Below are 115,343 nucleotides of genomic sequence, written 5' to 3'. Positions count from 1 at the left end.
CCGCCGTCCTGATCGGTACCTCGGGCGTCGTCGAGAGCGCCTGGAAGCCGCTGAACGACGCCAAGATCCCCGTCGTGGTCTACGGCTCGAGCGACCCTGGCCTGCTCGCCAGCCCGACGACCTTCAGCCTCGGCAACCCGACCTTCCCCATGATCGACCGGCCGATCCAGGTCGCGAAGGACAAGGGCAACAAGAAGGTCAGCGCCATCGTCATCGACGTCCCAGCGGCGCTCCACTCCGCCCAGGACGTCGCACCGCCGCTGTTCCAGAAGGCCGGCATCGGCTACGGGCTCGTCCGCGTGGCACCGGGCACCGCCGACATGACACCCCAGATGCAGCAGATCGCCGACAACGGCTCCGACCAGGTCTTCATCATCGGTAACGACTCGTTCTGCATCAGCGCCATGAACGGCCTCAAGGCTGTCGGCTTCACCGGCACCATCAGCGCCATCGCCCAGTGCATCACCGATGCCACCCGCAAGTCGGTGCCCGCCAGCATTCCTCTACTGGCCTGAAGTGTCAGGATGCCCGGCCGGACAGCCCGGACAACGCATCGGAGCCGCTCAGGCTGGATCGAGCAGGACGCCCGGGTTGAGTAGCCCGTCAGGGTCGAGTCCCCGTTTGACCGCGCGCATCATCGCGATCTCCTGAGGCGACCGGGACAGCCCGAGCCACGCGCGCTTGGCCCGGCCGACGCCGTGCTCGGCGCTGATGCTCCCGCCGTGCGACGCGACCAGCCGCAGCACCGCGTCCGTCACGGCTTCGGCGTCGCTGGTCGCGTCGAGCACGTTGACGTGCAGGTTTCCCTCGTTGATGTGACCGAACAGGATCGGCCGGGCGGTCTGGCAGGCGGCCGCTATCGTGGCCGGAAGCGACGCCACCATCTCGGCCAGCGCCGTCAGCGGGACGGCGACGTCGAGTTTCACCGGGACGCCGGCGGCGTTGATCGACTCGGTGTGCGCCTCGCGGTAGGCCCAAAGCGTGTGGCGGCCTCGGGCATCGGTGGCGACGGTCGCGTCCCGCACGGCGTCGCTGTCCGCCAGTGCCTCGAGCAGGTCCTCGGTCGGGTCGGTCCGGCCGGCGCACTCGAGGACGAGGTAGGCCGGGTAGGTTTCGGCGAACGGAGCGGACAGGCCGGTCTTTTCGCGGACCAGCGCGAGGCCGTCGGCGAAGAACAGCTCGGCGGCCTCCAGCGACGGCAGCCGGTTGCGCGCCTTCCTCACGACCGACAGCGCCGCGGTGATGTCGTCCACGGCGACCAGGGCCACTGCCCGCTCGGTCAGTCGGGGGACGAGCCGCAGGCGCAGCCGGGTGATGATCCCCAGCGTGCCTTCGCTGCCGGTCAGCAGCGACATCTCGTGGTAGCCGGTGTTGTCCTTCGGGAGCCCCGTGAGCCGGCTGATGATCGAACCGTCGGCGAGCACCGCCTCGATCCCAAGCACCTGGGCCCGGGTCGTGCCGTACCGCAGCACCCGCTCGCCGCCAGCGTTGGTGGCGACCAGACCGCCTACAGTGGCCGAATCCCGCGCCGCGAAGTCGACCCCGAAGTCGTAGCCCACGGCGCGGACGTGCCGTTGCAACGCGGCCAGGGTGACGCCCGCGCCCACGGTGACCTGGCCGGAGATCACCTCCACCGGTTCGAGCGCGGTCAGCCGGGCCGTGCTGAGCAGGATCGCGCCGTCGACGGGCACGCTGCCTCCGACCAGGCCGGTGTTACCGCCCTGGACGCAGATGGACGCCTTTGCCCTGGCGGCGGCGGCCATCACCGCCGCCACCTCCGTGGTGTCGGCCGGACGGACCACGCAACGAGCGCGGCCGCGGAACCGACCGGTCCAGTCGGACTCGAAGGAGGCGATGACCGAGGGGTCGGTAAGCAGATGGGCGGCACCGACGGCGGCGCGCAGCTCCTCCGCCAGGGCCGAGGTCAGCGTCCGGTCAGAACCCGGTGCCGTGTCAGAGGTTGCCGCCACGTCAGCAGTCGGCGTCAGCCCGGCGGTCGGCGCGTTCATCCCAGCCGCCGTACCCGGACGGTCTCCGGCAGCGCGGCCAGTGAGTCGAGGACAGCGGCCGGGTAGTCGAGGGCGACATCCGTCAGGACGTACCCGTACTCGCCGCGGGTGTCGAGGAGCTGTCCGTCGATGTTGACCTTGTGCTCGGCCAACAGGCTGTTGATCTTCGCAAGCACGCCGGGCACATTGCGGTGCAGATGAGCGATCCGACATCCGCCCGATCGCCGTGGCAGGGACAGATGCGGCAGGTTGACGCTCATCGCGGTGCTGCCGTCGTGCTGGTAGTCCCGCAGCTTGCCCGCGACGTAGCGGCCGATGTCCTGCTGGGCCTCCTCGGTCGAGCCGGCGATGTGCGGGGTGAGGATCACGTTCGGCAGGTCTCGAAGCTCAGAGCGGAACTCGTCGCCCCGCCCGGCCGGCTCGTGCGGGAAGACGTCGATCGCCGCGCCAGCCAGATGCCCGCTCTCCACGTTCTCGCGCAGCGCACGATGATCCACGACGAAGCCGCGCGAGAGGTTGAGGAACAGGCTGCCGGGCTTCATGCGGTCGAACTGCTCCGCGCCGAACATCCCGCTGTTGCCGGAGCGTCCGTCCACGTGAAGCGTCACGACATCCGCGACCGTCAGCAGATCATCGAGGCTGGCGCAGCGGCGGGCATTGCCGAGCGCCAGCTTGTCGGCGGTGTCGTAGAAGTACACGCTCATCCCGAGCGCCTCGGCCAGCACCGACAGCTGCGCGCCGATGTTGCCGTAGCCGACGATGCCCAGCCGCCGGCCGCGGACCTCGTGGGCCGCCTCGGCCGACTTGTCCCACACGCCGGCGTGCATGCCGGCGTTCTTGGGGATCAACCGCCGCGTCAAGGCGATGATCTCCGCGAGCGCGAGCTCGACCACGCTGCGGGTATTGGAGAAGGGGGCGTTGAACACGGCGATGCCTCGCTCGCGCGCGGCGCCGAGATCCACCTGGTTGGTGCCGATGCAGAACGCGCCGACGGCGAGCAGGTCCGGCGCCTGATCGAACACCGCCTCGGTGACCTCGGTCTTCGACCTGATCCCCAGCAGTTGGATGCCGTCCAGGGCCGCGATCAGCGCTCGTTGGTCGAGCGCCCGGTCGATCGTCTCGACCTGCGCGCCGGCGGTCCCCAGGATCGCGGCGGCGTCCGGGTGGACATTCTCGACTAGCAGTGCGCGCACAGCGGGAGCCTCATCAGCCGGTGACAGTTGACCCGCAGTCTATGGAAGGCCCGCGGCCTGTCCTCCGCGTGCCACGGGAGGCGATTCTCACCCGCCGCTGGCGGACGCTGCCTGCCCGGACGGTGGCGTGGCCGTCGAATCCGGGCCAATGTGACCAGCAGCATCCGATCGGACGGGGTGTATCGCGGCCGAGCGACTGACGACGCGGCACGGCCGGCGCTGGTCTGGAGGGTGCTGCGACACCGTTGCCGATCATTGCCTCGCCAGGAGGCGACGTCGCCCGGCGGCCTTCCCGGGCTCCCTGTCGGGGTCGACACGAAAGGGTGCCCGGGTTGGCCGCCGGCTGATCAGTCGGCCGGGCGGGTCAGAGCTGGGCCGGGAGCACGTGGTCGCCGACCTTGTCGGTCGAGAGGTCGAGCGAGCAGATGTAGGCATCGTGCGTCTGGCACTTGAGCATGTCCGGCCGTTCGTACTCCTGCCGGCAGACGTGGCAGGTCAGGGTCTCACCTGACGGATTGCCGTACTCGTCGTACATCGGCAGGTCGATGCCGTCGTCCGTGCGGCGCAGGTAGTACTTGCCCTTCGTGGCCACGGCCAGGATCGGTGGCAGGACGAGGGCGAGCACGATCGCGACGAGCGGGGAGTAGGGCTTGAGACCGGAGCCGAGGCCGCCGTAGAAGTCGATGATCGAGATGCCCGCCGCCAGCACCATCGCCCCGAACCCGACCGGGTTGACGGCGTAGAGCATGCCCCGGCGGAACTCGGGCTTCAGCGGCGAGATCTTGAGCAGGTACTTGTTGAAAACGATGTCGGAGGCGACCGCGACCACCCAGGCCATGCCACAGTTGGCGTAGAAGGCGAGGATCGTGTTGAGGAAGCTGAACATGTCGGCCTCCATCAGGATCAACGCCACGAGCAGATTGAAGCCGAGGAAGACCAGCCGGCCGGGGTAGGTCCTGGTGATCCGGGTGAACGAGTTGGTCCAGGCCAGCGAGCCGGAATAGGCGTTGGTAACGTTGATCTTGACCTGACTGATCACGACGAGCGCGACGGCGAGGGCCAGCGCGCCCCAGTGCGGCAGAATGTCCTGGTAGATCTCCAGGAACTGGTGCACCGGCTGGTTGGCCACGCCAGCGCCGTCCGCGACGTTGGCGATGATGTAGACCGCCAGGAACATGCCGATGATCTGCTTGATGGCGCCGAAGACCACCCAGCCCGGACCGGCCAGCACCATCGCGGTCCACCAGCGGCGCGAGTTCTCCGGCGTGCGCGGCGGCATGAAGCGCAGGTAGTCGATCTGCTCGGCGATCTGGGCGATCAGCGAGAGGCAGACGCCGGCCGCCAGGAAGACCGAGCCGAGGTCGAACCCGCCCTTGCCGTCCTGCCCGCCGTAGTCGAAGAACGCGCTGATCGAGTCGGGGTGGCGGATCAGCAGGTAGGCGAACGGCAGCACCATCAGCACGAGCCACAGCGGTGTCGTCCAGAGCTGGAGTGTGGAGAGCAGCTTCATGCCGTAGACCACGAGCGGGAAGATGACGATCGTGGAGGTCGCGTAGCCGGCCCACAGCGGGATGTGGAGGCCCAGGTTCAGGCCCTGGGCCATGATCGAGCCCTCCAGGGCGAAGAAGATGAACGTGAAGGATGCGAAGATCACGTTCGAGACGACCGAGCCGTAGTAGCCGAAGCCGCTGCCCCTGGTGATCAGGTCGAGATCCAGGTTGTAACGGGCGGCGTAGAAGGCCAACGGGAAGCCGGTCAGGATGATCACAACGGCGAAGACGGCGATGCCCCACAAGGCGTTCGTCGTTCCGTAGGAGATGCCGATGTTGGCCCCGATGGCGAAGTCCGCGAGGTAGGCGATGCCACCGAGGGCCGAGATCGCGACCATGCCCGTGCCCCAGCGCCGGTAACTGCGCGGCGCGAACCGGAGCGTGTAGTCCTCCAGGGTCTCCTTCGCGGACCCGGTGCTGGGTTGGTGGGTTGCGGGGTCGTGCGGGGGGCTGACGGTGCTCATCGCGGGCTGCCTTTCTGCGGGCGCGGGCGCGGGTCCGAGGCCGCCGGACCAACGGGCGACGGGGGCGGCGCTGACCCCTGCCGATCAGCCAACATCCGGGCGCTAAACAACCGCCAAGCAACGGCCAAGTGCCGGCCACCGCGCAGTGGGGCGGCTTCAGCTCTGCGCGCGGGGCGACCGCTTCAGCAGAGCGCGCGCAGGGCGACGGCGACGCGTTCGTGTTCGGCGACGATCTCCCGAACCAGTGGGCCCACCTCGTCGGCGGCGCCGGTGTGGGTCTCGACCCGCTGGCACAGCCGGGCCAGGTCGGTGGCCCCGAAGCTGGCGCCGAGGCCCTTCAGGGTGTGCGCGGCGCGGTGCACCGAGTCGGGGTCGGAACTGGCCGCGGACAGCGTGTCCACCAGCCTCGGCGCGTCTGTGAGGAAGTCGGTGATCAGGCCGGACAGGGCTGCCGTGGTCCCACCGAGAAGCTCGCTCAGCCGCTCGAGCGCGGCCGGATCCAGGACGGGCCGGCCGCCCGGTGGTTGTGCCCGAGCCAGAGCGGCGACGAGGTCGGGGCGCACAAGTGGCTTGGTGAGGTAGTCGTCCATGCCTGCCGCCAGGCAGGCCTCCCGCGCGCCGGGCTGTGCGTTGGCGGTGAGCGCGATGATCCACGGCCCCCGGCCGCCGAAGTGAGCCCGGATCCGGCGGGTGGCGTCCAGGCCGTCGATGTCGGGCATCTGGACGTCCATGAGCACGACGTCGTACCGCCCGCGCCGCACCGCGGCCACCGCCTCGGCGCCGCTGCTTACGAGATCGGCACGATGGCCAAGTCCGGTGAGCTGAAGGAGCACCAGTCGCAGGTTCACCGCGTGATCGTCGGCCACCAGGAGCCGCATGGCCTCGGCTCCGTCCGCTGCCCGCGCCGGGTTCGCGGGGCCGGCAGTGGACGGGGCCACCGACGCCCCGACGGCGGCCGGGCGGGCGACCGCCGCGGTCATCGCCCGGAACAGCGGGGCTGGGCGGATCGGCCGGGTCACCACCGAGACGTCGCGCGGGGCGTCGGGCCCAGGGAGACGGCCGAAGGAGGTGATCAGCACGATCGGCACCTGCTCCCCGGCGGGGATGGCGCGCAGCGCCCTGGCCAACGCCAGCCCGTCCATCCGAGGGGGGCGATGATCGAGAACCACCGTGTCGTACCGGCGTCCGGCGCGCAGCCACCGAAGCGCGGTCTCGGTCGGTGCCGTGATGGTGATCCTCATGCGCCAGGACCGGACCAGCCAGTTCCCGACCAGGACGCGCGTCCGGGAGTCGCTGGTCACCAAGAGCACCTCCCGACCGGCCAGGGCGGAGGTGTCCTCAGGTACCGGATCCCGCCGCGCCAACGTCGCCGCCGCCGCCGGCATGGTGACGGTCATGGTGGTGCCGGAGCCGGGTTGGGAAGCAGCGGTGATCGTCCCGCCCATGAGGGCGGACAGCCGGCGGCAGATGGCCAGGCCCAGCCCGGTGCCGCCGTAGCGCCGCGAGGTGGACGTGTCGACCTGGCTGAACGAGTCGAAGATCGACTCCAGGCGCTCGGGTGGGATGCCGATGCCGGTGTCGCGCACGATGAAGCGCCACTCGTGCGTGCCTTCGACGCCACCCGAGGACGCGTCGACCGTGACGGTCACCTCGCCTCGTTCGGTGAACTTCACCGCGTTGCTCAGCAGGTTGAGCAGGATCTGCCGGATCCGCGTCGGGTCGCCGACCATGGCCGCCGGGGTGCCGGGTTCGATGTTGCAGGCCAGTTCGATGTTCTTGGCGCCGGCATCGGCCGAGACGAGATCGATGGCGGCCTCCACGCATTCGGCGACGTGGAACGGCACCTGTTCCAGGCTGAGGCGGCCGGCCTCGATCTTGGAGAAGTCGAGGATGTCGTTGATCAGCAGAAGCAACGAGTGCGCGCTGTCGTGGACGACCTCGGTGAGGTGTCGCTGGTCGGCGTCGAGACGGCCGTCCAGGAGCAGCCCCGACATGCCGATGACCGCGTTCATCGGGGTCCGGATCTCGTGGCTCATGGTGGCCAGGAAGGCGCTCTTGGCGGCGTTGGCGCTCTGGGCGGAGGAGGCGGCGTGGCGCAGCGCATCGGCGGTGCGGACCCGATCGGCGACCTGGCCGAGCTGCGCCGCCAGGTCCGACAGGAGGGCCAGCAGAGCGGTGTCCGGGGCGGTGGGGTCGGCGGTGAGGAACTCCATCACGGCGACGACCTCCGCGCTGTCGCCTCGGCCGGTACGCACCGGGACGGCGATTCCCGCGCCCGGCCCCCGCGCCGTCCCGTGCTCGGAGGCGAGTTCGGGCAGCCAGACGGCCTCCCCGGTCGCCAGTGCCCGACCCGGCAAGCTCGACGGGCCGGGCGAGGCGGCGCTCGCGCGGAGGTCGGCGGACGTCGTCAAGGGCACCAGCCGGTCGCCGTATCGGTGGTAGGTCCGGCCGACCGGCCATCCGGTGTGAGCGCGGACCAGGTCGACCACGTCGGCCGCCGCCTCGGAGAGGTCGGTGGCTCGATGTGCCGCAGCGGCAACATGGTGCAGCAACCGCAGCTCGGCGGAGCGACCCTGGACCCTTTCGGTCATCTCGTTGTAACGCATTGCCAGGGAACGCAGTTCACCTACTCCCGCGACCCGCGCCCGGACATCTGCCTCCCCGGCGGCGATCCGGGCTGTCGCGGCGTCGAGCTCCGCGACCGGGCGCAGCACCGCCCGGCGTGTCACGAGGGCGAACACCGCCATCCCCGCGAGGAGCAGCAGCCCCGCCACGACGGCGGCGACAGACCAGGCCCGGGCCTCGTCCGTCGCCCGCGCGGTCTCCCGGGCCGTGCGGGTGTCGACGAGCGTCAGCACCTGCCCGATCGGCTGCATGATCTCGTCCTTGGCCCGCAGATAGGACGCGTCGAACAGCATGTCCGTCGCCTGCTTGCGGTTGGCGGCACCGCCTTGGGCGGCCAGGGCGAACGCCCGCTTCTCGACGATGGCCAGGGCGTCCGAACGCTCCTTGGCCGTGGCGAGCAGGCCCAGCTCCTGGCGGGTGAACCCGGCCTGCGCGGCCAGCGTGGCGAAGGCAACCGGAGGACCGAACGGCGTGGGCCGCCGACCGGTGTCGGTCACCACGTCCCAATAGATGTTGTCGTAGTTCTCCGGTCTTGGTGCCGTGCCGTCCCGGATCTCCAGGATCTCCTGAAACCAGGCGCGGTAGCGCGGCTGGCCGGTGACCACGTACGTCCGCGCCATCCGGGTCAGATCGTCAGAGGTCTGCCGCAGCTCGTAGGCCAGGCGGAGCGACTGCGACCGCCGGGCCTCGGCCTCGGCCGCCCGCCGCGTGCTGCTCTCGGCCTTCAAGCTGACCAGCAACAGCGCCGCCAGCAGGACCACACCGATGCCGACGCCGCTACGGACCAGACCGCGCAGCGACATCGGCGAGGAGTTCACGGGTGTTCGAGCCCGCTGCCGATCCGACCCCGGGAGACCTCCGCGCGAAGCGCGGCGATCTCAGTCCGAAGGGCTGTCTCCCGCTCAGCAGCCGACCGCCGGGCCTGGAGCGAGGCGCGCAACCGGGCCCGGAGCATCGTCGAGCTGTACGGCTTCGGCAGATAGTCGATCGCGCCCAGCTCGATGCAGCGCACCACGCTCTCCAGCTCCGGCACAGCCGACACCATGATCACCGGGACAGCCGCCAGGACGGGATCTGCCTTGATCTCAGCCAGAGTCGCATACCCGTCCAGTACCGGCATGAGCAGATCCAGCAGAACGATGTCGAACCCGCGCGGACCGTCATCAGCGGCCCTCAGTATCTCGAGAGCCCGGTGGCCGTTCTCGGCCGTCTCCACCTCGTGACCGAGCCCGGCCACCGCGGCCGCGAGGAGCTTGCGATTGATGGCGGTGTCATCGACCACCAGGACCCTGCCCGGCCGATCCGCGGACGGCGGCTCGTGGTCCGGCGTCGCCACCTCGGCCGTGACGACCGGCACGGCCGGCGGCGTGGGCGGCTGCCAGGCCAGGACCGGGTCCTGCCGCAGCACCGCCTGCTCCAGCTCGCGCAGCCGGACGCCCGGCTCGAGCCCCAGTTCGTCGTGAAGCACCCGGCGGGTCTCGCGATAGGTGGCCAGCGCTTCCACCTGCCGCCCGCACCGGTACAGCCCGAGCATCAGTTGTGCCCGGAGCCGCTCTCGCAGCGGGTGCCGGCGCACCCGCTGTTCCAGCTCGGCAACCAGTGCGGCGTGCCGGCCCAGGGAGAGCTCGGCGTCGATCCGGTCCTCGACCGCGCCAAGGTGCAGTTCCGTCAACCGGGCCGCCGCGGCCCGGACGAACGGCGTGACGGGGACATCGACCAGTGCCGGGCCGCGCAGCATCGCCTCGGCGCGCAGCAGCGACCGCGCCGCCCGCTCGGGGTCCCCGGCGTCGAGCGCCTCCCGGCCACGCACGACCAGGTCGGCGAAAGCGTGCGCGTCCACGGCATCGGGCTCGACGTCGAGCAGGTAGCCGGGAGACGCCGTGACCAGGACGGTCGCCGCTCTACCACGGGAACGCTCCGGTTCGAGCGCCCGGCGCAGCTGCGAGACGAAGACCTGTACCGTGGCCGCGGCCCGGGCCGGGGGCTGTTCCGGCCACAGGTCGTCGATGAGCTGATCGACCGAAACCACCCTGCGTACCCGGAGCAGGAGCGAGGCGAGAACAGCGCGCTGCTTGGGGCCACCGACGTCCACCGGCTGTCCGTCCCGGTACACCTCGACGCGGCCGAGCAGCCTGAACTCGAGGCCTGGCATCTGTCGATCGTCACCAGCAGGTATTCACGACATGTAAGCGACAAATTACGTTTGCATGGCGGGTCCCTGTGGCTGGGTTGGTATTGCGCCAATGCGCCGTCACGCCGCTCGGGGCGGTCGTTCGAAGACCGCGGCTGGCGATGGTGCTGGCGGCGGCGGGTGGGGCCGGCCGCCGTGGCGGTGGGGAGGTCGCGGCTCGGAACGCGGCCGCGTGCCTGGCGTGTCGCGATCGCGGCGGACTGGACCAGGCGGTGGCCCAGTTCCAGGATGTGGTCGATCTGGATCGGGTGCTCGGGTCCGGTGATGCTCAACGAGAGCAGGACTCGGCCGATCGGGTCGAAGATCGGGGCGGCGATGGTCTTGACCGCGATCTCGTCTGAGCCGGCCAGGCCGTCGAACCAAGCTCCGCGGCCGCGCCGGCGGCCTCGCCTCGATCGACTGTCGGACCTGGCTGTGACACTGAGCTGGTGGTCGTCGTTTTCGATAGCGAGCTGTGGATATGGGATGCCCGGCGTACGGACAGCTGGACGTTCGTAAGCCTGCCTGCCGAAGCTTCCGAGGAGATCCGCGAGCGGGCTGGCGGGCTGCGTCGCGGCTTCGGGTCACTGCGGGTGCGGGTCACGGTCGGCGGCAGCTCGTGGACGACCTCGGTCTTCCCCGACAGCGCTCGTGGCTACGTGCTGCCTGTCAAGCGCGCCGTCCGCCAGGCCGAAGCGCTGGAGCCGGGTGACATCGCGACCGTGACCGTCGAGCTCGTCGACCTGTGACCCTCGGTGACGGCGGTGCCTTTGGCGAGGAGTTCTTGCGCTCTTCTGGCGGGCTGGTTGACGAGCGGCCGGCTGGCGGACGCGGGCGCTCGCTGTCCTGACGGATGCGCTGGCGACCGCAGGCCACCACGACCGCGTAGTCGACATCGACAACGGCAACCGCCTGACCGCCTACGCCATCCCCGGCCCGGCCGGCGCCGGGCGTGATCGGTTGGAGCGTTGCCACCCGGCGTGCGCGCCGCCGCGCCCCATGTCCGGCTGGTTCAGACGGAGCTGGTGGTGTCGGTGACGACAGTGGAAAGGCCGTTGCCGAGGGCGCCGAGCCAGCCGACTGCTGTGTGCACGAGAGCCGCGGCGTCGCCGGGCGCGGTCATGACGTAGAAAGCCGCGAAGATCCAGAATGCCCATGGCAGTACAGCCTTCATCGTTGCGCCAACCCCCCCATGGACAGCATGTGGTCAGACCATAACCGTCCGCTGTCGGCGCTGCTGGCTCGATGGTGATCGTCTCGGCGTCGGTCGTGCACCACGGCACCCGGTCGGCATCAAGACAGCGGTACCGGATCTCCGGGATTGGCCGAGACCGTGGTCGACCCAACTCGGCATACCGGATCTTGGCCGGAGCGAACGTGCGCCCCGCGGGGTGGCGGACGAGCCGGGAGCTGGAGGAAGCACTGATCTAAGAAAATCAAGATCAACTTCTTGAAAATTGAAGTTTCTGCGAGTACAACTTGATATATGACAGAGCGGGCGATGGATTGGCAGGAACTCACGAACCTGACCAGGGGCCAGCCGTTCGTCGTCGAGCGGGTGCGTCTGGCGAGCAGCGGCGTCGCGGTCGAGGGCGAGTTCGAGCTACCGCAACTGGCCCAGCTGGGCGTCGAGGATCAGGTCTTCGTCACGGCGTTCGTGCGGTGCCACGGTTCCATCAAGGAGATGGAGCGGATCTTCGGGGTGAGCTACCCGACGATCAAATCGCGACTGAACCGGATCATGCAGATGCTCGACTTCGTCGAGACGGATCCGGCGCCGTCGCGGGCCGACATCATCGATCGGCTGCGCCGCGGCGAGATCACCGCCCAGCAGGCACTGTCCGCCTTGGAGGGTCGCACATGATGCCGCAGTTGGTGACCGCACGGGTCAAACGCCCGGACGGTCGTCCCATCCGGATCTGGGTCCCGGTACTCCCCGTAGTGCTCGTGTTCTCACCGGTCCTGGTCCTGGCCGTACTGGTAGCGGCCGTGGCCTGCCTCGTGTACCGCGTCAGTGCGATGCGGGCACTCGGCACCGGTTGGCGCATCGTCTCCGCGTTGCCCGGCACCCGGGTCGACGTCGAGCAGGGCCGTACGGCTGTGCTCGTAACTATCCGATAAGAGAGGTCCGATGAACGAACAGCGCAAGGACATCCTCGACATGCTGGCTGAGGGCAAGATCACCGCCGAGGAGGCGGAGCAGCTCATCGCCGCGCTCGAACGGGACCAGCCGCCGGCGGCGGCGAGTCTCGACGCACGGCCGAAGGGCAAGGCGAAGTATCTGCGGGTGGTGGTGGACACCCTTGAGAACGGTGAGCCGGGGCGGGTCAACGTGCGGGTGCCGCTGCAGCTGCTGCGGGCCGGCGTGCGGCTGGCGGCCCTGATCCCGCCGCAGGCACTGGGTAAGGCCAACGCCGAACTGAACAAGTCGGGCGTGCCGTTCGACCTGACGCAGCTCAAGCCCGAACAGCTCGAGACGCTCGTGGAGCACCTCGACGAGATGACCGTGGAGGTCGACCAACCCGATGCCAAAGTGCGTGTCTTCTGCGAGTAGGCACCGTCCAGTTGGACGGACCCCCGAGAGGGTGCTCGAACACCCTCCCGAGGCCGCGCCCGCTACAGCAGAGCACAGGTGAACTGCCAACCCGAAGTCTAGCCACTCGTCGGCGCGTAGCGGAGGGGCCACTCGGACGAGTGGCCCCTCCTCCTGTTCAAGCGTCCACAGTGGTCAACGAAAGTCCGCGCGACCTTGATCTCGTGCCGTTCGTTGTCCCGTACCCGCAGGACGGCGCCGATCGGTGTGCGTGGAATGTCGGTGCCTGGCCGCATCCTGGCCACAGGTTTGTGGCCACCGAGGGAGCGCCGTGTTCGTCCTGGCAGTAGCGCGGCACCGCCATCCGCATCGAGATCCCGACACCGCCACCGGCGGACGCACGATACGGCGAGTCCCCCACGATCATCCTGGTTGCCGACCTAGACCTCCACGGCGGCCGGCTGCGCCTGTCCGTCGCGAGAGCTCACGGTCGGCCACGACCATCCTGAGCAGGGCCGATGACGTGTCCGGCAAGCACGGTGTCGCGCAACGCGGCGGCGCGGACGTTCGGGCCGGTGGCGGAGGTCCTTGTTGATCGCCACGGCCGGCTCCATTGCCGCTGTCCGACGAGGAACGCCTGTGGGTCGCCGTCGGGGCAGTCCCTCGACGTGAGCGCCCCGGCAACCAGCGCGGCGGCTCGCTCCATGGCCGCGATGCTTTCTCTGTCACCGATCGCGACACCGTAGAAGCGGAAGAGCCGGTAGTGCAGATCTTCACGGAAACAGGGCGCCGCTGGGTCGTGGTCGCTGCACACCACCGCCCGTCGCCCTTCGGGCAGCCGGACCTCCAGACGGCGAGCAGGCTCTGGAAGCTGCCCACAGGCGACACATTGCTCAAATATGACAATCATTTATTCCCCCGTCGCGGCTGCTTAGTGCCGCATCGGAATTGTGGCACACAAGTCGGACAAGGAGGCCAAGACCCTGCGTCTCCTCGGGCGACGACCCCGTGAACGAGCCTGTGACCGGCTGGATGGTGTCGCCGCGGTAGGGACTGAACCTGGCGGCGAGAAGGCGCCAGTGATCAATTAGCTTGGTCGTTGTCTCCGTCCGCGGTGGCGTGCTGAGGGTGGTGTTGCGGGAAGTCCGGAGACGAAGTCGAGTGCCGCTGTGAGCAGGCTGGTCCATTCGTCGAACCTGTTCGCCGGAATGGCGGCCCACTGGCGGAAGGTTCGCCCCGCTGGGGCGAAGGGTTCGGCGGTGCCGTCGGCGCGCAAGCACGGTCCCGCGGGGCGGTGTCAGTTCGACCTGGCCGCTCGGCGGCACGGCCGCGCCACCAACGGCGGCTGGTGGCGCCTGCCGCGGCGCCCACCCGAGGCGGGGGCGGACGTCCTCAAGCTGACCTGAGCCACGGTCCGCGAGGACTGACGCCCCCGCCTCGACACTGGCCCGCTGATCGGCTCGCCGACCCGGCGGGGCCGGACCGCCTGTCTGGCCTTGAGTCTGGAATGAGTACATGCTTACTCTCATCGACTGGTACGGCGCCCCGTGGCCGTGCTCGCGGGCAGGAGGATGTCGGGCAGGAGGATGTCATGTCCGTTCCATCGGCTGAGGACTTAGATCCGTTCGATCTGGCTCAGGCGGGGCGCCATCACGAGGTGATGGCCGACATGATGCCGACGCCCTCGACGCCCTCGACGCCCTCGACGCCGCCGGCCCCGCGTATCGGCGCCCCACGGTGAGGGACCGACCGCTGATCGTGATTCATCGAGACGCCTGTTCACCACCAACATCGCGCTGTTCGGCCGCTGGGAGCCCGGCTCATCGGCCCACGAGTCGGGAGGATCCCTGTGAGTACCGAAACCGTCTTCGCCCATCCGGACCTCGGCTACGAGCTGATCGACGCCGACCATCACTACTACGAACCGTACGACTGCTTCAGCCGCTTCATCGACCCTGCGTTCGCCGACCGAGTCATCAATGTGCGCGTCGACCAGAAGGGCCGTGGCAAGCTCTACTTCGGCGACCGGCAGTTCCGCTACATGCGGGTGATCCAGACGGACTACATCGGCGCGCCCGGTTCCCTGCGGACGATGCTCGACAACCCGGACAGCACCGACGGGTTCGTCCACCGGGAGCTCATCCGGGGGTGGGACTACCCGGACATGATGCGGCGCGCCCCCCGGCTGGCGAAGATGGACTCCGAGCGGGTGCAGGCGGGCCTGATGCTCGGTACCGCGATGCTGCAGGCCGAGAACGAGCTGCACGACGACATCCCCGCCCTGTACGCGAACATCCGCTCCTACAACCGGTGGCTGGACGAGGAGTGGGGCTTCAACCGGGACAACCGGATCATCACCGCGCCGATGATCTCGCTGATGGACGCCGAGCTGGCCATCGCCGAGATCGACCGGGTCATCGCCGCCGGCGCGCGCGCCGTCGTCATGAAGCCCGGCCCGCTGTGGGGCCGCTCCCCGGTCGACCCCGTCTACGACGGCTTCTGGTCGCGGCTGCGGGACGCGAACGTGAAACTCGTCTTCCACAGCACCGACCCGCGTTACCTGGCCACCCTCGGCGTCCAGTTCGGTGAGTCGGCGACGCCCCCGCTGCAGGGCCAGACCCCGTTCCAGTGGTACCTCACCGCCGGCAAGCCGGTTGCCGACACGCTTGCCTCCTACGTCCTCAACAACCTGTTCGGCCGGTTCCCGGGCCTGACCGTCGTCGCGCTTGAGTGCGGCATCAACTGGGTCGTCCCGCTCCTGCACGACGTCGACCACGCCGCGCACATGGGCCGCAAGGGCTACTGGCCCGGCGGTGAGGTGATCGGGCGGCCGAGCGAGGTCCTCATGGAGCACCTCTACGTCTCGCCGTTCTACGAGGAGGACGTCGTCGGGCTGGTGCGGGCGATCGGTCCGGAGCGGGTGCTGTTCGGCTCGGACTACCCGCACCCGGAGGGCGTCGCGCACGCGATCGAGTGGGTGAACAAGCTCGACGGTCTCGACGACCGCGAGGTACGCATGATCATGCGCGGCAACGCGGCGCGCCTGCTCGGCCTCGAGGACTGACGCCGCCGGCCCGAGACCGGACCGGCATCGCCGGGTCCCGACGCGGCGAGCGCCTCCATGCCACAGGCACCAGAAAGGGAACGGACGTACAGGTGAGCGATGCCGTCAACCGCCCAGCCGGCATGCCCGATCCCGTCGTGGCACCGATCAACGAGGGGATGTGGCGCGCGGCCGCGGCCGGACGCCTTGACGTGCAGCGGTGCGCATCCTGCGGTGCGCACCGCTATCCGCCCACTGACGGCTGCTACCGCTGCGGCTCGGTGAGGTGGGACTGGTCGACGTTGCCCGGCACCGGCACCGTCTATTCCTACATCTGGGTGCCCGACCGGACTCGGACGGGCACCCCGGAGGCGCCGGCGGTCTACAACGTCGCCGTCGTCACGCTCGAGGGCACCGAGGGAGATCCCGCGCGCATCCTCAGCAACGTGATCGACGCCTGGAGTCCGGACGATCTCCACGTCGGAGACCGGGTCGCGCTCGCGCCGGTCGGTTTCGGTGACGGGGACGACCTGGCCCTGCCCTGCTTCCGGATGCTGTCATGAGCGAGTTCCGCCGGGACGCGGCCTGCGTCGTGGGGATCGGGCACTCGGCCTACGGCACCCGGGGCTCGCTGGCGCCTCTGGGCCTGGGCCGCATCGCGCTCGACGCGGTCCTCGACGCCTGTGCCGACGCCGGTCTCGACGCACCCGACATCGACGGGTTCGCCGGCTACTGCGACGACCCGACCTGGCCGGCCGACCTCGCCGTCGCGCTCGGTACCAAGGAGTTCCGGTACTCGGGCCTGGTCTGGGGCGGCCGTGGATCGGGCGTGCCGGGCGCGGTGGCCAACGCCTACGCCGCCGTCGCGACCGGCCTGGCCGACTATGTCGTGGTGGTGCGTTCGCTCATCCAGCAGGCGCGCCTCGGTCAGTCGGTGGCCGCCGGCGTGCAGCCGGGGCAGGCGATCCCGCTGGCGGCGTCGTACACCGCGCCGTTCGGGATGGCGCTTCCGGCGGCGATCTACGCGATGAAGGCGCGCCGGCACATGGCGCTCTACGGCACCACCACCGACCAGTTCGCCGAGGTCACCATCAACGCGCGGCGCAACGCCGTGAACAACCCCGACGCGCGGTTCCGCGAGGAGATCACCGTCGAGGAGCACCACGCCTCCCGGCTGGTCTGCGACCCGCTCCGGCTGCTGGACTGCTGCATGGAGTCCGACGGCGCCGCCGCGCTCATCGTCACCACCCCCGAACGCGCCCGGGATCTGCGCCACCCGCCGGTGAGCATTCGCGCCGTCGCGACGACCGGCGAGTACAAATGGGCCACCGCGTCGTTCAACACCATCGACGAGGACTACGTCAGTACCGGTCACCGCCGCGCCGCTCGCGACCTCTACCACCGCGCCGGCCTGGGACCCGATGACGTCGACGTCGCGCTGTTCTACGACGGGTTCACCCCGTCCGTCATCATGAGCCTCGAGGACTGGGGCTTCTGCGACATCGGCGAGGGCGGCCCGTTCGTCGCCGACGGCGGCATCCGCCGGGAGGGCCGCCTTCCGGTCAACACCCACGGGGGAAACCTCGCCGAGGTCTACCTGCAGGGCATCACTCATCTGCTCGAGGGCGTCCGGCAGCTGCGCGGCACGGCCATCAACCAGATCGCCGACGCCTCCGTCGCGCTCTACGCGTCGGGCGTGGGCGCCTCCCCGGGTGGGGGAGTGCTGCTGTCCCGGTAGCCGCCAGCGGAGGCGCGGCCCGCCAGCGGAGGCGGGGCCTGCTCCAGGCAGTGCGCGGGAGCAGGCCCCGGACGATCGACGTCGTCGCGTCGGCCGGGCGCCTCACCGTGTGGTCAGCGCGAGGTACCCGTCCTCGATGGCGGGCTCCACCGGTCGGGCCCGCGGGTCCGGCGCCGCGGGCGCCACGACCCGGTACCGCGTGCCGCCCTCGTGTGGCAGCGCGGACACGACCATTCCCTCGGCCGGCGGCGGCCCATCGGTGACGACCGACCACACCCGGCCCCGCGCGCGGTGGGTCAGCTCGTCAACCGTGCCGCGGAAGATGAGCCGGCCCCTGGCGAGCACCGCCACCTCGCCGCAGGTCTGCGCGATGTCGTCGACGATGTGCGTGCTCAGCAGCACGGTGCGCCGGCCGGCGAACTGGGACAGCAGGGTGCGGAAGCGAATCCGCTCCTGCGGGTCAAGTCCCGCGGTCGGCTCGTCCACGATCAGCAGTTGCGGGTCGGCGAGCAATGCCTGGGCGATGCCGACCCGTTGCCGCATCCCGCCGGAGAAGCCGCGCAGCCGGCGGTCGGCGTCCCCGGTCAGGGCGACCACCTCGAGCAGCTCCCCGACGCGCCGGCGGCGCGTCGTACGGTCGTCCACGCCCTTGAGCAGCGCGAGGTAGTCCAGGAACTGACGCGCCGTCAGGTCGGGATAGACGCCGAGGTCCTGCGGCAGGTAGCCGAGACCGCGCTGCACGGCGGTGCGCCCCGCGCCGGTGCTCATGTCGTGCCCGCCCACGGTGACCCGCCCGGACGTCGGCCGTACCAGGCCGGCGAGGATGCGCATCAGCGTGGTCTTGCCGGCGCCGTTCGCGCCGAGCAGCCCGAACATGCCGGTGGGCACGGTCAGGTCCAGGCCGTCGAGGGCGGCCACCCCGCCGCGGTACGTCTTCGTCAGGCCGGAGATCTCGATCCGCATGGGGTTTCCTCTGCTTGTCGTCGTTCGGGTGGCTTCAGGCTCGACGGGCGCGCACCGCGTGGCCTCCGGCGAGTGCGGCGGCCGCGAGCACCAGCAGCACCGCGATGGACAGCCAGGCGGTCGTCGGTGTCGGGGCCGGCCGCAGGAAGTTCAGCGTGGCGCCGGGCACCGGGCCGGCCCAGGTGTCGTCGCCGTCGATGCCGTGGAAGTCGAGCAGCGCGTCGAGCGGGTAGCCGCCGAGCGGGTGGACGAGGGTCCGCGCGAGCGTCGGCATCATGTCCGGCACGACCACGTTGCCCCAGAGCCAGTAACCGACGAAGATCACGCGGAACAGCGGCGCAGGCATGACCAGGGGCAGCGTCAGCGCGAAGGCGGCCACGAACAGCAGGCCCGGCACGATCACCACGGCGCAGGTGGCCAGCGCCCAGCCGAGCGCCTGGGGGGCGTCGGTGTGCACCGCGTACGCCGCGGCGAAGCCGAAGTACACCACCAGGATCGGTACGGCCGTCGCGGCGCCCGCGCCGAGGTACTTGCCGACGAGCCGGGCACCCGGCCGGGCGGGCGTGGCGTCCAGGATCGGCGCCACCCGCAGCCGGTCGTCGCGGATGAGCCGATCGGCGAGCAGGCAGCCGAACCCGATCGACAGCAGCGCGTGCACCTGGACCGCCAGGCCGACGACGGCGGTTCTGGCCTCGGCCGGCTGCCCTTTCCTCTCGTTGGGGTCGAACAGGTCACGCAGCAGGCTGCCGCCGATCAGCAGGAACAGCACGACGGTCAGTGCGGGCACGATCCACACCGACCGTTTGCGGACCTGCATGCGGAACTCGTACCTCAGGCTCGCGCCGAGCGTGCGCGCGGTCTGGCTGGTCATTCGTCCTCCTCGCCGATGAGCCGTTCCGAGCGGGCCAGCACGACCAGGGCCAGCGCGACGAGCGCGGCCGCCGCGCCGAGCAGCGCCAGCCGGTTCTCGGTCCAGTCGCCGGGCACCGCGCCGCGGGTCGTGGCGAACAGGTAGAGCAGCCGTCCTGGCAGGTGCCGCTGCGCCAGGTCACCGAAGAACTGCTGGATCGTCCAGAGCGTGGTGACCAGCGCACCGGCCGCCGCCGGGCCGCGGAACACGGCGCCCGCCGCGAAGCCCACGGCCCCCAGCCCGGCGGTCGGCGCCACCCAGGTGAGCTGCCCGGCGAACGGCCCGTGGTTGGCCGGCCAGCGCGCCCACCAGCCGGTGGCGATCAGCACGGCCGCCGTCAGCCCGGCGACCACCGCGGCCCAGCCCAGCGTCACCACCATGCGCCGCAGCAGCGTGACGCGGTACGGCGTGGGCGCGGCGAGCTGCAGCTCCACCGCCGGGTCCCGTCCGACCAGCGAGGCGCAGGCGACACCGGCGGCGAGCGGCACCGCCATCTCCAGGGCGCCGAGCAGGATGCGGGCCGTCGTCGCGTCGCCCGGCCGCGGGTTGGCGAGCGCGGCCGAGACGCCCAGCGCGACGGCGATCGGCGGACCGAGCAGGGCCGCCCATCCCGCCCGGCGCGCCTCGTACCGCCAAAGCGTCAGTGGTCTCACATCGGATGGGTAGCGCGCCAGCCGCCCGACGGTTCACCGTCGTAGGGACCAAGGCGCCCGGCCATCACCACCGCGGCGATCCCGAACACGGCGCTCACGACGAGGACCGCCGCGTTCGTGGACCAGGCGTCCACGATGAACCTCGCCGGCCAGTCGTCGCTGGCGAACACACCGCCCGCCAGCACTCGCGTCGCCCACAGTCCGATGGCGGCGCCGACCGCGACGTCCGGCCCGAACCGGACGGCGACCAACAGGCTGACCGAGGACAGCAGCGCCATCGGCCCGAGCCAGGCGGCGATCAGCGCGTGCAGGCTGGCGGCCCCGTCCACCGCGGCGGCGGTCAACGCGGCGGAGGCCGCCACCGCGAGCACCAGGTCGTATCCGAACACCAGCGCGAGGCGCACCAGCAGCAACAGCGGGCCGGCCGTCGGGGTGGCGGCGACCAGTTCGGCGGCCGGGTCGCGTCGTGACCGGTACGTGCCTGCCACACCCGCCGCGGCCACGATCGGGGCGACCAACGCGAGCACCACGTCGGCGCCGGTCGCGGGCCGCGGGGCGGCTGCCGCCTGAACCAGAACGATGGCCACGCCGAGCGCCATCACCAGCGCCGAGGCGACGGGCACGGCCAGCCGGATCAGCCGGGCCTCGGCCACGACCAGCGCCCCGGCGTACCGCGGCCGTCTCGTCCAGGAACCGTCGCCCGGTGGGTCGGCGGGCCCCTCGATCGCGCTCCGGGTCAGCACGGCCCGCACCATCCACGCGGCGTCCGGTGCCGCGTCGCCCGGCGCCGCGGCATCCGCGATCGCCCGCCAGGCGGCGAGGTCCGCGCGGCAGCGCGCGCAGCCCGCCAGGTGCGCGCGGACCCGGTCGCGGTCCGCGCCGCGCAGCGAGCCAGCGGCGTACGCGGGCAGCATCTCGTTCATTCGGCCACCTCCTGAGCGGTGAGCGCGGCGGCGACGGCGGCCCGGGCGTGATGCAGCCGGCTCTTCACCGTGCCGACGGGGATCGCGAGCACCTCGGCGACGTCGGCGAGCGGCAGACCGGCCACGAACACCAGCGCGATCACGTCGCGGTGGTGGTCGGGCAGCCGGTCGATGGCCGCGGCCACCGGTGTGCCGCCCGCCGCCGCGATCGCCAGCTCGTCGGGGCCGGCGCCCTGGTCGGGCCGATCGGGCAGGGGGACGCCGAGAGTCTCCGGGCCGGACCGGCCGCGCAGACGGTTGTGCGCCTGGCGGCGGGCGATCCCGAACAGCCAGGTGGTCACCTTCGAGCGGCCCTCGAAGGCGGCGGCCGACCGCCAGACCGCCAGCATCGTGTCCTGGAGGATCTCCTCGGCGGTCATCCGGTCGCCGGCCAGCCGGTAGAGGTAGCCGAACAGCGCGCCGGCGTGCCGCTCGTAGAGCCGGGTCAGCGCGCCAACGTCGCCGGCGGCGACCGCGTGTAACAGCGCCTCATCGCTGTCCGGCTCAGGTCGCGCCATCCGCCCACCTCCTCCGCCTGAAGGTAGGTAGCGAGCGGAAGGGCGAACGGTTCACCACGGCTCCGGCCGCTATTTGGCCGCGGGAACGTGGACTGTCAGCCGTTCTGTACTGAGATCCATGATCTCGGAGCCGGGCATGGCGACCGCCTTTCGGGATCAAGATTGGAACGGACAAAGTGTCCATCCACCGCCGGGTCCTGGGCTCCGGCCCGGACGGGCGTCGAGCGCGTCAGTGGGTGTTGTCCGGGCGGACCGACCGCTCGGCGATCCGGATCACGGCGGGGCGGGGCAGCGTCCGGGGCAGCCCCGCGACGAGCTTGTTCATGGGGCCGTCGACGACGGACGGGCGGCCCTTCTCGAGGCCGCGCAGGGCGGTGGCAACAACCTGCTGCGGAGTGCGGCGGCGGCCGACCGACGCTTCCTCGGCGCCGACCACGTCGAAGAACGGGGTGTCGGTGGCGCCGGGGGACACCGCCAGCACGCGGACGCCGGCAGGCTTGGCCTCCGCCCACAGGCCTTCGGCGAAGGAGAGGACGAATGCCTTGGTCGCGGCGTAGACGGCCATGTGCGCCACGGGCTGGAACGCGGCGGTGCTCGCGACGTTGATGATGATGCCGTGGCCGCGCGCGGTCATCGCGGGCAGGAATCGTGCCGTCAGCTCCACCACGGCGATGCAGTTGAGCCGTATCTGCGCCGTCAGGCGGGCCGGGTCGGCCGTCGCGACGTCGCCGTGGGTGGCGAAGCCCGCGTTGTTGACGAGGATGTCGACCGGGCGGTATGTCAACCCTTCCCGTGAAAGGCCGTCAATCGTGCGGATCGTTCGTCGAGCCCGGCTCGCCCGACACGCCCGGCACGTCGGCGCGCGCAGTCGGCTGGCGCCGGCGTGGATCGTGGTCTCGGTCAGTGGTAGCCTTGATGACCTTCTGCCCGCCGTTGCCGCATGCTGGCCTGCGGCACCCGGCTGAGGGGGACGCACCGATGGCAGCCACGGCAGGCCGGCACCCACCCAACGTGTTGTTCAACATCGTCGGCCTCGCGCTCATCGTGGCCGGCATCGGTCTGACGGTCTACGGCATCGTCGACATGCTGCGGGTCATGGGCGGATTCGACCCGTTCCGCGGCGACGGCCCGCCGGTGCGTGTCGCCGACGGCGCGGCGCTCGCCTTCTGGGGGATCATCGTCTTCACCGTCGGACGCTACTGCTGGCGCGGCGCCCGCCGGCGCGGCGTCCGCGACCGCTTCGGCCGCCTGCTGATCATTGCGGGGTACGTCCTGCTCGGCGCCGGCCTCGATGCCGGCGTGCACGCCGCGGTTCTGCTCTGGGGCGGCCGGACCGAGGACTCGATGCAGTCGGCGGTCATCCACGCCGTGCTCGTGTTGGCGCTCTGGGCCCTGCCGGGCGCGGTGCTGGCGGCGATCGGGTTCCGGCTGGCCGGCGAGAAGGCGCTCGCCGAGGCCGAGGTCAACGCCGGCCTGTAAGCGGGTTACGGGAGGCTACGAGACCTGGTCGTGGGTTCCCCGTCGCGTCGGGGTGTGGCGGGGGACAGGTGAGCTCAGTGATCTCGACTCGTGCGGACCGATGATCACGTCCCGCACCGAGGGCCCGTCACCTGGTTGAGGACATCAGCCAGGCCGGGATCGAGACGCGCCCTTCGGCGCGTCGTCTTCCAGGTCCGTCATGCGGCGGCCAGGTAGGCGGTCAGGCTGTCCAGGAGCATGGTGCTGCCCTGCTCGGCCTGGTCGCGGTCCTCGGCGGTGTCGAAGGTCTGGGACAGAGTGATCTGGGTCCGGTCGCCGTGGGCGGCCAGGTCGAGGGCCATGAGGACAGGCTCGTCACGGTCGGGGACGTTCATGCCCATCACCAGGCGCTTGTTCTCCACGACCTCGGTGTAGCCGCCCGACAGCGGGATGCGGGTTCCACCCGGGATGACCATCACCGAGCTCCAGGCGCCGCCGGGCCGGACGTCCAGGACGACCTCTTCGGCGCTGGCCCACTGGCCGTAGTCCTCCGCGACGGTCCAGGCGCGCCAGACCGCCTCCGCTGGGGCGTCCAGGTCGCGGGTGAGGGTGTAGTCGAAGCCGGCGGTGCTGGTCATGATGGTCTCCTTCGGGCGCGGCCCCGGCGTGTGGGGCGGTCAACTGCACTGCAAGCAAAGTATAGTAACGATCATTGACCGTCAAGAGTCGTTACTAATCTTTTCAGGAGTCGAGCATGCCAAGCGACACCTCGCTCCCCGACCTGGGCATGCTGACCGGCCAGCTGATGCGTGCGATCCAGAAGGAGCTGTTCGCGGCCCTCGCCGAGCAGGGACACCCGGACGTCAGCCCCCGACACGGCTTGGTCCTGGCTCACCTTGATCCGGAGGGGGTCCGGGCCACCGACCTGGCCGAGCGCATCGGCCAGCACAAGCAGATCGTCGGCACGATCGTCGACGAGCTGGTCCGGCTCGGCTATGTCCGCCGGGAGCCGGACCCGGCCGACGGGCGCGCCAAACTCGTCGTCCCCACCGACCGCGGGCAGGACGAGATCGCCAAGGCGCGCGCCATCCTCGCCACCATCGAACGCCGACACGAAGAGTCCCTCGGCGCCGACGCCTACGCCGACTTCAAGCGGACGCTTGTGCAGGTCACCAATGACCAGCGCTCCTGGCGAGCCCACAGTGCCATGCCCGACCCAGCACACCAGACCTCAGACGCGCTCGTCGCTGACCCGTACGGATCTGGTGGCGGACGGCGGCGACCCGGGGCGGCCTAAGGTCGGGGTATGTGCGATGACGACGCGTCGGGTGTGCTTGCCGCCGCTCCACGGCCCGTGACCGGTACGGCTGTCGACCCGGTGTCGTTGGCGCCGGTGGACGAGGTCGTCATCACCACGCTGATGGACAACACCTTCGACGGGCTGCTGGCGGGGGACGATCGGGTGCGGCGGCCCCCGCGGGGTGCCGGGCTGGTCGAAGCTCCCCAGTTCGAGGATGGGCTGACGACGGCGGGCCTGCGGGCCGAGCACGGCTTCTCGGCACTGGTCCGGGTCCGTCGCGGCGAGACGGTCACCACCCTGCTGTTCGACACCGGTGTGTCGCCTGACGGGATGGTGAGCAACGCCGAGCGGCTCGGCATCGATCTCGGCGAGGTTCAGGGCGTCGTGCTCAGCCACGGCCACTTCGACCACGCGGGCGGCCTGGCCGGCCTGGCCGGCCGCCGTGGGGTCCGTGGCCTGCCGATGACGGTGCACCCGCTGGTCTGGACGCGTCGGCGGCTGGCACCCCCCGGGCTCGACCCGTCCGCGCTGCCGACGCTGAGCAGGCGTGCGTGCGAGTCGGAGGGGTTCGAAGTGATCGAGCGGCGGTCTCCGTCGCTGCTGGTCGACGGCAGCGTGCTGATCACTGGCGAGATCGACCGCACGACCGACTTCGAACGCGGAATGCCGCCCGCGCATCAGGCCTGGGACGGCGCCGGCTGGCGCCATGATCCCCTCGTGCTCGACGACCAGGCGCTTGTCGTGCATGTCCGAGGCAGGGGCCTGGTGGTGCTGACCGGGTGCGGGCACGCGGGCGTGGTCAACATCGTGCGGCACGCGCTGCGGCTGACAGGTGTCGAACGGCTGCATGCGCTGATCGGCGGCCTGCACCTGAGCGGGCCCGCTTTCGAACCGGTCATCGCGCCGACGGTCAGCGCACTGACCGATATGGCGCCCGACCTTGTCGCCAGCGCGCACTGCAGCGGCTGGCGCGCCCAGCATGCGCTGGCCACGGCGCTCCCGGGGGCCTGGGTACCCAGCAGTTCGGGCACGTCGTTCCGGCTCGCCGCCTGATCGCCCGCCGAGGTCGTCCGCCACGGCCCGGCCCTGACGGGACCAACGCGCGCGCCGCGGCGGCCTCTCCCGCCGACGCGGGACGTTTCGAAGCCGAGATCTGGCACCGTGGAAGCCTGGGCGGCGCGTCGCCCTAGCCTCAGGAGGTCATCGTGAGTTCCTCGCTCTACGACGATGTAGGCGGCCTTGATGGCCTGCGGCGCCTGTCCGCGGCGTTCTACGACCGTGTGCTCGCAGACGAACTGCTCGCCCCCGTGTTCACGCACTTCACGCCGACCCACCTCGATCATGTGGCCGTGTGGCTGGCAGAGATATTCGGTGGGCCAGCGGATTTCTCGGCCCGCCTCGGCGGGCATCAGGCGCTGCTACGGAGCCACCTCGGGCTCGGGATCCGCGACGAGCATCGGCGACGCTGGCTGGAGCTGATGGCGGACGCGATCGGCGAGGTGCTGCCCGGCCAGCCGGAGCTCGCCGTGGCGCTCATGGAGTACTTCGACTGGGGCACCGCCATCGCTCAGGACGTCTCTCAGAACCCCGTCGGCACTGATCTGGGCGAGCCCGGCCCCACCCCTCGATGGGGACACCAGGGTCTCGTCCACTAAGAAGTGGGACCAGTACTCGATCTTGAAGCCGCTTCTCGGCGCGGGAGCGTTCCCGGCGCTACTTCGGCGTGGAGCGTGAAGTAGGCGAAGAAGGCCGGCGGGACCGCCGCGGTGCCCTCCTGCGCCGCGGTGGACGGGAAGCTCGCCATACGGGATCTTCGTGCACCCGGCGGAGAGCGCCATCCGTCAGCACCTCGACGCTCCCAGACGAACGGCGGCGTGGCGGGCACCAGGTCCGGGATCGTCTCCGTATCACCGCGACCGTCCTGGCGACACCTCCTCGTTTGGCGCTCCGTCGATCCTCGATGATCGAAATCTGATTCGAGGCGTCGAAGGTGTCATCGCTCAGCTCTGGCGGTGGCGGACACAGCCTGTTCAACTGGGCCTGCGAACCGGACCTCGGGGACCCCGGAGCGGGCAGGATCGTCACCTGGATCGCCGGCTCCCAAGACGACGGCCAGACCCTCCAGGGCGAGGTGCGGCGCTATGACTTTGTCGGCGATGCGCTGGTCGTGACCTACCAGGAGCCGTTCTCGATCAGGACCGACGACCCGATTCCAGGCATTCCGGCCCGGCCCGGTTGTGGCTCGATCCTTCGATAGCCCGACGGCTGGCCGGAAGGGATCATCCGTGCGCGCGTCGGGTCATGCGGCCCGTCGTGCAGACGCGGCCGACGCGCCTGGTCGGTCCTGACCGTGGACTAACGTTGACGTCAGTGTTAGAAGATGTTAGGAACGATCTGTGTCTGGCGTCACGCTCCAGGGCTGATGCTCGTCGGCTCCCAGGCAGGCGTGATCGCGAGCTGTCGCGCGGCCGCCCAGCGGCGTCCGTCGGACGGCCCACCGGCGACCGGAGGTAGTCATGCCCAAAACCCCTGTCGGCTTTCCCGTCTTTGACGCGGACAACCACATGTACGAGACGGCGGACGCCTTCACGAGATTTCTTCCCAAGGAATATGACGGCCTGATCAAGTACGTCCAGGTCAACGGGCGCGACAAGATCGCCGTTCGCGGCGTGATCTCCGAGTACATCCCGAACCCGACCTTCAACGTCGTCGCTCGGCCGGGAGCCTGGGAGGAGTTCTTCAAGCACGGCAACCCGGACGGGAAGTCGACCCGGGAGCTGATGGGCGCCCCGATTCGCTCGCCCGAGGCGTTTTTCGCGCCGGAGCCGCGGCTGGCCCTCATGAACGAGCTGGGAATTGACCGGGCGCTCATGTGGCCGACGCTCGCCAGCCTCCTGGAAGACCGACTGCGCATGGATCCGAAGGCCACCCACGCGGTCGTCCACGCGCTGAACCAATGGATGCACGAGCAGTGGAGCTTCAACTACCAGGACCGTATCTTCGCCACGCCGGTGATCACGCTGCCGATCGTGAGCGAGGCCATCAAGGAACTGGAGTGGGTGCTCGAGCGTGGAGCGAAGATCATCCTGATCCGGCCGGCGCCGGTGCCCGGCTACGAAGGCTTCCGGTCGTTCGCGCTGCCGGAGTTCGACCCGTTCTGGGAGAAGGTGGTCGAGGCGAACATCACCGTCGGCCTGCACTCCTCCGATGACGGCCTGACCCGCTACTACAACATGTGGGAGGGGCGGGCCGATGGTGAGCATCTTCCCTTCGCCACGCCGTCGGCCTTCATCGAGATCATGCACACCCAGGGCCGGGGCATCTTCGACACGGTGGCCTCGCTGATCGGGCACGGGCTCCTCTCCCGTTTCCCGCGGCTGCGCATCCTGCCGGTCGAGAACGGCTCCGGCTGGGTGCGGCCCTTCGTGGAGGCCGCTGGCACCGCATACGCGCACAACCCGAGGCGGTTCGACGAGGACCCACTTCAGGTGTTCAAGCGCAACATCTGGATCCACCCGTTCCACGAGGAGGACCCGCGCGGCCTCATCAAGGTCGTGGGCGTCGACCGGGTCGTGTTCGGGTCCGACTACCCGCACGCGGAGGGACTCTCCGACCCGGTCTCCTACGTCGATGAGCTCGAGGGCCTGTCCGCCGAGGACATCGCCCGCGTCATGGGCGGCAACCTGGCCGAGGCCATGGATCTGCCCTTCGCGGCCGCGGCCTGAGCGGAGGCCCGGCCGGGAGTCCGGGCGAAATGGCCTCGGCACCCGGATCGACGACGTCGTCGAGATCGCAGGCCTCTCCCACGGCCTCTTCTACCGATACTTCGCCAACAAGGCCGACCTCGCGCGAGTTCTCGTGCTGACAGCGATGGCGCCGCTGTCCCGTACGCTCGCCGCGATCCCTGCGCCACCCGAGCCAGGGTCCGGGAAAGCCTGGTCGACGGCCAACCTGCGGGCATGGCTGCGCACCTACAACGAGATGCACGCCTCCGAGGCCGGGATCATCCGGATCTGGGCCGACGCGACGCGCCGCGAAGCCACGCTCGGGACCGACGCGGCCGCTGCCCTCGACTGGGGCCGGCGCCAGATCGTGCACTTCCTGGAACCTCGCGGTTTCGGCGACGTCGACATCGAGGCGATCGTGGCGATGGCCTTACTAGACGTGTTCGGCGGCGGAGACCGACCGGCGGAAACGATCGAGGCCGCGGTCCGCGTGATCGAGCGCGGCCTGCTCGGCAGATAGCGCGGGCCGCTCGGCAGATGACGAAGTGCTACCGCCGCACCTGCCGGCCAGCCGGGCGTGGCCGTCCACCGCCAGCCAGGGAACGCGGTGCCCCCGTCGCTGACGATCTGGATCGCCGCCCCGCTGAGGTCGAGGAGAACGCCTCCGGTCGCCGGCGCGACCTACCTCGGCCTCACCTTCCTGGTCGCCTCGCTCCTGATCGCGCTGATCGCCGCCGGCCAGGTCAGCGGCCAGCCGTCCACGCGCCGGTGGGAGTGGGACTCACCGGAGCCGATAGGCGTCCACCCAGGCGCCGAGGTCCAGGTCGCGTGGCAGATGACCGTCACCGATTCCGTGCGCGCGGCGCCATGTCGCGAGCGCGTTGCCCGACAGGCCCCGCGTACGGAGGATGTTGACGATCCCCCGCCCCCGCCCATGGAAGACCTCGGCCGCGAAGGTCTGGTAGGCGGCGCGCTCCGCCGGCGGGACCAGTGGAGCGGGGCGGCGGTCGACGACCAGGAGCCCACCGTCGACCGAGGGGCGCGGGTTGAAGGACGTCGAGGGGACCCTGCGGTCGAGCGTGAACTCGTACCAGGGCCACCACTGGGCGGTGAGCAGCGTGGCACCCCCGACACCGGCCCGCTTGCGGGCGACCTCCCACTGGAGCAGGAGCACTGCCCGGCGCCAGCCGTTCAGGGTGAGCAGCCGGCGCAGGACCGGTGTGGTGATGTGGAACGGAACGTTGCAGACGAGGTCGTACGGTCCCCGCGGCGGGGCATGGCGCAGGATGTCGCCCTGGCTGACCACGACGTGCGGCGCGACGGCGCGACGCAGACGGGCGACCGAGCGCGGGTCGACCTCGATCGCCTCCACCGGCCGGCCCAGGCGGGCGAGCGAGCGGGTGACGGCGCCGCGTCCGGCGGCCCACTCGACGATCGGCATTGGTGCCTCGCCAATCAACTCGACGATGCGGGCGATCACTCGCCTGTCGGTGAGGTGGTTCTGACCAAGCTCATGCGGTCCGGGGTAGGCACCGTAGCCGGGATGGACACGGGACATGTACTGCTCCCTCGGTCGTCTGTCGACGCCGGGCAGCACGAAGCGCCGCCCGGCCCTGAACAGGGCCGACGGCGCAGAACGACCGAGTGGTTGGCTGAGTACCGTTCCGCGCCGTCAGCGGGCGGAACGCAGCCGAATCGCGGCACACATGATGGGCAGCAGGGTACGGCCAGGCAGCTGGTCCGACCAGCCAATTTCGAGCCGGCGGCGCCTGGCCGCGCTGGCGGTCGGCAGCATGCTGCTGGCCGCCCGGTGATGGGCGGTGAGGCCGGTCCGGTACTGACCACCGGATCAGCCGGCGACGGGCGGCACGCTCTGCTCGAAGCTGAACACGTTCTCCGGGTCGTGTGTGGCCTTCGCCTGGCGCAGCCGCTCGCGGTTGCAGCCGTAGTACTCGCGCTCCCAGTCCGACGCGGCGGCGTTGGGGGCTCAGCAGAGCGGGACCTTCGTGTCGACGAAGACGTTGTTGTGCGGGCCGGACGTCGCGCCGTTGTTGTAGAAGTTGTCGGCCGGCGCGTACCGGCCGGCCGCCACTCCGGACACGACCAGGTAGAACCAGGTGTTCCCGTCCTCCACCGCGTCGCCGGTCGTCCGACAGCGGACCTGCACCGCCACGTTCACCCCGATCCTGGGCGTGTTCGGGCCGACGAAATGCACGGTGGCGAAGGTGGGCGAGCCGGTGTTGCCGGTGACCTCGGTATGGGTCGCCGGCGGCGGGGACGTCGTCGGCGGACGTGTCGTGGGCGGCGGAGCTGTCGTCGTCCGAGGTGTCGTGGGCGGCGGGGGCGTCGGCGTCGGAGTTGGCGGCGGCTGCGTCGTTGGGGGAGCCGGTTGGGTCGTCGTTGGGGGAGGCGGTGGGGTGGTCGTCGGGGAAACCGGGGATGGCTGCGTCGGGGGCCCGTTCACGGTTACCCGGACCGGGGTGCTCTGCGCCGAGTTGCCGGCCGCGTCGGTGACGCGGACCGTGACGAGCCAGGTGCCCGGCGTGTCGAACGTCAGGTCCACCACCGCGGACGCCTGGTCGCCGGTCGTCTGGGTGACCGAACCGCCGGGACCCGCCATGAAGTTGTAGCTGACGATCGGCACCGCCGGGTCCGCCGCGGACGAACCGCTGGCGTCGAGCCGCACGGGAAGCGGCGCGAGCCCGCTGGCCTGCGACACGTTCAGTCGGGCCGTGGGCGGATTCGCCCGCGGCGGGACTGTCGCCGGCGCCGACGGCGTGACGACCGGCGCGCTGGGCGACGGCGTGGCGGTGGCCGGCCGCGGGACGACCGGCGGCCCGGTGGGCGCGGCGGAGGTCGTCTGCGCCGGCCGCGGCGGGCGCGGCGCCTCGGGCGAGGGTTGCCGCCCAGGCGGCCGGGTGACCGGGGGGACGACCGGCGGCTGGCTCGGCGCGGCCGCGGGCGGCGAGAACGGGGGAGCCTTTGGGGGCGAGGGCCGGGCCGTGGCGGGTGGGGACGTCGCCGGCTCGGTCGGGGACGGCGGCGGTGTCGACGACGTGGGCGGGGGCGGCGGGACGTCGGCGGGCTCGTCGTCGGCGCCGGTTGGTGTCGGGCCGTACTTCTCGACCGTCGTGACCGTGCCGCTGGGCTGGATAACCCCGGCGATGCTGCCGGCGGGGTCGTTGAAGAACACCACCGATCCGGCGCGCTGCAGTTCGAACGGCTTGTCGGGCGTGACCGGCACGTTCGCCGTGGCCTTCACCTTCCGCCCGGCCAGGTCGACGACTATCACCCGGCTGGTCGTGAGGTCCGGGACGAACACCAGGCCGGCGGCCTCCACAGGCTGTCCCAGCCGGTGCCCGGCGACGTCAAGGTCGATCACGTCGTCGCAGGTCCGGGTCGAGAGATCGCTGAGCATCAGCAGCCCACTGCGCTGGCTGACCAGGAAGATCCAGCGGGCCGCGTCCGCGCGCAGTTGCCCCGGCGGCGGCGCCGGGCCCGCACCGGCCACCACGACCGAGCCGTCCTTGGTGGCGTCGACGCACACCCCTGGCCCGGTGACGCCGTCCGCCTCGATCGGGCGGGCCCGCCCGGCCGCCAGGTCCACGGCCACCGGCCGCCCGGACACGGAGATCAGCCTGGTCCACTGCGGGTCGACGGCCCCAACCCGGGCCTGCCGCCCGTCGCCGTCCACCCGCAGGAGGTCGCCCGTCGCCGCGTCGACGATCCACAGCCGGCCCGCGCCGTCGGCGAGAACCGCGCCGTCGCGGATCGTGGCGTGGACGGCGACGGTCGCGCGGACCCGCAACGTCCGAGGGTCGACGACGAAGACGACCCCCCGCGACGGGCTGACGGCGAACAGCGCGCCCGGCGCGGGGAACAGCGTCAACGGCTCACCGCGGCCCGAGAACGGGCTCGTCGGCAGGTTCACCCGGTAGGTCGTGCCATCGATCCGCAGCACCGTCCCGTCAGCCGACGAGACAAACGCGTCCGTGCCCTCCTGGGTGCCCACCGACCCGTTCCCGCCGATGTCGACCCGGGTGACGATCTGCCCGGACGTCCCGTCGACCAGCACCGCCTCCCCGACGGTCGACGACACCAGCCACGCCGACGCGTCGTCGAGGTCGACCGCCCGCCGTGGGACCTCCTCCGGCCGCGCGAGCGCGAGCGCGAGCCCGGCGACCGCGCCGGCGAGCACCAATGCCAGGAGGACTCTTGGCAACCAGACAAGCCACGGCCGGGGGATCGCTCGCTGCCGCGCGAGGACGTGATCATTCACCGTGCACCACCGTCGTGTCAGCGAGTGTCGTCGTCGTGCCGGCGTGGGCCATCGTGCGCCGCTGCTGGCCGTGTACCTGGACCCAGTGCTGGAGAAAGTCCGACGGGCTCGCGGGTACCGGCGGGACGGCGGCGGGTGTCACCGCCGGCCCGGTCGGCGGCGCCACGGCCGCGGCCTCGGCGTCGGCGCCCGCCGCCGGGGCGGCGAACAGCGGGTGCGGGTCGAGGAGGGCCCGCACCCGGCCGGCGCGGCCGGCGGCACGTCCCAGCTCCCGGCGGACGTCCCCGACCAGCGCCCAGGCCCGGTCCGGATCGTCGGCCCCGGTGCCGCCCAGGGCGAACGTCGCCTCGTCGACCAGCGCCGCGAGCAGCCGCAGCGGCGCGACCGCCGGCGCCGTGGCCGGGTTCCTGGCGACGGCGCCGACCAGTTCGCGTCTGGTCAGCGAGGGCGATCGGGAGACGCCGAACTCGCCGAGCCGGTCCCTCGCCTCCCACCAGGCACCGCGCACCCGGTCGGCCGGGCCGCCGCGATGTCGCCGCGTCAGCCGGCGCCGGGCCTTTTCGCCGATCACCAGGAGGGGCAGGGCCAGGGCGAGGGCGCCCAGCGCGATGAGCAGGACGAACGGCCAGGCGAGACGCCCACCGCGCCCGTCGTCGCCGCCGACGATGATGTCGCGTTGCGCCGGCGTGATGACCGCCGGGTTCTCCTCGTCGCCCTGCTGGGTCTGTGGTGGGGAGGCTCCCGACAGCGGCGCGTCCCGGGACCCCGCCCTCGACAGGTCGCTCGTGTCGGTCGGCTCGAACGCGACCCAGCCGATCCCGGCGAACAGCACCTCCGGCCAGGCGTGTGCCTGGTGGTCGGTGACCGTGAATGTGCCGTCGGTGTTGGCCGCGTCGGTGGTGTTGGCCGCGCCGTCCTCGTCGAGCAGGTAGCCGACGCTGATCCGGGTCGGGAACCCGAGCGAGCGGGCCAGCACGGCGAACGCGGCGGCGCGCTGCTCCGCGTAGCCGCGGTGGTCCGCCGGGTCGGCCGAGTCCAGCAGCCGGGTGAGCCGGCCGTAGGAGTGGCCGGGCGTCGCGTGCAGGTCGTAGGGGAACGCGTTGCCGTCGCGCAGGAAGTCGGCGAGCGCGACCAGCTTGCCGTACGTCGTCGCGGCCCCGGCCGTCGTCTGCCTGGCGTTGGCCAGCAGCTCGGCCCGCAGATCGTCCGGCAGGTTCGGCAGCACCCGGTAGCGGTCCGCGCCCGGCCCGGTCGCCACGACGGCCGCCGCCAGCTGCGCGTCCGACGGCCGCGACACCTGGGCCGTCAGGTCGAAGCGGTCGCCGGCCCGCGGTGGCGACAGCAGGGCGAGCGTTCCCGACGTCGGCTCGAACGCCGGACCTCTCCCCTCTCGCGGGCCGGAACCGCTGGCGGTGGCGTAGTCGATGGCCGTCGGCTCGCCGAGGGTGGGCAGCAGCGCGTCGTCGAACCCGTCGAACGTCACGTCGGCGCGCACCCTCGCGCGCGCGACCGTCGTCGCGACCGGTTCCTCCGGACCCGGCAGCACCTTGTCGACCGCGATGAAGTTCCCGTCGACGCTCCAGGTGGCGCCGTCGAAGGCGCCGAGGGCGGCCGTCCGCACCCGGGGCGACGTGCCTGGCGCGCCGGCCGGCCAGGCGGCGGCCGCGGGGGTCAGCCTGATGGTGAACAGCTTCGTCGGCTCGGGGGTGTCCAGCTGCGCGCGCACCTGCACGAGTGGGTTGAGCAGGGCGACGTCGTCGACCGGCGGACTGCTGTGTTCCCTGAGGTCGTACCGGTCAGCCGAGTCGATCGGCACGACGACGCCGACCACGGTCGCCAGCACCGCGACCGTCGCGACCACCGGCAGCCCGATCGCCAGCGGCCCGGCCAGCCGGGACCGGTGCCCGGGGCCGGATCGGCCGTCGACACCGGGCCCGCCCCCGGTCGGCTCGGACTGGCCAGGGAGCACCCCCGCGCGCGCGGACCGTACCGCGGCGAGCACGAGCACGAGCACCACGAAGCATCCGGTGAGCACCAGCTGCGCGACCCGGCGGCGCTGCCCGGCCTCGGCGACCAGCAGCAGAAACCCGATCGTCACGAGCAGCGGCGGCAGCGCCGGCAGCAGCGCGCCGTGCCAGCGCACCACCAGCACGACGGCGGCGAACGTGGCGACCCAGAGCACCGCGCCCAGCGGCGCCAGCAGCAGCGTGTTCGGCTCGGCGGGCACGGCCGTGGTCAGCAACGGCCGCCAGCCGTCGCGCAGCGCCCGCAGCAGCAGGTCGACGCGGCCCGCGGCCACCCCCGTGCCGTAGAGCAGGCCGGCCAGCGCACCGACGAGGCAGACCAGCTCGACCGTGGCCAACCGCCGGGCCGCGACCGTGCCGACGACCGCCGCGGCGGCGACGGCGCCGGCCAGCGGCGCCAGGTAGCGGTAGCCGTCGAACAGCGCGCCGAGGGCGGCCGCGGCGGGCAGCATCGACGCCCCGGCCAGGAGCACGTCGCCCAGCCGGAGGCGTGGGCCGGTGGCCGGCGACGGGGGCGACGGGGGCGGTGGGGTCGGCCGGGGCGACTTGACCGGCGGGACCGGCGGGGCCGGCCGGGGCGACAGGATCGGCGTGGTCATCGGCGCGCCCGCGAACCCCAGACGGCGGCGAACTCGTCGCTGGTCCGCACGTTGACGGCGAGCGCCCCGGACACCGACGGAGCCGGCCGGCCGTGCAGCTCGCCGACCTGGACGAGGCTGACCATGGCGTACCGGGGCCGCACGGCCGACACGGCGCCCAGCGCCGACGGCGCCGGCTGACCCGTCACGACCCCGAGCGCGACGCCGGGGGTGCCCGGCATCATGGCCGCCAGGGCGGCCAGACCCGGGTCGTCTGGCCGCGTCGTCACCTCGGCGAGCAGGTCCAGCATCGCCTCCCCGGCCGCGATGTCCCGGCCGGCCGCGAGACGTCCTCGGCCGGTGGTCCACAGCTCGACCGGGAAGCCACGGGTGAGCCCGGCGGCGATCAGCGACGAGGCGACCCGCACCGCGTCCTCGAAGAAGTCGTCGGTGTAGGGGGCGGCGCTGGTGTCCAGCACGACCATCATGGTCATCTCGTTGGGCACGACGTTCTGCCGGACCATGAGCTTGGCGGCCCTGGCCGAGGACCTCCAGTGGATGAGCCGCCGGTCGTCGCCGCGCACGTACTCCCGCATCGAGTGGAACGCGACACCGCCCAGCGGCGCCTCGCGCGCCGCCGGCCCGTCCAGCTCGAACGAGCCCCCCGTCGGCAGCGGCGCGACGGCGAGCACCCGCGGCCGCACCCGCAGGGTCGACCGCCCGGGCAGCTCCCGGCTCAGCTGGATGAGCCGCAGCGGATCGCTGTGGCCGACGACCAGCGGCCCGACCTCGAACACCCCGCGCCGCCCGGTGGGGATCGCGTAGCCGCGCTGGGTCCCGGCCCCGGCCGCGAGACTGGGAAGCGCGATGCCGATCGACGTGCCGGCGACCCGCTCGGCGGCCCGCAGCGGCGGGCAGCGCCGCCCGGAGACGTTGGTGACCGTGAGGACGCCGGACGCCGGCTCGCCCTCCACCACCCCGGCCGGGCGGATCTCACGACTGATCACGACGTCCGGGGCCACGAACAGCCAGGCGCAGGCGACCACGAGCGCCAGCGTGGCCGCGGCCGACATCACGACGAACTCCGGGTAGCGCAGGACGAAGCCGGCGACGCCCAGTGCCACCGCGAGCGCGGCCACGAGGAGCCCGGAGCGGGTGATCATCGGAAGGCCGGCCGTTCACCGGGTACCGGGATCCCGACGAGGACCGAGCCGAGCAGCTTCTCGGCGGTCACGCCGTTCAGCTCGGCCTCCGGGCGCAGGAGCAGCCGATGCCCGAGGACATGCGGGGCGAGCGTCTTGACGTCGTCGGGAATGACGAAGGCGCGCCCCTCGGCCGCCGCGTGCGCCTGCGCCGCGGCCACGAGCGCGAGGCCCCCGCGGGGGCTCGCGCCCAGCCGGAGCTCGCCGCGCCGGCGGGTGGCGTCCACGATCGTCACGACGTAGCTGAGCAGCTCGCGGCTGATATGGACGCGCCGCACCGTCGCGGTCATCCGCTGCACGTCGGCCGCGGACACCACCGGCGCCAGGTCCTCGACCGACTGGCCAGCCGACCGGCTGGCCAGCATGTCCACCTCGGCCTCGTGGCTCGGGTAGCCGACCGCGAGGCGCATCATGAACCGGTCGATCTGCGCCTCGGGCAGGTCGAAGGTGCCGCCGTGCTCGACCGGGTTCTGCGTGGCGATGACCAGGAAGGGCCGCTCCAGCGGGTAGGCGGTTCCGTCGAGGGTCACCTGCCGTTCCTCCATCACCTCCAACAGCGCGGACTGCGTCTTCGGCGACGCCCGGTTCACCTCGTCGGCGAGCACGACGTTCGCGAACACCGGGCCGGCCTGGAACTCGAACTTTCTGGTGTCGGCATTCCAGATGTTGACGCCGGTGACATCGGTCGGCAGCAGGTCCGGCGTGCACTGGATCCGGCGCATCGTGCCGGCGATGGACTTCGCCAGCGCCTTCGCGAGCGACGTCTTGCCCACACCCGGCACGTCATCGATGAGCAGATGGCCCTCGGAGGCGAGGCAGAGCACAGCCAGCCGGACGACATCCGTCTTGCCGCGGATGAGGCGTTCGACATTGCGGACGACCAGGTCGCACCGCTGCGCGAACCACGCCACCTCGGCCGGCGACACTGGCTGCTCGGACACATGCTCTCCCAGAGGGTTGTCTGCGGTTGGACGAAGGCCGTGCGCTTCGGCCTGGCCGGGGCCGCCGGGCTGGAACTCCCGGCGCGCTCATTGGACTTCCCGGACTTATCCGACTCATCGGACTGCTCTGACTCGTCGGGCTCATCGGACGAGCACCGCCGCCGCCGCGACCGAACCGATGACGGCCAGGAGAAGCACCGTGGCCAGGACGGCTGCGCGACGGCCGAGGACGTGGAACTGGGCGTCCCGGCTGAGCCGGCCGACGAAGACCGTGGCACCGTCGGCCGCGGCGGCGGCGTTCGGCGGTCCGGGTTCGGCCACGTCGTCGGGCCTCGGCAGGGCCGACGCCATCGGCTGGGCTGGCGGGGCCGGCCCGGGCCGCCCCGGTGGCGCCCCGGGCGGTTTCGGCCCCGGACCCGGCGGCGCGCCGCCCAGCGGTGTGGCATACGGCGGTGTGGCACCGGGCGGTGTGGCAAACGGCGGTGTGGCAAACGGCGGTGTGGCAAACGGCGGTGCGGTGCTGGGCGAGGAACGTCGGTCGCCGCGGCGGTCGGCCGCCGGGCCGCGGAGCGCGGTCTCGCCGGCCGCGGGCCACGGGCTGGTGCCCGGCCCACCATCCGCGCCGTCCGAGGACGGCCTCCCGCGCCGGGCGACCTGACGGCGCGCGTGCCCCGGCCTCGCGGCCGGCCGCCGGGTGGCTAGCCGCCGAAGCGCGGCCACCGGCGGCGAGGACGCGGCCGGAGAGCTCCGCCACGCGGTCAGGAAGGCGTCGGCCGGCGACCGGCCGTCCGGGAGGGACGGGCCGCCGTCGTGGCCGTCGGCGCGGAAGAGGCTGTCGCCGCCGCCGGTTCCATGCACGCGTTCGCCGTCGCCCACTGTCTCTCCGCCGTTCTCAGGCGGTGACCCGTCCACGTGACTGGCCGGCCCCCGAGCCGGTTCTGGAATCGGCCGTCAGGACCGCGGTCCCCGAATGCCCGCAGATGTCCCACATGCTACTGGCCGCGGCTATTTCGGCAGGCATATGTGCTGAAGTTGGGACACTGTTAACGTTCCGGCGCACGGTCCTCGAAAGGCGTCGCGGCCCGGAACTCCGCCCAGCGGCGACGGTGCGTGTTCTCGGCGGCCCGACGGCGGCCTCTTGGCGAGGGCCCCATGGAAGGACCGTCGCCCGCTGTCGCGTCGGCAGGTCCATACCGGCAGCCAGAAAACCACACGGCGACTATCGACGGGCAACGAGCGGGAGAGGGTTGGGTGCTTGGGTGAGTAACGGCGGACCGCGGGTTGTCCCAGGCGATTTTCCTATGGATTAGTCCGGCGTAGGTAGTCCGATCGCGAGTTCGATCAGCTCCGCGGCCAGCGGGGTCGGCGCGTGGCCGGACCAGACGGCGTGCAGCGGTCGAACCAGCATCAGGTCGGCCACCCGCAGCCGGACCAGCTCGCCGGTGGCCAGGCCGGCCGCCGCGGCCCGCGCGCTGACGACGCCCACACCGCCGCCCGCCCGGACCGTGGCCAGGATCGTCGCCGTCGAGCCCAGGCTGGTCGCGCGGTGGATCGGCGGGGTATGACCGAGCGCGCCGGCGAGGGCGCGTAGGAACGTCTCGCGCGTGCCGGAGCCGGGTTCGCGCAGCAGAAGCGGCGCCTCGATGAGATCGGTGGCGCGTAGACCCCGCTCGGCCCGAGCTGCCAGGGGGTAGCGGGCGGCCACGACGAGGGCGAGGCTGTCCGCGCCGACCACTCGGCGGCCGAGGTCGGCTGGGACGTCGGGCGACTCGATGAACCCGAGATCGGCCCGGCCGGAGCGGATCGCCGCGCAGACGTCCTCGCTGTTGGCGACGCTGGCCGAGATCTCGAGATCGGCGTGACCGCGCCGCAGGACCAGCAGCCATCGGGGCAGCAGGTACTCGGCCACGGTCAGGCTGGCCGTGATGCGCAGGCGGGCCCGCTGGTCGGCCCGCAGCGAGAGCACACCGTCGGCCAGCGCCTGGGCCGCGTCGATGACCGGGTGGATCCAGGCGACGACGGCCTCGCCGGTCGGGGTCAGAGTGCTGCCGCGCCGGGTCCGGACCAGGAGCGGCACGCCGAGGCGCCGTTCCAGCCGGGCCAGCCGCTCGCTCGCGCTCGGCTGGCTGATGCCGTGCGCCTGGGCGGCGCGGCCGACGCTGCCGGTCTCGGCGACGGAAAGCAGCAGGTTGAGCGTCGCCAGATCGGTGACCCAGCTCGGGAGGGGCATCGTCGGACAGCGTGTCACACCGCCCCGGCGACGGCGAGGCTGGTCAGGCTCACCGTCGCCCACAGCAGCAGGCCGAGCAGGAGCGGCCGGTACCCGGTGCGGCGCAGCGCCGCGACGTCCGTCGCGAGGCCGATCGCGGCGAGCGCGACGGCGATGAGGATCATCGCGCCGCGATGCAATGGCTCGTGGCTGGCGACGGGGAGAAGCCCAGCCGAGTTGGCCGACACCACCAGCACGAACGCGACGAGGAACCCCGGAACCAGGCGGACGGCGCGGCGCGGCGCGGCCAGCAGGTGGCGTGACTGGTGGTCCGGCTGACGGTGCGGCTCGGCGTCCAGGTCGGACGAGGCCTCGCGGTCGCGGACGAGCGCGCCCAGCACCAGCACGATCGGAATGATCATGAGTGTGCGGACGAGCTTGACCACGACCGCCTGCTGGACGGCGGCCGGGTCGTACGCGCTGGCCGCGGCGACGACCGAGGACATGTCGTTGACGGCGGTGCCGGCGAACAGGCCGAACGCGCCCGGGCTCAGGCCGAGCGCGTGCCCGAGCGGCGGGAAGACCAGCGCCGCGGCCACGTTGAACAGGAAGATCGTCGAGACGGCGTAGGCGACGTCGGCGTTCTTGGCCCTGATCGTCGGGCTCGTGGCGGCGATCGCCGACGCGCCGCAGATCGCCGTCCCGACGCCGATAAGGGTGCGCAGGTCACGTCCCACCTTGAGACATCGACCGAGCATCGCGGCGCCGGCCAGACAGGCGGCGAGGGTGGCCAGCATGACCGGCAGCGAGGCCACTCCGACGTCGGCCACCTCGCCCAGGGACAGCTGGGCGCCCAGCAACGCGACGGAGACCCGCAACAGGCGGACCCGAGCAACGTCAAGACCTGGCTGAAGGACACCTCCCCATCTCCGGGCGAGTGGGCTGAGCAGGGCGCCCCCGACAACCGCCACGACAGGCGCGCCGATCACCGGGCAGGCCATGCCGACGGCGGTCGCGGCCAGGCCGATCGCGCCGGCGAACGCCAGCCCGCCAGACACGCCAGACACGCCGGAGGCGGCGGACACGGTGGGCGCGAGCCGCGCGGGTCGGGCGAGAGGGCGTTCCCGGACGGGGACGGTGGTCATGGATCCCAGCCTCAAGCGGCCGAGGACCCTTCGGTACCGACCGACTGCCAGGGATGGTCATAGGAGACCCCTATGACTAGACGGGCGCGTCGACGACGCGTCACTCGGTCATCCCTGTTCGGCTGGCCCGGCCGCTGTGCCCGGCGCACGCGACGGAGCTCCCGTCTCTGACCGGCGCATGTCGACGACGCCGACAAGACCGACGCCGACAAGACCAAGGCGTGTGTTGTCGTTGTCGCCCTGGGTAGAGGAATCTCAAACTCCAAGAAGGTCATCGAAAGTAGGATCAAACGATGCCGACTCTCGGTGCCGCCGACGAACAGGGAACGGAAGGATACCTGGGTGGTCGGTACCGGCTGGGCAGAGTGATCGGTGAGGGTGGTAGCGGCACTGTCTACAAGGGCGAGGACGTGCTGCTGCACCGCCCGGTCGCGATCAAGGAGATTCGGCTGCCGCTCATGGGGTCGGCGGCCGAACGCGACCTGGCCGAACAGCGGGTGATGCGTGAGGCCCGCGCGGCTGCTCGACTGCGTCATCCGACGCTGGTGACCGTCTACGACGTGCTCAAGGCAGACGGGCGTTCGTGGATCGTCATGGAGTACGTCGACGGGGTCTCCCTGTCCGAGCTCATCAAGGACGCCGGACGGCTGGCCCCCGAGCGGGTCGCCCGTATCGGCGTCAGCCTGGCCTATGCGCTCGAGGCCGCTCACCGTGGCGGCGTCGTCCACCGCGATGTCAAGCCGGGCAACGTCCTGGTCACCGCGGCCGGCGAGTCACGCCTGACCGACTTCGGCATCGCGGTCAGCCACGGCGACACAACCCTGACGGGTGCGGGAACGCTGATAGGTTCGCCGGCTTACATCGCTCCTGAACGCGTCCGAGGCGCGCGGGCCGTGTACGCCAGCGACGTGTGGGGGCTCGGAGCGACCCTCTTCACCGCCGTCGAGGGCGAGTCTCCGTTCGAGGGCAAGGTGCCCCTGGCGATGCTGGCCGCCGTCGTGGAGAACCGCAGACGCCCGTTCGTCCACGCGGGCTGCCTCCGCGGTGTCATCGATCACATGCTTGCCGTCGATCCTGACCGGCGGCCGTCGCCCGCCCAGATCCGCAGTCATCTTCGCGAAGTCCTCGACGACATCACGCCGACCGCACGAGGACGGCGCAGACACCTCGGGAGGCCCGGGCTCGCTCGACGCCCCACCCGTCCCCGCGAGGCCGGCCGGGTTGACCGGGCCGACCCGTGGTTGGAGATCCTCGCTGACAGCCACCGGCCGGCGCGGGCGGATGATGCTGAACCCGGCATGGCGGCTGACAGACCCGCGGATCAGGCGACGAAAGTCGACGGCGGCGACGCGACCGGCATGGACGAACCGCGGGCCGCCGAGGTCGGTACCCCGGAGGCCGACGACAAGGCCGCACCCATCGCCGAGGCCGCATCCACGGAGGTCGTCGCACCCACTGGCGCCGAGGCCGCACCTACACCCGACGTCGGACCCACCGAGGTCGTCGCACCCACCGATGTCGCCCCATCCACCGACGTCGCCGCACCCACTGCCGACGTCGCGCCCACGAAGGTCGTCGGACCCACCGACGTCGCATCCACCGACCACGCCGCAACCACCGACGTCGTCGAACAAGATGAGGGTGCGGTGCCCGGCGACGGCGAACCCAGGGACAACGCCAAACGCGACGAGGGCGCCGCACCCAACGAGGGCACCGCACCCGACAACGGCGAACCGGGCGGCGACGCCGCCGTCCCTGTGCCCCCCGGCGGACGTCGGCGCGGCTCGCGCCGGCGGGTGTCGGTGATCGTGGCGGCGGCGCTGGCGTCGCTCCTGGCGGTGGGGACCACTCTGGGCCTGACGTTGGCCGGCGGCGGCACCGCCGAGCCGGCCGCGGCCCCGCCGCCGCAAAGATCGTCGCTCGCCTCGTCCGGACCGGTCACATCGCCGACGTCGACGACAACACCGGAGAACCTGGCGGCGACGGACCCATCACGTCCGCCCTCGAGTGTCGCCGGCCCGCCGGCCTCAGGCGACACACTGACGGACGCCCCGGCGGCGCGGGACTACGACATCAGCCTGGGCTCGCTCATTCCGACCGGTACCACCCCGGCGCGGCCACCGGAGGGCTACACCACGCGCTCCGGGCAATCCGGCTGGTCGGTCGCGGTGCCGAGTGACTGGTCGACCTCCCCGCGCGGCGCCGACCGAACCGTGTTCGCGCCCGCGAGCGGATATCCAGAACTGCTGGTCGAGGCCCAGGCCGCGGCCGGACCGTCCGCTATCGGCGCCTGGCGGTCGTTGGAAGGAAGCACACGGGCGACATCGCCGGGCTACCGGCTCCTGTCCATCCGCCAGGCCGACGGGCAGGACGGCGCGACCGCCGCCATCTGGGAGTTCACCTTCACCTCGGGTGGGCGTGTCATCCACGTCCTCGACCTCGGCGTCGTCCGCAACGGCCACGGATACGCGCTGCGCTGGCGGATTCCCGAGGACGACTGGGACGGCCAGCAGGCTCTGATGTGGCGAATCTTCGCCACCTTCCGTCCAGGGCCATGACGGGCCGCCCACAGGATGACGGCCGCCGGTTCGTTCCGCCGAACGGCCGGATCTCCCGTGAGGTGATGGAGGGCCTCGCGCGCGGTCCCGCCTTCGGTGATGTGGCATGCGCCGGCCCGGCCCGGATCGATGATCCGAGCCGGGTCTGGACCCGCCCGCCGGTCAGCTCTTCATGCTGGCGAACATGCCGGGCGCGTAGGAGCCCGCCGGGTTGCGCACGATCACGTTGACTCGGTTGGCCGCGTTGATCAGGGCGACCAGGGAGACGAGCGCGGCGATCTGGTCGTCGTCGTAGTGCTTGCGGACCTGGGCCCAGGTCTCGTCGGAGACGCCGTGGTGGGCGTCGGCGAGCCTGGTTCCCTCCTCGGCGAGTGCGAGCGCGGCCCGCTCGGCCTCGGTGAACACGGTGGCCTCGCGCCAGGCGGCGACCAGGTTGAGCCGGACCGGGGTTTCACCGGCGGCCGCGGCCTCCTTGGTGTGCATGTCGACGCAGAAGCCGCAGCCGTTGATCTGGCTGGCGCGCAGCGACACCAGCTCCTGGGTGGCCTTCGGTAGCGGCGACTGGTCGATCACCAAGCTGGCGTTGGCGAACCGCTTGCCGAACTTGGCGGCGATCTCGTTGTCGAACATGTTGAATCGGGCGTCCATGACGTCCTCCTCACTCGTGGTGTTGCGTGCTGCCGCACCGGACGAACACCAGATGCCGGTGACCCCGATTCCTGTGACAGCCGGGCCATGGTGACCTGCGTCACGAGGCGGGCCACATCGGATGCTTGAGGCCCCGCTGGGCGCGACGCGGCCACAGCGTCATGTCCTGGGCAGGGGACGACAAGGACCGGCTACCGGCTCGGTGTCACAAACCGGCGGGATCTGGCGTCTGGTGAGTGACACAGTCGAGCGTGAACAGGAGCCACGCATGGCAGGCACGTCGCCGACCGCCCCCGAAGACCGCGGCGGGCGCATGAACGAGGACAGCCGTTCGGACCCGGCTACCGCGGCGTTCCTCGCCCACCGCAACCTGCTGTTCACCGTCGCCTACGAGATGCTCGGCTCGGCCGCGGACGCGGAGGACGTCCTGCAGGAGAGCTGGCTGCGCTGGGTGGGCGTCGATCTCGATGCGGTGCGGGACCAGCGTGCGTACCTGGTTCAGATCACCACCCGCCAGGCGCTGAGCCGGCTGCGTACGCTCGGCCGGCGCAAGGAGTCCTACGTCGGTCCCTGGCTGCCCGAGCCGCTGCTGACCGCGCCCGACGTGGCTGAGGATGTCGAGCTGGCCGACAGTGTCTCCATGGCGATGATGCTGGTGCTGGAGACACTCGGGCCGACCGAGCGGGCGGTGTTCGTGCTGCGCGAGGTGTTCGACCTCGAGTACGACGAGATCGCGGAAGCCGTCGACAAGAGCCCCGCCGCGGTCCGCCAGATCGCGCACCGGGCGCGGGCACATGTCGCCGCGCGCCGCCCGCGCGGGGTCGTTTCTCCGGCCGAGACCCGAGGTGCGCTCGACGCGTTCCAACGAGCGGTCGAGACCGGTGACCTGCAGAGCCTGCTTGACATCCTCGCGCCGGACGTCGTCCTGCTGGGGGACGGCGGCGGAGTCAGGCAGGCCGTACCGCGCCCCATTGTCGGGGCCGACAGGGTGGCGCGCCTGCTGGCCGCCGGGCTGGGCAGGATCGCCGCCGCGGTGTCGCTGCAGCCGGTACAGGTCAATGGCTACCCGGCGCTGATTCTCCGGCTCGATGGCGAGATCGACAGCGTCGTGGCGGTACGCATCGACGACGGCCTCGTCACCGGGCTCTACGCCGTGCGCAATCCCGAGAAGCTGTCGCACATCGAGCGGGAAACGGCCCTTCGCCGCTGAATCCGGAGCACGGACCGTCCCGCCGGCCAGCGGCACGTACCGGCGCTCGCAGTACAGGTCCGGTCCGAGTCAGACGACCGCGTCGACGCCGCGCCACACCGCGTCGTCATCCGACCAGCGACGCCGCGGCGCCCGCACGCTATACATAGCGCGACAGGAAGAACACTGCCCGAAATAGTCCCGTGACGCCGGGTTTACATCTTCATGCGCTTGGGAATGGCGGAGCCACCGCCGGTCTCCCGGCCGGTGGGTGCACGACTCGGGGCGACGTGGCCCGGTCGTAGGTGGCGGAGCCGGATACCACCCGGCCAGGAACGTCTCCTGCCCGCGTGTCGCCTCGGGTAATGCGACGTGGGGTGGTGAGCACGGCCTATGAGAATTCCACAATCCCGTCGGCCCCGTGGACCTCGTCGACCCGGCCGACATTCCGGCCACCGTCCGGGGGCGGCCGGATCCGCCTGTGGCGGCGGCCGGGGCATGCCGACCGGCCGGAGCGGCCGGAGCGGCCGGAGCGGCCGGAGCGGCCGGAGCGGCCGGTCCACGGTGGCCGTGGTGGGAGCGCTGGTACTGGCCGCGGGAGCGGCGCTGGCCGGTTGCGGCGGTTCCGACGACGGAGGCGGCCGCGGCCCGGCCCGGCTGACCTGGTACGTCTACAACGAGTCGTCCGGTTCGTTCGCCAAGTCGGCCGCGGACTGCTCGGCCGCGTCGAACGGCCGGTACACGATCAGCATCAACGTGCTGCCGAACGACTCGGACGGGCAGCGCCAGCAGCTGGTGCGGCGGCTCGCCGCCGAGGACTCCACGATGGACATCCTCGCGCTGGACGTGACCTGGACCGCCGAGTTCGCCGAGGCCGGCTGGATCGTGCCGTTCCCGGCGACGGAGGCGAAGCGGCTCACCGACGGAATGCTGCCGGTCGCCGTGGAGACCGGTACCTGGGACAAACAGCTTTACGCCGTGCCGCTGAACACCAACGCCCAGCTCCTCTGGTACCGCAAGGACCTGGTGCCGAACCCGCCGCGGACCTGGGACGAGATGCTGGCCGACTCCCGGCGGCTCGCCGCGGAAGGCAAGCCGCACTACGTCGAGGTGCAGGGCGCCCAGTACGAGGGCTACACGGTGCTGTTCAACTCGCTGGTGGCGTCCGCCGGCGGCCAGATCCTCAATGACGACGGCACCAAGGTAGTGCTCGGCCCGCCGGCGGAAAAGGCCGTCGAGGCGATCCGGGCCATGGCACACTCGCCGGCCGCCGACCCGTCCTGGTCGAACCAGAAGGAGGACGACAACCGCCTCGCGTTCGAGACCGGGTCGGCCGCCTTCCAGCTGAACTACCCGTTCATCTATCCATCGGCGCGTCAGAACAATCCGAAGCTGGCCGAACAGATCGGCTGGACGCAGTGGCCGACGTTGGTACCCGGCCAGCCTTCACACACGACCGTCGGCGGCTACAACCTGGCGATCGGCGCCTATAGCCACCACCGGGCCGAGGCGGCCGCGGCGATCGAGTGCATGACCAGCCGGGACAACCAGATCCGGACCGCGATCAACGGCGGGCTCGCGCCGACGGCCGAGGATCTGTACACCGACCAGAAGTTCATCGACGGCGGCTACCCGTTCGCGGCGGCGATCTACGAGGCGCTCCAGAACGCGAGTGTCCGGCCGGAGACGCCGGCCTACCAGAGCGTCTCGCTGCAGATCGCGCACACCTTGTCACCGCCCTCCTCAGCGAGCGTCGGGCGGCTCGGCGACCTGCGCAAGGCGATCGCCGACGCCATCGAGTCGAAGGGTCTGGTGCCGTGACTGTTGAGGCGACTACGAATGCCGGCGCGGCGGCGAACGGCGCGGCACCCGTGAAACGGCGGCGGGCACCGCTGTCGGCGGGGGCGCGGGCGGAGCGCCGGCTCGGCTGGGCGCTGTGCGCGCCGGCGGTCATCGTCATCCTGGCGGTGACCGCCTACCCGATCGGATATGCGATCTACCTGTCCCTGCGGCGTTACGACCTGAGGTTCCCGGACGACTCGAAGTTCGTCGGGCTGGCGAACTACGCGACCGTGCTGACGTCGTCGCTGTGGTGGCAGGCCCTCGCGGTGACCGTGATCATCACGGTGATCTCGGTGGCGATCCAGTTCGTGCTGGGGATGACGCTGGCGCTGGTGATGCACCGGGCGCTTGTCGGCCGTGGCCTGGTGCGGACGGTGATCCTGATCCCGTACGGGATCGTGACCGTGGTCGCCGCGTTCGGCTGGCGGTACGCGTGGACCCCGGACACCGGCTACCTGTCCGGCCTGTTCGGCGACGCGACGCCGCTGAGTTCTCAGGTCTGGGGCATCGCGGTGATCATCGTGGCCGAGGTGTGGAAGACGACGCCGTTCATGGCGTTGCTGCTGCTCGCCGGGCTGGCGCTGGTCCCGGAGGAGCTGCTACGGGCCGCGAAGGTCGATGGGGCCACCGCCTGGCAGCGGCTGACCCGGATAATGCTGCCGCTGATGAAGCCGGCGATCCTGGTCGCGCTGCTGTTCCGGGTGCTGGACGCGTTCCGCATCTTCGACAGCATCTACGTGCTGACCGCCGGGGCGTACGACACCCGGTCGGTGTCGATCCTGGGCTACGACAACCTGTTCACGGCGCTGAACCTGGGCGTCGGCTCGTCGTTGTCGGTGCTCATCTTCCTCGTCGTGGCGCTCGTCGCGTTCATCTTCGTCAAGGGGTTCGGCACCGCCGCGCCCGGTGGGGAGGGCCGTCGCTGATGGCCACCATCGCCTCTACTCCCGGCGCCGGTGCCACGGGCACTGCCGGCGCCGCCACGCGCGGCCGGCGCCCATCCGGGGAGCGCACCGCGCTGCTCGGCTGGTCCGCCGCGAACCTCGTCATCATCGGGATATCGCTGGTGCCGCTGCTGTGGCTGGTGTCGCTGTCGTTCAAGACCCCGGACAGCATCACCGACGGCAAGTTCATCCCGCGCCACTGGACGTTCGAGAACTACCGGGGGATCTTCGGCGAGTCGCTGTTCACCCGGGCGCTGCTGAACAGCCTCGGGATCGCGCTCATCTCCACCGTGCTCGCGGTGGTGCTCGGCTCGATGGCCGCCTACGCGATCGCCCGGCTCGCCTTCCCGGGTAAGGGGCTGCTCGTCGGGCTGGCCCTGCTGATCGCCATGTTCCCGCAGATCTCCCTGGTCAGCCCGCTGTTCAACCTCTGGCGGCAGATCGGCATCTTCGACACCTGGATCGGGCTCATCATCCCGTACCTGACGTTCTCGCTGCCGTTGGCGATCTACACGTTGTCGGCGTTCTTCCGGGAGATCCCGTGGGACCTGGAGAAGGCCGCGCAGGTCGACGGCGCCACCCCGCTGCAGGCATTCCTGCGGGTCATCGCCCCGCTGGCCGCGCCGGGCATGGTGACCACCGCGATCCTGGTGTTCATCTTCTGCTGGAACGACTTCCTGTTCGCCATCTCGCTGACGTCGACGGAGCGGTCGCGGACCGTCCCGGCCGCCATCGCGTTCTTCACCGGCGCGTCGCAGTTCGCCCAGCCGATCGGCTCGATCGCGGCGGCGGCCGTGGTCATCACCATCCCGATCATCATCTTCGTGCTGCTGTTCCAACGACGGATCGTCGCCGGGCTGACGTCCGGCGCGGTGAAGGGATAGGCCCGGCCATGGCCGACATCGTTCTCGACCACATCACCAAGCGGTACCCGGACGGCCGGCTCGCGGTGGAGGACGCGAGCCTCTCCATCGCCGACGGCGAGTTCGTCATCCTGGTCGGCCCGTCCGGCTGCGGGAAATCGACCACCCTGAACATGATCGCCGGCCTGGAGGACATCACCTCCGGCGAGCTGCGGATCGGCGACAAGGTGGTCAACGACCTGGCGCCGAAGGACCGCGACATCGCCATGGTGTTCCAGAGCTACGCGTTGTACCCGCACATGACCGTGCGGAAGAACATGGGTTTCGCGCTGGCGCTGGCGAAACGGCCGAAAGAGGAGATCGACCGGAAGGTCGAGGAGGCGGCCCGGGTGCTCGACCTCACCGAGCACCTGGACCGCAAGCCGGCCCAGCTGTCCGGCGGGCAGCGGCAGCGGGTCGCGATGGGCCGGGCGATCGTCCGCTCACCGAAGGCGTTCCTGATGGACGAGCCTCTGTCCAACCTGGACGCCAAGCTGCGGGTCCAGATGCGCACCGAGGTGTCCCGGCTCCAGAACCGGCTCGGCACCACCATGGTGTACGTCACCCACGACCAGACGGAGGCGATGACGCTCGGCGACCGGGTGGCGGTGCTGCGGTCCGGGCGGATCCAGCAGATCGGCACGCCGACCGACCTGTACAGCCGGCCGGCGACCATTTTCGTGGCCGGTTTCATCGGCTCGCCGGCGATGAACTTCGTGCCGGCGACCGTCGAGGAGGGCGAGCTGCGCACCCCGTTCGGGGCGATCGCCCCGAATGACCGGCAGCGGCGGCTGCTGGAAAGCTGGAACGGAGGCGCGGCCGGCAGCCGGTCTCTGATTGTCGGAGCGCGGCCCGAACACTTCGAGGACTCCGCGCTGGAGCAGGTGAGGAACCGCCCCGGACCGCGGTTCACGGTCACGGTGGACGTGCTGGAGCGGCTCGGCTCGGACAGCTTCGCCTACTTCACGCTGACCGGCGGCCGGGCCCAGATCGCCGACCTCGAGGAGCTGGCCCACGACGCTGGCACCGTCGACCTGTCCAGCGGAGTGGAACAGGTCGTCGCCCGGCTCGACGCGTCCAGCCGGATCCGTGAGGGCGAGAAGGCCGAGCTCTGGCTGGACACCGACCAGCTGCACCTGTTCGACCCCGACACCGGCCACAACCTGGACGCCCCGCCCACCATTGACTAATGCTGCCCGGCAACGTTTGCCCTGTACCTGCATGCGGTCGCGCGCCCATCCTGTCCGACGTCACGGGGAATCGTGTCAGTGATCCTGGGGACAACGGCCGCCGGGCGTGCGAAGGAAGATCATTCTCGCACGCCCTTTGGCCCTCTAGACGTCAGGGCCACGACCAGCACCGTTTCGTGGCCCTGACGTCTGACAGGACGTCCGGCTTCCCAGGTGCCTGCCACAACGTGAGAGAGGAATGGTCGGGCCCGTCGCTCCGCGTCGGTCACCGGGTCCACCCTCGGCTGACGCCACGACGACACGTCCCGCGCCCGATCACGAGCATCGGCCGCCAGAGCGGCCTCCTGGACTAGACCCGCTGACGGGTTGGCGGTTGGCGGGTTGACCTGAAGGTGACTTGAGGTCCTAGCGTCGTATCCCGGGTCTCGTGCGAAGCGAGGAGGGAGCGTGATGCCGGCCGTCTACCGGATTGACACGTTCGTCGTGCCGGGTGACGCTCGCGAGGAGTCCGGATCCTCGTCCCCGTGCCCGCGCGGTGCTGAGGAGAGCAGCCGGGCTTCCTGGACGCCGTCCCGGCGGAGAAGAATTTTGGCGCGGGGCGCTTCAACGCCATGACCGTGGAGAAATGGTCGTCTGTCGACGACCCTGCCGGCGTCCGCGAGGTCGTCGACAGCTCACACCAAGCGACCGACCACCAGCCGCCGGAGTCGGCTCGAGCGGGCCGGGACCGATGCGGACCTGGCAGACGATATCGAGGCCGATGTAAGCCGAATCGAGGACACAGGTGCCGACCACAGTCGGGTTCAACCACATCGCCACACTGACCGCCGACATGGACAGGATCGTGAAGTTCTACGCCGACGCGTTCGGCGCAGAGGTGACGTTTGAGATGGATGCGCGGGATGATCATCCACGCATGGTGATCCTCGACCTCGGCGGGGGTGCCGCGCTCAACGTCTTCGAGACGTCGACCGACGACATCATCGGGGACAGGCGTCGCCAGGGCGGACGGGGCCCGATCGACCATTTCGGCCTGGCGGTCGACTCCCTGGAGACCCTCGAGGCCACCCGCGACCGGCTACGCGAACTGGGGGCCGACATCGGGGAGATCCAGCGGCTCGGGTCCGAGTGGTCGCTGTTCTTCCGCGACCCGGACGGGATGGAACTGGAGGTCTGCTGCCACTCCGATCAATGAATCCACTCGACCGGTGACAGCCGGGCCGGCGGCTCGGATTCTCCCGTCCCGGTGGCCGAGCGCCGGAACTGATCCAGTTTGGTGGTGGGTCAGGCCGGTTGGGCGCCGGGGCGGCCGTCCTCGATAACCCAGGTCGTGTCGGTGGTGACCGGGGAGTCGCGGCGGGAGAGGTCGGCGACGATCCGCAGGTCGGCGCGGCATTCCTCGGGTGTCACGCGGATGCGGGTGTAGCCGCGGCGGTCGCCGCGGAAGTACCGGACGTGCGGGTTGAAGCGGGCGTTGTTGTCCCGGACGAAGTCGTCGCTGATGAGGAAGAACGCCGAGCTGATCGAGGTACAGACGAACTCGGTGGCGACGACGGGCGTCTCTGGCTGGTCGAAGTCGACGCGCAGGTCGTTCACCCACGCGCAGTGCAGGTCGCCGGACAGCACGACCGGGTTGCGGGCCTTGCTGTCGCGCACGCCGGCCAGCACACGGCGCCGGTAGGGGCGGTAGCCGTCGTTCTGGTCGAGGTTCGTCAGCGTCTGCCCGTCCCCGCCCGGCAGCTGGCCGTCGAGCTGCGCCATCATCGTCTGCTGCGCTATCAGGTTCCACCGGGTGCGGGAGGCATCCAGCCCCGTCCGTAGCCACCGCTCCTGCTCGGCGCCGGCCATCGTGCCGCCCGCGTTGGCGCCGCCCAGGGCGGCGGCGCCAATGGCGCTCGGAGAGCTGCCCGGCGCGGGCGTGCGGTACTGCCGGGTGTCCATGACGTTGAGCGTCGCCAGGCTGCCGAACGCGAGCCGGCGGTAGATCTGGAAATCGGGGGAGCCTGGGTTCAGCCTGGCGCGGATCGGCATGTGCTCGTAGTACGCCTGGTAGGCGGCGGCGCGCTGGCGGGCGAACGCCGCGGGGTCCTGGTGCCGTGGGCCGGTGTCGCCGAGCTCGTCGGTGAGGCTCGCGTAGTTGTTCTCGACCTCGTGGTCGTCCCAGGTGACGACCCAGGGCGCGGCCAGGTGGGCGGCCTGCAACGCCGGGTCCGCCTTGTACTGGCCGTAGCGGTTGCGGTAGTCGGCGAGGGTCTGGAGCTGGTCGAGGCCGGGGGTCTGCGGGGTGGTGTGCCGCCGGTCCGGGAACTTGCTGTCCGGGTCGTACTCGTAGATGTAGTCGCCGACGTGCACGACGAGGTCCGGCCGGTCCGCGGCGATCGCGTCGAACGCCGGCCAGTAGCCGTTCTGGAAGTCCTGGCAGGACACGAGCGCGAACGCCAGCGACCCGCCGGCCGCTTCCGGGCCGGATCCCGGCGCCGCCGCCGTCCGGGTGCGGCCGACCGGGCTCTGCACCGTGCCGGCGCGGAAACGGTAGTAGTAGTCCCGCCCCGGCTCGAGGCCGTGGACGTCGACGTGGACGGAGTGCGCGAGCGCCGCCCGCGCGGTCTCCGTGCCGGCCCGCACCACTGAGCGGAAGTCCGTGTCGGTGGCGATCTGCCAGTCGACGGGGATGTCGCGGGCCGGCATCCCACCGCCCTCGGTGGGCTTCGGCGCGAGGCGGGTCCAGAGGATCACGCCGTCGGGCAGCGGATCGCCGCTCGCCACGCCGAGGCCGAAGACCCCGTCCGTCACTCCGGGAATGGGAGTGGGCGCACGCAGGGTCGGGGCCGCGGGCCGCGTGGCGTCATCGGAGCCACCGCAGGCAGCCAGGCCCGCCGCGGCCAGCGCCGCGCCCCCGAGGCCGAGCCCGCCAAGCAGGAGAGAACGCCGATGCGGTCGGCTCACCCCGGTGCCGACCTCCGGCGCCGGTCCCTCGCCGGCATGGGAACGATCCGGGCGTGGGCGTTCAGCGGCGCCATCACGGGTCACAAGTCCAGCAGACTAGACGAAGTCGGACCTGTGGGATCCGTTGCGTTCGGAGAGCCGGGGCATGCGGAGGCCCTGGCGGGTCCGAGGATCAGCCGACGGCGACCGGCGGTGCTCCACGCTGAGCACTCCTCATGGGTCGCCGCCCCTCTGACATCCGTCGACGACCCGGGCCGATGAGTCCGTCCTGAGCGGGCGCCACCGGCCTGGCTCGAGTGCCTGATTCCTCGGCCTGCCTCGGCCGCGTGCCCGGGCTGGTCGGCCTGGGGCATGAACCCGTGATGCGTCAACCTGTGATGCGTCGCCGTGACGGTCCGCCGGTCTGGGCCCACCGTTCGCGCCGTTCGCGGAGTTCCGGTTTCCCATGGGGCGCGAGAATGGGGTTACGGACGTCGGCCTGGGCTTTCAGAACCAACGGGTGGAAATTTAGTCATTCTGTTAGTCGTCCCTTGCGCCCGTTTTGGCGCGGTCGGATAGTCACCGGGCGCCGCGCGCTCCTCGCCGGGAAATCAGCCGCCGGCGGGGAGGTGAATCGGCGGAGTCCGCGGGCGTGCCCAGGTCTTCGGCCTCGCCGCTCGGGAGCCTCGAGACGACCAGCGGCGGCCCGTCGTCGGGGTGACCGGGCCATGAGAGGGCGCTCGTCGCGGCCGGCTGGGGCTGATCGAAGGCGATCTGGCCATCTCGGTGGAGGAGCGCCATATCGAACATCACGGCGAACAGGCCGCGCCCGAGCAGGAAGGCCAGGTCGCTGACCGTCCGCCGGCCGTTCACCTGTACCAGGAGCTCCGCGCGGCCCTCGTCGATCGGCGGGGCCGCCGAGGTGGTCCGCGGGTGGGCCCGCGCGTGCAGGCCCAGCTCACGCCACCCGGACGCGACCGCCAGCCGGCGCCGGGTCTCCCGGACCACCCGGCCGACGTCCATCCCCGGGACGAGCGGGATGAGCGGGTCGGCGACGCCTGGATTGGGCACGCACGCGAAGACATCCGCGAGCGTCAACGCGAACAGGGCGTCCATCGCGGCCGTCTGCGTCACCACCTGCACCGACGCGTCGCCGATCAGGCCGCGCTCGACCAGCTCGGCGCGCAGCCTGCCCTCGGGGGCGGCCTCGGCAAGGGCGTCGGTCCAGTCCGCGCGGGATACCCGCCCCGACCGCAGCAGCAGGGACTCCACACCCGGGGCGACCGGGGTGTCGGCGGCGACCAGCAGGCCGGAACTCAGGACGACCGTTCCCTCGACCAGCGCTCCTTCGGTCCACAGCGTCCCGGAGAAACGTTCCTCGGCCAGCCGGGACAATACGTTTAGAAGAACATAACCATCCGCCGCGGTGCCCACGCCCATCGCGTTCCACCCCCTCATCCCAGTGACAGCGAACAGGGGGAAGGATATGGTGCGTTGCGACCAAGTGCTACCAGCCCGTGCGACGTCCGCGCAAACGGTGGTAGACCGGTCGGAGTAAAAATCAACCCGGGCGCAATGACAAGTTGTCCGTTGAATCGGGGAAGGATTGTATGGACATCGATACCGCGTTGAAGGAAGCGATGGCGCTCGACGGTGCGCTGGGAGCCGCGCTGGTCGACTACGAGAGCGGAATGATGCTGGGCTCGGCCGGTGGCGGCCGCGCGCTCAACCTCGAGATCGCCGCCGCGGGCAACACCGATGTGGTCCGCGCCAAGGCGAGGACACTTGAGGCGCTCGGCATCCGGGAGGGGATCGAGGACATCCTCATCACCGTGGACCGGCAGTACCACGTCATCCGCCTGCTCACCAGGGGCGGCAGCCGGCTGTTCCTGTACCTCGCCCTGGACCGCGCCCGGGCCAACCTCGCCCTGGCCCGCCATGGCCTCCGGACGATCGAACGCGAACTAAGCATGTGACGTCCAGACGGCCCGCCAGAGCTCCGGACCGTCTCCCGCGCTCCCTCGCGGTTCTCGCGGCCGCGAGCCCGCGCACCGTCCATGGGGGATCTGTCCCGGCCGGCCGTGGCGGCGGTCCGTGCCGGGAATCGGCGGAGTCTGTCGCATCGAGCCAAAGCCGGCGATCTCGACATTGACCTCGAAGTTGTGATCGGGCTATGGTCCGCGCGTGTCGCTGATGACCCCGCTGACTCCGCCGGCCTACCCGGGCGGCCTGCCCGCGAACCCTGGGCGGGCGGCATGACGAACGACGGGACGGACTTAGCACCAGACTCGGATACGCGGGTCGAGGCGGCGGGACCACGAGACGTGGACGGATCACACCGGATCGTCGACGACCCGGCTGATGTCACCCCGGCGTGGCTGACCGAGGTGCTGCGCGCGGGTGGCGCCGATGTCGAGGTCGTCGGCGTGCGCTTCGAGCCGGTCGGCACCGGGCAGACCGCGGTCAGCTATCGCTTCCACCTTGACCTCGCGCCGGGGGACGCCGGGCGCGGGCCGGTGAGCGTGGTGGTGAAGATGGCCGGTGGTGCCCCTGAGGTCCGTCGGCGGTTGCGGGTGGCTTACCGCAACGAGGTCGGTTTCTACCGGACCTTCGCGGGGCGTGCGCGGGTCCGGGTGCCCCGGTGCTGGAGCGCCGAGCTCAGTGACGACGAGTACCGCTTCACCCTCGTGCTCGAGGACGCCCACCCGGCGCGGGCCGGCAACCAGGTCGACAGCTGCACGGTCGCGCAGGCCGCCCTTGCCATCCGCAACCTCGCTGGTCTGCACGCGCCGTTCTGGAACGACGACAGCGTCACCGACGGCACCGACTGGCCGGCCCGGCTCGACGAGGCCGGGATGAGTTTTCTGGGCAAGGTCGCCACATCGGCGGCCGCCGAGTTCACTGAGCGATATCGGGCAGGCCTCGGGCCGCGGGACGTCGACACCTTGCTGCGTGCGGCGGAGCTCGTGGCCGGCTGGGGGAAGTACACGTCGGATCGCTTCTCGTTGGTGCATGGCGACTACCGGCTCGACAACCTGCTGTTCTCCGGCGACACGCAGGTGCGGGCGGTCGACTGGCAGACCGTCGAGGTGGCCTTCCCCGGCCGCGACCTCGCCTATTTCCTGTCCACCGCATTGGCTCCCGCCGAGCGGCGCGCCCACGAGCGGGCGCTCGTCGCCGCCTACCACCAGCGGCTCGTCGAGTACGGCGTCCCGGACTATCCCGTTGACCTCTGTTTCGAGGACTACCGGCGCGGGCTGCTGCAGGGACCGCTGATCACCATGATCGGCGCCGTCTACGCGAGCGCCGAGCGCACCGCCGGCGCCGACCGGATGTTCCTGTCGATGGCCGCCAACGCCTGCGCGGCGATCCGCGACCTGGACGCCCTCGCACTGTTGTCGGCCTAGCCAGCCCGACTGTCCGCCCCAGGGAGATCCCGGGCGGCCCGGCCGGTCAGCCGATTCGGGCCCGGCGGCCAGCAGGTCGGTGGCGGTCATGAGCTCCTGGTCAAGGGACTCCGCCCCAGAGATCACGCCTGCCGTCGTGCTTCCGTCCCGCCGACGGATTCCGGGCCGCCCGCGGGATCATCCCGCGTCGCTCCCGGTGACAGGGGAGATGGCGCGGGCGTCGTCGTACAGCTGCCGGTGAGCGGCGCGCACCCGGTCGGGATCCACCTTGAGAATGGCGCGGTCGTAGGTCACCAGGCCGTTGTATTCACCCTCGACGTCCGTCGCCTGGGTGTAGATGGCGATGCTGAGGCCCTGTTCCCGGGCGAGTACGCGCAGCTCGTCGACCATTCCCAGATAGCGGTCGGTGAGCCCGCCGGGCGAGGTGGCCCACTCGTAGCTGAACCCGTCGGCCGCGTCCCAGGTGTGGCCCGTCGCAGGCAGCCCGATGCCGCCGAACTCGCCGAGCGCGCGGCAGCGACCGGCCGAGGCCGGGACGGCGGCTGGGCCAGGATAGGCGTGCAGGTCGGCGACGTCGCCGGCTCCCGCGTCGGTCCAGTGGTTTCCCGGGTCCGCGCTGCCGCTGTTCTCGCTGATCAGGCGGGTCGCGTCGAGGGCCCGGACCGTCTCGGTGATGCGCTGGACGTCGTACTGCCCCCAGCCCTCGTTGAACGGGACCCACCCGATGACGGACGGAAAGGCGCGACACTGCTCGACGAGCGCCCGCAGCTCGGTCTCGAACTGTCGGCGGGCGGCTTCGTCCGGCTCCCGGTCATGCGGCATGGACGGCATGTCCTGCCAGACGAGCATGCCGAGCCGATCCGCCCAGTGGTACCAGCGCGCCGGTTCGACCTTCGCGTGCTTGCGGATGCAGGTGAAGCCGAGTTCCTTCGCCATTTCGATGTCGCGCCGGAGCTCGTCGTCCGTCGGCGCGGTGTACACGCCGTCCGGCCAGTAGCCCTGGTCCAGTAGCCCGAGGTGGAAGACGAACCGGCCGTTGAGCAGCGGCCGCGGCTCGCCGGATACCTCGGCCACCTCGACCGACCGCATCCCGACATAGCTGTCCACCCGGTCATAGCTGTCCACCCGGTCGTACGTGCCGGACCGGTCGGGCCGCCCGTCGGCAAGCGTCACGGTCACCCCGTACAGGAAGGGGTCCTCGGGCGACCAGGCACGGACGTTCGGGATCTCCACCGTGAACGGCCGGGCGCTGATCCCCGTCCCGGCCGCCACCGTCGCGGCCCCGGCCGCCGTCCCGGCCCGCACCTCGACCCGGACCGGCACCGCGGCGTCGGGGGCCGCGGCCCCCGCGTGCCCGGTGCTCGCGTCCGGGGCCGACCGAGCATCCGCCGCGACCGCGTTCACCACGACGTAGACGGCGCCGGCGGCCAGATCCGGAGTGAGCGTGAGCCCGGAGACGTGGCAGGACGGGGTCGGCTCCAGCCAGACCGTCTGCCAGATCCCGGAGACCGAGGTATAGAAGATCCCGCCCGGGTGGCGGCGTTGCTTGCCCACCGGCTGCCCACCACCGTCGGTCGGGTCGAAGACATGGACGAGTACCTCCTCCTCGCGCCAGGTCAGACAGGGAGTGATGTCGAAGCTAAAAGCGTCGTAACCGCCCCGGTGCGCGCCGACCGCGACCCCGTTGACCCATACCCGGCATGCCCAGTCGACCGCGCCGAAATGGAGGTGAACCCGGCCGACGGCCCAGTCCGGTGGCACGTGGAAGGTACGGCGATACCACATCCGCTCATGCGTCGCCCCGATGCCGGACAGCGTCGACTCGACCGGGAACGGGACCAGAACGCGCCGCGGCAGCCGCCGGCCGATGGGCGGGTCGCCATGGTCATCGGGACCGCCATGGTCATCGGGACCGCTGTGGTCATCGGGACCGCTGTGACCACGAAGGGCGGCTGGTGCCGCCGGTCCCCGTCCTCCCCAGAACTCCCAGCGGCCGTTCAGCGACAGCCAGGACGATCGCACGAGATGCGGGCGCGGGTATTCCGCCAACGGACTTCTCGCGGCCGCCGCGCGCGACCAGGCGGTCACCAGCCTTCTTCCGGGCACCCTCCGGATGCTAGAAGGTTCCATCGTCCGGTTCGTGGGGATTGCCGAGGCCTGATGCGCCGGCGGTGCCCGCCGCGGGGGCTTCGACCAGCTACGCGGCCGGGAATGGCGGCGCGGTCGTCGGTTTGGCCCGCGCGCCGGAGATCGCCAGCCCGGCGGTGCGCAGCAGCTCCGCCTTCGCCTGGTCCGGCGACATGACGAAAAGGTCGATGGACACCACCTGGTTGAGCAGGCCCGGCCGGGCACAGTCGGCAACCCGGGCCACCAGCAGCTTCCGCTTCGCGCCGTCCGGGTCGGCCGCCCACGCCGCCTGCCATTCCGCCGTTCCGTAAACCGACCGCGCGTACGCGTCGGACAGCACCGCGACGGTGCGAACCGAATACTGGACGCCGTTGTGCATCCCGGCGAGCCAGTTCGACCCCGGCACGAAATCCCACGCCTGCACCAGGACCCGGTAGCCGGCCTCCTCCAGCGTCCAGGAGATCCACTCCGCCCACGGCCGGTCCGTCTGCGTGTAGGACACGAAGAAATCCCACTGTGCGCCGCCGCTCGCCGCGTTGTCCGGCTCGCCATCGTTAGTCACGCTAACAGTGTGCCACCGCCACGGTCCGCGCCGGGCCGGCCGGCGGCCCACCCGGCGGGCCGTTTCGGTCGGCATCCGCTGGCCGCGGCGTTCGCCGCGTTCGCGGCGTACAGACCAGGGATAAATGACCAGCGGCCGACAGGACGGGATGGGATGGTGGGGCCGGGTACGGTCCGGGTGCCGGTGCCGACCACCTACAGCGGAGGCAGGGGATGGTCGTGCAGGTCGCCGTGCTGACGTTCGACGGGTTCAACGAGCTGGACAGCTTCATCGCCGCCGCGATCATCAACCGCTGCCGTCGTGACGGGCTGACGGCCTACATCACCACCCCGACTCCCGTCGTCACCTCGATGAACGGCGTCGAGGTGACCGGCCAGCGCCCGCTCGCCTTCGCCGCGGAGGCCGACGTCGTGCTGGTCGGAAGCGGAGTCAGGACGCGCGACGTCATCCAGGACGACCACCTGCTCGGCTCGTTCTCGCTGGACGCGACCCGGCAGCTGATCGGTTCGCAGTGCTCCGGCGCCCTGGTTCTGGCCCGGCTGGGTCTGCTGGCATCGGTCCAGGCGTGCACGGATGCCACCAGCCGCCCGTGGGTGGAGGCGTGCGGCGTCGAGGTGGTGGACGCGCCGTTCCGCGCGGTCGGGAACATCGCCACGGCCGGCGGCTGTCTGGCGTCGCAGTACCTCGCCGCCTGGGTGGTCAGCCGGACACTGGGCGAGGCGCCCGCCCGCGCCGCGATCGACTACGTGGCCCCGGTGGGGGAGAAGCAGGAGACCGTCGAGCGGGTGTTCGCGGTCCTGCGCGCGGGCGAGCAGCGGCTCGCGGCCCGGCCGTGAGCCGCCGCGACACCAGTCCACAACGGCGGGTTCGTCAGCGCGAAGGTCATACGTCGCGAGCCGGCACGCATATCCGCGTCCACGGCGATCCGTTCACCCGCCCCCTGATCGCGCGTCGCGTGGGTCTGCCCCCACAACCGCCAGTTCGGCTGTGAGGGCTGTCACCTGTTGGTCCGGAGCAAACCGGGGCAGGGCTGAGGAGTCGGTTCATATCGGCAGGCCATGCCCTGCAGGCGGAAACCAACCCCGGGAGCCGTGCCCGTGAGCAGCCCATCCGCGATGTCCCTGCCCTCCACCGACTCGACGCCCGCGGTACTCGTCATCCTCGCCACGGCCGCCACCGCCGGCTTCCTGCTGGCGTTCGTCGTCGACTGGCTCGCCCGGCGCGCCGGGCGACGCTACGAGATCGCCGCGGACATGTCCCGGCGCGGCCGGCGGCCCCTGCGGATCACCGCCGTCCTGCTCGGCCTGCTCGTCGCGGCGAACGCGGCGCCGCGCCAGGACTGGACCGTGGCACTGATCCGGGTCCTCGGCCTCGCACTCATCGGGGGGTTCGCCTGGCTGACCACGGTCGCCGCGTTCGTTCTCGAGGACCTCGCGCTCGCCCGCTACCGGACCGACGTCGCCGACAACCGGCACGCCCGCCGGATCCGCACCCAGGTCACTCTGCTGCGCAGGATCACCACCGCGGTCATCACGGTCATCGCGGTCGCGGCGATGCTGATGACCTTCCCGAGCGTCCGGGTCGCCGGCGCGAGCATCTTCGCGTCCGCCGGCGTCGTGGGCATCGTCGCGGGCCTTGCCGCGCAGACCTCGCTGGCCAACGTCTTCGCCGGCCTGCAGCTGGCGTTCACCGACGCGATCCGGGTCGACGACGTCGTCGTGGTCGAGGACGAGTGGGGACGCATCGAGGAGATCACCCTCACCTACGTCGTCGTGCACATCTGGGACGACCGCCGGATGATTCTGCCGTCGACCTACTTCACGACGACACCGTTCCAGAACTGGACGCGGCGGGAGTCCGCCGTCCTGGGTGCCGTCGAGCTCGACCTCGACTGGAGCGTGCCGACGGAGGACCTGCGCACGCAGCTGCACGCGGTCCTGGCCGATACAGAGCTGTGGGACGGCCGGGTCGCCGTGCTGCAGGTGACCGACGCGGTCGCCGGATACGTGCGGATCCGCGTCCTGGTCAGTGGCAAGGACGGTCCGACGGTCTTCGACCTGCGCTGCCTGGTGCGCGAGGCGCTGGTGGGCTGGCTACGGAAGAACAGCCCCGCGGCGCTGCCGCGGACCCGGATCGAGCCGCCCTACCCGGACCTCTTCCAGAAGCAGGACTGGACGGGTCCACGCCGTGGCGACGGAAGCTCGAACGGGCCGCGCGCCGACGAGGGCGTGGCCGTCGGCCCGGGCTCCGAGCCTGACGGTGACGACGGCGCCGCCACGCGGCCGCGCCGCGCGGGCGTACCCGACGGCAACGACACCCGGCTGTTCGGCGGCAACCTCGAGGCCGAACGGCGGTCGCGGGCGTTCAGCGAGACCAGCGAGACCAGCGAGACCAACGAGACCGGGGAAACCGGGGAACCCGGGGAACCCCGTGAGACCAGCGAGGCCGCCGGCCGTCGACGCCCGTGACGACCGGCCTTGGGCTCAGGGCTGACGGCGCAGGACGGCCAAGCGGCGAGGGTGGTACACCCCTAGGGGTAGGTAGCCCCAGGCCATGCTGTGGGGCGTCAACCATGGATTCGCGCCTGACCACCACCGGATCCAGTCCTGGCGCGCCTAGCCCTGAGCCGGAAGGCGCGCCCGGTGGGCGGGCTCAGGTGGCTGACGTGGCTGAGATGACTGAGGTGGCTCAGGCGGTTGCCGGCTCGGCGTAGGTCTTGGTCAGGACGTACTTCTCCATGAACTGGCGCTGCCAGTCGTACGCGGTGATCGGCTCGAACCGGGAGCCTTCCGCGCCGACCATCGTGGGCACCGGGGTGACGACCGTGTCGACGTTCGGCAGGAAGAACGTGGCGATCGACTGCCGCTGGTCGGCCGGGGCCGGGCCGGCGACGACCCGGTGGACGGTGGCCGGGTAGCGCCCGTTGGTCCATCGGCTGAGCAGGTGGCCGATGTTGATGACGAAGGCGTCGGCACGCACCGGCACCGTGATCCACTCGCCGTCGAGGCCGCGGAGCTGCAGGCCCTCGTAGTCGCCCCGCTGGTGCAGCACCGTCAGCCCGCCGGAGTCGGCGTGCGCCACGAGCAGGACGTCCTCGTGGTCGGCGTCGGCGGGCTGGGGCGGGTAGAAGTTCGCGGAGAACAGCGTGACGTCCTTGGCGAACGGCGCGGCGAAGTAGTCCGCGGGCAGCTCCAACGCCTGGGCGAACAGCGACATGAGGGTGCGCGCGAGCTCCCGCGTGGCCTCGGCGTACCGCTGCCAGGTGGCCTTGAAGCCGGGCAGCTGCTCGGGCCAGACGTTGGGCACGAAGTAGTCGGGGTGCCCGCCGACGGCGCCGTCGGCCTCGGCGGCGGTCAGGTCGTCGTAGGTGATGAACTGCAGCGCCCGGTTGAGGACGCGGCCCTGGCCGTCGATCTGCTCGAAGAGGCCGCGCTGGCTGGCCCGTGGCCGGACCAGGGCGCGCCGCTCGTCATCCGGCAGCGCCGCGACCTGGTCCATCGTGGCGTACGCGGCGTCGACGAGAGCGGCGGGGACGCCGTGCCCGACGACCTGCAGGAAGCCGACGTCGGCGAGGGCGCGGCGCAGCTCGGCCACGACCGGGGCGGCTCCGGCACCGGCGCTGGCGCCGGTCAGCGCCGGACCGAGGTTGACGACGGGGATCTGGCTCATGTGCCCTGCCTTTCGGGCGACGTGGTCGGACAGGACGGGCGCAGTTGGCACGGCGAACTCCTTCCGCAAACTTCCAGCCGGCCGTGTCCACGCTGTTTCCGCGTCGTTGCGGCCGGGCCGCGGCACGCCTCGGCGCGGGTCACAGCCCTGCCGATCGACGGCTGGTCATCAGGAAGGCACACGGAGGCGCGGCCGGCACCACTGCCGGCCCGCATCACTGCCGGTCGTCGTCGCGCCGGTGGTCGAGGTGGGCGGCGGTCGCCGATCAGTCGGGTCCGGCCTTGCGCCGAGGTGGTGGAGGGCGGTGGCGAGTGGGTACGAGCTCAGGAGCCGCGGACGGCGAGCAGGCAGAGGTCGTCCTCGCGGGTCGAGGGGCCGGCGACGTCGGCGAGGAGCCGGTCGCAGAGCGCGTCCAGGCCGGGGGCGTCGGCGTTCGGCCCCTGCGCCGCGGCCGCGGCGAGGGTCGCCAGCCGGTCGGTGAGGGAGGTGCCTCGGCGCTCCACCAGCCCGTCGCTGTAGAGCAGGAGGCTGCTCGCGGGCGGCAGGGTCATGGTTCGCTGACCGTAGTCGTACCCGGGCACGACGCCGAGCATCGGGCCGTGCACGTCGTCGAGGTAGCGGGCGTCGGTGCTGGTGAGCAGCAGCGGCGGCGGGTGACCGGCACACGACCAGGTGAGCCGGCCGGTGTTCGGCTCGACCGTCGCGACGATCGCGGTGGCGAGGGTGTCGTCCTGCGCGGCGAGCAGGTGGGCGGACAGCCGCGTGGTGATGGCGGCCGGAGCGCGTCCCTCGATCGCGTACGCGCGGGCGGCGTGCCGCAGCTCGGCCATGGCCGAGACGGCGGGCAGCCCGTGGCCGCCGACGTCGCCGACCACCAGGGTGACGGAGCCGTCCGGACGGACGACGGCGTCGTACCAGTCGCCGCCGACCTCCACGTCACGGCCGGCCGGCAGATATCGGGCGACGAGCTCCATCCCGGGCAGCTCGGGCAACGTCCGCGGGAGAATCGCGCGTTGCAGCGTCTCCACGACGGACCGCTGCCGTTCATGCAACCTGGCCCGTTCGATCGCCTGGGCATAGACGCCGGCGAGCGTGCGCAGGTACGCGCGTTCCTCCTCGTTGAAGGAACGCGGCCCGGACCAGGCCAGGGACAGGACCCCGATGATGCGGCCGGACACGGTGAGCGGCAGGGTCGCCGACGCATCGATACCGATCGCGGCGAAGACCGCGCGGCGGTCCGGATAGTCGTTGAGGTAGCCCACCCGCGTCGGGTCGAAGCGTGGCTGCCCGGTCCGCACGACCTCACCGGTGGCGGCCGGGCCGGGGTTGCGGGCGCGCACCCAGACGTCGGTGAACACCGGCGTGGTAAGCCGGGGCCAGGCCAGGACGCGGTCGGGGGAGTCGTCCTCGCCAAACAGGACGAAGCCGGCGAAGGTCACGGCGGCGTCCGCGGCGGCGGTCCGGAAGGCCACGTCGGCCACGTCGTCGACGGTCAGGACCGTGCCCAGGGCGCTGGTGGCCGCCAGCAGCCGGCGAGACCGCACCAGTGCCTGCGACAGCGACGAGATCAGCTCGTCGGCGGTGGGTGGTCTTGCCCGGGCGACGGGGGCGTCACGCCTGGGGGCCGCCACGTCGCCGACCGGGTCGCCGAGTACCGGCCTGTCCTCCGTCGCGGGCCGCTTGGCCCGCCCCAGGTTCCCCATGACCCGCCTTCCTCGGCGCGAGCTCTACACGGCCGCGGACGACATATCGCCATACCCTCCGGGGGGTGCCGGACCGAGACCATCGTAACAGTGCGTTACTGGACGTAGCTCACTGTCGAGCGTGACGTACTCGTCCGGCACCCCTACCCGCGGCGGTGGCTACCTCACGATCAGGTCGTCGAAGTTGGGCCCGCGCAGGCGGTGCCACATCTCGTTGCCGGGGAACGGGCAGTTCGTGACCGAACGGCCGTAGTCGTTGCGGTAGTAGCTGTTCGCGCGCGGGCCCTTGTGGATCTTGAACTTCTCGCGTTCGTCGAGCTGGTCGTTGTATCGCCAGTACGCCTCCTCGGTCACCTTGACGAAGCGCTTCCCGGTGCGGAGGAGCTCCTTGACGCAGTCGAGCAGGAGCCGGGTCGCCATCTCCTGGTGGTTGACGACACCCAGGCCGCCATGCGGGTCAGGAAATGGTGGCGACCTCGACGCCGGCGGCGAGGAGCTCTCGTACGGGGGCGGCGGTCCGGGGAGCGTCGGTGATCAGCAGGCTGATCTGGTCGGGCGGGCAGATGCGGCCGAAGGTGACGTGACCGAGCTTGTCCGCGGTGGCGACGAGGAGAGTGCGCCGGGCGGCGCGGACGGCGGCGCGTTTCACCTGGACGTCGTCGAGGTCGTACGCGGTGGCGCCGGTGGTGGCGTCGACTCCGCAGCAGGACAGGATGAAGGTGTCGTAGCGCAGTTCCTCGAAGGTGCGCACGGTTAGCGCGCCGTGGAAGGACAGCTCGCCCCTGCGGACCTGGCCGCCGGGCATGAGCAACTGGATGCCGTCATACGCGCCGAGGCGCGTGGCGGCGTGCAGCGAGAGGGGCGTGACGGTCAGCTGCCGGTCGGCCATGGCCGCGGCGACGGCGACGGCGGTCGTTCCGGTGTCCAGCGCGACCGTCTCTCCGTCCCTGAGCAGTTCCACGACGGCCACGCCGAGCCTGGCCTTGGTCTCGGCGCCGGCGAGGGCGCGCACGGCATAGGGCGGCTCGACCCCGCTGAGCAGTGCGCTGACCGCGCCGCCGTGCACTCGGCGCAGCGCGCCCTGGGACTCGAGCTGCTCCAGGTCGCGTCGCACCGTCATCTCGGACGTCCCGGTGACCATGGCCAGCTCCGCGACCGAGGCGCGGTTGCGCTCGCCCAGCACCGTCAGGACCAGCCGATGCCGCTCGGCAGCGTTCACGGCTCGATTCTGCACGGACGGGGCTCGCCCCTGGCCGCACGCGGGATCAGTCGTACCCGACCCTGCGCGGTCCGGGTCGCTCGACGAGCGATCTGTTGACATGTGAACATCTTAGATGTTCGTATGCACGATGTGTTTGTGCGATGTCACTTGTCCATGTCCGGTTCCGGTCCCGATCTCGGTCCCGGTGGTGGCGTCGTCCAGGACGGCCCGTGGCGCCTGATCGGCGTCGGGGGACGTTCGTGACCGTCCTGTCCTCCCGCGGGGCAACGGAGCCGCCCAGCCTGGTCAGCGCGGTGGCGGTGGTCGCCTCCTGCGTCGGCTTCGTGGTGATCGGGGCGCTCCAGGCCCTCTACGGCCCCGTGATCCCCGAGATCCGCGCGAAGTACGGCGTGGCGTCGGGAGCGGCCGGCCTTGGCCTGTCCGCCCACTTCGTCGGCGCGCTGCTCGGCGTCCTGCTCTTCTTCCGCCTGCGCCGCCGGATCGGCACCCGGCTACTGCTCGGCGTCTCCTATGGCCTCATGGCCGCCGGATCGCTGGCATTCGCGGCCGCGCCCACCTGGCCGGTCGCACTGACGGCGGCCACGGTTGTCGGCCTCGGCTTCGGGGGGATCGACTACGGGTTGAACCAGCTGTTCGCCACCGGGTTCGGACGACGAAGCACCGCGATGCTCAACCTGCTCAACGCCCACTTCGGCATCGGCGCGGTCGCGGGGCCGGCGCTGGTCGGCTGGTTGGGTGCCCGGAATTACCCGTGGCTCTTCGTCGCCCTGGCGGTCCTCTGCCTCTTCCTCCTGCCCAGCCTGGGCGGTGTGCGGTCCGGGGACAGCGAGGCGGTCGTCACCTCCGGATCCGCGGCCGCGCCGTCCAGGCTGGTACCCGTCGTCGCCGCGTTCATCGTCATCTACGTGCTGCACGTGGCGATCGAGACGGGAGTGGGTGGCTGGGAACCCACCCAGCTGGCGGCGGTCGGCTACGGCGCCTCCGCCGCCGCGGTCGCCACCTCGGGGTACTGGCTCGCGATGACCGTGGGCCGTTTCCTGGCCGTGCCTCTCAGCCTGCGATTCCCGGCGCCCCTGATCGTGACCGTGAGCTGCCTCGGCATGGCGGCCTGCCTGATCATGGCGCCCGTGGCCGCCCTCGCTCCCTACGCCTACCTGGGAGTCGGCCTCTTCATCGCGCCGATCTTCCCCACCGCCCTGCCCTGGCTCAGCAGGGCGGCCCCGACGGTCGCCTCGGCCAGTGCGTTCGTCATCGCCGCCTCCATGATCGGTGGCGTGGCCTTTCCCCCGCTCCTCGGCGCGACGATCGACAAGTCCGGTGTCCGGGCGGTACCCGTTCTGCTGTTCGGGCTCGCCGTGATCTGCGGCATGCTGAGTGTCTGGCTACGACGAACCACCGCCGCCCCGGCCGTCTCCCGCGCGGACCCGCCACTGGCCGCGCCACAGGCAGTCGGCCGCGACTGAACGCGATCGCCGGGCCCGGTCTCGCCAGGGCGTGGACCGGGACGCGCGGGGAGGTCGGACGCCGGGCTCGACCTCCGCCGGGAGGCACTCACGGCAGGGTGGGCGCTGGTTTCCCGAGCAGGTATCCCTGGCCGTATGAAATGCCGGCGCTCACTATGGCGTCGCGTTCAGCGGAAGTCTCGACCCCCTCGGCGACAACCGTTCCGTCGATCTCGCGGGCCAGCTGGACCAGGCCGGCGGCGAGAGCGCGACGAGCGGGGTCGCGGTTGATGCCGCGGGTGAGGATGTGGTCGAGCTTGATGATGTCCGGGCGGAGCTTGACGAGCTGTTCCAGGCCGGAGTATCCGGTGCCGGTGTCGTCGATCGCGATATGGATGCCGAGTTCGTGGAGGTGGCGGATGGCCCGCATGGCGTCCGGCCTGGCGAGAGAGTTCTCGTGTTCGGTGATCTCGATGGTCAGGCGGTCGTGGCCGGGCAGGTCGTGGACGAAGTCGACCAGGCCCGCCGCGATCGTACTGGGCGAGGCGTTGACCGCGAGCTTCATGTCATCGGTGAGCTGGGGGAGCACGGCGACGGCACGCCTGATCGCGACCATTTCCAGTTCCACGGACAGCCCGACCAGATGGGCATCGAGGAACCAGTCCTCCGTGTTGTGAGGCCGACCGCAGCACCGGTTGGGGAAACGCGCCAGTGCCTCGACCGCGGTGACGCCGCCCGTGTCGAGCCGGACGATGGGCTGGTACACGATTCTCGGGCCGCCGGCGTCGATGAGATCGCTGATCGTCGACCACACCTGGCTGCGTGCCTCCCACATGTGCCGGAGGTCGAGCAGGGAGTCGCCGAGGAACGCGGCCGTCAGGCGCAGGAACTGGCTGTGGCGTTCCTGCTGCGCCGGTCGAGGCCGACGGGCCATGCAGAGCAGCATCCCGTAGGACTCGCCAGCCGGGTCGGTGAGAGCTGTCATCGCGTAGGCGCTGACCTTGAGACAGGCCAGAATGGTCGCGTTCCTCGTCCGCGGGTCCTGGGAGACATCGGGGGACATGGGCGGGAAAGAACCGTTCTCGACCCCGAGGTTGAGATCCCTGCAGTGCCGGATGGTGGTGCCGGGCGCCAGGCTGAATCTCTTTCCGTCGCCGGCGATGACCTGGACGACCAGCAGGTCGTCGTCCCACATGCCGAGGACCGCGACATCCATGTCCATGTGCAGGCGTAGCACGTCGAGCAGGTCTGTGACCTTCCTGTCCGGTGCGATCACCTTCGCGCGCGGCCCAAACGTCGTCATCATCACGTCACCATCGCGTCACCACCATGCCCCCGGTCAGGTCTGCCCGGGCGGCGGTCGGCCAACCATCCATCCGGCACCCGCGAAGCGGCGCGTCTCCAGCCGGCATCCTGACCGCGACGAGCCCGGACGACGCTGGGACCAGCGCTAGAAGCCCAGATCGCTCAGTCCCGGATGGCCGTCCGGGCGGCGACCCAGCGGCCAGTGGTACCTCCGGTCCTCCTCCCCGATCAGGAGGTCGTTGATGGAGGCGTGGCGAACGCGCATCAGCCCGTCGTCGTCGAACTCCCAGTTCTCGTTCCCGTAGGACCGGGACCAGTTCCCCGAATCGTCGTGGAACTCGTAGGCGAAGCGGACGGCGATGCGGTTCCCCCCGAATGCCCACAGCTCCTTGATGAGCCGATAGTCGAGTTCGCGGGACCACTTCCGAGTGAGGAACGCGACGATCTCCTCGCGCCCACGGATGAACTCCGCCCGGTTGCGCCACCGGCTGTCGACGGTGTACGCGAGCGCGACCTTGGCCGGGTCCCGAGTGTTCCAGGCATCCTCCGCGAGGCGTACCTTCTCGCGAGCGCCGTCCGCATTGAAGGGAGGCACCGGAGGTTTTGCCGTCATATTCTCTCCAACCCGATCTGTGTTGTCCTGGCGTGCCGCCACTCGCGGGTAGGCTCGGGGAGCCGCCACTGTTTTTCCGGAGTTGTTACCCCGGCGGCGGGGGAGATACCGCCCCGTGGCGACCGGCCCGCGCACGAATCGTCCGCGCCGCGGAGCCGACCCCGCCATCCTGTTTCCGGTCACCTTGGATCCTGGCTCGCGTGGCGACGGGGAGAACGGCGTGGCAGCATCCGGTGCGCCGGCCCGCCGTGGCCCGTCGCGCAGCGACCGACCGTACTGGCGACCGACCGCACTGACGTCCATCGAGCGTCCATCGAGCCGAGGCGGGCTGATAGTCGATGAGCCACGGATCAACTGTTCGCTCCGTGACGTACGACCTGCTGAGGTCGCTGGGGATGACCACCGTCTTCGGCAATCCGGGGTCGACGGAGGAGCCGTTCCTCCAGAATTTTCCGCCTGACTTCACCTATGTCCTCGGCCTGCAGGAGGCGTCCGTCATCGCCATGGCCGACGCCTTCGCGCAGGCCACCCGGCGGCCGGCGCTGGTGAACCTGCACTCCTCCGCGGGCCTCGGAAACGCCCTCGGCAACCTGGTCACGGCCTACCACGGCCACACCCCGCTGGTCGTCACCTCGGGTCAGCAACACCGCGAGCTGGTGATCGGCGAGCCCTACCTCGCCAACCGCGAGGCGACGACCATGCCGAAGCCGTGGGTGAAGTGGTCCTATGAGCCCGCCCGCGCCGAGGACGTTCCCGAGGCGTTCATGCGTGCCTACGCGATGGCGCTGCAGCCGCCGGCTGGCCCGGTCCACCTGTCCATACCGCTCGACGACTGGAATGTTCCCGTTGCCGGTCCGGCCGTCGTGCGCGGCGTGAGCACCGTCGTCGCGCCGGACATCGAGCGGCTGCGCGGCTTCGCCCAGCGCGTGGCCGCGAGCCGGCGTCCCGCGCTGGTGTTCGGTCCCGACGTCGACCGGGCGGGCGGCTGGCATGCCGCCGTCACGCTAGCGGAGAAGCTACGGGCATCGGTGTACGGCGCGCCGCTGCCGGACCGGGTCTCGTTCCCGGAAGACCATCCGCTGTACCAGGGCCCGCTGGGTCTTTCCCCGAAAGCGGTCAGCGACCGGCTGGCCGGGCATGACCTCGTGGTCGTCATCGGAGCGGAGGTGTTCCGCTACTACCCCTACGTGCCCGGCGACATTCTGCCTCCCGGTACCTCACTGCTGCATGTCACCGCGGACCCGGCGGTGGCGGCGTCGGCGCGCGTCGGCGACAGCATTCTCGGCGACCCCCGGACCGTCATCGAGCTCCTCACCGAGCTGGTGGCGCAGGACGCCCAGCGCACGCCCCCCGCGCCGATGCCCCGCCCGAGGACGCTGCCCACGACTCCCAGCAGGCCACTTACGGCGGCGGAGGTCCACGCCGCCGTCGGTGAGGCACGCCCGGCGCACGCCGTTCTCGTCTACGAGTCGACCTCGACGATGGCCCAGCAGGTCGAATGGCTGCCGACCGTCGAGCCCGACTCGTTCTTCGCGACGGCCAGCGGCGGTATCGGATGGGCGGTTCCGGCCGCGGTCGGCGTGGCGCTCGGCGACCGGGCCCGCGGCGTGCGCCGGCCGGTCATCGGCATGATCGGGGATGGTTCCTTCCAGTACTCCGTGCAGGCGGTCTGGACCGCCGCGCAGCACGCGCTGCCCATCGCGTACGTCGTCCTGCGCAACCGGGAGTACTCGGTTCTCAAGTCCTTCGCCGAGCTGGAGGACACGCCCGGCGTTCCGGGTCTTGACCTGCCGGGGCTGGATATCGCTTCGCTCGCGCGCGGTTTCGGCTGCCGGGGCGTCGACGTCGAGACCACCGGGGAACTGGAGAAAGAGCTTACCGTCGCGCTCGAGACCAGCACCCCCACCGTGATCGTGGTGGAGACCCAGCCGCAGCACGCCGCTCTCTAACGCGACGCCCGCCGCGCCCCTGGCTAATCGGCCGGGAAATGCGGCACGCCATGGGCTGGACTGAATTCCGTCCGGACGCGGCGATTCCGCACGGCCGGGACGGAGAACCTACACGGCCCGTCGTACTCGATCTATCGGCCGCCCGTCGGCCGTGCCGGCATGGCCGCGCATCCCCTCTGAGGCCCGACTCGCCGCGGCCTCGTCGCCCGCCCGACAGCTCGCCGGGCCCGCGACCTGCGCGGACGTCGCCGCCGGCCGCGGCGGGGCCGGGCGCCGCGGCCTCACCGGCTTCTACAGCGGTGTCAAGGGTGGCACCCTGAAACCCGGCGACAGGCTGGCCGGAGGAATTCTGCCGACGCCGTTCAACGCGCTTTCCTGTGTCTGGCGGATGACATTCCTTATATTGGCTCTGGCGCCGATTCTTCAGGCATTGTGTGGCCATCGATAACAGGGGTTATCACCGGCCGCGGGTGGCGGCTGGACCGACTTTCGGAGGTCGCGGTGCACAGCATCGGAGATGGCCGGCGGGTGCGCCGGGCGGTATGCGGAGGGCTGGTCGCGGCGGCTCTGGCCGTCGTCGGCACGGCGTGTCAGGACGGCGCGGTGGTGGCCGACCCGGCCGCGGCATCCCCGGCGGTGACCGCGCCGGCGAGCCCGTCGGCGTCGCCCACCGCCGTGCCGGCCCGCCAGCTGCGCGCGGGCGACTACGTGCTCACCGCGGGCCCGGAGACCGAGGGCTTCGAGAGCTCGGGCGGCGTCGAGGACGAGGACCCGGGCAACAGCGCGATGCGGGCCGAGATCGCCGCGTGCGTGGGCGTGAACGACTTCAACCCGCCGGCGCCGTCCGACGAGACCAACGGCGACACCTTCGTCAGCACCGAGGAATCAGAGTTCCAGGCCTCCAGCCGGGCGAAGATCCTTCCCGCCGAGCAGATCCGCCAGAACGCGCGGATCGTGAGCAGCCCGCGGTTCGGTGACTGCTACCGCGCCGCGCTCGAGGAGGCGCTCGCGGGTGAGGACGCCAATGGCTTCACCTACGAGATCGTCGCGGTCGAGACGCCCGCCCCGCCGCGTGGCGCCACGGCGTTCGTCCGGACCTCGATGGGCGTCACCGACGCGAACGGCACCTACGGCTACGTCCTGGACACGGTGTATTTCTACGCCGGCCAGGTGGCCGTGGAGCTGCAGGTCACCAACGTCCAGGACGTCCCTCCGCCCACCACCGAGCAGGGCCTGATCGACCAGATCGCCGGGAAGCTCACCGACCAGTAGCACCTCTGCCGAACCGCCAGAAGGCCCGTGGCATCGCCTCCGCCGGCGCCGCGGGCCATCTGGTGTTCGCCGTCCTCGCTCTCCTCGCCGGCCTCGCCCTCCTCGCCGGCCTCGCCGGCCGAGTGGCTGATCCCCGTCGTTGGGTCATCAGGAAGGCGACGACTCCGAGGACTCCGCCGGCCGTTCCGGCCGGGCCGAGAAGGTGAGAGCGACGTCGGTCGTGTTCGGCGGCTCACCGGCGTCGTGCGCTCCATCGGGCACGTTGGCGAGGTTCTTGGCGACGCTGGGGCCGAGGCCCTCGGGCCAGGAGACGAGCTTCTCCAGAACCCAGTAGACGCCCGAGAGCAGGATCACCGCCAGGGTCACATGCAGCAGCACCGCCATCGCGATGCCGGTGATGGCCGCGGCCCGCCAGTAACGCGCCCAGAAGGCCGACAGCACCACCGGCACCGCGACCGCGGCCACCGCGCCGAACAGCAGCTCCTCCCACCACGGACGGTTTCCCATCCAGGGCAACACGTTCCAGACGTCGAACAGGTCGAGCGTCGCGAGGCTGCCGAGCGCGACCACGGCGGTGACCGTGAGCGCGGCAAGGACCCGCCACCACCAGCGGTGCCGCCGGGTGACCCACACCGTCCCCAGCTCCGCGCCCGTCCAGATCAGCCAGCGCCGGATGACCGGCGTGCCGAGCTCCTTCATGGCGCCCCGCAGGATCCGGTCCGCCTCCTCGCGGGTGACCGGCGGGCCGAGGTGGGTGGGGAGCTCGCCATCGGCGATCACCAGGCCGTCGTGCAGCAGGACGGCGGGCAGGTGGGAGCCCAGGCCGGGCACGAGCCAGGCGAACACCGAGGGAATCGAGGCCAGATCGGTCAGGAACGTCTCCGGGTCGGCGGGTACGACGAAGGGTTCGTCGTACCTCGGGTCCCAGTAGCCGAACTGGCGGATGACCTGGAACTCGTTCCCGTAGCGCCGCAGCACCAGCACCATCTCGCCGCCGGTCTCCACGTCGAAGAATCCCACCCGCCCGGCCACCTGACACTCCCCCTGACGAACCAGACGACGTTTTCCGGCTTCCTGGCGATCGTGGCACGCTCCGTCGACGCGCGCGGCCCGACCTCGGCGGCCGGCCCCAGGCGGCACGAGACCGTGCACCGGAGCCGTTCCCTGTGGTTCGCTGCTGGACGGTGTCGAGCCTCGGATCGACCGGGCGCGACGAAAGCGGGCCGGGGCCGAAGGCCGCGCGGCGACGGCGGGGCCTCGCGCCCGGAGCACTGCTCCAGACATGGGGAGAGTGGTCGCATGGTGTCATCGGGGCCGCCGCCGCGGCCGACCATTCCCGAGCTGCTCGGGCGCGCGGTGCGCGAGTTCGGCGAGACGCCGTACGTCGTCACGCCGACCGACCGCCTCACCTACGCCGAGGCGGATCGGCGTTCCGCGCTCGCCGCGCGCCGGCTGCTCGCCGCCGGGATGGGCAAGGGCTCGCGGGTCGGCCTGTTCTTCACCAACGACACCGAGTGGGTCACCTGGTGGCTCGCCGCCTCCCGCATAGGCGCGGTCGCCGTGCCGCTCAGCACGCTGTACACCCCGGCCGAGATCGGGAAGGTGCTGCGCCTGGCCGACGTCGGCCTGCTGGTCGCGCCCACCCAGGTGCTCAGGATCGACGTGGCCGAACGGCTTGAGGCGGCGCTTCCCGGCCTGTCCGGGCAGGAGCCCGGGCGCCTTCAAATGCCTTCGGCGCCCTACCTGCGCCGTATCGTGCTCACCTCGGCGTCCGACCGGCCGTGGGCAGATGCCTGGGACGCGGACTCCTGGGGTGAGGAGGGCCCGACCCTGGTCGGCCCCGAGATTCTCTCGGCTGTCGAGGCCGAGGTCACCCCGGCGGATCTGGCAATCATGATCCACACCTCGGGCTCGACCGCGGACCCGAAAGGCGTGCTGCATACCCACGGCACGGTCGTCCGCCAGACCTCCACCTGGTCCGCCGCCATCCGCGGCCTCACTGGCATCGACTGGGCGCCGAAGGTCCTCTGCGCGATGCCGTTCTTCTGGATAGGCGGCGTGCTGGCCGCGACCGGCGCGCTGCACGAGCCGGCCACCCTGCTGGTGCTCCCGCGGCTGGAAGCCGGGGCCGCGCTCGACCTGGCCGAGCGCGAACGGGCCAACGGAATCGTCGGCTGGCCGGCTTTCACCCAGCAGCTGCGTGAACACCCGACGTTCCCAGACCGGGACCTGAGCAGCGCCCCCATGCTGACGAGCGGCCCGCTGGACCTCGCGATGAACAACGTTCCGGACGGTTTCCCGACCCACCGCAGCCTCACCGAGACCGCCGGCAGCTTCGCGTTCACCGAAACCCGAATCGTCCTCGACGACGGCGGCCCGGCGCCGACAGGCACCATGGGCGAGCTGCTCATCCGTGGCATCGGTGTGATGGCCGGCTACAACAAGCGCGAACGCGCCGACGTCTTCGACGCGGACGGCTGGTACCACACCGGCGACAAGGTCTACCGCAAGAACGGCGACCCGCGCCTGTTCTACGTCGGCCGGACCAGCGAGCTCATCAAGGCCGCCGGCGCCAACGTCTCGCCGCTGGAGGTCCAGGCCGTGATCGAGACCTTCGACGACGTCGCGCAGTGCGTCGTCCTCGGCGTCGACCACCCGTCCCGCGGCGAGGAGGTGTGTGCCGTCGTCGTCTCGGCGTCCGAGGCCGTCGATGTCGACGTGGAGTCGCTCGCGGCCCGCGCCCGCGAGCAGCTCTCCAGCTACAAGGTCCCCACCCGTTGGATCCTCGCGACCAGCGCCGAGATCCCCACGCTGCCGTCCGGCAAGCTCAACCGCCGCGGCCTGCACGCCATGATCACCGACGGCTCCCTGAAATAGCGCCGTCGGTACCCGCGGTGCGCCATGGGATGCACGGCTCCAGACCGCGCGGTCCTCGGCGAGCAGGCCGGCCGACAGCCATTTATGGGGCTGGTCGTCAGGTCTTGGACGTCGATGGTGCTGGAGCCGACGTCGACGGGTCGGGCGGAGTAGTGCTGGGGTCTGGCGAAGGTTCCCTATAGGCGGTGACCTCCGCGCTCTGCCCGGCTGGGTTACGCGTCGCGATCGTGACCTTGTTAAGGACGTTGCCGGCGTTGTATTCAAACGTATAACTCGTCCCCGTCATGATGATTTCGCTCACCCAACTCGACATGCTGTGCGAGAGGTAGATCCGGACAACATAGTCGACGACCACCCCGGTGCCGCCGGTCCGAGCCGCCGGGCTCCATCTGGCGGTGTACGACTTGTATGAGTCGGCGCGGACCGTGACGTTACTTGGGGCGGAGGGAGTAACACATCCAAGGGCCGCGGCCGTCGCGGTGGGAGACGTGCCTGCGGCGTTGCTGGCGCGGGCGCTGACCGTGGAACGGGCGCAGCCGTCGACCTGGATGGTGACAGTTCCTGGGGAAGGCAGCGACTTGGTGCCACCCGGGTCGGCGGTGATGACGTAGGTCGTCGGCGCGCCGCCACTGGTGGGCGCCGTGATCGTCACCTGCACACCGCCGGACACCGATACGACCCGCATACCCGGCGTGCCGGGTGGTTGTAGCGTCGGTGCATCGCCTTGCGGGGCGGTGCTCGTGCCGCCCGTGTTCCCGGTGCCTCCGCCCGGCTGGACGCCATTTGACTGGCCTGAGTCGTTTGACTGGTCCGAGCCATCTGACTGGCCCGCGCTGCCGCCTGAGGACGGGGCACCGCCTCGGCCTGAGGTGGTCCCGCCGGCCGGCCGGCTCTGTCCCGTGCGTACCGGGCCCCGCCCCGCGGCGCCGATCGCGTCCACACCGCCCGGCGACGAGACGTCGCCGCCTCCGGTCGTGCCCCCGTCGCCCCCGGCGTTCCTGTCCTTGCCCGACGGCGCGTCGACGGTCGCGCCGTTGGTGACGTCCTGCCCGTCGGACGTCAGGTAGGTGTCGCGGTCGGAGGCGCGCAGGGCGAGCGGGACGGTGATGCCGGCCAGCGCCACCATCGCGACAAGCGCGACGATCGCCGGCGCGAGGCGCTTCGACCGGTCCGCCGACCTCTGGGCGGCTCCCCGGCGTGGCAGGACGCGTGACCCACGCCGTCTCGTAAGAGATGGCGGCTCCCCGCCTCCGGGCAGCGCGACGACTGGCTCCAGCCCGGACAGGTCGCCGGCCGGATCGTCGTACGGCGCCGCGGCGCCAGACGCGCCGGACGGCGCGGACCCGGCGACCAACGTCGGGTAGTCGGACAGGGTCGCGCCCGTGCCCACGCCGGCCGGCGCGTCGGCCGAGACCGCCCGTCGCGCGGTCCCCGGCCCCGTCGCGGGCTTCGTGAGCCGTATGCCCCCAGGCGCCGCCGCGGCGGAGCCGGCGCCGACCGCCATCGCGGTGTCACCAGAACCGCCCATGCTCTGGCCGACGCCGACGCCGACGCCGACGCCCGCCGCGCCGGCGTGCCAGCCGTCGAGGGCGCGAGCGACGGCCGAGCGCTGGTCGGCTATGGGTTCCGCGTCGCCGAGCAGGCGCAGCAGCAGGCCGGTCGCGGTGGGGCGTTCGTCGGGGTTCTTGCGGAACGCCTGGCGCACCAACTCGACGATGCCGTCCGGCACGCCGGTCAGGTCCGGGTCGTCATGGATGACCCGGTAGAGCAGCGCGATTGGCTCGGCCTCGCCGAACGGGGGCCGGCCGGTGGCGGCGTAGAGCATCACGCCGGCCCACGCGAAGATGTCGGCGGCCGCTCCCACCTTGCCGCCACGGATCTGCTCGGGGGCCATGTAGGCGGGGGTGCCGATCCGGGTCACGTCCTGGCTGACCATCGTCGTCGCGCCGAGCGTCGAGGCGATGCCGAAGTCGATGACCCGTGGCCCGGACGGCCCGAGTAGCACGTTCGACGGCTTCAGGTCGCGGTGCGCGATGCCGGCCGCGTGGATCGCGGTCAACGCCGCGGCCATGCTGACGCCGAGGCGCTCCAGGTCGCTCTCGGCCAGCGGGCCGTCCGCGGCGACGGCCTCCCCCAGAGTCGGCCCGGGGATGAACTCGGTGACCAGGTAGGGGAGGTTCGCGTCCGGGTCGGCGTCGACCACCTCCGCGGTGCAGAACTTGGCCACCCGCCGCACGTGCGCCGTCTCCCGGCCGAACCGCGTCCGGAACTCGGGCACCCGCGCGTAGTCGGAGCGGATCACCTTCACCGCGACCCGGCGCCCCTCGGGCGACTCGCCCAGGAACACCGACCCCATCCCGCCCTCGCCGAGCAGCCGCAGAACGCGGTACCTGCCGATCAGCTCCGGATCCCCGCCACGCAGCGAAAACCCAGGCTCGGCGGAGGTCTCGGCGTCATCTATAACAGGACCGGCGCTGTCCGCGGGGACGGGTTCCGCCTCCGCGGCGGCCGCCTTCTCGAAAACCGCGTCCGACAGGACCACGTCTGTGTCGGCGGTTTCCGCCTTCATAGAGGCGGCATCCGCCTGGTCGGAGCCCGCGCCCGTGGCGGCGACGTCCGCGGCGGCGTCCGTGCTTGTCGCGGCTTCGGACTGGATCTCGTTAATCTTGCCCCCCGTGCAACCAGACCGCCGGCTCCATGTGGCGCCTCCTGCGTGCGCCACCCACCGGCACTGGAAAAGTATGTTTACGGACGAAGAATGCGGCGTCCGGCAAACGCGACCCCCGTCGCCCCCGTTTCCAGCCAAGATGGTGTCCGCACCCCGACGCGCTCGGATCTCAGTGTGCAGCACGGAACGGCGCAGGAACGGCGCACCACGGGGCGCTCACGGCCATGTTGGCAACGCGGAAACAACAATCCAAGAAAACAGCAACTCGAGATGGGTGTTCGCCTGTGTCCAGGCCGACGGCCGCCGGTGGCCCCGGGACCGGCCGCGGGCGGCCGACAGGTGCAGCCCGGCGGGTGGCCTCCGTCCGGGGACGGCGAGGTTACTGCCGTTCGCCTGTGCGCGCAGGTCGATCCAGGGCACGGTGTTGATCGACGTCATGGCGGGCTGGTGGGCGATCCGCGCCGGGTCGTTGACAGCCGCGGTCGGCGCCGGGCTCCGCGACAGCGGCGTCGGTGCTGGGCGATCACAACGGATTGGATGTTCGGTATCTCAGGCTTCGGGTGGGCCCGGAGTCAGGGGCGTCACGCTGGTGACGTCCGTGGGGCCGCTGCCGCGGTAAACGACTACCTCAGCGCTTTCACCAGCGGGATTGCGCGCCGCGACGGTGATCTTGATGTATGGGTCGCGACCGGACGCGTTGCTCCGCAGATAGCTGGTACCCGTCACCGTATAGCTACTCACGGAGGTGACGTTTTCCGACGATATGTAGACCCGGACGATGTAGTCGACCGCCACACCCGTGCCGCCCGTCTCCGTCGGAGCGGTCCAGGACACCAGGTTGTGCCCGGTGGGATCGCTCGCCTGTGGCGGCAGCTTGGTCAGAGTGACGTTGCGAGGCACTGAGGGCGCGACGCAGCCGACGAGCGTGCGACTGGCCGCGGCCGACGTGCCGGCGGCATTGGTGGCGCGTGCGCTGACAGCCGTCTGCGCGCAGCTGTCGACCTGAATGGTGACCGTGCCCGGAGCTGACAGCGACGTGGTGCCGCCCGGGTCGGCCGTGACGACGTAGCTCGACGCGATCCCGCCACCCGTCGGCTCGGTGATCGTCACCTCGACGCCGCCCGGCACCGGGCGGGCCTGCATCCCTGGCGCACCGGGCACCTGCGGCGCCGGGGCGCCCGCGTTGCTCTGGGGGTTGGCGCCCACGCCCGAGCCGTCAGAGCCGCCGTTGCCACCGGGCTGCTGGGTACCCGGGCCGTTCGGCTGGCGCGTGCCACCACCGGACGGCGAGGTGCCGCTTCCCCGGACGGTGGCCCCGGTGCTGGGCGGGCTCTGGCCGGACCGTGCAGAACTCTGTCCCGGGAGGGTGACCGACCCGCCGGCCGCGTCCTCGGCCCTGCCCGGCGGAGCTGCCACGGTCGCGCCGCCATCGGTGACGTCAGGTCCGCTGGATGTCAGATAGGCGTTCCGGTCGGCGGTGCGCAGGGCGAGGGGAACCGTGACGCCGGCCAGTGTCACCAGAACGACAAGCGTGATGATCGCCGGCACCGGCAGCACAGGGCGCTTCGACCGGCCAGACGCGAACCATGCCGTGCCGCGGCGCGGGCCGCGCCGTCCGGCGAAGGGTGGGGAGGAGCCACTGCCCTGCCACGCGGCGATCGGCTCCAGCCCGGACAGATCGGTGGCCAGGTCCTCGCTCGGCGCCGGTACTTCGGCGTCATCGACAACTGGGCTGGCCCCGTCCGCGAGGACAGGCTCCGCCTCAGCCACGACCGCCTTCGCGGAAACCGCTCCCGCGACGTCCGCGTCCGTCTGAGCGGACTCGCCGCCTGGAGTCACCGCCTCGGCGGCGGCAGGCTCCTCCTGAGCGGTGTCCTGGCCCGTGGAAGCGGAGTCGAGGTCCCCGGCGGCGGCGTCCGCGATCGTCGTGGCTTCGGACTGGGTCTCGCTCATGGTGCCCCCCGTGCGACGAGGCCGCCGGCTCTCGCGCGGCGTGGTCTGCGGGCGCCGCGCCCACCGGCGCCGGCGAAAGTATTCGTGCGGACGGAGAATGCGACGTCCGGTGGACGCGGTACTGCCGACCCTCGTTTCCGTCGACTCTCGCTACCGGTCAAGATGGCGTCCACCCCGACGCGCCCTGATCCTACTGTGTAGCACAGAACGGCACGCGACCGGCGAACCTCGAATCGACCGCGACCGTGCCAGCAACACGAAAACAAAATTCCAGGAACATAGCAACTCGCGGCGGCTGTCCGGCCGCCGGTGGGAAAGCAGCCACCGGTCGCTCGTGAGTCGACGTCGTGCCGCGACCGCGTCGTTCGCCGCCCGCGGCGCGACCACCGGCGCGGACCGTCCCGTCAACCGGCGGTGCCAGGGGGCGGTGCCGGCGCGGCTGCCTGCTCGAGGAGCTGGAGGAGCTCCATCCACCCGGAGAACGGGTGGGTGTCCTGGTCGCCGTCGAGCTGGACGTCGCCATGGGGGCGGCCGTCGGCGGCGCGGTGCAGCGTGACGATGACCCGCATCGTGAGGTTCCTTCTGGCAGGGCACGGAGGTCGACCTGTGCCGCGAGGCCGACGGGAAGGTCTGACGGTAGCCCCGTGGACCCGCCGCCGGCACCGGGATTTGCACGGGCTTTTCCACGGGGCCGCGCCCCGAGCACACGCCCGGACGCTCAGCCGGCCGGCGGCCGCTGCAGAAGCGCGGTGGCGAGCTGGGCGCGGCGCAGGCCGAGCTTCGCGTAGACGTTGCTGAGGTGGAACTCGATGGTGCGTACGGACAGCACCATCTGGTCGGCTATCTCGTTGTTCGACAGGCCCTCGGCGGCCAGCCGGGCGACGTTGAGCTCCTGGGCGGTGAGGCGGCTGGTCGGGAGGGTGGACCGGGCCGGCGCGGGCGTGCCGGGCGCGTCGCGGTCGGCCAGCCGGGCCTCGCAGCGCGTCAGGTGGGGAACGGCGCCGAGGCCGGCGAACCGCTCGCGGGCGGCGCGCAGCGCGGCGACGGCTTCGGCCGACCGGCCCTCGGCGAGCAGGAACGTCCCGTGGTCGTACTCCAGCAGGGCGCGTTCGAAGGGCAGCGGCAGGCCGGCGGCCAGCTCGGCGGCCTGCCGGTAGGCGCGGGCGGCGGCCGCGCGGTCGCCCCGGGCCCGCCAGACGGCGGCGCGGACCCGCAGGCCGGCGAGCCGGGCGGAGCGGTGCCGTCGGGCCGCGGCCGCGTTCTCCCACGGGACGAGGACCCGGTGGGCCTCGTCGGGGCGGCCGAGATGGGCGAGAGCCTCGGCGTACAGCGGTCGCCACGGCAGCGCGCTCGGCTCGATCGGGTCCTGGCCGCCGGCGGGCGCGCCGTCGAACCAGGCGAGGGCGGCCACCATCGCGGCATGGTCGTCGGCGGCGTGCGCGATCCGCGCCCGCGTGATCGCCAGCGTCTCCGCCGGCGCGTCGATGCTCGCCGCGAAGACGGTCTCCGCCTGCCGCAGGTAGGTGGCCGTCTCGGCGGCCCCGCGCCCAGCGAGCGGTATCACGGTCCAGCAGAGCAGCGGGCCGGCGAGCCAGCCCTGCTCGCTGTCGAGGGCGATGGACGCGCCGAGCGCGCCGTGCGCGACCGAGTCGTCCCAGTGGCCCAGCTGGTACTCCGAGATCGACAGGCTGAGCAGCGCGGACAGTCCGATGCCGAGGGTGGGCTGGCCGCGGCGCAGCAGGGCCGCGGCCGCCCGCAGCTCGCCCAGAGCCGCGACCGGCTGGTCCAGGGCCAGCAGGAGGTTGCCACGCATCAGGCGGACCGCGCCGGCGGCCTCGCCGTCGGCCTGGCCCGGGCCGAGCCGCGCCGCGGCGGCGTCGACCAGGGCGCGGGCTTGGTCGATGCGACCGCAGCTCAGGTTGGCGGTGACGGCCAGATGGCCGAGCACGTACGGGGGGTGCAGCGCCGCGCCCTCGTCGGCGTCGGCGGCCCGCTCGGCCCAGGTGGCGGCCGCGTCGTAGCTGCCGTGCCGGATCATGGCGATCACCAGGGACTCGGCGACGAGCCGGGCCAGCGGCGCCCGCGGGGTCTGCTCGAGCTCGGCCCAGGCACGCCGCAGCGCGGCGGTGCCGCTGGGGAAGTCGCCGTGGACCAGCGCGAGCGCCCCGGACACGAAGTGCCGGCGGGCCGGGTCCGCGGGCGGGCCCGCGGCGGCGACCGCGCGGGTCACCGCCTCGACCTGCCCGCCGTAGACGCCGACCATGACCGCGTTCGTCAGGTACTCGTCGCGGCCGGCCCCGTCGGCCGTCAGCCGCGTGGCGGCGAGCCACAGCTCGGCGGCCGCCGCCCACCTGCCCGCCCGCGCCTGGCCGGCGGCCTCGGCGGCCACATCGGCGGCGAGCTCCTCGTCGGCCAGCGGCGACGCCTCGATCCGGTGGCGCAGCCGGGCCGGGGGATCCTCGACGACCCGCGCGGCCTCGCGGTGCATCGCGCCGCGCCGCGCCGGCCCGAGGTCGTGGTAGATCGCCGCACGGACCAGCGGGTGCCCGAACGTGACCCGCGTGCCCGCGCCGTCGGGCAGCTCGGTCAGCAGACCGGCGACGACCGCTGGCTCCAGGGCCGTCAGCGGGTCGTCGACCTCGCCCAGGCGGGCCGCGTCGGCGAGCTGGCAGGAACGGCCCAGCACCGCCGCGGCGACGACCAGGCGCTGTGTCTCTGGCGGGCAGCCGGCGAGCCGTCCCAGCACCACCAGGCCGAAGGAGCGCGGCGCGGGCAACCGGTCGCCGTGGCCGGCGAGCGCCTCCGCCGGCAGTTCCTCGATCAGCGTCCGGGCGTGCAGTGGGTTGCCGCCGGTGAGGTCGTGCACCCGCTCGGCCAGCCTGGCCGAGATCGGGCCGGCCCCCACCGCCGCGGCGAGCGCCCGGATCGCCTCGACCGGCAGCCCCGCCAGGCGCAGCCGCCGGCCGGCTTCGGCGGACAGCCTGCGCAGGCTGTCCGACATCACTGCCGCCACGCCGGTGGGAACCGTGCACAGGCACAGCACCGGGTCCGCGCGCAGCCGCCGCAGCGCGAACGCCAGCACCTGCTGCGACGGGGTGTCCGCCCACGGGACATCATCGACCACGACGACCGTGAGCCGCCCGGCCGCGCCCCATCGGCCGACCAGCGACACCAACGCGCTGCCGACCCGCATGGGGTCGGCCGTGTCGGTGCCCGCCCGTGCCAGCTGGTCCAGCGGCGGCGGCGCCTCGTCGGTGAGCCCCGCGACGAGCTGCCCCACCACTCCCAGCGGCACCGACTGCTCGGCTTCGTCGCCGCTGGCGTGGAGCACCCGCGGGTCTGTGTCGGCGCCGTCGCCCAGGCCGTCGAGGAAGCGTCGGACCAGGGCGGTCTTGCCGGCCCCGGGCTCGCCCTCCACCATCACCACCCGCAGCCGGCCGGGGCGGGCCCGAGCCAGCTCGCCCGCGAGAAATGCCAGCTCCGCCTCGCGCCCCACGAAGTCGTCCACCGAGCGCCGCCCGCCTTCTCACGCCGCGCGAACCCGACGGCCGCCGGTCGTGACCGCGATGTTTCTAGAACGCCGCGGCCCGAGACACGCCGCACGGCGGCGCCGGCACGACAAATGCCGCCACGGAGCCACCGTCAACCCTCACCCTGGAATACACGGTATGCGCGCGGGCGGGTCCCCGCGAGATGTTTCGCCAGTGGACGGGGGCGTTCCGGGGCGTGCAATGCCCGTGGCCGACGGTGTGCCCGTGGAAATACCGGACCCTGAATCCCCGTGGTCGGTGCCGTCCTCGGCGGGCTTTCGTCTTCCTACCATCGTGATCGGCCGAGGTCCAGCTCGTCCGAGCATGCCGTCCGGGTCCGGTTACCGGAGGCCACCGGACCTCGCCAGCGCGGAGGGAGGACGCATGAGGGGGCGTTTGGCGCCGTCTGGCCCTACGAACGGCGCCGCCGGCCACCCGGGGCCCGGTGGGCGCGCGGCCCCCGCCGCGCGCGGTGACGCAGCCCGCGGTGACGCAGCCCGCGGTGACGTGGCCGGGGGCGACGTAGCCGGGGGCGTGGCTGTCCGCCTCGGCTGGAACACCGCCGGCTGGGACGCGCGCGGTGAGGCCGACAGTGTCTCCATGCCGCCGGGGCGGACCCTGGTCGTCGGCCGCGGCGCGGAGTGCGACCTGCGCGTGCCCGGCGGCCAGGTCTCGCGCCGTCACCTGAGGCTCGTTGCGTCGAACGAGGGCTGGACCGCCGTGGACGTCAGCCGCAACGGGACCTGGCACGCGGGCGAGCGGGTGCGCCGGGTCGAGATCCGCGCGGAGTGCCGGTTGCGGCTCGGCGCGGCCGACGGACCCGAGATCGTCGTGACTCCGCTCGCCCTGCCAGCCGCCGCTTGGCCGCCGGTGCCGCCGGTGCCGCGGGCGTCGAGCGTTGCCTCTCCCGTCCGCCTCGACCCCGGCGCCGTCTCGCCCGGGGAGCTGGCCGCCTTGACCGTGCCGGGTCTGCTCCTATGCCGTCTCGAGCCCGGGCCCGGCCGCGCGCGCCGCCGGCCTGGCCGGTCCCGCTGACCGGTCCGCAACCATCTCGGGGGACTACATGCTCATCGACCGGGCGCGGTTCGCGGCGATATGTCGTCGGGCAGCCCGCAGGGCGTGGCCAGCCTGGGTGCCCACCCGCCGTCAGCGCCGTGGATCAAGGAGGAGATGGCTCGGAGGTCGCTGGGTAGGATGGTCGGCCGCGGGGTCCTCCGCGACGCCGCGGGCGGCAGACCGGCACAGTTCGGGCAGGCACAGTTCGGGCAGGCAGTTCGGGCAGGCACAGCCTGGGCAGGCACAGCCTGGGCAGGCACAGTTCGGGCAAGCAAGGTCTGGCCGGCACAGGCTGGGCACACAGGCCGGCGACCCTCGACGAACGGCGGATATGAAGACCTACGCAGACATCGCGGCGCTCACCGGCCCGGGCCGGCGGCGGCTGCTGGCCCGGCTGCGCGCGGTCGAGCCGGCCGTCACGGACGTGGCCGCGGAGTACGTCCACTTCGTGGACCTTGCCGGCTCGGCCGACGGTGTCGAAGCGGCTGGCGGCGCTGACGGGGTCGCTGGCGCGGACGGGCTCACGGCCGAGGACGAGACGCGGCTGCGGGGTCTGCTCACCTACGGCGAGCCGTTCACGGGTGAGCGTGCCGGGGCGGCCCGGGCCCTGGTCGTGCTGCCTCGCCTCGGGACGATCTCGCCATGGTCGTCGAAGGCGTCGGACATCGCCGCCGCCGCGGGGCTCGCGGCGGTCCGCCGGGTCGAGCGGGGCACCGTCTACTACCTGTACGGTCCCGGCTCGCTCGACGAGAAGGCCGTCGCGCCGCTGCTGCACGACCGGATGACCGAGATCGTGGCGGGCTCCCTCGAGGCCGCCGGCGCGCTGTTCGCCGCGGGGCGGCCCCGGCCGCAGACCGAGGTCGACCTGCTCGGCGCGGGCCTCGCCGCGCTCGAGGAGGCGAACCGGGCGTTCGGCCTCGCGCTTGCCCCGGGAGACATGGCCTACCTCGCCGAGCAGTACCGCCGGCTCGGGCGCAACCCGACCGACGTCGAGCTGATGATGTTCGCGCAGGTCAACAGTGAGCACTGCCGGCACAAGGTCTTCAACGCGAGCTGGGTGATCGACGGCGAGCCGCGCCCGAAGAGCCTCTTCTCGATGATCAAGAACACGCATGAGAAGTCCGGCGAGAACGTGCTGTCGGCTTACTCCGACAACTCCGCCGTGCTGCGCGGCGCCGTCGCCCCCTGGTTCTTCCCCGACCCCGAGACGCACGAGTACCGGCGGCACGAGGAATCCGCGCACATTCTCGTGAAGGTCGAGACGCATAACCACCCCACCGCGATCGCCCCCGGCCCCGGCTCGGCGACCGGCGTCGGCGGCGAGATCCGCGACGAGGGCGCCACCGGTCGCGGCGCCACCCCCAAGATGGGCCTGGCCGGCTACACCGTCTCGAACCTGCGCATCCCCGGCGAGGAGCTGCCCTGGGAGGGCCCGGAGCGGCGCCCCGGCCGCATCTCCTCCCCCCTGGAGATCATGATCGAGGCGCCGCTCGGCGCGGCCGGCTACAACAACGAGTTCGGCCGGCCGAACCTCGTCGGCTACTTCCGCGCGTACGAGACGGACGGTGGCCCGGGTGGCCGCTGGGGCTACCACAAACCGATCATGATCGCGGGTGGCATCGGCAACGTCCGCGACGCGTTGGTCCGCAAGGACCGACTCGCGCCGGGCGACCTAGTCGTCGTCCTCGGTGGCCCGGCGATGCTCATCGGCCTCGGCGGCGGCGCCGCCTCCAGCATGCAGACCGGCGCCGGCGACGAGGATCTCGACTTCGCCTCCGTGCAGCGCGGCAACGCCGAGATGCAGCGGCGCGCCCAGGAGGTCATCAACGCCTGCTGGGCTCGCGGCGACGCCAACCCGATCGTCTCCATCCACGACGTCGGCGCCGGCGGCTGGTCGAACGCGCTGCCCGAGCTGGTCCACGACGCGGGCCGGGGTGCCGTCTTCGAGCTGCGCGACCTGCCGAACGCCGACGCCGGCATGTCGAGCCTGGAGATCTGGTGCAACGAGGCGCAGGAACGCTACGTCCTCGGGATCGCCGCGGCCGACCTGGACACGTTCCGTGAGCTCTGCGAGCGCGAGCGCTGCCCGTTCGCCGTCGTCGGCACGGTGACCGACGAGCCACGGCTCATCGTGGGCGACCAGCAGTTCGACTGCGCGCCCGTCGACGTCCCGATGTCGCTGCTGTTCGGCGAGGCGTCCCGGCAGACCCGCGAGGCGCACAGCCGCCCCGTCGCCGCGGCGCCGTTCGACGAGACCGGCATCGACGTCGCCGAGGCCGTCGACCGTGTCCTGCGGGTCCCGGCCGTTGGCAGCAAGAAGTTCCTCATCACGATCGGCGACCGGACCGTCGGCGGCCACACCGTGCGCGACCAGCTGGTCGGCCCGTGGCAGGTCCCGGTCAGCGACGTCGCCGTCACCGCCTCGGCATACGGCAGCCGTGTCGGCGAGGCGCTCGCGATGGGCGAGCGCACCCCGCTGGCGACCGTCAGCGCGCCGGCGGCCGCGCGGATGGCGGTCGGCGAGGCGGTCACCAACCTCGCCGGCGCCGCCGTCGCCGACCTCTCGGACGTGGCGCTGTCGGCCAACTGGATGGCGGCCGTCCAGGTCGACGACCAGCAGGCCGCGCTGTTCGACGCGGTCCACGCGCTGGGGGAGGAGTTCTGCCCGGCGCTCGGCGTGCCGATCCCGGTCGGCAAGGACTCGACGAGCATGCGCACCGTCTGGTCGGACGGCGGCGGCGAGGCGGCGGTCACCTCGCCGGTGTCGCTGATCGTCACCGCCGCGGCGCCGGTCGCCGACGTCTCCCGGGTGCTCACCCCGGCGCTCGCGCGGGACGAGGCCAGTTCGCTGGTGTTCGTCGACCTGTCGGCCGGCCAGGCCCGGCTCGGCGGCTCGGCGCTCGCCCTGGCCTACGGCCGGGCCGGCGACGCCGCCGTCGTCCCGGACGCGGACGCGGCCCGGCTGCGGGCCTTCTTCGCCGCCACCCGGCCGCTGGTCCACGACCCGGCCATCCTCGCCTACCACGACCGGTCCGACGGCGGCCTGCTCACGACCCTCACCGAGATGGCGCTCGCGGGCAGGGCGGGCGTCGACGTCGACCTGGCGGCGCTGCCTGGGACCCTGCTCGGCAAGCTGTTCAGCGAGGAGCTGGGCGCCGTCCTGCAGGTCGCCGACGCGGCGGTCGGGCGCGTGGTGGCGGGCCTGGCCGCGGCGGTCGGAGCCGGGAACGTGCATGTGATCGGCGGGGTGACCCGGCGTCAGCGCGTCGTCCTGCGCGACGGCGGCGCCGTCGTCCTCGACCGCGGCCGCGCCGAGCTGGAGCGCACCTGGGCGACGACCAGCTACCTGATCCAGCGCCTGCGTGACAACCCGGACGCGGCCGACCAGGAGTTCGACGCGATCCTGGACGACGACGACCCCGGCATCTCGGAGCGGTTCACCTTCACCCTCGCCCGCCAGGCACACCCGTCCAGGCCGCGGGTCGCCGTGGTGCGCGACGAGGGTGTCAACGGCCAGGTGGAGATGGCGGCGGCGTTCGACGCCGCCGGCTTCGACGCGTTCGACGTCCACATGACCGACCTGCTGGCCGGGCGGGTGACACTGGACGGCTTCTCGGTGCTCGCCGCCTGCGGCGGCTTCTCCTACGGAGACGTGCTCGGCGCGGGCGCCGGCTGGGCGAAGTCGATCCTCGCGCACGCCGAGCTCGCCGCCGCCTTCCGCGCGTTCTTCCACCGGCCGGACACGCTGACGCTCGGCATCTGCAACGGCTGCCAGATGGTCGCCTCCCTCGGTTCCCTCATCCCCGGGGCGACGGGCTGGCCGGCGCTGCTGCCGAACGCGTCCGAGCGGTTCGAGGCCCGGGTGTCGAGCGTGCTCATCGAGGACTCGCCGTCGGTGCTGCTCGCCGGCATGGCGGGCTCGGTGCTCGCCGTGCCCGTCGCGCACGCGGAGGGCCGGATGGAGTTCGGCCCGTCCGGCCCCGGCGCGGTCGTCGCCCGCTACGTCGACAACCACGGCAAGCCGACGCAGGACTACCCGGCCAACCCGAACGGCACCGCGGGCGCCGTCGCCGCCCTCACCTCCGACGACGGCCGGGTGACGCTGATGATGCCGCACCCGGAGCGCGCGTTCCTCACCCAGCAGCGTTCCTGGCTGCCCGTCGGTGCCGGCGCGGCCGGCGGCGACGGCGAGCACGGCCCGTGGCTGCGCCTCTTCCAGAACGCCCGAGCCTGGCTCGGCTGACGCACGGCCGTCCGGCCGGCCGGGTCAGGCGGGCCGCCAGCGGGCGATGAGCTCGGCGCGGTTGGCGTAACCGAGCTTGCCGAGGATCGAGCGGACGTGGCTTTCGACGGTGCGCTCGGAGAGCACCAGCCGGGACGCGATCTCGCGGTTGGACAGCGCCGCCGCGACGAGCGTGGCCACCTCACGCTCGCGGGTGGTCAGCGGGTCGCCCGCGCGGCGGGCGGCGTCGAGCTCGGCGAGCAGTCGGTCCGCGCGGGCGAGCGGGCCGGGCATGTCCAGGCGGCGAGCCTCGGCGGCCGCCTCGGCCGCGAGCGCCCTGGCCTCGGCCGCGAGCGTCCTGGCTTTGGCGGCACTGCCCGCGACGTCCGCCGCGCCCTCGACGCGTCCGGCGCCCGTCGCGTGGGCGCCGTCCGCGCGGCGGCGCAGCACACCGACGAGGGCGAGGCGGTTCAGGACGATGTGGGGGCGGGCGCCGAGCGCCAGGTCGGCCTCGATCGCGGCGTGCAGCGCCGTCTCGGCGGCGGCGAGCTCTCCCGCGCACGCCAGCGCCCGGCCGTAGTGGCCCTGGCCGCACCCGACGAAGAAGACGGTGGCGATGCCGAGGGCACCGGGGTAGGCGGCCCATGGCCGCAGGTGCTCGGCCAGCGCCGCGCCGGCTTCGGCGTCGCCGAACGCCTCGACCAGGTAGATGAACTGCGTCAGGACCCCGCCCCACCGGGCGTCGACGACCGGCCGGTCGAGCATGCGACGCAGCCGTTCGTAGCCGCCGCGTGCCTCGTCGAGCTGGCCGAGGAGCAGGTGGTTGTTCGCGCGGAACGTGTCGAGCAGCGGGTTGCGCGGGGTGGCGTCCAGGACCGTCCAGTAGTCGTCCGGCAGCTCGGCCGCGTCCCAGCGCAGCATGGCCAGGTGCTGACGGAAGGCATAGCTGAGCCCGACGCCCTGCAGGTCGCCCGAACGCCTGGCGAGCTGGTGAGCCGCGAGGTCCGCTTCCCGGGCGGCGGCGAACCGGCCCTCCAGCTCCGCGCGGGCCGCCACGGCGCGCCGCTGGTGCCAGCGCACCAGCGGCAGCTGGCAGCGGTCGGCGAGCGCGGCGGCGGCGGTCATCGCGTCGTCGACGGCGTCGAGGCGGCCCAGCTGGTAGGCCGCGCGGATCCGCCACTGCTGCCCGAGGACCGCCGCCAGCGGCTGGTTGAGCCGGTCGGCCTGCAGTGCGACGACGTCGGCCAGCCGCAGCCGTTCCTCGGAGTCATCCGGGCCGACGAGCGTCATCTCCCGGGCGCGCGCGGCGTCCAGCAGCGTCTGGCCGTCGCCGGCCTGTTCGGCCAGCGCCAGCGCCTCATCGCTGTGCTCGCGCGCCTCCGCCACGGCCCCGGTGTTGCCGACGACGGTCGCCAGCTGTGACAGCAGCTGGGAGCGGACCAGCGGAGGCTGGTCGCTGGCCAGCGCCATCCGGCACAGCCGGGTGATCACCTCGATGGCCTCGGGATAGGTGACCCAGCGCGGCAGCAACGCGGCGGCCGCGACCAGGTCCGGCCGGGCCGTCCGCGCGGCGGCGGCGGCGACCTCGTCGCACAGCCGCAACGCCTCGCTCACCTGGCCGGCGTCGTAGCGGGCCCTGGCCAGTTCGAGGGTCATCTGCGCGAACGTCGCGTCGTCCGCGCCCGCGGACACGGCCAGGTACTCCTGGGCGGCGGCGGCGCCGAGCGGGGGGAGCCCCAGCAACTGGACGGTGTCCAGGCGGGCAAGGACACCCATGGTCTCGTCGGGTACGGCGAAGGCCGCCCCCGGGGCTTCCTGCGTGCGCAGCGTCGCCACCAGCAGCAGCCGGCTGTCGCGGATCCCGCCCGCCACCTGGCGTACCAGCTCGACCGTGTGCGCGTCCGCCCACTGTAGGTCCTCGAGCACGACCACCGCCGGCGCGGCCGTCGCCGTGGCCAGCATCTTGTCCGCCACCTCGGCCAGTGTCGCGAACCGCGCGTCCGCCGCGCCGGCCGCGTGTGCCGCTTCCACCGAGGAAGCGGCGCACGTCCGCGCCGCCTCGTCGAGCAGCGCGCCGATCTCGCCAAGCCCGGCGGCCGGCAAGGCGGCGCGGGCGAGTGCCCGAAGCGCCTGCCGCCACGGCCACAGCGGAGGTGCCGCCCGCTCGGCCAGGCAGTAGCCCCGTCCGACGGGGACGCGGCCATTGTCCGTGCCGGCCGGGGCCGGTTCGGCGCGCAGCGCCTCCTCGACCAGGCGGGTCTTCCCGATCCCCGCCGGGCCGGTCACCAGGACGACGCCACCACCCTGGCCGCGCGCCGCCGCCGACGCGGCGGCGCGCAGCAGCGCCATCTCCTCCCGCCGGCCGACGAACGGCCGGACCAGATTGTGCACCCCTCCAGCATGGCCCCTGATCGTTCACGCGGGATGGCCGGCCGGCATGCGGACCTGGCTTTCCGACCGCCCCACCGGGCGCCGCTCGGTAGCCGGCCCGTCAACGCGCCTTTGGGGAGGGCGCGGCACTATCCGGCGTCGACGGCCGTCACGTGCCGGCTGGCGCGGTCAGCGGAGCTGGCGGCGTGTCGCCAGGAGATGGCGACGGCCACCGCCGCGGCGGTCGCTCCCAGGACGAACGGCGCACGTACTCCCGCAACCGTGGTCAGGGCTGAGGCGATCGGACCGCCGAGGGCGGTGCCCCCGAGCAGGACGAGAGCGAACAGCGACATGACCCGGCCCATCATCGCGGGTTCGGCGGTCTGCAGAATGGTGATCACAGACGTGAGGAAGAACGACCAGGCGATGCCGACGCCGGCCAGGCCGATGAGCGCGATCGGCACGGTGGGAGCCGTCGCGGTCACGGTCATCGCGGCTGCCATGGCCAGGTTCGTTCGCGCCAGGGTGTGCCGGCCGGGCATACCCCGAGCGGCCGCGACGAGCGTGCCGACGAGGCTGCCCGCGGTCACCGCCGTGAAGGCGGTGCCGATGAGGGATGCTCCCCCGTCGAAGGTCGCGCGGATGAAGATCGGCACGGCGACCTGAAAGGTGAAGGCGAAGGTCGCGACCACGGCCAGAGCGAGCAACGGCGTCCGCAGGTGCGGCGTATGCCACAGATAGCGGAACCCGTCGCGGATCTGCCGGGGTGCCCGCGCGAGCCGGGGCGAGGGCCCGACCCGGATCGTGGCGAGCAGGGCGACGTCGGCCAGGAAGGAGACGGCGTTCAGGGTGAACGTGGCCGCCACGCCGACGTGGGCCAACGCCAGCGCGCCGAGTCCTGACCCGGCCGTCATGCCGACCAACATGACGGTTCCACTCAGCGCTGAGGCGCCCGGCGCGTGGGCCGGCGGCACGAGCATCGGCACCAGGGCCCGCCGGGCCGGCGTGTCCAGCGCGTTGACCACGCCCCAGATCGCGCTGAGCAGACAGACGACGGGCAGCGTCAGAACGTCCGCAATGGACGCGGCGGCGTACGCCAGCGCCACCAGGCCGAGGCCGGCCTCGGCGGCCATCAGCAGCCGGCGGCGGTCGTACCGGTCGGCGACCGCGCCGAACCACGGTCCGAGGAGCAGGCTGGGCAGAAACTGCAGGGTCACCACCCATCCCATGGCCGCCGGGGCGAGATCCACCACCACCCAGGCGAGCGCGACGACCTGCGCCCAGGAACAGGGCACCGACGCCAGCTGGCCGAGCAGGTAGCGCCGGAACGCGGACGAGCGCAGCGGGAGCAGCGCGGACGGTCCGCCCATCAGAGGGTGAAGAGGGCCGCGACGGCGAGGGCGACGCCGAAGACATAGGTACCGATCGCGGAAGCCAGGTGAAGCGGCGTGAGGCGCCCGGTGCCCTTGGCCGTCAGCATGTTGTAGGCATGCAGCACTCGCACGACGGTGGCGCCGATGATCAGTGGAACGGCCACGGCGGCCGAGCCGCGGGCGCCGACGAGCAGAAACAACACGATCAGGGTCGGTACGTACTCGGCCTGGTTGGCGTGCGACCGGACCGCGATGAAGAGCGGGTTCGCCGGGTCGCTTGGCCACTGTGAGCCGCCGGCCTTCCCGGTCGCGCCCCGCAGGCGGGAGACGTTGAATCCGAGGACGAACACCATCGCGCCCAGGATCGCCGTACAGATGATTGCGGTGGTCATGCGACTCCCCTTTGCTTGCGCGTGCCCAGCACGCTGTCGACGAGGTCGGCGCAGAGGCTCCAGCCGAGCAGGGTGTCGGCCTTGCGCAGCGCGCCTACGCTGGTGACGTTCACCTCGATGAGGTGCGGTCCGATCACGTCCAGGCCAGCGAGATGAATGCCGTGTCGCCGCAGGTCCGGCGCGAGCCGGGCGCAGATCTCCCGGTCGCGGTCGGTGACCGGCGCTTCGGCGGTCGGATCGCCGATCCGGAAGTCGCCGGATGCCGGGTAGCGGTAGACCGCGCCGACGGGTTCCCCCGCCACCACGAAGATCCGCTTGTTGCCGGCCGAGACCCCGGGGAGAAACCGCTGCGCGATGACGGCCCGGCGGCCGTCCTGGGTGGACGTCTCCAGCAGGGAGGCGAGATTGGGATCATGGCGGTGCAGTCGCAGGACGCCGCGGCCGCCGAAGCCGTCCACCGGCTTGACCACGACGGCGTCGTGGTCGGCGAGGAACGACCGGATGGCGCGCGGGTCGGCGGTGATGATCGTCGGCGGGACCAGGTCCGGGAAGTGCAACGGCAGGACGTGCTCGCCGCAGGCCCGCAGTCCGCGAGGATCGTTGACCATGACGGTCCCGGCCGGATCGACGAGGTCCAGGATGAGGGTCGCGGTGAGGTATGTCTGGTCGAGCGGCGGCTCGGTGCGCATGAAGACAGCAGCCATGTCGTCGAGCCAGACGCGCCGCGGCTCGCCGGCTGTGTACCAGGTGCTCGCGACCGTCGATGGATGACCATTGCGTGGTTGGGACGCAGGGAGCCGAAGCCGGCGGGCCAGCGCCCGAGCCCGACCGTTCTCGGCCTCGAGCAGGTGCGCCTCGGTGACCCACACCTCCGCATCTCTGTCCTGCACTGCCTGCATCAGGCCGATGCTGGTGTCCGTGGGCACGCCGAGGGATTCGAGCGGATCGGTGACGAACGCGACCTTCACGGCGCCCCTCCGGCGAAAGCGGCCACTGCGTTCACAAACGATGGCGCGGCCGTGTGAGCGATCGAGAACAATGCCTCGGATTCGGGTGAGTGGCCGATAGCTGCCTCGTTCCATGCCCGTTCCTGATCCCCTATCCGGGGCAGGAGCAGGTCGCCTGCCGGGGCGAACACTGCCTCGACGGCTGCCTTCAGATCCATGCCGTCACGCTCGCGCGGCCGCGGCTCCGCGGCATCAGTACGAGTACGTAGTCGAAGTACTGGAATCCGCGGCGAAAGACGGCGACGGTGGAACGACGGATCGGCGCCCCGGTGGCCCTGGCCAACCGCACCCAGGCCGCGGTCTGGGCACTGAGAACCGGTTAGGTACCGATCTCCGTACAAGTACTGATGTGCCGGTGGCCCGCATGGCCGATCGTCTCCATGACGACCACTCACCGCAATCGGGGGGGTGGGGGGGGGGGGGGGGGCGCGGGCACCTCGCCACCCCCACAGAGCCGCGGCGACCGTGGCCGGCCGTTCGATCTGGCGGTCTGCTCGCGATGCCCATCTCCGCCGGGCAGTTTCCGGGTCGCCCCCGCCTCACCACGCCTTGTTTCACTCCAAGCCCTCGATGGAGGTCTGACAATGAAGTTCGAGGAGCACCCGGAAAAGTCGACGGAAGGCCGGGGATGTTGCTGAACGGCGTGAACCATGTGGCACTCCTTACGGGTGACGGTGAGCGGCTGCACGCCTTCTACCACGAGGTGTTCGACGCCACCGTCGCCGGGGAGGTGCCAGGACCCGGCGGAGGTCGACTGTCCTTTGTCCAGATCGGCCTGGCCACCGAACTCAATGTCTTCGAGATTCCCGGCAACACCGAAGCGCGGCGTCAGACGCCGATGTTCGGCCGGGGCCGTATCGATCACCTGGGTTTGCAGGCCGCCTCCCTGGAGGCGTTCGACCTGATTAGGGAACGGCTCGTCGCTCGCGGCGCGTCCGACGGCTTCGTCACCGATTTCGGTCCGACCCTCAGCCTGTTCTTCCGTGACCCAGACGGGCTGGAGGGAGAGATCTGTGTCCCAAACCCGGCAGGTCGGCCGGGCGTCTACAACCCTCCCGGCACACCAGCACCGGGCTACCAGACGTAAGCCGGGAAAGGTCTGCCTACGTCGTTCGGCGCGAGTAACCGAGATCACCTGACCAGGGTGCCCGCGCGGTCGTCACCCAGAACCAGCGCCCCACCACCCGCCGACCGCGGACCTTACCACCCCTGAATCTGAATCCGCGGCATACAGATTGCAGATCGTCGCGGGCCGGACGGAATCGAAATACACCTCGCAGCAACGAAGCGCGCGGCATCGGATCGGACCGGTCGACGCGGTTATGGCCGACCAGTCCAACCGGTACCGACGCGGCGGCGAGCGAGCGTTGGTGTCGCGGTCGAGACGACATCAACCGTTGACCTGCCGCGACGGGAAAGAGCGAGAACCACCGCCGCGAAGCATCTCCAGATCCGACACGCCCACCGTCCCACCATTCCCAGGAGTGAACCCGTGTTGTCACCCTCCGCCGGCCGTCGTGGCGCGGCTGCCGTGCTCGCCGCCGCGACCCTCGCCGCGGCCACCGCCTGCTCCTCGTCCTCCGACGGGGCGAATGCCACCGCGACCGCCAGCTCGGCCGCCGCGGCGGCGACCGGGGGCGACGTGCAGGCCGCCTGCACCGCCGAACTCGCGATCAACGGCCTCGACCTCCCGGGGTTCGACCCCGACGCACCGACCCCGACCGCCCAGGAGCTGCAGGCCTTCGCGGCGACCGCCGAACCGCTGGCCACGACGCTGCGCGCGAACATCCCCGCCGAACTGACAAGCAAGGTCGACGTCCTGGTCTCGGTAGTGAACACTGCCAAGCAGGGCAAGCCCATCGACTACGAGGGCAGCGGGCTGATCGCCGCGGGCCAGGCCGTCGACGCCTGGATGGTCGACAACTGCGGCTACCCCAAGCTCGCCGTGACCAACAACGCCGGGACACTCACCGGCCTGCCGGCGTCCGTTCCCGCCGGACCGGTCGCCATCACGTTCACCAACGCCGGCGACCCGGCGAAGGCCGGCTTCGTCCTGCTGCTCGCCAAGGTCAAGGACGGGGCGACCGCGACCGCGGCCGGCGTCGCGGCCGGAACGACCGACCTGGACACGACCACCGACATCATCGCCGGGGTTCAACCGCAGCCTGGCACGCCTGGCTATGGCGTGGCGAAGCTGCCCACCGGTCACTACATCGTCGCCAGCCCACTCGGCACCCCGCCGCAGTTCGCCGGCGGCGTCGTCGCCATCGAGTTCGACGTCCAATAACGCGACGCCCCTTCCCGCCCGCACATGCGCATGGTGCTGGGCGGCCGCCTCGACTCCTGTTTACGACCGCCAGCGTGCGACCAGCTCGGTTCGGTTGGTGCAGCCGAACTTGGCGAGGATAGAGCGGACGTGGTTTTCGATGGTGCGCTCGCTGAGTACCAGCCGCGCCGCGATCTCCCGGTTGGACATGGCCTGGACGACGAGCGCGGCCACCTCGTGTTCGCGGGGGGTCAATGGGTCGGTCTCCCGCCGGACGGAGGCCAGGTCGGCGAGCAGCCGGTCGGTGCGGGCCAGCGACCCGGGCATGTCCAGCCGGCGAGCCTCGGCCGCCGCCGCGGCTGCGAGGGTCGCCGCGGCGTCAGGATCGTCGAGGCGGCGCAGCACCTCGGCAAGGGCCAGCCTGCCCAGCACGATGTGGGGGCGCGCGCCGAGCGCGGTGTCATGCATGATCGCCGCCCGCAGCGCTGCCTCGGCATCGCGCAGCTGCCCCGCGTGGCCCAGCGCGCGTCCGTACGGGCCCTGCATGGAGCCAGCGAAGAAGGCCGTCGGTGTTCCGACCGCCCCGGGGTAGGCGGCGTAGGGCTTCAGCTGGGTGGCGAGGGCCTCCCCGGCCCGCGGGTCCCCGAATGCCTCGACCAGGTCGATCAGCAGCATCAGTACCCCGAGCCACCGGATATCCACCACCGGGTCGTCGAGCATCGAGCGCAGTCGCTCGTACCAGACCCTGGCTTCCTCACGGCGCCCCTCGAGTAGAAGGGTGTTGGCCCGGAACACCGTCATCAGCGGTGACGGCGGGAATGCTTCCAACGCCGGCCAGTAGTCATCCGGGAGCTCGACGGCGTCCCCTCGCAGCATGGCCAGGTGGGCGGCGAAGGCGTAGCTCATGCCGGCTGACTGCGCGTCTCCGGCACGCGAGCCCAGCCGGTGGGCCTCGAGGTTGGCCGACCGCGCGGCGGCGAACCTGCCTTCCAACGCGGCCCGGGCTGCCACACCGCGCAACCGATGCCAGCTCGCCAGCGGGAGGCCGCTGCGGTCCGCCAGCGTCGCGACGGCGGCCATCGCCTCGTCCACGACGTCGAGGCGACCGAGCTGATAGGCGGCTCTGATCCGCCACTGCTGCCCCAGGACGGCGGACAGCCGCCGGCCCGGCGCCAGTGACCAGCGACCTCGGCGGCGAGCCCGGGAACCGTCGCCGGTCGCGCCTGCAACGTGACGGCGGCCCGCCGGTGGATCTCGCGCCGCTCGACCGGGTCGAGAAGGCCCCCAGCCCTTCGGCCAGCAGGCCGTGGGTGAACTCGAGCCCCTGTCCCTCGATGCCGGTCCATGAGGTCGTCCGGGTCAGCAGGCCGGCACGGCACGCGGCGTCCAGCGCCAGCCCGGCCGTCGACCCGTCGACCTCCGCAACCTGGCCGACGAGTTCGGTGTCCACCGGCGGGCGCAGCAGCGCGGCGACCTGGACGACGCGCCGTGCCGGCTTCGGAAGCTGAGCCAGCAGCGCTTCGACGAGATCGCGTACCGCGACCGTCCCAGGGGTGCCGGTGTCGGAGGCCGCGGCGTCGAGCAGGAGGGGCAGCCCGCCGCTGCGCCGCGCCACCTCCTCGGCACGCGCGGCGGAGGAGCCTGCCGGGTCGAGCGCGGTGAGGTACTCCCGGATCGCGTCGGCCGTCAGTGGTCGCAACGGCATGGCGTGGACGCTGTCCAGCCGGGAGAACTCACGCACGGCATCGCCAGGCTCGCCCGGCAGGGCGCGCAGCGTCGCGATCAGCAGCAGGTGGCTGTCGACGATCCCGCCGGCGACCTGCCGCAGCAGTTCAACGCTGTTCGTGTCGGCCCAGTGCAGGTCCTCCAGCACGATCACCAGCGGGTTCGGCGGCGGCGGTCAGCACCGCATCGGCGACCCCGGCCAGGGCGGCGAACCGCGCCGCGGCGGCACTCGCCGCGTCGCCAGGCGCATGGCGGATTCGGGCCCCCTCGAGCAAGTCGAGCGTCGAGGCGATTCCCGCCGGTCGCCCGCTGTGCCGGGCGAGGGCGCGCAGCGCCTGCTGCCAGGGCCACAGCGCCGGCGCGGCATGGTCGGCGAGGCAGTAGCCACGGCCAACCGGCACCCGTGCCGACGCGCCCGCCGGCAGGCTGGCCGGGGACCTCGCGCCCGGCCTCAACGCCTCCTCGACCAGCCGGGTCTTGCCGATCCCCGCGGGGCCGGTCACCAGCACGACACCGCCCCGGCCTTCCGCCGCCGTCCGCGAACGCGAACGCAGCAGCACCATCTCCTCCTGCCGCCCGACAAACGGGCGGTCCTGATTCCGCACAGCCCAAGGATGAAGCAACGCCGGCCGGTTCAGTGCCGCGCCCACGAGAGCCGTCGGCCACGGCTGGCCATGTTCACCCGTTCCGGGGCCGTTGTCCGTGGACGATGCGGCCGTTGTTCGCTATACAGCAGGTCACGACAAAGCGTCGCTTCCATGCCAGGAGGTCGGCCTGATGCATTGCCCCGCGCTGTCATCCGTCGCGCCACCGTTCGTCGGAGCCCGGTCATGACGGCCGTGACGACCGCGCGGGTCGCTCCCCAACTGCCCGCCTCCCGCCGCCCGCGCTGGATCCGGTCGGCTGGCTACGACCTGACCGTCGCGGCCCTGTGGGTGCCGTTCGCGCTCGCCGCGTGGGCGGTCTCCGGCAACGCGCCGGCCGTGCGCTGGCTGGTCGCGGCGACGCTGATGTTCTCGGTCATGCACCAGCCGCTGACGCTCCTGCTGGTCTACGGAGACCGCCGGCAGTTCGCCACCCGGAGGGCCGTGTTCGTCGTCAGCCCGTTCGTCCTCGCCGGGCTGGTGCTGTTCGGGCTGTATGTCAGCCTGGCGCTCCTCGCCGTCATCGCGGCGACGTGGAACGCCGTGCACACCCTGCAGCAGCGCTACGGCCTCACCCGGATCTACGGCCGCAAGGCTGGCGACAGCCACGGCAACCTCGAGCGCATGGTGCTCTACGGCGCCCTGGTGACCGCCGTCCTCGCCGCGGCCGCCGCCGACGGGACCGCGGACAAGATCGCCGCCGCCGACCTCGGCGGCGCCAACCGGCGCGCCCTGGACCTGCTCACCGACGCGGCGCCCGTCGCCCGGGTCCTGCTGCCGTTCGCCGCGCTGTTCGCGCTGGTCGCGCTCGCGCGCTGGGTGCTCGCCGAGCGCCGCCACGCCACCGCCAACCCGGCAAAGTGGATCTATGTCGGCTCCACCCTCGCGCTGATCGCGCTGATCGCCGTCAACCCGCTGCTCGGCTTCGTCGCCTACGTCGGCGCACACGCCGCCGAGTACTTCCTGATCGTCCACCACCATCTGGAGGGCCGTTACCGGCCGCGGGCCAAGCCCGGCGCGCCCGCCCCCGACACCGCGGACCTGCGCACGGGGCCTGTCTCGGCGGTGGTGCGCTCCAGGGCCGGCCGCACCGGCTTCCTGGCCGCCTACCTGGCGGGCATCGGCGCGGTCCTGGCCGGCCTGACCTCGGTCGGCTATCCGTACTTCACGCTGTTCGTGCTCATCGCCGGCGGGCTGCACCTGTTCTACGACGGCCTGATCTGGAAGCTGCGCCGCCCCGACGTCGGCCGCGGCTTCGGCCTGCCCGGCGGCACGGCTGGGGCCACACCCGCCCCCACGGCCGCTCCCGGCGCCGGCCCCGCCTGATCTGCCCGGCACGCTGAGCCACCGGAGCCCGCCGGTGGCGTCAGCTCGTGGCGACGACGAGCAGGCACAGGTCGTCCTCACGCTCCCGCGGGGCGACCGCGCGCAGGATGTGGTCGCAGAGGGCGCCGGGATCCTCAGGGGGCCGCAGCGCGGCCGCCGCGGCCGCGGCGAGCGCCGCGAGCTGATCTGTCAGCGATCGGCCCCGGCGCTCGACCAGGCCGTCGCTGTAGAGCAGGAGCCCCGCTCCCGGCGGGAGCTGCACGCTGCTCTGGCCGTAGGTGGCCGAGGTGTCGACGCCGAGGATCGGGCCGTGCACGTCCTCCAGGTACCGCGTCGCCCCGACTCCTCCCGCCTCGCCCGCTTCGGGTTCGGCGGCCAGGAGAAGCGGTGGCGGGTGCCCGGCGCATGACCAGGTCAGCCAGCCCGTCTCGGGATCCAGATGGGCGACCACGGCGGTCGCGAGCGCCTCGTCCGTCCGTTCGCCGAGGTTGGCCGACAGCTGGGTGGTGATGTCCGCCGGCGGCTGCAGCTGCAGCGCATAGGCCCGGGCGGCGTGCCGCAGCTCGGCCATGGTCGAGACCGCCAGCAGGCCGTGGCCGCCGACGTCGCCGACCACGAGGCTCACCGTTCCGTCGGAGAGCACCGTCGCGTCGTACCAGTCGCCGCCGATCCCGATGTCGCGGGCGGCCGGCAGGTAGCGGGCGGCCAGCCGTACGTGGTCGAGGTCGGGAAGCGTCCGAGGCAGGACGGCGCGCTGCAGCGTCTCGACGGTGGACATCTGCCGTTCGTAGAGGCGGGCCCGTTCGATCGCCTGGGCGAACGGGCCGACGAGGGTGAGCAGGAAACGGCGCTCGTCCTCGTCGAAGACCCGCGGGGTCGGCCAGCCCAGCAGCATCACGCCGATCGGGCGCCCTGACACGATCAACGGCAGGCTGGCCATCGCGTCGATGCTCATCGCGTCAAGGTTCGGCGCCCGGTCCGGGAAGTCGCGCAGGTAGCCCGCCCGGCTCTCGTCGAACCGGGGCTGACCGGTATGTAGCAGCTGGGCGGTGACGGCCGGGCCGAAATCGGGCATCCGCGCCCAGGCTCGGGTGAGGAAGTCCGAGTGCGGCCGGGTGATGACCCGCGGCGGGCCGTCATCCTCCAGCAGCACGACGCCGGTGAAGTGCACGCCGAGGTTGGATGTGCTCGTCCGGGTGGCGACGTCACACAGCTCGTCCACCGTCAGGGCCTGGCCGAGCTCGACCGTGACGTCGAGCAACTGCCGGGAGCGGCGCAGAGCCGACGACAGCGACCCGATCAGCTCCGCCCGCTCCGCGTCGGCGCGGTGGCGCGCGTCGGCGTTGCGCATCGTGACGACCAGGCCGTCGGGGATCGTGAACATGCGGACCGCCCACCACACGCCGGCCGGGTCGGTCTCCTCGACCTCGAGCACCGTGGCCGAGTTCGACTCCCCTGGCGCGACCGGGTCGGCGCGTCGGCGGCGCAGCTCCGCTACGTGGTCGCGGACCGGGGAGAGGGGCAGGTCCGCGGCCGCCCGGCCCACGATGTCCTGGCGAGCCATGCCGAACTGCCGCACCGCCTCGATGTTCGCGTAGACGATCGTGTCATCCTCGTCGAGCACGAGCACGATGTCGCTCACGTGGTCGAGCGCCCGGGCGACCCGTTCCCGCACCGTGCGGGCCGAGGTCCGGTCGGTCGTGAAGCCGATGACGCGCAGCGTGTCGTCCGCCGCGTCGACGAGCACCCCGGCGCGTGTCTGCACCCAGGTCACCGCGCCGTCCGGGTGTATCACCCGGTACTCCTCCAGGAAGGTGCTTCTCGCGCGCAGTGCCACATCCCGGGCACGCAGGAACGTCGCCCGCTCGTCGGGATGCACCCTCGCCAGGACGTCGTCTATCGACACCGGCCCCGCGTCCTTACCCAGGCCGAGCAGCCGGGCGGCGGCACAGTCGGCGAGCACCCGCCCGCTGCCGACATCCCAGTCCCACAGCCCGATGCCGACACCCGAGACGGCCCGGTGCAGGCGGGCCGCATCGAGGTCGGCCGGGTCCCAGCCGACGGCACCCTGGCCCGCCTGGAACGTCCGCGTGTCCGGCCCTTCGTCCATCGCAGCCCATGTACCCGGCGTATCGCCACGCAAGCGGTTGGTAGCCACCGATCGTGGTCCCGCGCGGCGATGCCGCCGGGCCGACATTGGCTGCGGCGGCACCACCACTAGGTGCGGATGAGGCGACGGGGGCCGGAGCGGTCCCAGCCAAGCGCGCGTCAGGTGATCGCGTAGAGGAGGGCGACGAAGCCGAAGCCGACGGCGGAGACCAGGGTCTCCATGACGGACCAGGTCTTGATGGTCTGCTGGACGGTGAGGCCGAACAGCTCCTTGACGAGCCAGAAGCCGGCGTCGTTGACGTGGGAGAAGAACAGCGAGCCGGTGCCGATCGCGAGGGCGAGCAGGGCGGCGTGGGTGGGGCTCAGGCCGGCGGCCAGCGGCGCGACGATGCCCGCGGCGGTGACCGTGGCGACGGTCGCCGAACCGGTCGCCAGCCGCAGTGCGACCGCGACCAGGTAGCCCAGGACCAGTACCGAGATGTGCGCGCTGTTCGCCCACGTGGCCACCGAGTCGCCGACGCCGGCGCCGATGAGCGACTGCTTGAACCCGCCGCCCGCACCGACGATGAGGATCACCGCCGCGACCGGACCCACGCTGGCACCGATCTTGGATGACACGTCCTTGCCGCTGAACCCGACCGCGTACCCGAAGGTCACCATCGCGAGCAGCACGGCGAGCGTCAGCGCGGCCAGCGGCTCGCCGATGAAGTCGAATACCACCCGCGCCTGGGACGGGTTCTTGACGTCCGTGTCGATGATGTCCGCGAGCGCCTTGCCCAGCATTAGCGCGACGGGGAACAAGATCGTCGCGAGCGTCACCCCGAAGGACGGCTGGCGACGGGTCTCGACGGCCGAGCCCGCGGTCCCGGTCTCAGTCCCGCTCTCTGTCCGGGTCTCAGCCCCAGCCCGGGTTCCCGTCTCAGCACGGGTCGCGATTTCAGTCCGGATCCCGGTTTCTGCCTCGCTCTTGGTCTCGGCCGCATTCTTGGGTGGCGCTGTCAGCGTGGTGGTCGGCGCGGCGACGACCCCGGCGGCCGGCTCTTCGGCCGCTTCGGCGGGCGCGCTCCCGGCCGTCCCAGCTGGGGCCGTCGCGAGCCGGGTCGACCGTGACCGGCTGGTCGTGGCCGCGTCAGCGGTGTCGACGCCGCCGGCGACGGCGGGCGGCCCGACCGGCACCCAGCGGGCCGCGAGGAGCGAGAACAGCGGGCCGCAGATCACGACGGTCGGCACGGCGACCGCGACGCCGAGCGCGAGCGTGGTACCGAGCTGCGCGTTCACGGCCGAGATCGCCAGCAGCGGCCCCGGATGCGGCGGGACCAGCCCGTGCAGGGCGGACAGGCCGGCGAGCGCCGGGATCGCCACCCGCATCAGCCGCAGCCCGGATCGCTGGGTGACCAGCACGATGACGGGCAGCAGAAGCACGAGCCCGATCTCGAAGAACATCGGCAAACCGATGATCACCGCGACCAGCGCCATCATCCAGGGGATCGCGCGCCCGGACGCGCGGGCCAGCAGCGTGTCGATCACACGATTGGCGCCGCCGGAGTCGGCGAGCAGCTTGCCGAGCATCGCGCCCAGCGCGATGAGCAGCCCGACCTCCTGCAGGGTGCTGCCGACACCCGTCTCGAAATTCTTGATCACGCTGCTGAGGCCGACGCCGGCGGCGAGGCTGACGAAGGCCGAGCCGAGGACGAGCGCCAGGAACGGGTGCAGCTTCGCCCAGACGATCAGGGCGACGATCAGGCCGATCCCGACGAGGGCGACGATGATCAGACGGGTGTCATGGCTGTCCCAGCTGCCCGCCTCGGCCGCCTGCCCGGCGGCGGTCACGGCGGTGGCGGTCACCGCGGTGGCGTTCACCGGCCCACCGCCGGCCGCCAGGAGCCCCCGTCGGCGAGGCCGAGCTTGTCGACGATCGTCTGGGCGGTGGCCGCCGGCGCCGGGCCGACGTCCACGGTGAGCGCGTTCTCGTCCGGGTCGGGCTCCTCGAGGGCGGCGAACTGCGAGTCGAGCAGGCCGGTCGGCATGAAGTGCCCGTGGCGGGCCGTGAGCCGCTGCGCGATGACGTCCCGCGAGCCGCGCAGGTACACGAACACCTCGGCGCCGGCGCGCGCACCGCCGGCGACGTCCGCGTCGGCGGCTAGACCCGATCCCGCGACGGTGTCGCCGCGCAGCGTGTCGCGGTAGGCGCGACGCAGCGCCGAGCAGGTGATGACGCCAGGCTCGCCGGCGTCGATCCGCTGGTGGATCCATGACCGCACCGCCGCGAGCCACGGCCAGCGGTCCGTGTCGGTCAGGGGGTGCCCGGATGCCATTTTCTCGATGTTTGCAGGTGGATGCAGGTCGTCGCCCTCCTCGAATGGCCAGCCGAGGCCGGCCGCCAGCAGCGCGGCGACCGTGGACTTGCCGCTTCCTGATACACCCATCAGCACAAGGACTGGGGGCCGCGATTTCGCGGTCATGACGCCTCCGAACGCGACGACTCTGAACCTGGGGGCCGACGAACAGCTGGGCCGGCGGCGCCGGCGCCGCGGTGGCCGTGGCCGCACCGCGACCACGCGTACCCCGCTGACCGCCCGCACCCCTGGACCGGACCGGCGCATCCAGCACGTGACCGGCCAGGCAGCTGGCGCTGTGTGTGAGCAAGTGGCCACCAGGTGACGTGGACGGATCTCGACGGTGGATACATGGCTTGACAAATGGCGTTTTTAGTGGCCTTGCCACGATTTCCGGACAGGCCCGCGCTCAAACCGTTCCGGTCGATCGGCGTCGAGAAACGGTCGACGTACCGCGCCCCGGCTTCTCACGGTGACAGCCAGCTGACCCTGGGCGCCCACCCGCGGGCGACAACCGGCTCGGCGCCGCCTAGGGGGAATCAGCGCGACCGCTGCGCGAGGCCGCGCTGAACATCCCACCAGATCATGGCCGGGCTCATGATCCGGCGGGATATTTGGCGCTCTGACACGCAAGAACGCAATCACCCTGGGGAGCGTCCTGGCGATCGCAGCGTCGACCTCGCGTGGAGCCCAGGCCGGGCTCAGTCGGGGCGCCGCCCGAGCGCTCGTGCGGACGCGCGCTCATCTTGTCCGACGTCAGAGTCACAACCAGCGTCGTTTCATGCCCCGGGCGTCTGACACGATGACCGGGATCCCGCGGGCGTCTGACACGACGCGGGAGAGGAGCATCATTCGCTCGGCGCGCTGGACACCTCCGCCCATCCCGAACCACCGGTTCGCGCCCGGGAACTGGCCAGGCTGAGATCCACACGCGGTGCCCGGCAGTCTCTGGCTGTCGGAGCACCCCTCGGCACAGTCAAGATCAACGCTTTGCCCGGGCCGCGTGCCCTTGATCCTGCCCCTGTGTCAGGCCCTAGCGTCGAAGCATGAAGCCGCCCGCCGAGACGTTGACCATCGGCCAGGTTGCCCGTGCCGCCGGGGTGAGCGTGCGTGTGTTACGGCACTACGACCGCGTCGGGCTGGTGCCGGCAGCGGCCCGCACGGTAAGCGGGCACCGCCGGTATTGGCCCGACGTCGTCAGCCGCGTCCGGCACGTCCTCGCTCTGCGGCTGGTCGGGCTGTCGCTGGCCGAGATCGGCGAAGTCATCGACGGAGACGAGGCGCTGCTCGCGGCGCTCATTCGCGCCCGGCGCCGCGAACTGGACACCAGGCTCGCCGACCTGGAGCTGACCCGTCGCCAGCTCCGCGGCGCTGAGCGGGACGCGGGCGACAGCATCCTGACCGCACTGGAGGAGATCATGACCGGTTCTACCTTCACGGCCGAACAGCTCCGCCAGCTTAAGGCGCGGCACTCGAGCACCGCGCTGGCCGACTGGACAGCCCGATCCCGCGAGCTCGACGCCGCGGTGCGCGCCCTCCAGGAATCGGATACCGCACCCACCAGCGACAGCGCCCAAGCGGCAGTGCGGCAATGGCACGCGATCCTGTCCGAGATGTCAGCGGGCGACCCGGATATCGCGGCCGCGATCGTCGCCAAGCTCGACCGCCGCGGCGCCGCGGCCGCCACCGCCGGCGTGATCAGCGAGCAGACCTGGTCCTACCTCCGCCGCGTTCCGACGGGGTGACCGAATGGCGTTTGACCGGCCATGGCCTCAGCCGCGCGCCGTCCTGACCTACCGAGGGCAGTGCGCCGAGCGCGATCTTGCCTAGACCCGTCGAGGCCGTGACGACGCCATCCGTGAAGTCGGGGCATCCGGTGGACACACCCTCCCGGAGATCACCAAGGCCGCCAGCCTCTCGCTCGCAAGCCTCAAGATCTTCCTGTGCGGGACAGGCTGACCGGCGGACCCTTACGTACCTGGCGCCACATGCCTCATAAGCGAAAACTTGAGTAACTTCGTTCCCTCGCCCTGTCGCCGACGATCCCACCACCGCGCGGTCTCTGGTGTTGCCGGCCGCCGGTGGCTTTCCGCTGCCCCACCTGGCCGGGGCAAGCCGGCCCCGCTCGATGCTGACGCGAACGCCGTGCCCCGACGTCGCCGCCGTCCGGGGTGGCCGGCTCGCCGGGCCGTGGCCTCAGCGGCGGCGGCGGGCGACGCGGGGATCGAGGCGGCGCAGGAGGAGACCGGTGACGATGATGCTCAGCACGGCGATGCCGGCCATGCCCGCGAGGTCGGTGAAGTAGACCGAGGAGCTGTGCCGCCAGATCGGGTCCGCGACGGTGCCGGGGTTGACCTTGGGGTCGCCGATCATCTGAATGCGGATGATGTCGACGACCGAGCCGACCGCGGCGTAGCCCCACCGGGCGGGCGTGAGGTCGCTGACCTGCTCGAGCCCGATCTTGCCGTCCACGGGCAGGAACGCGCCGGTGAACACCAGCTGCGACATCGTCAGCAGCACCAGCAGCGGCATCGTCTTGTCGGCGTTGTCGACCAGCGCCGAGACCACCAGACCCATCATCGCCGACGTGACCGCCGCGACGGCGACTACCAGCATCATCTCCAGCAGCGGGAAGTCCGAGAACACGCCCGTGGACGGGGTGCGCCAGGCGACGCCCGCCACGGTGAACGCGATGCTCTGCGCCGTGATGACGACCGTGAGCACGCAGACCTTGGAGCCGAGGTACGCGACGGTGGACAGGCCGATGGCGCGTTCTCGGCGGTAGATCTCGCGTTCCTTGACGATCTCGCGTACCGAGCTGGACGCGCCCATGAAGATCCCGCACAGGATAAGCACCAGCAGCACGAGCGGGGCATTCCGGTTCGGCTCGCCCGGGTGCAGCATGACGAGCTTTCGCGGAAAGTCGATGATCCGCGGGATCAGGCCGAGCACGAACGGGTAGGCGATGAGCAGCCGCAGGTAGGACCGGTCGGAGACGATGACCCGCAGGTAGCGGCGGGACAGCGTGAGCATCTGTGACAGCACGGATTGCTGGCGAATGCCGGGCAGCGGCGGTGGCGCCGGCCTCGCGGTCGGCACCCTGGCCGCCTTGACGTGATACTCCGACTCGCGGTAGCGACGCGCGAGCATGGCGGCACCGCGATCGGACCGCAGGACGCGGAAGGCCTGCGACCAGCTGGCCGCGCCCAGGAATGACAGGGCGTGTTGTGGTGGGCCGAAGTAGGCGACGTGGCCGCCTTTGGCGAGGACGAGGACGTAGTCGCACAGTTCGAGTTGGGCGACGCTGTGGGTGACGACGACGACGGTTCGGCCGCCGTCGGCGAGCCGGCGCAGGGACTCCATCACCTCGTAGTCCAGGCCGGGGTCGAGGCCGGAGGTTGGTTCGTCGAGGTAGAGCAGGGTCGGCTGGGTGAGCAGCTCGAGGGCGACGCTGGTGCGCTTGCGCTGCCCGCCCGACAGCGTCGAGACCTGCCGGTCGACGAGGTCGACGGCGTGCCCCTTGGCCCGGCCGCCGTTGCCGTTCCCGCCGTCGGCGCCGGCGCCGTTTCCGTTGACGGCCACCGGGCCGCCTGGCTGCCCGTCGGCGAACTCCGGGCCGAGGAACAGGTCGAGGCCGAGGTCGCCGCTGCCGGTGAGGCCGAGCTCGTTGAGAACCGCGTCGACGCGTGCCCGGCGCTCCTCTCTGGTGGTCTCGGCGGGGAAACGCAGCTCGGCGCCGTACTCGAGGGCCTGCCGGACGGTGAGGGCGGTGTGCAGGATGTCGTCCTGCGGTACGTAGCCGATCCGGCGGCGCAGCTCGTCGTACTCGTCGTACAGGTCCCGGCCGGTGTAGCGGACGCTGCCGACGTCCGCCGGGCGGAAGCCGGTGAGCGCGTTCAGCAGCGTCGACTTGCCCGCGCCGCTGGGACCGATGACGGCGAGCAGCGCGCGACCGGGCAGCTGAAAGGTCACGTCGTGCAGCAGCCGGGTGCCGCCGATGTCGACCGAGAGGCCCTCGACCTCGAAGGTGACGTCGCCCGAGTCGAGGTACTCGACGAGCTGCGTCTCGGTGACGCGGAAGAGGTGATGCCCGATCCCGACCGTGTCGCCGAGGGCCAGCACCCGGCGGTCGATCCGCTGGCCGTTGACGAACGTGCCGTTCGCCGAGCCGAGGTCGACGATCTGCAGGCCGCTGCGGCCGACGAACAGCTCGGCGTGCTCCCGGGAGGCCAGCAGGTCGCCGACGACGATGTCGTTGGTCAGCGCCCGCCCGATTCCCATCCGCCCCGGGCGCAGCGGGTGGGCGCGCCCGTCGGCGCCCGGCGCCGTCGGCGGGCGGCCCGGCGAGCCCTCCTGGGCGCCGGGCGGAAGCAGCGGGCCGGTCCCCGGCCAGCGGTCTCCCATGTTCAGGGTCGGCATCTGGTAGTGCTCGTCGGTCCCGAGCACGTCGGCGCCGCCCGCTGCCTCACCGGGAGCGGCGGCCTCTTCGGGCGCCCACGCGAAGTGGGGTGCCTGGGCGGCGCTGGGCGCCTGAGGCGCCTGAGGCGCTTGGACGGCGGTCGGTGGAGCGGCGCCCGGGAAGGGGGTGGGCTGGATCCCGCCACCAGGCGCGGCCGGCCGCGCCTCGGCGGCCGGGCGGACGGGCGCCGGCGCGCCCGGCACGGGCTGCTGCTGGCTCGGCGTCTGCTGGACCGGTGCCGGTGCCGGTGCCGGTGCCGGTGCCGATGGCGGTGCCGATGGCGGCGCGCTCGGCGCGGCCTGGGCTTGCGCGGCCTGGGCGGGCGCCGGCTGGGCGGGCGCTGACTGGTCCGCTGGCCGGCGGGCGGCTGGCTGGCCGGGAGCGGCGGCGTGAGCCGGCGCCGTCCCGGTCGCCCCGTCGTGCACCAGCGTGATCCGCGGGCCGTCCGACGCGCCGAGGTTGAGCTCGACCGTCCGCGGCAGCTGGACGCGGCGGGGCATCCGGTGGCCCTCGGACCAGGAGCCGTTGGTGCTGATGTCCACCGCGGCCCAGCCGCCCTCGGACGGCTCGATCATCAGGTGCCGCCGCGACACCCGCCCGTCGCGCACCGTCAGGTCGGACTCGTTGGACCGACCGATCACGAACGGCCGGTCCGGGGGCACATTGACGACGCCCGTGCCGTAGTGAACTTTCAGCCCAGCAGCCACGCCCCGCCTTTCCCGCCGCGCCAGGAAGGTTATCGGTTACGAAGGCTATTCGGAGAGGGAGAGTCGCGGACAGGGCTGGACAAAATGAGCTGCGAGTTGTCGGATATGTGACGAGCGTCCGCCGGCGCCACCGCCGCCGCGCCGGCCAGCCACGGCGACCAGCGGCACCGTGGCGTATGACCCCACTCTGGTGAGCCGCCCACGCAACCCGGCTACCGGATGGTGACGGCGCTCCGGCGCAGCGCCAACTTGGCCACCTCCTCGATCCCGGACCAGACCGACCCCGTCATATGCCTGAACCCGGAGCCACGTAGGGAGCAGGGTCCCTGCCGGATCGGCGAAGCCGATCTGGGAGGTCAGGCTCAGCGCCCGACGGGCCGCGCCCGGTGCCGGGCGCGGAGCGTCCGGCACGGGACGGCCTCAGCGCTCCCACGACGGGACGGCGTACCTCGGCTTGAAGCCGAACTTGGCGGCGCGGTTCAGGAAGTCGGGCGAGTACGACAGGCTCGTGACCGCCAGGCGGTCGATGTGGCGCTGGACCGTGCGGTCGTGCACGTCGGCGTACATGTCGACGACCAGCTTGGCCACCCCGAGGACCTCGGCCGGGATCGTCGTCAGCTCTCGACAGAACGCGTAGACGTCCTCCATGAACGTCTCGGCAGGGAAGACGTCGTGCACCAGACCGATCTGCTTGGCCTGCTCGGCGCCGACCCGCTTGCCGGCCATCGCCATCCACTTTCCCCATCCCGGGCCGACCAGCCTGGTTAGCCGGCTGGTGCCGCCACTGCCGGCGATGGTCCCGATGTGCACCTCGGGGACGCCGAACTCGGCCTGCGGCGTGCAGAACCGGAAGTCGCAGGACACCGCCATCTCCACGCCGGCGCCGAGGCAGATCCCGTTCGCGGCGATGATGATGGGCTTCTCGATCGCCTCGAACTCGTCGTAGAGCAGGTGGTGACTGCGGTAGTCGCGCCGGAGGTTCCAGCCCGGGTGCAGGTGCTGGGTCTCCGGATTTCCCGGCCGGTTGCCCACCGGTTGGGACAGGTCCATGCCGGCGGTGAAGTACGGGCCGACCCCGGTGATCACCAGGCAGCGCAGGTCGTCGCGGTCCGCGAGCATGTCCCCGGCCTGCCACAGCAGCTCGGTGACCTGGGTGCTGATCGCGTTGCGCTTGCGCTGCCGGTCGATGGTCAGGGTGAGAATGCCGTCCTGCTCCGTCAGGCGAGCGTCCTCCTCCGCGTCGGGCGTGGGCTGGTCCTGGGTCTGGCTGTCCTGGCGGCTCACGGTTCTCCCTGACGGCACTCGGTGATGACGGGCTGGACGCCTCTTGGTGTTCGTAGCGCGCCGACCTGCATCGCATCAAGTATTCGGTATACAAAATAACCCGACGTCGCGCTCTCCTGAGCCTGCCTACCGCTCCCGTGCCCGGTCGCGCATCTGATGGCCGCGTCGTGACGGCCCCGTCGGCGGGACCGGAGGCGGTCCCGGCCGCCCGGCGGTCAGTCGCTGTTGAGAGTTCGGCGGACCGTCTCGAGCAGGACGCCTTCGGTGAAAGGTTTCTTCAGCAGGATGACGTCCGCGTCGAGCCGCCCGCGCGCGGCCAGCACGGGGTGGGCGTAGCCGGACATGTAGGCGACGCGGACCGTCGGCAGCAGCGCGCGGATGAGGCCGGCGAGCTCGCCGCCGTGCATGCCCGGCATGATCACATCGGTGATCAGCAGGTCGATGTCATCCCGCGCCTCGTGCCGGCCGCCGACCAGAGCGATCGCCTCGGCGGCGCCGGCGGCGGTCAGCACCTGGTACCCGTTGCGGGCCAGGATGCGCTGCGTCACCTCGCGTATCGCGTCCTCGTCCTCGACGAGCAGGATCGTCTCGCCACCACCCGCGTGGTCGTCCGTGCTGCCCGGCACCGGCACCGTGCTCCGCGGCACCGTCACGAGCGGGCCGGTCTCGGCCGCCTCGGCGTCCGCCTCGGGTAGCAGGCAGGTGACGGTCGTCCCGGCGCCCTCCTCGGAGGCGATCTCGGTGTGCCCGCCGAACTGGCTGATGACGCCGTAGACGGTCGCGAGCCCGAGGCCGGAGCCCTCGCCTTTCACCTTGGTGGTGAAGAACGGCTCGAAGACCAGGCCGAGAAGATCTGCAGGGATGCCGACGCCGTTGTCGCTGACCCGCAGCCGTGCGTGCGGGCCCGGCCGCAGACCGACCCGGGCGGCCACGGTGTCCTCGTCGAGGTCCACGTTCGCCGTGTCGATGCTCAGCACCCCGCCGTCGGGCATCGCCTCGCGCGCGTTCGCCACCAGGTTGACGAGCACCTGCTCCAGCTGGTCATGGTCGGCGAACACCGATCCCGCGTCGGGATGCAGCGAGATCGTCAGCCGCACCTCCTCGCCGACCAGGTCGCGCAGCGCCTGCTCCAGGTCGGCGACCACCCGGTTGAGGCTCAGCACCCGCGGCTGTATGGCCTCGCGGCGGCCGAACGCGAGCAACTGACGAGTGAGGGCGGTCGCGCGCTCGGCCGCGTGCTGGATCTGCCCGACGTCGTTGAGGACGGCCTTCCACCGGTCATCGCCGGATTCGGCGGCCACCGCGGCGATCTCTTCGGTGACGAAGGAGGCGTAGTTCGTGACAACGGCGAGGAGGTTGTTGAAGTCGTGCGCTATTCCGCCGGCGAGCTTGCCGAGGCTTTCCAGCCGCCGCGCCTCGTGCCGCCGCGCCTCGAGCCGATGCCGCTCCGCGTCGGCCGATAACCGCTCGCCCTCGGCCTGTGCGGCGAGCGGGTCCTGCGCCTGAGTAAGGCGTCTTCGCTGGGCCACGCTACGCATTTCTCCCGCCGTCGGTTGTGCCGCCCCCGGCCTCCTGGCTGGGAACCAGGCGGCCGCGACAACGAGGGGCTGCGAAGTATCCACCGAACCCGCGCGAAACCGGCGCGGATCGGCCCGATCATAGTTGGGCGCTTCGGATGGCACCGAGGTGCCCACCGCCAGTGACACCGGCCACGCCGCCCGTCCCGCTCCGGCGCCGCCGGCCCGCCGGATCGGGATGGTTCGTCGCCGTTTCGGCATTTCCCTGGACTGCCCGCGAGGCCGATGATGGACTTGCCGAGACGTCGATCGACAGGTGCGCCGTGTCCGAGCCCAACTGGCCTCACTCTGAGTCACACCCGCAGCCCCCGGAGCAGCCGGGCTGGCCGCGGTCATCTCCGCCGCCCGCCGCGGATGACGAGTTCGACGACGACGTGACTGTCGTGCTGCCACCGCCTGCTGCGCCGCCAGCCCTGCCGCCAGCCCCGCCGCCTGCCCCGGCCGCGCCGCCGGCGACCCAGCCGCCGCTGACGCCGTGGCCCGCGGCGGCGGTCGCCCCGGCGACGCCGTGGCCGGCACCGGCGCCGGCGCCGGCTGCGGTGGCTCCGGCGACGCCGTGGCCGGCGCCGGCGGCCTGGCCGCCACCCGCGGCGGCGCCCGCGCCCGCGACGCCTCCTCCGTTCCAGCCGTGGGCCCAGCCCCCCATGCCTCCGATGACGCCCGGGCCACCGACCGGGCCGGTGCCCGTCGCCGGGCCACCGCCGATGGCGCCGACCCAGGGCTTCGCCTCGACGCAGGGGCCTGAGCCGGGGCGAAGCCGGGGAATCCAGACGCTGCCCATCCTCGACCAGATCATCGTCGGTGTGTCCTGCGTGCTGATCCTCACCGCGGTCGTCCTGACGGCGCTCGCGCCGATCTACCCCAGCCGCGGGCAGACGGCCAAGGAGTTCGCCAGCCGGTACCCCGTTCCGGCCGGTGCCTCCGGCTCGCCTGCGCCGTCGGCGCCGGCGCCGGGAACGCCCACTCCGAGCGCCGTGCCGTCGGCGAGCGCGGGGCAGCTTCCGGCGGTCATGCGGGGCACCTGGTCCGGCACGGTGGTGCAGCAGTACACCCGGGACAACAGCAGTAACTACAGCGTCACCATCACGTTGACGGGCGGAACTGTCGGCAGCGTCGTCGGCACGTCGAGCTACCCGACGAGTCCCTGTTCCGGTGACCTGCAGCTCAGGGCCGTCGGGACGACGGTGGAGGTGTTCGAGCACATCACCATCGGAGCGAGCAAGTGCTTCGACACGACGCTGTTCCTGACACTCAACGGGAACGACGGCCTGACCTACCACTTCGACGACGTGGGCTACGGCACCGGCGACGCGGAGCTCACCCGGCAGGGGTGACGCGCCGACCCCTCGGGCGGTCAGGGCCGGCGGTGACCTGGGGCGCGGGAGCGAAGTGGTGGGAGAGGTCGCCGACGAGGTGCTGGCGGTCGCGGCGTTCGACGAAGCGCCAGGCTCCGGTGGTGCGTCGGCTAGCGCCGTCGGGCGGCGCGCGGCGCGGCGCGGCGCAGGATGCGGGGGTCCAGGCGCCGAAGCAGCAGGGCGGTGATGACCGCGTAGATGACGCCTAGGGCGACGGTGCCGCCGAGAGCGACCAGGAACGTCGTGGGCGTGTGGTGCCACAGCGGGTCGAGGACAAATTCCGGGTTGAACCGCGGGTCGTCCAGCTTCTCGACGTCGACGAGGTTCGTCGCCGACGCGAGCCCCGCGAAGCCCCAGCGGGCGGGGAACACGTAGCTGACCTGCTCCAACCCGATCCGGCCGGTGACGCGCATCAGGACGCCGGCGAAGACGATCTGCGCCATCGACACCAGCACCAGCAACGGCATGGTCTTGTCGGCGTCGTCGACGAGCGCCGAGATCATCAGGCCGAGCATCGTCGACGCGAGCGCGGTCGCCGTCACCACCGCGAGCAGCTCCAGCAACGGGTAGCTGGACACCACCCCGACCGCCGACGTGCGGCCGGCCAGACCGATCGCCGTCACGATGGCGCTCTGCACGGCGGTGACGAGCGCCAGCACGCAGATCTTGGAGCCGAGATAGGCGGTGGTCGACAGGCCGATCCCGCGTTCTCGGCGGTAGATCTCGCGTTCCTTGACGATTTCGCGGACGGCGTTGGCGGCGCCCATGAAGCAGATACACAGGACGAGGACCAGCAGGATCGGCTCTACCTGCCGGTTCGGCATGCCGGTCGGCCTTGCCGTGAGCCCAAACGGCGCGTCCATCACCCGCGGGATCAGGCCGAGCACGAAGGGGTAGGCGATGACGAGCCGCAGGTAGGACCGGTCGGAGACGATGACCCGCAGGTAGCGGCGCGACAGCGTGCCCAGCTGGGCGAACACCGACTGCTGTCGGATGCTCGGCAGCGCGACGGGTCGTGGCCGCGCGGTCGGCACGACCGTCGCGCCCTGGATGAAATGGCTGGACGCGCGGTAGCGGCGCACGACGTCCGTCGAGCCCTCGGTCGTCTGCAGGGCGCGGAAGGCGTCCGCCCAGTCCGCCTCTCCGAGGAACGGCAGGGCGTGTTGTGGTGGGCCGAAGTAGGCGACGTGGCCGCCTTTGGCGAGGACGAGGACGTAGTCGCACAGTTCGAGTTGGGCGACGCTGTGGGTGACGACGACGACGGTTCGGCCGCCGTCGGCGAGCCGGCGCAGGGACTCCATCACCTCCTTGTCCAGGCCGGGGTCGAGGCCGGAGGTTGGTTCGTCGAGGTAGAGCAGGGTCGGCTGGGTGAGCAGCTCGAGGGCGACGCTGGTGCGCTTGCGCTGCCCGCCCGACAGCTTGGCCACCTGCCGGTCGGCGGGCCCGCCCGCCAGGCCGAGTTCGGCCAGCACCGCGTCGACCCGTGCGCCGCGTTCCTGTCTCGTGGTCTCGGCGGGGAAACGCAGCTGCGCGCCGTACTCGAGGGCCTGGCGGACCGTCAGCGAGGTGTGCAGGATGTCGTCCTGCGGTACGTAGCCGATCCGGCGGCGCAGCTCGTCGTACTCGGCGTACAGGTCGCGACCGCCATAGCGCACCGCGCCGACGTTCGCCGGGCGGAACCCCGTGAGCGCGCCGAGCAGCGTCGACTTCCCGGCGCCGCTGGGCCCGATGACGGCGAGCAGTGACCGGCCCGGCAGCCGGAACGAGACGTCATGCAGCAGCCGCGTGTCACCGACGTCGACGCACAGGCCGTCGACCTCGAACGCCACATCGCCGGTGTCGAGGTACTCGACGAGCTCACCGTCGCCGGCGCGCAGGATGTGGTGGCCGATGGCGACGACGTCGCCGACGGCGAGCAGCCTGCGCTCGACCCGCTGGCCGTTGACGAACGTGCCGTTCGCCGAGCCGAGGTCGACGACCTCGACGCCGCTGCGGCCGACGAGCACCTCCGCGTGCTGCCGGGAGGCCAGCAGGTCACCGACCACGATGTCGTTGTCCAGGGCACGCCCGATCGACGTCGCGCCCTGGGTGAGCCGGTGGACGCGCCCCTCGCCCGGCCCGGCGGCGTCGGGCCCGCCTCGGCCGGCGCGCGGCAGCAGCGGGCCGGACAGCTGGTCCAGGTCGTCGCGCATCATGGTCCGCAGCTCGTGGTGGCCGTCCGCGGGATCGTCGGGCTCGTCGAAGTCCGCCTCGGCGGCGGCCTTGGCGTCCGCCTCGATCAGTGCCTCGATGGCGTCCCCTTCGAGGCTGTCATCGGCATCGACGAGGTTCAGCCCCGCGTCGGCGCCCTGGTCCGCGCCGTCGCCGGTGTTGGCGCCGCCGCCAGCACCGGCGACGGCGACATCCTGGCCGGGCTCGGCGACGGCCGGAGCGGGCGAGGCGGCCC

General features: G+C 71.8%; 92 protein-coding genes and 3 pseudogenes (1 of these 95 running past the window's edge). 40 read left to right on the top strand and 55 right to left on the bottom strand.

Going from position 1 to position 115,343, the window contains the following annotated elements:
- Nucleotides 1-497: pseudogene (locus QOZ89_RS23355) on the top strand (ABC transporter substrate-binding protein); its annotated part reaches 244 nt to the left of the window's first position; the annotation flags it as partial.
- Nucleotides 498-563: 66 nt separating this feature from the next.
- Here QOZ89_RS23355 and QOZ89_RS23350 read toward each other — a convergent pair.
- The 5 genes from QOZ89_RS23350 to QOZ89_RS23330 form a co-directional block, all read right to left on the bottom strand.
- Entirely contained in the window at nucleotides 564-2,009 is a 1,446-nt protein-coding gene (locus QOZ89_RS23350; protein WP_241841420.1) for an FAD-binding oxidoreductase, read from the bottom strand.
- A complete protein-coding gene (serA, locus tag QOZ89_RS23345; RefSeq protein WP_071046272.1) occupies nucleotides 2,006-3,202 on the bottom strand; it encodes a phosphoglycerate dehydrogenase in 1,197 nt (398 codons plus the stop codon). Before serA ends, QOZ89_RS23350 begins: the two co-directional genes overlap by 4 nt.
- Nucleotides 3,203-3,566: 364 nt before the next feature.
- Nucleotides 3,567-5,216, bottom strand: coding sequence for a purine-cytosine permease family protein (locus QOZ89_RS23340; RefSeq protein WP_071046273.1), 1,650 nt, complete (start codon nucleotides 5,214-5,216; stop codon nucleotides 3,567-3,569).
- A gap of 182 nt (nucleotides 5,217-5,398) precedes the next feature.
- Nucleotides 5,399-8,659, bottom strand: coding sequence for a hybrid sensor histidine kinase/response regulator (locus QOZ89_RS23335; RefSeq protein ID WP_071046274.1), 3,261 nt, complete (start codon nucleotides 8,657-8,659; stop codon nucleotides 5,399-5,401).
- Nucleotides 8,656-9,993, bottom strand: coding sequence for a BTAD domain-containing putative transcriptional regulator (locus QOZ89_RS23330; RefSeq protein WP_071046275.1), 1,338 nt, complete (start codon nucleotides 9,991-9,993; stop codon nucleotides 8,656-8,658). Before QOZ89_RS23330 ends, QOZ89_RS23335 begins: the two co-directional genes overlap by 4 nt.
- 140 nt (nucleotides 9,994-10,133) lie before the next feature.
- On the opposite strand from QOZ89_RS23330, the gene QOZ89_RS23325 reads away from it, so the two are divergent.
- A complete protein-coding gene (locus QOZ89_RS23325; RefSeq protein WP_312625204.1) occupies nucleotides 10,134-10,373 on the top strand; it encodes a hypothetical protein in 240 nt (79 codons plus the stop codon).
- An 87-nt stretch (nucleotides 10,374-10,460) separates the two neighbouring features.
- Complete coding sequence (locus tag QOZ89_RS23320) at nucleotides 10,461-10,760, top strand: DUF1905 domain-containing protein (RefSeq protein ID WP_071046276.1); 300 nt, start codon at nucleotides 10,461-10,463, stop codon at nucleotides 10,758-10,760.
- 263 nt (nucleotides 10,761-11,023) lie between these two features.
- On the opposite strand, the gene QOZ89_RS23315 is transcribed toward QOZ89_RS23320, so the two are convergent.
- Entirely contained in the window at nucleotides 11,024-11,185 is a 162-nt protein-coding gene (locus QOZ89_RS23315) for a hypothetical protein (protein ID WP_198543016.1), read from the bottom strand.
- 327 nt (nucleotides 11,186-11,512) lie between these two features.
- On the opposite strand from QOZ89_RS23315, the gene QOZ89_RS23310 reads away from it, so the two are divergent.
- The 3 genes from QOZ89_RS23310 to QOZ89_RS23300 are packed head-to-tail and all read left to right on the top strand — an operon-like array spanning nucleotide 11,513 to nucleotide 12,565.
- The gene (locus QOZ89_RS23310; protein ID WP_071046277.1) at nucleotides 11,513-11,875 is read left to right on the top strand and encodes a DUF2089 domain-containing protein; all 363 of its coding nucleotides are present in this window, start codon (nucleotides 11,513-11,515) and stop codon (nucleotides 11,873-11,875) included.
- Entirely contained in the window at nucleotides 11,872-12,132 is a 261-nt protein-coding gene (locus QOZ89_RS23305) for a hypothetical protein (RefSeq protein WP_071046278.1), read from the top strand. The genes QOZ89_RS23310 and QOZ89_RS23305 overlap by 4 nt, the downstream gene beginning before the upstream one ends.
- Nucleotides 12,133-12,142: 10 nt before the next feature.
- Nucleotides 12,143-12,565 (top strand): SHOCT-like domain-containing protein, encoded by a 423-nt coding sequence (locus QOZ89_RS23300; RefSeq protein WP_071046279.1) that lies wholly within the window; start codon nucleotides 12,143-12,145, stop codon nucleotides 12,563-12,565.
- Nucleotides 12,566-13,028: 463 nt separating this feature from the next.
- On the opposite strand, the gene QOZ89_RS23295 is transcribed toward QOZ89_RS23300, so the two are convergent.
- Nucleotides 13,029-13,361, bottom strand: coding sequence for a hypothetical protein (locus QOZ89_RS23295; RefSeq protein WP_071046280.1), 333 nt, complete (start codon nucleotides 13,359-13,361; stop codon nucleotides 13,029-13,031).
- A gap of 352 nt (nucleotides 13,362-13,713) precedes the next feature.
- On the opposite strand from QOZ89_RS23295, the gene QOZ89_RS23290 reads away from it, so the two are divergent.
- From QOZ89_RS23290 to QOZ89_RS23275, 4 genes are all read left to right on the top strand, one after another.
- Complete coding sequence (locus QOZ89_RS23290) at nucleotides 13,714-13,950, top strand: hypothetical protein (RefSeq protein WP_071046281.1); 237 nt, start codon at nucleotides 13,714-13,716, stop codon at nucleotides 13,948-13,950.
- 443 nt (nucleotides 13,951-14,393) lie between these two features.
- On the top strand, nucleotides 14,394-15,608 hold the full coding sequence (locus QOZ89_RS23285; protein ID WP_071046282.1) for an amidohydrolase family protein: 1,215 nt from the start codon (nucleotides 14,394-14,396) through the stop codon (nucleotides 15,606-15,608).
- A 92-nt stretch (nucleotides 15,609-15,700) separates the two neighbouring features.
- Nucleotides 15,701-16,150, top strand: coding sequence for a Zn-ribbon domain-containing OB-fold protein (locus QOZ89_RS23280; RefSeq protein WP_083417992.1), 450 nt, complete (start codon nucleotides 15,701-15,703; stop codon nucleotides 16,148-16,150).
- Nucleotides 16,147-17,325, top strand: a complete 1,179-nt coding sequence (locus QOZ89_RS23275) for a thiolase C-terminal domain-containing protein (RefSeq protein WP_312625195.1) — start codon at nucleotides 16,147-16,149, stop codon at nucleotides 17,323-17,325. Before QOZ89_RS23280 ends, QOZ89_RS23275 begins: the two co-directional genes overlap by 4 nt.
- A 102-nt stretch (nucleotides 17,326-17,427) precedes the next feature.
- On the opposite strand, the gene QOZ89_RS23270 is transcribed toward QOZ89_RS23275, so the two are convergent.
- The 6 genes from QOZ89_RS23270 to QOZ89_RS23245 form a co-directional block, all read right to left on the bottom strand.
- Nucleotides 17,428-18,288 (bottom strand): ABC transporter ATP-binding protein, encoded by an 861-nt coding sequence (locus QOZ89_RS23270; RefSeq protein ID WP_071046284.1) that lies wholly within the window; start codon nucleotides 18,286-18,288, stop codon nucleotides 17,428-17,430.
- 34 nt (nucleotides 18,289-18,322) lie between these two features.
- Nucleotides 18,323-19,159, bottom strand: a complete 837-nt coding sequence (locus tag QOZ89_RS23265) for a hypothetical protein (RefSeq protein ID WP_312625193.1) — start codon at nucleotides 19,157-19,159, stop codon at nucleotides 18,323-18,325.
- Nucleotides 19,156-19,851: a hypothetical protein gene (locus QOZ89_RS23260; RefSeq protein ID WP_071046286.1), complete on the bottom strand. Its 696-nt coding sequence runs from the start codon at nucleotides 19,849-19,851 to the stop codon at nucleotides 19,156-19,158. Before QOZ89_RS23260 ends, QOZ89_RS23265 begins: the two co-directional genes overlap by 4 nt.
- Nucleotides 19,848-20,774 (bottom strand): zf-HC2 domain-containing protein, encoded by a 927-nt coding sequence (locus QOZ89_RS23255; protein WP_071046287.1) that lies wholly within the window; start codon nucleotides 20,772-20,774, stop codon nucleotides 19,848-19,850. The genes QOZ89_RS23260 and QOZ89_RS23255 overlap by 4 nt, the downstream gene beginning before the upstream one ends.
- Entirely contained in the window at nucleotides 20,771-21,331 is a 561-nt protein-coding gene (locus tag QOZ89_RS23250) for an RNA polymerase sigma factor (protein ID WP_071046288.1), read from the bottom strand. The genes QOZ89_RS23255 and QOZ89_RS23250 overlap by 4 nt, the downstream gene beginning before the upstream one ends.
- A gap of 229 nt (nucleotides 21,332-21,560) precedes the next feature.
- On the bottom strand, nucleotides 21,561-22,115 hold the full coding sequence (locus tag QOZ89_RS23245) for an SDR family NAD(P)-dependent oxidoreductase (protein WP_312625185.1): 555 nt from the start codon (nucleotides 22,113-22,115) through the stop codon (nucleotides 21,561-21,563).
- Between the two features lie 194 nt (nucleotides 22,116-22,309).
- On the opposite strand from QOZ89_RS23245, the gene QOZ89_RS23240 reads away from it, so the two are divergent.
- Complete coding sequence (locus QOZ89_RS23240; protein ID WP_071046290.1) at nucleotides 22,310-22,810, top strand: hypothetical protein; 501 nt, start codon at nucleotides 22,310-22,312, stop codon at nucleotides 22,808-22,810.
- A gap of 197 nt (nucleotides 22,811-23,007) precedes the next feature.
- On the opposite strand, the gene QOZ89_RS23235 is transcribed toward QOZ89_RS23240, so the two are convergent.
- Nucleotides 23,008-23,427, bottom strand: a complete 420-nt coding sequence (locus QOZ89_RS23235; protein WP_071046291.1) for an SRPBCC family protein — start codon at nucleotides 23,425-23,427, stop codon at nucleotides 23,008-23,010.
- A 116-nt stretch (nucleotides 23,428-23,543) separates the two neighbouring features.
- Between QOZ89_RS23235 and QOZ89_RS23230 the strand changes: the two genes are divergently transcribed.
- From QOZ89_RS23230 to QOZ89_RS23200, 7 genes and pseudogenes are all read left to right on the top strand, one after another.
- Nucleotides 23,544-24,086, top strand: a complete 543-nt coding sequence (locus tag QOZ89_RS23230) for a MarR family winged helix-turn-helix transcriptional regulator (RefSeq protein WP_083417993.1) — start codon at nucleotides 23,544-23,546, stop codon at nucleotides 24,084-24,086.
- 9 nt (nucleotides 24,087-24,095) lie between these two features.
- On the top strand, nucleotides 24,096-25,142 hold the full coding sequence (locus QOZ89_RS23225; protein WP_071046292.1) for an MBL fold metallo-hydrolase: 1,047 nt from the start codon (nucleotides 24,096-24,098) through the stop codon (nucleotides 25,140-25,142).
- Nucleotides 25,143-25,294: 152 nt separating this feature from the next.
- Nucleotides 25,295-25,744 carry a group II truncated hemoglobin gene (locus tag QOZ89_RS23220; protein WP_071046293.1) on the top strand — a complete coding sequence of 150 codons (450 nt, stop codon included), beginning with the start codon at nucleotides 25,295-25,297 and terminating at the stop codon, nucleotides 25,742-25,744.
- A gap of 335 nt (nucleotides 25,745-26,079) precedes the next feature.
- Nucleotides 26,080-26,346 (top strand): hypothetical protein, encoded by a 267-nt coding sequence (locus QOZ89_RS23215; RefSeq protein WP_071046294.1) that lies wholly within the window; start codon nucleotides 26,080-26,082, stop codon nucleotides 26,344-26,346.
- Nucleotides 26,347-26,605: 259 nt separating this feature from the next.
- Nucleotides 26,606-27,814 carry an amidohydrolase family protein gene (locus tag QOZ89_RS23210; protein WP_071046295.1) on the top strand — a complete coding sequence of 403 codons (1,209 nt, stop codon included), beginning with the start codon at nucleotides 26,606-26,608 and terminating at the stop codon, nucleotides 27,812-27,814.
- Nucleotides 27,720-27,929 (top strand): annotated as a pseudogene (locus QOZ89_RS23205) (TetR/AcrR family transcriptional regulator); the annotation flags it as partial. The gene QOZ89_RS23210 and the pseudogene QOZ89_RS23205, both read left to right, overlap by 95 nt.
- Before the next feature lie 18 nt (nucleotides 27,930-27,947).
- Nucleotides 27,948-28,334: a hypothetical protein gene (locus QOZ89_RS23200; RefSeq protein WP_241841423.1), complete on the top strand. Its 387-nt coding sequence runs from the start codon at nucleotides 27,948-27,950 to the stop codon at nucleotides 28,332-28,334.
- A gap of 261 nt (nucleotides 28,335-28,595) precedes the next feature.
- Here QOZ89_RS23200 and erm read toward each other — a convergent pair whose 3' ends face one another.
- The 9 genes and pseudogenes from erm to QOZ89_RS23160 all read right to left on the bottom strand — a co-directional run bounded on the left by erm (nucleotide 28,596) and on the right by QOZ89_RS23160 (nucleotide 40,192).
- Nucleotides 28,596-29,372, bottom strand: a complete 777-nt coding sequence (gene erm, locus QOZ89_RS23195) for a 23S ribosomal RNA methyltransferase Erm (RefSeq protein ID WP_071046296.1) — start codon at nucleotides 29,370-29,372, stop codon at nucleotides 28,596-28,598.
- 291 nt (nucleotides 29,373-29,663) lie between these two features.
- Nucleotides 29,664-29,777: pseudogene (locus QOZ89_RS47515) on the bottom strand (BBE domain-containing protein); the annotation flags it as partial.
- A gap of 24 nt (nucleotides 29,778-29,801) precedes the next feature.
- Nucleotides 29,802-32,093, bottom strand: a complete 2,292-nt coding sequence (locus QOZ89_RS23190) for a PKD domain-containing protein (RefSeq protein ID WP_312625178.1) — start codon at nucleotides 32,091-32,093, stop codon at nucleotides 29,802-29,804.
- Entirely contained in the window at nucleotides 32,086-34,716 is a 2,631-nt protein-coding gene (locus QOZ89_RS23185; protein ID WP_312625176.1) for a transglutaminase-like domain-containing protein, read from the bottom strand. The genes QOZ89_RS23190 and QOZ89_RS23185 overlap by 8 nt, the downstream gene beginning before the upstream one ends.
- Nucleotides 34,713-35,858, bottom strand: a complete 1,146-nt coding sequence (locus QOZ89_RS23180) for a DUF58 domain-containing protein (RefSeq protein WP_071046299.1) — start codon at nucleotides 35,856-35,858, stop codon at nucleotides 34,713-34,715. The genes QOZ89_RS23185 and QOZ89_RS23180 overlap by 4 nt, the downstream gene beginning before the upstream one ends.
- Nucleotides 35,855-36,838, bottom strand: a complete 984-nt coding sequence (locus QOZ89_RS23175; protein ID WP_312625172.1) for an AAA family ATPase — start codon at nucleotides 36,836-36,838, stop codon at nucleotides 35,855-35,857. Before QOZ89_RS23175 ends, QOZ89_RS23180 begins: the two co-directional genes overlap by 4 nt.
- A 141-nt stretch (nucleotides 36,839-36,979) precedes the next feature.
- Nucleotides 36,980-37,714: a hypothetical protein gene (locus QOZ89_RS23170; RefSeq protein ID WP_312625170.1), complete on the bottom strand. Its 735-nt coding sequence runs from the start codon at nucleotides 37,712-37,714 to the stop codon at nucleotides 36,980-36,982.
- Nucleotides 37,715-38,144: 430 nt separating this feature from the next.
- Nucleotides 38,145-39,068: a LysR substrate-binding domain-containing protein gene (locus tag QOZ89_RS23165; protein WP_312625168.1), complete on the bottom strand. Its 924-nt coding sequence runs from the start codon at nucleotides 39,066-39,068 to the stop codon at nucleotides 38,145-38,147.
- Nucleotides 39,069-39,082: 14 nt separating this feature from the next.
- Complete coding sequence (locus tag QOZ89_RS23160) at nucleotides 39,083-40,192, bottom strand: YeiH family protein (protein ID WP_312625166.1); 1,110 nt, start codon at nucleotides 40,190-40,192, stop codon at nucleotides 39,083-39,085.
- 293 nt (nucleotides 40,193-40,485) lie between these two features.
- Between QOZ89_RS23160 and QOZ89_RS23155 the strand changes: the two genes are divergently transcribed.
- Nucleotides 40,486-42,750 (top strand): serine/threonine-protein kinase, encoded by a 2,265-nt coding sequence (locus QOZ89_RS23155; RefSeq protein WP_312625164.1) that lies wholly within the window; start codon nucleotides 40,486-40,488, stop codon nucleotides 42,748-42,750.
- Nucleotides 42,751-42,912: 162 nt separating this feature from the next.
- On the opposite strand, the gene QOZ89_RS23150 is transcribed toward QOZ89_RS23155, so the two are convergent.
- Nucleotides 42,913-43,398 (bottom strand): carboxymuconolactone decarboxylase family protein, encoded by a 486-nt coding sequence (locus tag QOZ89_RS23150; RefSeq protein WP_312625162.1) that lies wholly within the window; start codon nucleotides 43,396-43,398, stop codon nucleotides 42,913-42,915.
- A gap of 268 nt (nucleotides 43,399-43,666) precedes the next feature.
- Here QOZ89_RS23150 and QOZ89_RS23145 point away from each other — a divergent pair, with 268 nt between their 5' ends.
- The 6 genes from QOZ89_RS23145 (at nucleotide 43,667) to QOZ89_RS23120 (ending at nucleotide 50,660) form a co-directional block, all read left to right on the top strand.
- Nucleotides 43,667-44,608 (top strand): RNA polymerase sigma-70 factor, encoded by a 942-nt coding sequence (locus tag QOZ89_RS23145; protein ID WP_312625160.1) that lies wholly within the window; start codon nucleotides 43,667-43,669, stop codon nucleotides 44,606-44,608.
- A gap of 552 nt (nucleotides 44,609-45,160) precedes the next feature.
- A complete protein-coding gene (locus QOZ89_RS23140; protein WP_071046321.1) occupies nucleotides 45,161-46,408 on the top strand; it encodes an ABC transporter substrate-binding protein in 1,248 nt (415 codons plus the stop codon).
- A gap of 50 nt (nucleotides 46,409-46,458) precedes the next feature.
- The gene (locus QOZ89_RS23135) at nucleotides 46,459-47,355 is read left to right on the top strand and encodes a carbohydrate ABC transporter permease (RefSeq protein WP_071046310.1); all 897 of its coding nucleotides are present in this window, start codon (nucleotides 46,459-46,461) and stop codon (nucleotides 47,353-47,355) included.
- Nucleotides 47,355-48,257 carry a carbohydrate ABC transporter permease gene (locus tag QOZ89_RS23130; RefSeq protein WP_241841422.1) on the top strand — a complete coding sequence of 301 codons (903 nt, stop codon included), beginning with the start codon at nucleotides 47,355-47,357 and terminating at the stop codon, nucleotides 48,255-48,257. The genes QOZ89_RS23135 and QOZ89_RS23130 overlap by 1 nt, the downstream gene beginning before the upstream one ends.
- An 8-nt stretch (nucleotides 48,258-48,265) precedes the next feature.
- The gene (locus QOZ89_RS23125; protein WP_071046311.1) at nucleotides 48,266-49,465 is read left to right on the top strand and encodes an ABC transporter ATP-binding protein; all 1,200 of its coding nucleotides are present in this window, start codon (nucleotides 48,266-48,268) and stop codon (nucleotides 49,463-49,465) included.
- A gap of 784 nt (nucleotides 49,466-50,249) precedes the next feature.
- Nucleotides 50,250-50,660, top strand: coding sequence for a VOC family protein (locus QOZ89_RS23120; protein WP_071051033.1), 411 nt, complete (start codon nucleotides 50,250-50,252; stop codon nucleotides 50,658-50,660).
- An 89-nt stretch (nucleotides 50,661-50,749) separates the two neighbouring features.
- Here QOZ89_RS23120 and QOZ89_RS23115 read toward each other — a convergent pair whose 3' ends face one another.
- Both QOZ89_RS23115 and QOZ89_RS23110 read right to left on the bottom strand, forming a co-directional pair.
- Complete coding sequence (locus QOZ89_RS23115) at nucleotides 50,750-52,411, bottom strand: alkaline phosphatase D family protein (protein ID WP_071051032.1); 1,662 nt, start codon at nucleotides 52,409-52,411, stop codon at nucleotides 50,750-50,752.
- A 558-nt stretch (nucleotides 52,412-52,969) separates the two neighbouring features.
- Nucleotides 52,970-53,830: a hypothetical protein gene (locus tag QOZ89_RS23110; protein ID WP_312625155.1), complete on the bottom strand. Its 861-nt coding sequence runs from the start codon at nucleotides 53,828-53,830 to the stop codon at nucleotides 52,970-52,972.
- A gap of 170 nt (nucleotides 53,831-54,000) precedes the next feature.
- On the opposite strand from QOZ89_RS23110, the gene QOZ89_RS23105 reads away from it, so the two are divergent.
- Nucleotides 54,001-54,366 (top strand): hypothetical protein, encoded by a 366-nt coding sequence (locus QOZ89_RS23105; RefSeq protein WP_071051030.1) that lies wholly within the window; start codon nucleotides 54,001-54,003, stop codon nucleotides 54,364-54,366.
- Between the two features lie 348 nt (nucleotides 54,367-54,714).
- Nucleotides 54,715-55,797 carry a phosphotransferase gene (locus QOZ89_RS23100; RefSeq protein ID WP_312625152.1) on the top strand — a complete coding sequence of 361 codons (1,083 nt, stop codon included), beginning with the start codon at nucleotides 54,715-54,717 and terminating at the stop codon, nucleotides 55,795-55,797.
- Between the two features lie 177 nt (nucleotides 55,798-55,974).
- On the opposite strand, the gene QOZ89_RS23095 is transcribed toward QOZ89_RS23100, so the two are convergent.
- The gene (locus QOZ89_RS23095) at nucleotides 55,975-57,885 is read right to left on the bottom strand and encodes a glycoside hydrolase family 2 protein (protein ID WP_312625150.1); all 1,911 of its coding nucleotides are present in this window, start codon (nucleotides 57,883-57,885) and stop codon (nucleotides 55,975-55,977) included.
- 109 nt (nucleotides 57,886-57,994) lie between these two features.
- Nucleotides 57,995-58,486, bottom strand: a complete 492-nt coding sequence (locus QOZ89_RS23090) for a toll/interleukin-1 receptor domain-containing protein (protein WP_071051029.1) — start codon at nucleotides 58,484-58,486, stop codon at nucleotides 57,995-57,997.
- A 212-nt stretch (nucleotides 58,487-58,698) separates the two neighbouring features.
- On the opposite strand from QOZ89_RS23090, the gene QOZ89_RS23085 reads away from it, so the two are divergent.
- Together QOZ89_RS23085 and QOZ89_RS23080 are read left to right on the top strand one after the other, a co-directional pair.
- A complete protein-coding gene (locus QOZ89_RS23085; RefSeq protein WP_312625147.1) occupies nucleotides 58,699-59,322 on the top strand; it encodes a DJ-1/PfpI family protein in 624 nt (207 codons plus the stop codon).
- A 261-nt stretch (nucleotides 59,323-59,583) separates the two neighbouring features.
- Nucleotides 59,584-60,954, top strand: a complete 1,371-nt coding sequence (locus QOZ89_RS23080; protein ID WP_397428826.1) for a mechanosensitive ion channel family protein — start codon at nucleotides 59,584-59,586, stop codon at nucleotides 60,952-60,954.
- Between the two features lie 220 nt (nucleotides 60,955-61,174).
- Here the strand turns inward: QOZ89_RS23080 and QOZ89_RS23075 are convergent, their stop codons facing one another.
- The 4 genes from QOZ89_RS23075 to QOZ89_RS23060 form a co-directional block, all read right to left on the bottom strand.
- Complete coding sequence (locus QOZ89_RS23075; protein ID WP_131804107.1) at nucleotides 61,175-62,206, bottom strand: isopenicillin N synthase family dioxygenase; 1,032 nt, start codon at nucleotides 62,204-62,206, stop codon at nucleotides 61,175-61,177.
- A gap of 272 nt (nucleotides 62,207-62,478) precedes the next feature.
- Nucleotides 62,479-63,858, bottom strand: coding sequence for a PP2C family protein-serine/threonine phosphatase (locus tag QOZ89_RS23070; protein WP_071051027.1), 1,380 nt, complete (start codon nucleotides 63,856-63,858; stop codon nucleotides 62,479-62,481).
- A gap of 159 nt (nucleotides 63,859-64,017) precedes the next feature.
- Nucleotides 64,018-64,278 carry a hypothetical protein gene (locus QOZ89_RS23065; protein ID WP_071051026.1) on the bottom strand — a complete coding sequence of 87 codons (261 nt, stop codon included), beginning with the start codon at nucleotides 64,276-64,278 and terminating at the stop codon, nucleotides 64,018-64,020.
- Nucleotides 64,279-64,315: 37 nt separating this feature from the next.
- Nucleotides 64,316-65,077 (bottom strand): DeoR/GlpR family DNA-binding transcription regulator, encoded by a 762-nt coding sequence (locus QOZ89_RS23060; protein ID WP_071051025.1) that lies wholly within the window; start codon nucleotides 65,075-65,077, stop codon nucleotides 64,316-64,318.
- Nucleotides 65,078-65,289: 212 nt separating this feature from the next.
- On the opposite strand from QOZ89_RS23060, the gene QOZ89_RS23055 reads away from it, so the two are divergent.
- A complete protein-coding gene (locus QOZ89_RS23055; RefSeq protein ID WP_198543390.1) occupies nucleotides 65,290-66,543 on the top strand; it encodes an MFS transporter in 1,254 nt (417 codons plus the stop codon).
- Nucleotides 66,544-66,631: 88 nt separating this feature from the next.
- On the opposite strand, the gene QOZ89_RS23050 is transcribed toward QOZ89_RS23055, so the two are convergent.
- A complete protein-coding gene (locus QOZ89_RS23050) occupies nucleotides 66,632-67,828 on the bottom strand; it encodes an EAL domain-containing protein (protein WP_071051024.1) in 1,197 nt (398 codons plus the stop codon).
- A gap of 144 nt (nucleotides 67,829-67,972) precedes the next feature.
- Complete coding sequence (locus QOZ89_RS23045) at nucleotides 67,973-68,440, bottom strand: nuclear transport factor 2 family protein (RefSeq protein ID WP_071051023.1); 468 nt, start codon at nucleotides 68,438-68,440, stop codon at nucleotides 67,973-67,975.
- A gap of 365 nt (nucleotides 68,441-68,805) precedes the next feature.
- Here QOZ89_RS23045 and mdlC point away from each other — a divergent pair, with 365 nt between their 5' ends.
- Together mdlC and QOZ89_RS23035 are read left to right on the top strand one after the other, a co-directional pair.
- Nucleotides 68,806-70,389 carry a benzoylformate decarboxylase gene (mdlC, locus tag QOZ89_RS23040; protein WP_241841995.1) on the top strand — a complete coding sequence of 528 codons (1,584 nt, stop codon included), beginning with the start codon at nucleotides 68,806-68,808 and terminating at the stop codon, nucleotides 70,387-70,389.
- 501 nt (nucleotides 70,390-70,890) lie between these two features.
- Nucleotides 70,891-71,661: a hypothetical protein gene (locus QOZ89_RS23035; protein WP_083419207.1), complete on the top strand. Its 771-nt coding sequence runs from the start codon at nucleotides 70,891-70,893 to the stop codon at nucleotides 71,659-71,661.
- A gap of 147 nt (nucleotides 71,662-71,808) precedes the next feature.
- On the opposite strand, the gene QOZ89_RS23030 is transcribed toward QOZ89_RS23035, so the two are convergent.
- A complete protein-coding gene (locus QOZ89_RS23030; RefSeq protein ID WP_312625139.1) occupies nucleotides 71,809-72,693 on the bottom strand; it encodes a DUF1353 domain-containing protein in 885 nt (294 codons plus the stop codon).
- A gap of 267 nt (nucleotides 72,694-72,960) precedes the next feature.
- Between QOZ89_RS23030 and QOZ89_RS23025 the strand changes: the two genes are divergently transcribed.
- Entirely contained in the window at nucleotides 72,961-74,538 is a 1,578-nt protein-coding gene (locus QOZ89_RS23025; RefSeq protein ID WP_312625138.1) for a class I adenylate-forming enzyme family protein, read from the top strand.
- 97 nt (nucleotides 74,539-74,635) lie between these two features.
- On the opposite strand, the gene QOZ89_RS23020 is transcribed toward QOZ89_RS23025, so the two are convergent.
- The 4 genes from QOZ89_RS23020 to QOZ89_RS23005 all read right to left on the bottom strand — a co-directional run bounded on the left by QOZ89_RS23020 (nucleotide 74,636) and on the right by QOZ89_RS23005 (nucleotide 82,667).
- The gene (locus tag QOZ89_RS23020; protein ID WP_312625136.1) at nucleotides 74,636-77,107 is read right to left on the bottom strand and encodes a protein kinase domain-containing protein; all 2,472 of its coding nucleotides are present in this window, start codon (nucleotides 77,105-77,107) and stop codon (nucleotides 74,636-74,638) included.
- A 648-nt stretch (nucleotides 77,108-77,755) separates the two neighbouring features.
- Nucleotides 77,756-79,159: a fibronectin type III domain-containing protein gene (locus QOZ89_RS23015; protein ID WP_071051018.1), complete on the bottom strand. Its 1,404-nt coding sequence runs from the start codon at nucleotides 79,157-79,159 to the stop codon at nucleotides 77,756-77,758.
- Nucleotides 79,160-79,563: 404 nt separating this feature from the next.
- Nucleotides 79,564-79,728, bottom strand: a complete 165-nt coding sequence (locus tag QOZ89_RS23010; RefSeq protein ID WP_157910564.1) for a hypothetical protein — start codon at nucleotides 79,726-79,728, stop codon at nucleotides 79,564-79,566.
- 149 nt (nucleotides 79,729-79,877) lie between these two features.
- Nucleotides 79,878-82,667 (bottom strand): AAA family ATPase, encoded by a 2,790-nt coding sequence (locus QOZ89_RS23005; protein WP_312625133.1) that lies wholly within the window; start codon nucleotides 82,665-82,667, stop codon nucleotides 79,878-79,880.
- 556 nt (nucleotides 82,668-83,223) lie between these two features.
- On the opposite strand from QOZ89_RS23005, the gene QOZ89_RS23000 reads away from it, so the two are divergent.
- Nucleotides 83,224-83,724 carry an FHA domain-containing protein gene (locus QOZ89_RS23000; RefSeq protein ID WP_312625131.1) on the top strand — a complete coding sequence of 167 codons (501 nt, stop codon included), beginning with the start codon at nucleotides 83,224-83,226 and terminating at the stop codon, nucleotides 83,722-83,724.
- Nucleotides 83,725-84,076: 352 nt separating this feature from the next.
- Complete coding sequence (purL, locus tag QOZ89_RS22995) at nucleotides 84,077-87,988, top strand: phosphoribosylformylglycinamidine synthase (protein WP_312625128.1); 3,912 nt, start codon at nucleotides 84,077-84,079, stop codon at nucleotides 87,986-87,988.
- A 24-nt stretch (nucleotides 87,989-88,012) separates the two neighbouring features.
- Here the strand turns inward: purL and QOZ89_RS22990 are convergent, their stop codons facing one another.
- The 5 genes from QOZ89_RS22990 to QOZ89_RS22970 form a co-directional block, all read right to left on the bottom strand.
- Nucleotides 88,013-90,358, bottom strand: coding sequence for a LuxR family transcriptional regulator (locus tag QOZ89_RS22990; protein WP_241841994.1), 2,346 nt, complete (start codon nucleotides 90,356-90,358; stop codon nucleotides 88,013-88,015).
- 128 nt (nucleotides 90,359-90,486) lie between these two features.
- Nucleotides 90,487-91,707 (bottom strand): MFS transporter, encoded by a 1,221-nt coding sequence (locus QOZ89_RS22985; RefSeq protein WP_312625126.1) that lies wholly within the window; start codon nucleotides 91,705-91,707, stop codon nucleotides 90,487-90,489.
- Nucleotides 91,707-92,102 (bottom strand): MAPEG family protein, encoded by a 396-nt coding sequence (locus tag QOZ89_RS22980; protein ID WP_071051013.1) that lies wholly within the window; start codon nucleotides 92,100-92,102, stop codon nucleotides 91,707-91,709. Before QOZ89_RS22980 ends, QOZ89_RS22985 begins: the two co-directional genes overlap by 1 nt.
- Nucleotides 92,099-93,070: a glutathione synthase gene (gene gshB / locus QOZ89_RS22975; RefSeq protein ID WP_071051012.1), complete on the bottom strand. Its 972-nt coding sequence runs from the start codon at nucleotides 93,068-93,070 to the stop codon at nucleotides 92,099-92,101. Before gshB ends, QOZ89_RS22980 begins: the two co-directional genes overlap by 4 nt.
- Nucleotides 93,067-93,267 carry a hypothetical protein gene (locus QOZ89_RS22970; RefSeq protein WP_131804106.1) on the bottom strand — a complete coding sequence of 67 codons (201 nt, stop codon included), beginning with the start codon at nucleotides 93,265-93,267 and terminating at the stop codon, nucleotides 93,067-93,069. Before QOZ89_RS22970 ends, gshB begins: the two co-directional genes overlap by 4 nt.
- A 470-nt stretch (nucleotides 93,268-93,737) precedes the next feature.
- Between QOZ89_RS22970 and QOZ89_RS22965 the strand changes: the two genes are divergently transcribed.
- Both QOZ89_RS22965 and QOZ89_RS22960 read left to right on the top strand, forming a co-directional pair.
- Nucleotides 93,738-94,196, top strand: a complete 459-nt coding sequence (locus QOZ89_RS22965) for a VOC family protein (protein WP_071051011.1) — start codon at nucleotides 93,738-93,740, stop codon at nucleotides 94,194-94,196.
- Nucleotides 94,197-94,601: 405 nt separating this feature from the next.
- Nucleotides 94,602-95,396 carry a hypothetical protein gene (locus tag QOZ89_RS22960; protein WP_071051010.1) on the top strand — a complete coding sequence of 265 codons (795 nt, stop codon included), beginning with the start codon at nucleotides 94,602-94,604 and terminating at the stop codon, nucleotides 95,394-95,396.
- Between the two features lie 60 nt (nucleotides 95,397-95,456).
- On the opposite strand, the gene QOZ89_RS22955 is transcribed toward QOZ89_RS22960, so the two are convergent.
- From QOZ89_RS22955 to QOZ89_RS22945, 3 genes are read right to left on the bottom strand one after another with little or no spacing between them, the layout of a single operon-like run.
- Nucleotides 95,457-96,281: a helix-turn-helix transcriptional regulator gene (locus tag QOZ89_RS22955; RefSeq protein WP_241841993.1), complete on the bottom strand. Its 825-nt coding sequence runs from the start codon at nucleotides 96,279-96,281 to the stop codon at nucleotides 95,457-95,459.
- Nucleotides 96,217-97,254, bottom strand: a complete 1,038-nt coding sequence (locus QOZ89_RS22950) for a hypothetical protein (RefSeq protein WP_312625124.1) — start codon at nucleotides 97,252-97,254, stop codon at nucleotides 96,217-96,219. The genes QOZ89_RS22955 and QOZ89_RS22950 overlap by 65 nt, the downstream gene beginning before the upstream one ends.
- A complete protein-coding gene (locus QOZ89_RS22945) occupies nucleotides 97,208-97,663 on the bottom strand; it encodes an AAA family ATPase (RefSeq protein ID WP_071051007.1) in 456 nt (151 codons plus the stop codon). The genes QOZ89_RS22950 and QOZ89_RS22945 overlap by 47 nt, the downstream gene beginning before the upstream one ends.
- Before the next feature lie 267 nt (nucleotides 97,664-97,930).
- On the opposite strand from QOZ89_RS22945, the gene QOZ89_RS22940 reads away from it, so the two are divergent.
- Nucleotides 97,931-99,070 carry a hypothetical protein gene (locus QOZ89_RS22940; protein WP_071051006.1) on the top strand — a complete coding sequence of 380 codons (1,140 nt, stop codon included), beginning with the start codon at nucleotides 97,931-97,933 and terminating at the stop codon, nucleotides 99,068-99,070.
- Between the two features lie 40 nt (nucleotides 99,071-99,110).
- Here QOZ89_RS22940 and QOZ89_RS22935 read toward each other — a convergent pair whose 3' ends face one another.
- The 3 genes from QOZ89_RS22935 to QOZ89_RS22925 form a co-directional block, all read right to left on the bottom strand.
- On the bottom strand, nucleotides 99,111-101,180 hold the full coding sequence (locus QOZ89_RS22935) for a SpoIIE family protein phosphatase (protein WP_312625123.1): 2,070 nt from the start codon (nucleotides 101,178-101,180) through the stop codon (nucleotides 99,111-99,113).
- Nucleotides 101,181-101,338: 158 nt separating this feature from the next.
- Entirely contained in the window at nucleotides 101,339-103,039 is a 1,701-nt protein-coding gene (locus QOZ89_RS22930; RefSeq protein WP_241841990.1) for a GntT/GntP/DsdX family permease, read from the bottom strand.
- Nucleotides 103,036-103,641, bottom strand: a complete 606-nt coding sequence (locus QOZ89_RS22925) for a gluconokinase (RefSeq protein ID WP_071051004.1) — start codon at nucleotides 103,639-103,641, stop codon at nucleotides 103,036-103,038. Before QOZ89_RS22925 ends, QOZ89_RS22930 begins: the two co-directional genes overlap by 4 nt.
- A 920-nt stretch (nucleotides 103,642-104,561) precedes the next feature.
- On the opposite strand from QOZ89_RS22925, the gene QOZ89_RS22920 reads away from it, so the two are divergent.
- Nucleotides 104,562-105,260 carry a MerR family DNA-binding transcriptional regulator gene (locus QOZ89_RS22920; RefSeq protein ID WP_312625119.1) on the top strand — a complete coding sequence of 233 codons (699 nt, stop codon included), beginning with the start codon at nucleotides 104,562-104,564 and terminating at the stop codon, nucleotides 105,258-105,260.
- 451 nt (nucleotides 105,261-105,711) lie between these two features.
- On the opposite strand, the gene QOZ89_RS22915 is transcribed toward QOZ89_RS22920, so the two are convergent.
- From QOZ89_RS22915 to QOZ89_RS22900, 4 genes are all read right to left on the bottom strand, one after another.
- On the bottom strand, nucleotides 105,712-108,681 hold the full coding sequence (locus QOZ89_RS22915; protein ID WP_312625117.1) for an ATP-binding cassette domain-containing protein: 2,970 nt from the start codon (nucleotides 108,679-108,681) through the stop codon (nucleotides 105,712-105,714).
- Nucleotides 108,682-109,101: 420 nt separating this feature from the next.
- Nucleotides 109,102-109,965, bottom strand: coding sequence for an enoyl-CoA hydratase/isomerase family protein (locus QOZ89_RS22910; protein WP_083419205.1), 864 nt, complete (start codon nucleotides 109,963-109,965; stop codon nucleotides 109,102-109,104).
- Nucleotides 109,966-110,180: 215 nt separating this feature from the next.
- Nucleotides 110,181-111,494, bottom strand: coding sequence for an ATP-binding protein (locus tag QOZ89_RS22905; RefSeq protein ID WP_312625115.1), 1,314 nt, complete (start codon nucleotides 111,492-111,494; stop codon nucleotides 110,181-110,183).
- 331 nt (nucleotides 111,495-111,825) lie between these two features.
- Nucleotides 111,826-112,368: a hypothetical protein gene (locus QOZ89_RS22900; protein WP_312625113.1), complete on the bottom strand. Its 543-nt coding sequence runs from the start codon at nucleotides 112,366-112,368 to the stop codon at nucleotides 111,826-111,828.
- Between QOZ89_RS22900 and QOZ89_RS22895 the strand changes: the two genes are divergently transcribed.
- The gene (locus QOZ89_RS22895) at nucleotides 112,355-112,876 is read left to right on the top strand and encodes a hypothetical protein (RefSeq protein ID WP_071050999.1); all 522 of its coding nucleotides are present in this window, start codon (nucleotides 112,355-112,357) and stop codon (nucleotides 112,874-112,876) included. The genes QOZ89_RS22900 and QOZ89_RS22895 overlap by 14 nt on opposite strands.
- Nucleotides 112,877-113,007: 131 nt before the next feature.
- Here the strand turns inward: QOZ89_RS22895 and QOZ89_RS22890 are convergent.
- Nucleotides 113,008-115,343: ATP-binding cassette domain-containing protein (locus tag QOZ89_RS22890; protein WP_312625110.1), on the bottom strand; the 2,336-nt coding region annotated here is incomplete at its 5' end.

The organism is Pseudofrankia coriaricola (assembly GCF_032027725.1).
Classification (GTDB): Bacteria; Actinomycetota; Actinomycetes; order Frankiales; family Frankiaceae; genus Pseudofrankia.
The sequence above is the reverse complement of the archived record's forward strand: the minus strand, read 5'-3'. Positions and strand labels throughout refer to the sequence as shown.

Coding starts and splice junctions, on each gene's coding strand:
- QOZ89_RS23350 (WP_241841420.1), bottom strand. CDS start 2,009: ATGAACGCGCCGACCGCCGGGCTGACGCCGACTGCTGACGTGGCGGCA.
- QOZ89_RS23340 (WP_071046273.1), bottom strand. CDS start 5,216: ATGAGCACCGTCAGCCCCCCGCACGACCCCGCAACCCACCAACCCAGC.
- QOZ89_RS23330 (WP_071046275.1), bottom strand. CDS start 9,993: ATGCCAGGCCTCGAGTTCAGGCTGCTCGGCCGCGTCGAGGTGTACCGG.
- QOZ89_RS23325 (WP_312625204.1), top strand. CDS start 10,134: ATGGTGCTGGCGGCGGCGGGTGGGGCCGGCCGCCGTGGCGGTGGGGAG.
- QOZ89_RS23315 (WP_198543016.1), bottom strand. CDS start 11,185: ATGAAGGCTGTACTGCCATGGGCATTCTGGATCTTCGCGGCTTTCTAC.
- QOZ89_RS23310 (WP_071046277.1), top strand. CDS start 11,513: ATGGATTGGCAGGAACTCACGAACCTGACCAGGGGCCAGCCGTTCGTC.
- QOZ89_RS23305 (WP_071046278.1), top strand. CDS start 11,872: ATGATGCCGCAGTTGGTGACCGCACGGGTCAAACGCCCGGACGGTCGT.
- QOZ89_RS23300 (WP_071046279.1), top strand. CDS start 12,143: ATGAACGAACAGCGCAAGGACATCCTCGACATGCTGGCTGAGGGCAAG.
- QOZ89_RS23275 (WP_312625195.1), top strand. CDS start 16,147: ATGAGCGAGTTCCGCCGGGACGCGGCCTGCGTCGTGGGGATCGGGCAC.
- QOZ89_RS23270 (WP_071046284.1), bottom strand. CDS start 18,288: ATGCGGATCGAGATCTCCGGCCTGACGAAGACGTACCGCGGCGGGGTG.
- QOZ89_RS23265 (WP_312625193.1), bottom strand. CDS start 19,159: ATGACCAGCCAGACCGCGCGCACGCTCGGCGCGAGCCTGAGGTACGAG.
- QOZ89_RS23255 (WP_071046287.1), bottom strand. CDS start 20,774: ATGAACGAGATGCTGCCCGCGTACGCCGCTGGCTCGCTGCGCGGCGCG.
- QOZ89_RS23250 (WP_071046288.1), bottom strand. CDS start 21,331: ATGGCGCGACCTGAGCCGGACAGCGATGAGGCGCTGTTACACGCGGTC.
- QOZ89_RS23240 (WP_071046290.1), top strand. CDS start 22,310: ATGGCAGCCACGGCAGGCCGGCACCCACCCAACGTGTTGTTCAACATC.
- QOZ89_RS23235 (WP_071046291.1), bottom strand. CDS start 23,427: ATGACCAGCACCGCCGGCTTCGACTACACCCTCACCCGCGACCTGGAC.
- QOZ89_RS23230 (WP_083417993.1), top strand. CDS start 23,544: ATGCCAAGCGACACCTCGCTCCCCGACCTGGGCATGCTGACCGGCCAG.
- QOZ89_RS23225 (WP_071046292.1), top strand. CDS start 24,096: ATGTGCGATGACGACGCGTCGGGTGTGCTTGCCGCCGCTCCACGGCCC.
- QOZ89_RS23210 (WP_071046295.1), top strand. CDS start 26,606: ATGCCCAAAACCCCTGTCGGCTTTCCCGTCTTTGACGCGGACAACCAC.
- erm (WP_071046296.1), bottom strand. CDS start 29,372: ATGTCCCGTGTCCATCCCGGCTACGGTGCCTACCCCGGACCGCATGAG.
- QOZ89_RS23185 (WP_312625176.1), bottom strand. CDS start 34,716: ATGACCACGCCGATCCTGTCGCCCCGGCCGGCCCCGCCGGTCCCGCCG.
- QOZ89_RS23180 (WP_071046299.1), bottom strand. CDS start 35,858: ATGATCACCCGCTCCGGGCTCCTCGTGGCCGCGCTCGCGGTGGCACTG.
- QOZ89_RS23165 (WP_312625168.1), bottom strand. CDS start 39,068: ATGCCCCTCCCGAGCTGGGTCACCGATCTGGCGACGCTCAACCTGCTG.
- QOZ89_RS23160 (WP_312625166.1), bottom strand. CDS start 40,192: ATGACCACCGTCCCCGTCCGGGAACGCCCTCTCGCCCGACCCGCGCGG.
- QOZ89_RS23155 (WP_312625164.1), top strand. CDS start 40,486: ATGCCGACTCTCGGTGCCGCCGACGAACAGGGAACGGAAGGATACCTG.
- QOZ89_RS23150 (WP_312625162.1), bottom strand. CDS start 43,398: ATGGACGCCCGATTCAACATGTTCGACAACGAGATCGCCGCCAAGTTC.
- QOZ89_RS23145 (WP_312625160.1), top strand. CDS start 43,667: ATGGCAGGCACGTCGCCGACCGCCCCCGAAGACCGCGGCGGGCGCATG.
- QOZ89_RS23130 (WP_241841422.1), top strand. CDS start 47,355: ATGGCCACCATCGCCTCTACTCCCGGCGCCGGTGCCACGGGCACTGCC.
- QOZ89_RS23125 (WP_071046311.1), top strand. CDS start 48,266: ATGGCCGACATCGTTCTCGACCACATCACCAAGCGGTACCCGGACGGC.
- QOZ89_RS23110 (WP_312625155.1), bottom strand. CDS start 53,830: ATGGGCGTGGGCACCGCGGCGGATGGTTATGTTCTTCTAAACGTATTG.
- QOZ89_RS23105 (WP_071051030.1), top strand. CDS start 54,001: ATGGACATCGATACCGCGTTGAAGGAAGCGATGGCGCTCGACGGTGCG.
- QOZ89_RS23085 (WP_312625147.1), top strand. CDS start 58,699: ATGGTCGTGCAGGTCGCCGTGCTGACGTTCGACGGGTTCAACGAGCTG.
- QOZ89_RS23070 (WP_071051027.1), bottom strand. CDS start 63,858: ATGGGGAACCTGGGGCGGGCCAAGCGGCCCGCGACGGAGGACAGGCCG.
- QOZ89_RS23065 (WP_071051026.1), bottom strand. CDS start 64,278: ATGGCGACCCGGCTCCTGCTCGACTGCGTCAAGGAGCTCCTCCGCACC.
- QOZ89_RS23050 (WP_071051024.1), bottom strand. CDS start 67,828: ATGATGACGACGTTTGGGCCGCGCGCGAAGGTGATCGCACCGGACAGG.
- QOZ89_RS23045 (WP_071051023.1), bottom strand. CDS start 68,440: ATGACGGCAAAACCTCCGGTGCCTCCCTTCAATGCGGACGGCGCTCGC.
- QOZ89_RS23025 (WP_312625138.1), top strand. CDS start 72,961: ATGGTGTCATCGGGGCCGCCGCCGCGGCCGACCATTCCCGAGCTGCTC.
- QOZ89_RS23020 (WP_312625136.1), bottom strand. CDS start 77,107: ATGAAGGCGGAAACCGCCGACACAGACGTGGTCCTGTCGGACGCGGTT.
- QOZ89_RS23015 (WP_071051018.1), bottom strand. CDS start 79,159: ATGAGCGAGACCCAGTCCGAAGCCACGACGATCGCGGACGCCGCCGCC.
- QOZ89_RS23010 (WP_157910564.1), bottom strand. CDS start 79,728: ATGCGGGTCATCGTCACGCTGCACCGCGCCGCCGACGGCCGCCCCCAT.
- purL (WP_312625128.1), top strand. CDS start 84,077: ATGAAGACCTACGCAGACATCGCGGCGCTCACCGGCCCGGGCCGGCGG.
- QOZ89_RS22985 (WP_312625126.1), bottom strand. CDS start 91,707: ATGGGCGGACCGTCCGCGCTGCTCCCGCTGCGCTCGTCCGCGTTCCGG.
- QOZ89_RS22980 (WP_071051013.1), bottom strand. CDS start 92,102: ATGACCACCGCAATCATCTGTACGGCGATCCTGGGCGCGATGGTGTTC.
- QOZ89_RS22970 (WP_131804106.1), bottom strand. CDS start 93,267: ATGGATCTGAAGGCAGCCGTCGAGGCAGTGTTCGCCCCGGCAGGCGAC.
- QOZ89_RS22965 (WP_071051011.1), top strand. CDS start 93,738: ATGTTGCTGAACGGCGTGAACCATGTGGCACTCCTTACGGGTGACGGT.
- QOZ89_RS22955 (WP_241841993.1), bottom strand. CDS start 96,281: ATGAGCTACGCCTTCGCCGCCCACCTGGCCATGCTGCGAGGGGACGCC.
- QOZ89_RS22945 (WP_071051007.1), bottom strand. CDS start 97,663: ATGGTGCTGCTGCGTTCGCGTTCGCGGACGGCGGCGGAAGGCCGGGGC.
- QOZ89_RS22940 (WP_071051006.1), top strand. CDS start 97,931: ATGACGGCCGTGACGACCGCGCGGGTCGCTCCCCAACTGCCCGCCTCC.
- QOZ89_RS22935 (WP_312625123.1), bottom strand. CDS start 101,180: ATGGACGAAGGGCCGGACACGCGGACGTTCCAGGCGGGCCAGGGTGCC.
- QOZ89_RS22925 (WP_071051004.1), bottom strand. CDS start 103,641: ATGACCGCGAAATCGCGGCCCCCAGTCCTTGTGCTGATGGGTGTATCA.
- QOZ89_RS22920 (WP_312625119.1), top strand. CDS start 104,562: ATGAAGCCGCCCGCCGAGACGTTGACCATCGGCCAGGTTGCCCGTGCC.